Source organism: Actinomycetospora lutea (assembly GCF_028737205.1).
In the GTDB taxonomy this organism is placed as follows: Bacteria; Actinomycetota; Actinomycetes; order Mycobacteriales; family Pseudonocardiaceae; genus Actinomycetospora; species Actinomycetospora lutea.
This window is the reverse complement of the sequence record NZ_JAQZAL010000009.1, coordinates 1-111,041: the sequence shown is the minus strand read 5'-3', so window position 1 is coordinate 111,041 and position 111,041 is coordinate 1. Positions and strand designations below refer to the sequence as shown.

Here is a 111,041-nt window from a genome sequence, read left to right as displayed (position 1 = left end):
GTCGTCGCGCCCGTGGACGCGCCCGAACACGGTGTCGGTGTCGCGGGCGGTGCGCCCGACCCCGTGGACGGTCACGCCCGCGGCGGCGAGGAGCTCGCCGACCCGCCGGCCGATCCCGCCGACGCCGAACACCACCGCGGTCGTGCCGTCGAGGCGCTCGGAGTGCCGGTAGGTCCACCGCCCGGCGCGCTGCTCCTCCAGGGCCTCGGGCAGGCGCAGGACGAAGGCCAGCACCGTGCCGAGCACGTACTCGGCCATCGCGCGGTCGAAGACGCCGCGGGCGTTGGTGAGCACGACGTCGCTCGCCACCAGCTCCGGGAAGAGCGCCGGCCGCACCCCCGCCCCGCACCAGTGCACCCAGCGCAGGCGGTGCGCGAGCGGCCAGTGCCGCGCGAGCCCGGAGCCGCGGAAGGTCCAGCTGACGAACACCTCCGCGGTGGGGAGGTGCCGGGCGAGCGCCGCGTCGTCGGGCGCGAAGGCGATGTCGTGGCGCCCGGCCATGCCGGCGAGCTCGGGCACGTCGTCGAACCCGGCGGCGCCGCCGATCACGATCTGCACGGCCGCGAGGCTAGCCAGCGTGCGGTTGACAGTGTTGAGACGACCGGTCATCTTGGAGGCGTGCCGCAGAGGAGCCACCGCGCCGCGATCGTGGAGAACGCCGAGGCGTTGCTGCGTCGCAAGGGACTGGTGGCCGCCAGCGTCGGCGACATCACCCGGGCCGCCGGCGTGCCCAAGGGCTCGTTCTACAACCACTTCGAGAGCAAGGAAGCCCTGCTCGCCGAGATCGTGACGCGGTTCTGCCGGGCGACCGACCTGTCCGCCCTGGCCGGGCCGGACCCCGCCCCGGTGCGGCTGCGGGCGCACTTCGCGGCGTGCAGCGAGCGGCTCGAGACCGGCATGGAGTTCGGGTGCCTGCTCGGCACCGCGGCGGCCGAGGCGCCCACCTCACCGGGCGGGCGGGTGCAGCAGGCGGTGCGCGAGGGCCTGGAGGTCTGGACGAAGGCTGTGGCCGCGACGGTCGCCGAGGGCCAGGAGGCCGGGCAGGTCGTGGCCTCCCCGGCGGCCGAGGAGATCGCGCAGCTGCTCATCGAGACCTTCGAGGGAGCCGCCCTGCTCGCGAAGGCGACGGGGGACCACACTGCGCCGCTGCGCCACGTGGAGCTCGCCCTCGCCACCCTGACCCGTGAGAGGCGCTGACAGCCGTGGACTTCGGACCGCCCCCGACGCTGGACCGCGCCGACCTCACGGTGACGCTCAACAACGGCGTGCGGATGCCCCAGCTCGGCTTCGGGGTGTCCGAGGCCCGTGACGCCGAGGCCTCGGTGTCCGAGGCGCTCGCCCAGGGCTACCGCAGCATCGACACCGCCGCGGTCTACGGCAACGAGGAGGGCGTCGGCCGCGCCATCGCCGCCTCCGGCATCGCGCGCGAGGACCTGTTCGTCACCACCAAGGTGTGGAACGGCCACCAGGGCTGCGAGCACGCGCTGGACTGCGCGGCCGCGAGCCTCGAGCGCCTCGGGCTCGACCACGTCGACCTCTACCTCGTGCACTGGCCCACCGACGCGTTCGCCGAGTGCGTGCAGACGTGGTCGGGCATGGAGCAGCTGTACGACGAGGGGCGGGCCCGGGCGGTCGGGGTGTCGAACTTCCGGGCCGGGCACCTGGAGCGGATCCTCGTGCTGGGCGGCACGGTGCCGGCGGTCAACCAGATCGAGCTGCACCCGCACCTCCAGCAGCACGAGATGCGCGCGCTGCACGACGCGCACGGCATCCGCACCGAGGCCTGGAGCCCGCTGGGCCGGGGCTCGGTGCTGCAGGAGCCCGTGCTGGGGCGCATCGCCGAGCGCCTCGACGCGACCCCCGCGCAGGTGGTGCTGCGCTGGCACCTGGCCCGGGGCCACATCGTCATCCCGAAGTCGGACACCCCGCAGCGCATCGCCGAGAACCGTGCGGCCGCCGACCTCGACCTCACCGACGACGACCTCGCCGCGATCGCCGCGCTGCACGTCCCCGACGAGGCCGGGCGGATCGGGCCGGTCCCCGACGACCCCGGCGCGACGGGCTGATCCCGGTGCCCGCGCCGCGCATGGACCCCGCGTCGACGACGAAGTGGATCCCCGGACCCGAGCGCCTCGACGCGCGGGTCACCGGCGTCGACGACGTCTACGTGATCGGGCACTTCGGCATCGCCCACGTCGACCCCGCGACCTGGCGGCTGCGGGTCGGCGGCGACGTCGCGACCCCGCTCGAGCTCGACCTGCCCGCGCTGCGCGCGATGCCCGCGGTCGACGTGCCGGCCGTGCTCGAGTGCTTCGGCAACCCGCTCGAGCCGGGCGTGTTCGTGCGCCGGGCCGCGAACGTGGTGTGGCACGGCGTCCCCGTCGCGGCGCTGCTCGAGGCCGCGGGCGCGGCGCCGTCCTCGGCGCTGTGGGCGACCGGGTCCGACGCCGGGGTCTTCGCCGGCACCGCGTGCACGGAGTACCGCAAGGACGTCCCGCTCGCGGTCGCCCGCGAGCGCGCCGTCGTGGCGCTGGGCATGAACGGCGCGCCACTGACCGATGAGCACGGGGCGCCCGCGCGGTTCGTGGTGCCCGGGTACTTCGGCACCAACAACGTCAAGTGGCTCCGGGAGCTCACCGTCGCCGACCGGCGTCCCGAGCACCTGTTCACCACCCGCCTCTACCAGCGCACGCTGCCGGGCGACCCGGGGCCGCAGCCGGTGCGCGACCTCGACGTCACCAGCGTGGTCACCACCCCGCCCGACGGCGCCCGGACCGGCGCCGACGTCACGGTCACCGGGTGGGCGTGGGGCGCGCACCCGGTGACGTCGGTCGAGGTCGCGGTGGACGGGCGGTGGCGCACGGCGGTCCTCGAGCCGCGGGGCGAGCACCGCACGTGGCAGCGCTTCGCCCTCGACGTCACCCTCGCCCCGGGAGAGCACGTGCTCGCCGCGCGGGCCACCGACGCGGCGGGCCGTGTCCAACCGGCCGACGGCGCGCGCAACGCCGTGCACGCGGTGGCGGTCGTCGCGGATCGCTGACCGTCAGAGCCGCTGCTCGGCGAGCCGGGCGCCCGCCACGAGGGCCTCGAGCTTGGCCCACTGGATGCTGGGGTGCACGCGGCGCACGAGCGGGCCCTGCGCGAACCCGCAGTCGCTGCTGGCCACGACGCGCTCGGGGCCGACGAGCCGCGCCAGCCGGACGATGCGCTCGGCGACCAGCTCGGGGTGCTCGACGACGTTGGTCGCGTGGCTGATCAGGCCCGGCATCAGCACCTTGTCGTCGGGCAGCGCGACGTCCTCCCAGACGCGCCACTCGTGCTCGTGGCGCGGGCTGGCCTGCTCGAGCGAGTAGGTGCGCACGGGCACCCGCAGGATCAGGTCGACGATGTCGCGCAGGGGCACGTCGCCGACGTGCGGCGCGTTCCAGCTGCCCCAGCAGACGTGGTAGCGGGCGCGCTCGGCGGGGATGCCGTCGAGCGCGCGCACGAGCGCCTCGGTGCGCAGCTCGGCCCAGGGCCGGTAGGCGGCGAGGTCGCCGCGCATCGTGTCGTAGGCGATGGCGAAGTGCGCGTCGTCGATCTGCACGACGAGCCCGGCGTCGACCACCGCGCGGTACTCCTCGTTGAGCGCGTCCGCGACGGCGAACAGCAGCTCCTCGTCGGTGGCGTAGTGGTCGTGGGTGGGGCGGGGCACCGCGCTGGCCGGGGCCACGACGGGCAGGAAGCCCTCGGCCGGGGTGCCCTGCAGGGCGGCGGTGAGGTTCGCGATGTCGCGGCCGACCGCGTCGGCGCCGGTGTAGTGCACCGGGCCCGTCGCGCGCCACTCGCCGCCGCCCCCGACGAACCCCTGGCCCGCCTCGTACTCGGCGTAGAACTCGCCGAAGAGGTGCTTGTCGGTGCCGGGCGGCACGTTCGAGCGGCCGCCCGTGGGATCGGCCGCCGCCGTGGCGGTGAAGCCGCCCAGGCGCTCTCGGATGTAGCGCGACCAGCTGTCGGACTTGCCGTACTCGCCGTCGCTGACCACGTCGAGCCCGATCTCCACCTGGCGCCGGACGACCTCGGCGACCGCCGCGGTGAGGACCGCGGCGTGCCGGTCGGGGTCCACCGGCTCGCCGTACTCGCGGGCGCGCACGACCTCGACCAGCTCGGGGGTGCGGACGAGGCTGCCCACGTGGGTCGTGCGGATGCGGGTCACGGGCGCTCCGTTCTCGACGCGCGGCGGGGTCGCCGCGTGGCTGACATCGATACCGGTTCGGGCCCGCTCCGGCGACGGGCCGCCGACCGGTCCCGCCGGCTCGTGCCCGGTGTGCGCCGCGCGTCTCAGCCGGCCGGCGGCCCGTCGATGACCGTCGGGACGTACTCGAGCAGCTGGAGCCGGCCGTCGAACAGGCGGCTCTCGACCAGCTCGAGGGCGATGTCGGGGTAGTGGTCGAAGACCCGCTCGCGGCCGGTGACGCCGGTGATCACGGGGAAGACGACGACCCGGAACCGGTCCACCAGGCCGGCGCCGAGCAGGGCCCGGGTGAGCGCGAGGCTCCCGACGGTGTGCAGCGGCCGCGGGTGGTCCTGCTTCATGGCGCGCACGGCCTCGACGGGGTCGGTGGCGACCAGCTCGGTGTTCGCCCAGGTCAGCGGCGTGGACAGCGTCGAGGAGAACACGACCTTGGGCTGCGCGGTCATGCTCGCGAGCTCGTCGGGCATCTCGGCGGCGAACCCCGACATCAGGCGGTAGGTCCGCGCCCCGAGCAGGGCCGTGTGCTGCGGCTGGTCGTCGAGCCAGCCGAGGTACTCCGGCCCCTCCAGTCCCCAGAAGCCGGGCCAGCCCTCGCCGCTGCCGTAGCCGTCGAGCGAGATGATGAAGTCGACCATGAGGGTCTGCATGGGACGTCCTCCCGTCGCTGTTGGTCCTAGAACAGTACTCAACTGAGGAGTTGAACGGCAAGTCGCGGTAGCCGGTCCGTTCGGTTGTGCGCGATCATGCCGGCGTGAAGTACGGGGTCGTGCTGTTCGCCACCGACGAGACCATCGCTCCGGCCGTGCTGGGGCCCGCGCTCGAGGAGCGGGGGTTCGACGCGCTGTTCGTCCCCGAGCACTCGCACATCCCGGTGCGGCGCGAGAGTCCCGCCCCCGACGGCGGCGACCTGCCGCGGCACTTCCTGCGCACGATCGACGTCTTCGTGACGCTCGCGGTGGTCGCCGCGACGACCACCCGGCTCGGGCTCGGTACCGGGGTCGCGCTGCCCGCCGAGCGCGACGTCATCCACACCGCGAAGCAGGTCGCGAGCCTCGACCTGGTCTCCGGCGGGCGCGCGCTGTTCGGGGTCGGCGTCGGCTGGAACCGCGAGGAGGCCGCCGACCACGGCATCGACCCGCGCAGGCGCGGCAAGGTGCTCGACGAGAAGCTCGCCGCGATGGCCCGCATCTGGACCGAGGAGCAGGCCGAGTTCCACGGCGAGTACGTCGACTTCGACCCGATGTGGTGCTGGCCCAAGCCCGTGCAGAGCCCGCACCCGCCGATCTACGTCGGCGGGGAGAGCGACGCCGCGCTGCGGCGCCTGCGCGACCACGGGGACGCCTGGCTGCGCGACCGCTTCGACCTCGAGACGTTCCGCCGGGTCCGGTCGTGGCTCGCCGACGAGGGGCGCCCCGACGTCCCGTTCACGGCCTTCGGCGCCGACCCCGACACCTTCGACCCCACCGGTCTCGACGAGGTCGGCGTCGACCGCGTCGCCTTCTGGGTGGACCCGGTCGCCGAGCGCGACGTCCTGCACCGCCTGGACGCGATCGCGGAGCGCTGGGTGCGCTAGGTGCCCCGCCGGCGCCGCGGCGTCGCGGACCGGGGCGCGGAGGCGCGCATGTGGTCGCGCACCGGGGTCAGGAGGCGGGCGAGGGTGCGGGCGTCGTCGCGCGAGAGCGGGTCGAAGAGCATCCGGCCGACGACCGCCTCGTGGCCGGGGAGCACCTGGCCGATCAGTGCGCGTCCTGCCTCGGTGACGGAGACCGTGACGCCCCGCTCGTCGTCGGGGGAGGGTGCGCGGGTGATCAGGCCCGCCTTCTCGAGCAGGCCGGCCTGGTAGGTCAGCCCGCTGCGGCTGTGCACGATCGCGTCGGCCAGGTCGGTCATGCGGTGGCTGCCCGTGGGCGACTGGTCGAGGCGCATCAGGACCTGGAACTGCACGAACGTCAGGTCGCCGTCCTCGCGCAGCTGCTGGTCGATCGCGTGGCGCAGCAGGCCGGACACCTCGATGAGGGCGAAGTAGGCGCCGAGCTGCACGGGATCGACGGAGTGCGTCGGGTCGGGCATGGACCGAGTCTACTTGCTTCGAAATCGAAGCACGTCTAGCGTCGGGTCCAGTGCTTCGAGTTGGAAGCATCTGGTGATCGAGAGCGAGGCCCCCCGATGAAGGCGATCCGGTTCCACGAGTTCGGCGAGGCCGACGTCCTGCGCCACGAGGAGGTGGACCGTCCGGATCCCGGCGCCGGCGAGGTCCGGCTGCGGGTCGCCGCGACGACGGTCAACCTCGTCGACGACGGCATCCGCGGCGGCTGGCTCCAGGGCCCCTTCCCGGTGACGCTGCCGCACATCCCCGGCATCGAGGTCGCCGGCACGGTCGACGCGCTCGGCGCCGGGGTGGACGGCCTCGCGGTCGGCGACGCGGTCGTCGGCTTCCTGCCGATGGTGCCCGACGGCGCCGCCGCGGAGTACGCGATCGCGCCGGCCGAGGTCCTGGCCGCGGCGCCCACGAGCATCCCCCTGCCCGACGCGGCCGCGCTGCCGATGGTGGGGCTCACCGCGTGGCAGGCGTTGCTCGACGACGCGAAGCTGACCGCCGGGCAGCGCGTGCTGATCAACGGGGCGAGCGGCGGCGTGGGCGGCTACGCCGTGCAGCTCGCGAAGCACGCCGGGGCGTACGTCATCGCCACCGGCACCCCCCGCAGCCGGGAGCGGCTGACGTCGGCCGGTGCCGACGAGGTCGTCGACCACACGGCCACCGACGTGGTGGCCGCGGTGGGGGAGCCCGTCGACGTCCTGCTCAACCTCGCCACGATCACCCCGGAGCAGCTCGCCGCGCTCGTCGCCCTGGTCCGTGACGGCGGCGTCGTCGTCAACACGGTGCCGCGGACGCCGGCGCCCGCCGACGAGGCCCGCGGCGTGCGCGCCGTCGACGTCTTCGTCCGCAGCGACGCCGACGAGCTGGCGCGGCTCGTGGCGATGGTCGACCGCGGCGAGCTGCGGGTCCACGTCGACCGGCGGGTCCCGCTGGCGGAGCTGGCGGCGGTGCACGCGGAGGCGTCCGCGGGCACGCTGCGCGGCAGGGTCGTCGTCGTCCCGGAGGCGTCCTGACGCTCACCCCGTCTCGCTCAGGACCTCCGCGAGGGGGCGCCGCGGTGTCGGGACCAGGGGCGGGCTCAGCGGGTCCGGGCGGCCGAGGCGCAGCACGCAGACCGGCGGCCGGTGCGCCCCCACGACCCGGTGGCGCACGCGCTCCCGCGTCTCCGGAACCTCGAGGACCTGCGTGATCGGCGTGGTCCCGAGCCCCTGGGCCGTGGCCTCGAGCAGGATCGCGCTGAGGGCCTCGCCGGCCCGCAGCACCGACACAGGGCTCTCGTCGACCGCGGTGAGCACCGCCAGCACCGACGCGTCGTCGTGGTCCGCGCCGCCGCGCGGCTGGCGCAGCGTGCCGCGCGGGAACCAGCGCAGCACGAGGTCGCGGTAGTCCGGCGGGGGTCCGTCGAGACGGGCGCTCGCCGGGATGCCGTCGTGGCCGCCGGCGTAGCGGTGGGTCCACCGGTCCAGCTCGGCGACGTAGCCCTCGTGGGTGGGCTGCCGTTCCGCGGCCTCGCGCATGGCGTCCGCGACCACGGCGCGGTGGCCGCCGTAGGCGAGGTGGAGGACCCCGCCGAAGGGCCGCGCCGCGTCGTCGAGCTCCTGCAGGGCGGTGACGGGGACCGAGCCCCCGGAGAACCGGCGACGGTCGGTGTGGCGCCGGTCGATCGCGGCCGCGTGCCGGAGGGTCCACGGCCCTGGGCCGTCGGTCGCTGGCCGGATCCGCACGCGGGCGAGCGGGCGGCCCGAGGGGTCCTCGGGCTGGTGGCGGACGTCGGCGTGCCACCCCCGGGCGCCGAGCGCGACCCGCAGGTGGTGCAGGGCGGCACCGCAGCCGAGCAGCACGCCGTGGCCCCGCTCGTCGGTGAAGGGCAGCCGACGCGTCGGGTCGACGTGGAGATCGAGGTGGTCGGGCCCGAGGACCCACCGCCAGGGCTGCGCGTTGTGCTCCGAGGGTGCCCGCAGCGCGCGGGCCACCGCGTCGCGCAGCGCGGCGCGCTCCGTACCGACCGTAGGGGTGCCCACCGCGCGTCCTCCGTGACTGGTCCTCGTCCCCCCGGGAGGAGTCCAGTCCGTCCCGCGCGCCGGGACGAGGTCCGCAGGTCCCGTCCGGCGTCGCCGGAGGTCCCGGGGCGGGTCCGGGTCGTTCGGCCCTGGGGCTCGGTCCGCCTCCGGGACGACCATGGGGAGACCACGGAGGAGGTGGCCATGTCCCGGGTCCTGGAGGTCGTCGCGTGACCGGCGAGGGAGAGGAGCCCGTCGTCGTCGGCGTGCCCCTCCACGGTCTGGGCGAGGCGGCGGTGCGGTGGGCGGCGTCCGAGGCGCGCGACCGCGGCGTCGGTCTGCGGCTGGTGCACGCGCTGACGATCCCGGTCGGGAGCTACCCGGGCCGGGCCGTGGTCGGTGTCGACGTCCGTCAGGGCCTGGTCGGGCTGGCCCGCGGCGAGCTCGCCGCCATGGCCGCGGTCGCGCGAAAAACCGCTCCCGGGCTCGCGGTCGAGGAGGCCGTGGTGGAGGGCGACGTGATCGGGGTGCTGCGGGCCCAGGCCCCGGCGGCGTCGGTGCTCGTCGTCGGCACGGACGGGTTCGGGCTGATCGGCGAGCTCACCCTGGGCGGCGTCGCCCGCGGTCTCGTCGGCCACGTCGACGTGCCGGTGGCCGTCGTGCCCTCGACCTCCACTGCCACCTCGACCGCGACGCGCGGCGACGTCGTGGTGGTCGGCGACGACGGCACGGCGGGCTGCCGCGGTGCCCTGCGCTTCGCCGCGCAGCGGGCCGCGGCGCGCGGGGCCCCGCTGGTCGTGGTGCGCGCCGGTCCGGATGCCCGCCTGCTCTCGGACGTGCTCCCGGACGTCGGTCCCGCGCGTCCGGCGACGCTGCAGGTCGTGCTCGCCGAGGACCGGGCCGACCGGGTGCTCGCCGACCAGGCGCGCGACGCCGGGCTCGTCGTGCTCGGGGTGGGGGAGCACGGCTGGCGCCACCCCCGCCACAGCACCCGCCGCGGCCTCGCCGCGCACGCCCGGTGCCCCGTGATCGTCGTGCCGCCGGACCCGCGGGACGCGCGGGTGGCCGAGCAGGGCTGAGGGGCGCTACCCGGCGGGGATGACCGGCACCAGCAGGTGCGAGGCGTGCTCGCCGCCGACGTGGATCGTCGCGGCCGCGGGGCGGCGGAGCCCGGGATGGGTGTGCGCCATCATCCCCATGTCGGCGTCCTCGGTGAGCAGTTCCAGGCGCAGCCGCTCGCCCGGGGCGAGCGTGATGCTGGTCGGCCAGATCTCGATCTCGAGCAGGGTCGGCTCGCCGGGGACGAGCGGCGTCTCGCGGTCGTGGCGGTGCCACGGTCGGTGCGGCTCGGAGAGCTCCGCGTCGGTCTCGCGGTGCGAGGCCCGCAGCCACCCCATGGCCATCGGCAGCGGCCCGCCCTGCGGGCCGATCGCCGGGATCGGGTCCCCCGCGGCGTCGAGGTGCTGCAGGCGGACGAAGACGTCGAGGTCGTCCTGGTCGCTCGACACCCACAGCCGCAGGGCGGCCGGCCCGGTCAGCTCGAGCGGCTCGTCGACCGGGGCCGTCTCCAGGGTGGCGGGGTGGTCGATCTCGCCGGCGGCGCCGGGCGGCGTCCAGTCGAGCTGCTCCGTGTCGAGGTAGAGCTCGCGCCACCGCGTGCCCGGCAGCGGGAAGTCGGTGGCCTCGCGCCACACGACGTCGCGGCCGTGGCGGACGGCGAGCTGGACCGGGGGCACGCCGTCCATGCGCTCGGGCCGGTCCCGGAGGAAGCGGTCGAGGAACCGCAGCTGCAGCTCCTGGGCCCAGTCGGCGTAATAGGGGTCGATGTGGGTGCCGGTGTGCACCACGAGCCACTTGTCGGTCGAGGCGGCCCGGCGCCAGCCCTCGATGTTGCCGCGCAGGTGGAGGTGCAGGGGGCCCCAGTTGGCCGCGGAGAGCACCGGCACGGTGACGCGATCGAGGTCGGTGGTGCGGGCCCGGTGATAGTCGTCGAGCAGGGGGTGCTGCGGGAGGACCTCGCGCCAGTCGTCGCCCTCGCGGCCGGTGCGCTGCGGCTCGATCTGGCGGTCCCACCAGAAGTCGACGAACCCGTTGGCGTACAGGCCGCCCTGGTAGGCCATCTCGCGGTAGAAGTCGGTGGCGCCCTCCCAGGCGATCACCGCGGCCAGGTGCGGCGGGCGGAGCGCCGCGACGCGCCAGCCCATCATCGCCAGCCAGGAGATGCCGCTGGACGCCACCCGGCCGCTGCTCCAGGGCCGGCCGGCCGCCCACTCGACGACGTCGTAGAAGTCCTCGGCGTCCTGCGGCCCGTAGAGATCCAGCCGACCGGGGGACCCGCCGGTGCCGCGCGTGTCGGCCCGCAGCAGGGCGTAGCCGCGCGCGGTCCACCACACGGGGTCCGGGGTCTCCCAGACCATGTGCTCGTTCTGGGGGACGAGGTCGTAGAGCGGGTAGCGGTCGGGCCAGTGCACGTCCTTGCCGTAGGGGCTGATCGAGGCGATGACCGGGAACGGTCCGTCGCCCTCGGGGCGGAAGACGTCCACGACGATCGGGGACCCGTCGCGGGTCGGGACCGCGACGTCGCGATCGATCTGCATGGCTGCTCCTAAAGTCCAGTCGACCTGCGTCAGCAGTGTGCGGCCGGTGGGGCGCGAAAAGCAAGTCCGCTTGCGTTAGAGTGCCGGCATGGGCGGACCGGAGGTGAAGCGGCGACCCGGGGGCCGGTCGGCGCGGGTCCGGGCCGCCGTCCTCGATGCGACGTTCGCGCTCCTGCGGTCCCGCGGTCTCGAGGGCCTGAAGATCGCCGAGGTCGCCGAGCGCGCCGGGGTGCACGAGACGTCGATCTACCGCCGGTGGGGCAACCGGGAGAACCTGCTGCTCGACGCGCTCCTCGAGGTCACCGAAGGACTCCGCGTGCCCGACACCGGCGACCTGCGCGAGGACCTCACCGCCTACGCCCGCGACCTGGCCGCGTTCCTGGCCACCCCGCTGGGCCACGCGCTGGAGCACGCGCTCGCGGCCGCCGGCGACGACCCCGACGCGCAGCGCGCCCGCGACCGTTACTGGGACACGCGCTCCGCGCGCTCGCGGCAGATCGTCACCCGCGCGATCGAGCGCGGGGACCTGCCGGACACCGTCGACCCCCGCCTGGTCATCGAGATGCTCGTGAGTCCCGTGCACTTCCGGGTCGTGCTCACCCGCGAGCCGGTCGACCCCGACATGCCGGCGCGGATCGTCGACACGCTGCTCGGCGGGATCGCCCGGGGGTGAGCCGCGGTCGGCGCGCCTGCCCGGGTCCCCCACGTCACGGCCCACGCCCGCGAGCTCACCGGCCCCTGAGCCGGACCGTCCGGAGGCGGCTCCTCCGGTCGTGCACGTCCGCTGTCCCACGCCGCGTCGGTGCGTGGGTGCGTCGGTGCGTCGGAGCCGTCACGACGCCCGGGACGCCCCGCTCGCGTCGGCGACGGCGCGCGCGAGCTCGTCGCGGTTCATCCTCGAGCGGCCGGAGATGTCGAGCTCGCGCGCCCGGGCGGTGAGTTCGGCCTTGCTTAGGCCGGAGAGATCGTCGCCCTGCTCGCCCTGCTCGCCCTGCTCGCCCTGCTCGCCCTGCTCGCCCGCACCGGCCGCGTCCACGCTGCGGCGCAGGGCCTCCAGGAGGTCGCTGACCTCGGTGGCGTCCTCGGGCGCCTCGGCGGGCACGACCTCGCGCCCCTCGCGCTTGTCGGCGACGAGCTGCTCGACCCGCCGGGTGTAGGTGTCCTCGTACTGGTCGGGCTTCCAGGTGGTCGTCATCGCGGCGACGAGCTGGATCGCCGTGTCGAGCTCCTGGCGCTTCGGGTCCTCCTGCACCGGCAGCGACGAGAGCTGCTCGGCCGGGTCGCGGACCTCGTCGGCCCAGAACAGGGTCTGCAGCGCCAGCACGTCGCCGTCGGCGCGCAGCGCGGTGAGGTGCTCGCTCCCGTGCATGGTCATCGTGGCGATCCCGGCGCGCCCGCTCTGCGCGAGCGCGCGGCAGAGCAGGCCGTAGGAGTGCTCGTAGCGCTGGTCGCTCGGCGCCACCCAGTAGGTGCGGTCGAAGTACACGGGATCGATCTCGGCGAGGTCGACGAACTCGATGACGTCGATGGCCTGCGAGCGGCCGGGAGCGATCTCGCGGAGCTCGTCGGGCTCCACGACGACGATCTCGCCCTCCACCTCGCGGCCCTTGACCACGTCCTCGGTCGGCACCGCCTCGCCCGTGCGCTCGTTGATGCGCTGGTTGCGGACGCGGTCCGACGTGCCGCGGACGTACTGGTGGAAGTGGACCGTGTGGTCCTCGGTGGCGCTGTAGAGCCCGACCGGGATCGTCACGAGTCCGAAGGTGATCGCTCCGCTCCAGACCGAACGGGGTGCCATCACCGTCAACGCTCCCGTTCGAGGTGCGCCTGCACGGCGTCGCCGGCCTCGTTGAGCCACCCCCGCTCGCGGGCCTTGGCGAGCATGGCCTCGAAGTCGGCGTCCCATCCCTCGGGGACGCGGCCGGCGGCGAGGCGCCGCAGCGTGGCCACGGGGATCATGACGCTCTGGCGGTCCTCGGAGAGCTCGCCGGCGTCGTTGTCCGCGAGGACCTTCGCGATCGTGTCCGGTCCCAGGCGCTCCCAGTAGGACGCGTAGAGGTCGGTCGTGTGCTCGGGCAGCTTGAGCTCGACGCTGTGGCTCTCGATCGCGAGGTACATGGGGCTCTCCGGGAGGGTTCGGCGGCGCTGTCGGGCGTGGAGTACCCCACGGACGCCGCGATCCCCGCCACCCGACGCACCGCGGCGGGCGGCGGAGGTCCGACCACTGCGCCAGGACGACGGCGGCGAGGGTGACGAGCGGTGCGCGCACGCCCGGAGGTGTGGCGGGCCCCGCCACACCTCCGGGCATGCGCGCCAGCTTCGTGTCGCGGACCGGACGGTCAGGCCGCCAGCGCGCGGGCCAGGCGGTCGAGGCCGGCGTCGACGTCGACCCGCGGCCGGTAGTCGAGGTCGCGGCGGGCCGCCGAGATGTCGAACCAGTGGGTGGTCGCGAGCTGGCGCGCCAGGAACCGGGTCATCGGCGGTTCGCCGAGGTCGGTGATCCGCCCGAGGGTCCACCACGCCGCCTCGACCGCGGCACCGGCGGCCACGGCGACGGGGCGGGGCACGGTGCCGCGCACCGGGGGGAGACCGCCCGCCGCGAGGATCCCGTCCACGAGCTCGCGCACCGGGCGCGGGTCGCCGGAGGTCACGAAGTACGCGCGCCCCGCGCACGGCGCCCCGGGGCGGAGGTGGTCGACGGCGTCGAGGTGCGCGGTCGCGGCGTCGGAGATGTAGGTCGTGTCGATCAGCGCGGAGCCGTCGCCCACGAGGCGCAGGGTGCCGGCGCGGGCCCGGGCGAGGATGCGGGGGACGAGCTGGGTGTCGCCCGGCCCCCAGATGAGGTGCGGGCGCAGGGCCGTGGTCGCGAGGTCCGGGGAGTCGGCCGCGAGCACCAGGCGCTCCGCCTGCGCCTTGGTACGCGGGTAGGCGGAGTCGTAGCGCTCGGCGTAGGGCAGCGACTCGTCGCCGCCGACGATGTCGCCGCCGGCGTGCACGACGCTGGGCGTGCTGGTGAAGACGAAGCGCCCCACGCCCGCGGTGCGGCAGGCGTCGAGCAGCACGCGGGTGCCCTCCACGTTGCTGCGGTGGAAGTCCGCGTCCCGTCCCCACAGGCCCGCCTTCGCCGCGACGTGCACGACGACGTCCTGGCCGGCCACGGCGTCGCGGGCGGCGCACGGGTCGGCGAGGTCGCCGCGCAGCGTGCGCACGCCCTTCGCCGCGAGATCGGGGTACTCGCCGCGGGCGAGGCTCGTGACCTCGTCGCCCCGCGCGAGCAGGGCATCCACCACCGCGCCGCCGAGGAAGCCGCCGCCCCCGGTCACCAGCGCCTTCACGACGCCCGCTCCCCGCCCGCCCAGCGGGCCAGCGCCTCCCGGTCGATCTTCGAGTTGTGGCGGGGATCCACCGGCAGCGCGGGGTGGAACACGACGTCCTCGACGGCGCGCGTGCGGTCGTCCGCGCCGGCGACGCCGAGCAGCCGCGCCCGCAGGTCGTCGGTGGGGTCGGTGCCCGGGGCGGGCTCGACGACGAGGACGGGCCGGCGGACCGGTCCGGTGCCGAGACCCACGAGCGCGCAGCGCCGCACCGCCGGGTCCCGGTTGAGCACCTCCTCGCACGGCACGCTGTAGAGCGGTCCGCTCGTGGTGGGGACGACGTGCGACACCCGCCCGGCGAACCACAGCCGCCCGGCGGGGTCCCGGGAGGCGAGATCGCCCATGCGGTGCGCCGGCACCCCGTCCCAGTCGACCCGCGTCGCCGCGGTGGCCTCCGGCCGGTCGGCGTAGCGCCGGCTGACGACCGGGCCGCGGACCACCACCTCGCCGACCTCGCCCGCGGGCACGGCGAGCTCCGGGGTCAGGGCCTCGACGGGGCCGTCGACGACCCGCATCAGGGTCACGTCGACACCGGGCACCGGGCGGCCGACGCAGATGCCGTCGTCGGGCAGGTCGAGCAGCTCGTCGCTGCCGATCGTCGCGACGGGCAGCGCCTCGGTCGCGCCGTAGGGGGTGTGCACCTGGGCGCCGGCGCCGAGCAGCGTGAGCACCCGGCGCTGGACGTCGCGGGGGACCGGCGCGCCGGCGGAGATCACGGTCCGCAGCTCCGGGAGGACCGTGCCGGCAGGGGCGTCGCGGCCGAGCCGGTCGAGCACGGCGGGCGAACCGAACATGGTCGTCGCGCCCGTGCGCCGCGCCGCCCGCACGAGCCGTCCGGCGCGGACGCGCGCGGGGCGGGTCGGGTCCATGCGCGGCACGACCGTGGTCATCCCCAGCGCCGGCCCGAACAGGGCGAACGGCGGGAAGGTCGCGAGGCTCACGTCGCCGGGCCCGAGCCCGTACAGATCGCGGACCAGCGCGGCCTGGGCGACGAGGCCGTCATCGTGGTGCTCGACGCCCTTGGGCGGGCCGGTGCTACCGCTGGTGAAGACGATCGCGGCGGGGGAGCCCGCGGGGCGCTCCGCGGGCCGGTCGGCACCGTCACGCGCGCCGTGGCGCTCGAGGTGGCGCAGGGGCGTCGTGCCCGGGACCGGCAGCCCGCCGGCGGTGATCGCCAGCCGCGCGTCGGGGCACCAGCCCAGGGCGCGGCGCGCGAGGTGGGCCTTCGCGACGCCGGCGAACGCGTCGGGCGCGGCCTCGCCCAGGCAGCTGCGGACGCGGCGCAGCCCGATCCCCGGGTCGACCACGACCGGCACGGCGCGGGCCCGCATGAGCGCGTAGGCGAGGACGAAGAAGTCGGCGATCGGCGGGACCAGCAGCGCGACCCGCGCGCCCGGTCCCAGGCCGGCGGCGTGCAGCCCGGCGGCGACGTGGTCGACGCGCCGGTCGAGCGCGCCGAAGGTCACGGTGCGGGTGGCGTGCTCGCCGAGGACGGGCTCGAGCACGGCACGTCCGGGCGCCGGCAGGACCAGGGCCGCCCGGTCCGGGTCCGCCCGCGCCCGGTCGGCGAGCATCGCGTCGAGCGTGGCGACGGCGGTGCCGGTCATCGCCGGTCCAGGAACGCGTCGACCCGCGCGCCGATCGCCTCCGGCTCGTCCTCGAGCACGTAGTGGCCGGCGTCGGGGTAGCGGAACACCTCGGCGCGGGGGAGCCGGCGCTCGACGTGGGCGAGGATGTCGGCGTCGAACACGGGGTCCTTCATTCCCCAGTGGACCTGCACGGGGTGGGCGTCGAGCAGCGGGAGCCGCTCCTCGAGGCGCGCGAGCACCGGGTGGGCGGGGTCGGCGGGCCCGAGCGGGATGTCCTGCACGAAGGCGTGCACGGCGACCCGGTGCTCCGGGCGGTCGTAGGGCGCGAGCAGCCCGCGGCGGGCCTCGGCGGGCAGCCACGCCCGCCCGGTGCCCAGCACGAGCGCGCCGAGGGAGAACGCCCCGAGGCGGCGGACGAGCACGTCGCTGACGACCGGGAGGCGCGCGGCGCGCAGCATCCACGGCAGCCCGTGGTCGGGAGGCAGCGGGAACGCGCCGGTGTTCATGACGACGATCTCGGCGACGCGGTCGGGGTGCTCGGCGGCCCACGCCAGCCCGATCGGCCCGCCCCAGTCGTGGACGACGAGCGAGACGGGCTCGGTGAGGTCGAGGCCGTCGACGAACGCGGTGAGGTCGGCGACCCGCTGCGCGAGCGTGTGCGGGTGGTCGTGGCGCGACGGCTTGTCCGACAGGCCCATCCCGATGTGGTCGGGGGCGAGGACGCGCCGGCCGCGGGCGGGCAGCGAGCGCAGCAGCGTGCGGAAGTAGAACGACCAGGTCGGGTTGCCGTGCACGAGCAGCACCGGCGGCGCGTCGCGGTCGCCCTCGTCCACGTAGGACATCCGGTGGCCGCCGACGTCGGCGGTGCGCGGCGCGAAGGGGTAGCCCGCGAGCCCGGTCGCGGTCGTCGGGGCGCTCACCAGCGCACCTCGGCGGCCGCCGCGTTGATGCCGCTGCCGACGCCCATGAGCATCACCCGCGAGCCGTCGGTGACCGTGCCATCGGCCACCGCCTTGCTCAGCACGGTCGGCACGCCGGCCGGGCCGATGTTGCCGAACTCCGGGTACAGCGAGGGGAACCGGTCGGCGTCGAGCCCGAGCTGGTCGACCACGGCGCCGGTGTGGACCTTGCTCACCTGGTGCAGGCAGTAGGTGTCGTAGCCGGTGGCGTCCCAGTCGAACGACGCCACGGCCTCCTTCCACACCCGCCCGGCGAGCTCCATCCCCGCCTCGAGCAGGCCCTTGCTGTCGGTGCGCATCTCGTCGCCCTGGCCGACGCAGAGCCCGGCGTTGCCCCTGGTGCTCGCGCGCCCGAGACCGCCGACGAACCGGTGCCCGCCGGGGCCGTCGGCGCGGGAGAGCACCATCGCCACCGCGCCCGAGCCGACGGTCAGCGTCGCGAACTGCTCGTGGAACATCCGCCGCGTCGCGGCCTCGCCGGCGAGCCGGGCCACCGTGCCCTCCATGGCGAAACGGCTCGTCTCGCCGGCCACCACGAGGCCGTGGTCGATCTGCCCGGCCTCGATCATCGTCGCCACCAGGTTCATGCCGTCGAGGAATCCGAGACACGCATTGCCGACGTCGAAGTTGACGGCCTCGGGCGGCAGTTCCATCAGGCCGTGCACGATGCTCGCGGTGGAGGGCTCGAGGTGGTCCCTGCTCACCGAGGTGTTGATGAGCGCGCCGATCTCGTCCCGGCAGAGCCCGCTGTCGGCCAGCGCGCGCTCCCCGGCGCGGGCGGCGACCTCGCTGGGCATCGTGCCCTCGTCCCAGATCCGGCGTTCCCGGATGCCCGACAGGCGCTCGAGCAGGCCGGGGCCGATGCGCAGGCGCCCGAACGTGTCCGCGAGCTGGTCCTCGAGGAAGGAGGAGGTGACGACGTGGGGAGCATCGAGGTGCGCCAGACCGGCGATCACCACATCGTCGAAGCGCCGCGCGGATCTCATGCCCTGACGATGCGGTACGACGCGGCTCCGTGCAGGAATGCGGGGACGGCGTGAATTCGGCTACCGTGAGTCCTACGAATCCCGGTAACAGGCACATCCTGTCCGGAACTGCGCCACCCGGCAGAATGCCATTCCTGCCGATGCCTCAACGGCGCCGGTGCATTCGATGATCCACGATCATACTGGCTCCCGGACGGGAATCGGCTCGATCGTCGTGCGATCCATCCGACAATCGCCGGACGGCTCGGAGCGACCGCGGAACCCGTCCGGGCACGGAGCCTTCTCCGACGGTGGTGCGCACCGGCCGCCGTCCCCTAACGTCGGGTGCGGGGGTGCGTGTCATGCCGGTGGCGCTGCTGGAGCGGGACGACGAACTGGCCCTCCTCACCGCCGCCCTCGACCGGGCCGTCGCGGGCACGGGCGGTGCGGTCGTGCTGATCAGCGGCGAGGCCGGCGTCGGCAAGACCAGCCTCGTGCGCGCGTTCACCGCGCCGGCGCGCGGCGACGTCCGGGTGCTGCTCGGGGCGTGCGACGACCTGCTGACGCCGCGCGCGCTGGGCCCGCTGCGCGACATCGCCCGTGCGGGCGCCGACGCGCTCGAGGAGGCCCTGCGCGACGGGGACCGCGACGCGGTCCTCGCCGGGGCGCTCGCCGAGCTGGCCGACCCGTCGCGGCCGACGGTGCTCGTCGTCGAGGACGTGCACTGGGCCGACGACGCCACCCTCGACGTCCTGCGCTACCTGGGCCGGCGCGTCGCGGAGCTGCCCTCGGTGCTGGTGCTGACCTTCCGCGACGAGGAGGTCGGCGAGGCGCTGCGCCGGGTCCTCGGCGCGCTCGCCGGGCCGTGGGTGCAGCGGGTGGCGCTCGACCGGCTCTCGCGCGGGGCGGTCGCGCGGTGGGCCGGGGGCACCACGCTGACGTCGGCGACGCTCTACCGGCTCACCGGCGGCAACCCGTTCTACGTCTCCGAGGTGCTCGCGACGGCCGACGCCGGCGCCGACGTCGCCGTGCCGGCCACGGTGGTGGACGCGGTCCTCGCCCGGGCCCACCGGCTCGACGAGCGGACCCGCGGCGCGCTGGACCAGCTGGCCGTGGTGCCCGGCGCGGTGGAGCTGTCCCTGGCGCGCACCCTGCTGGGGGACCTCGACGTGCTGGAGCCGGCGGAGCGGGCCGGGATGGTCGAGGTGCGCGCCGACGCCGTCGCGTTCCGCCACGAGCTGGCCCGCCACGCGCTGGAGAACGCGCTCCCGGCGAGCCGGCGGATGACGCAGCACGCGCACGCCCTCGCCGCGCTCGCGGCCCGCCCGGACGCCGACCCCGCGCGGATGGTGCACCACGCGGCGGGAGCCGGCGACGACGCGGCGGTCGTCCGGCACGGGCCGGCCGCGGCACGGGAGGCGAGCCGGGTGGGCAGCTACGCCCAGGAGGTCGCGCTGCACGAGCACGTCCTCGCGCGCTCGCACCTGCTCTCGCCCGCGGAGCACGCCGCGGTGCTCCTCGCCTGCTCCACCGCCCACCAGAGCATGGACCAGCAGGCGCCCGCCCTGGCCGCCACCGAGGCCGCCGTGCGCCTGCGGGAGGAGCTCGGCGACCCCGTCGCGCTCGGCGAGGCGATGGTCCCGCTCGGTCCCGTCCTCTGGTCGCTGCTGCGCCCGCACGAGGCGCTCCGGGCCGTCCGGCGCGCGGTCGACCTGCTCCAGCCCGCGGGTGACGGCCCCGCGCTCGCCGTCGCCCTGAGCTGGAACGCGTGGATCGCCGCCGACACCGACCGGCGCGAGGAGGGTCTCGCGATGGCCGAGGCCGCCCTCGCCACGGCGCAGCGGGTCGGTGTCGCCGTGGTCGAGGCGCTGCCCCGCATGCTGCGCGGCGCCCTGCGCGTGCAGCTCGACGACCCCGACGGGATGGCCGACGTGGTGGCCGCCCGGCGCCTCGCCGAGACCGCCGGCCAGCACGTGTTCGTCATGTACACCCACGTCCTCGCCGCGCAGCACCTCGCGCTGCTCGGGCGCTGGACCGAGGTCGTCGGCGCGGTCGAGGAGGGCCTGGCGCACACCCGCGAGCGCGAGCTCGGCGTCTACGCCGACCACCTGCTCGCCCACCGCCACCGGTGGCTCGCGATACGCGGCGAGTGGGACGCCGCGGAGCGCGGGCTCCGGGAGGTCGTCGGGCGGCCCGACGGGGGCGAGACGATGGCGACCCGGTACAGCCTGCCGTGGCTCGCCCGCCTGCTCGTCCGGCGCGGGGCGGACGACGCGGAGGACGTGCTCGCGTGGGCCCTCGACCACGCCGCCCGCGCCGACAGCCGCCTCCTGCTGGTCCCGGCACTGCTCGCCGAGACCGAGCAGGCGTGGCTCACCGGGGACCCCGACCGCGCGCAGCGCGCCCTGACCCGGCTCGACGAGCGCACCGCCGCCCCGGGCCCGCGGCGCGACCGGGCCGAGGTCCTGCGCTGGCGGGCCCGCTGCGGCGCGGCGGCGACGCCGGACGCGGCGTGCCCGGAGCCGTTCGCGTCCGGGCTGCGCGGGGACTGGGCCGGTGCGGCCGCGGCCTGGGAGCGGCTGGGCGACCCCTACGAGCAGGCCCTCGAGCTCGCCGGCTCCGGCGACGTCGACGCCACCCGGCGCGCGCTGACCCTCCTCGACGACCTCGGCGCCGTCCCCGCCGCCGCGCGGGTCCGCCGCCGGCTGCGCGAGCTCGGGGTGAACGCCGTGCCTCGCGGCCCGGTCCCGGCGACCCGGGCCAACCCGTTCGGGCTCACCGAGCGGCAGCTCGACATCCTCGGCCGGCTCGCCCGCGGGCGCACCAACGCGCAGATCGCCGCGGAGCTGGTGCTGTCGGTGCGCACCGTCGACCACCACGTCTCCGCGGTGCTCGCCAAGCTCGGCGTCTCCACCCGCGGCGAGGCGGTCGCGGCGGCGTCGGCGCAGGGACTCGACACCGGCTGAGCGGGAGCGCCGACCCGGGTCAGCGCGGGGCGGTCCCGCGCACGCGCTCGCGGGCGGCGGCGCTGCCGCGCGTCGCGCCGACGCCGATCAGGTGCAGGCCGCCCGCGGCGACCGCACCGACGACGCGTCCGGTCAGGCGCACCGGGTTGAGGGCCCTCGCCAGCCCGTCGAGCGGGGCGGCCGCGGCCTCGGTGACGGCGTGGATGCGCTTCCCGACGCGGTCGGCGGCGTTCTCGGCCTCCTCGCCGACCTCCTCGCCGACCTCCTCGCCGACCCCGGCGCCGATCGTGGCGGCGCGGTCAGCCCCCGCGGCCAGCTGCTCGCCGGCCCCGCGGGCGGTCGCGTCCACGCGGGCGGCGGCCCGGCGCCCCGCGGCGCGGGCCTCGCCGGCGACCTGGCGGCCGGTGCGCCCGGCCTGGTCGGCGACCTGGCGGCCGGTGCGCCCGGCCTGGTCGGCGACCTGCTCGCCGGTGGTCCGCGCGATGCTCGCGGCGTCCTGCGCGGCCGCCGCGACGTCCTTGTCGCCCCGGCGCGCGGCCTCGACCTTATCGCCGAGGCCGGCGGCGGCCGCGGCGGCGGTGGCCCCGGCGCGCTCGGCGCCCGTGCGCGTCTGACCGGCCACCTTCTTCGCGGTCACCGCGGCGTCGTCGGCGACGTCGTCCGCGGCGTCGGACACCTCGGCCGCGGCGGCCTGCGCGGTGACGCGGGCCCCCGTGCCCGCCGCGCTCGCGGCCAGCGCGGCCGCGATGCGGTCGGTGTCGCCGGCGCCGGACCCGACGCGGCGGGTCTCGCGGACCACACCGTCGGTGCCGTGGACGACGACCTCGCCGCCGCCGTCGTTGGCGACGATCTCCACGGCGCGCTTGATCGCCTCCGCCTGGGTCGGGGTCTTGGCGCTGGGGCGCTGGGCGTCGGGCTTCTCGACGGCCCAGCCCTCGTCGGTGGGGGTGACGTGACGGTCGGACATCGTGGTGCTCCTTCGGCGGTGCGGGATCAGGCGACGCGGTCGCTGGTGCGGGTGCGGCCGGTGCGCAGGACGAGTCGGGTCGGGACGGCGGCGGCGCCGAGGGCGCGGCGCAGCCGGGGCAGGGCGTGCTGCTCGAGGTGCCCGACCGCGTCGCGCGCGTCGGCGTCCGCGGCGAGGTCGAGCTCGACGTACAGGGTCGGCCGGGGCGCCCCGTCGGTCAGGCGGACGCGGGCGTCGGCGATCGCGGCGTGACCGGTCAGGTCCTCGCGCACGGCTGCCGCGGTGACGCCGCCGGACACGCTCGTGCTGCCGGGGACGGGGCCGCCGGCGGGGACGGTCCAGGTGTCCCCGGGCGGCCGGCGGCGCGCCTGCGCGAGCAGCCAGCGCAGCCCGGCCAGGCCGACGACGACGCCCGCGGCGGCCGCGACCCACGGCCACCACGACGGCAGGGCGCCCCCGACCAGCGCGGCGTCGGTCGCGACGAGGGGCAGGCGCCCCGTGGCGATGCCGGCGACGAGGGCCGCGACGGCGAGCAGCACGAGCCCGGCGACGGCGAGCAGCGAACGGTTGAGGCGGGCGGGCGGGTTGGTGGCGCGGGCCACGGGGATCAGCGCTCCTTCCGGTCGGAGGTCACCGTCACGCGCAGGCGGGGACGGCGCGCCAGCCCGAGCGTGTCGAGGTCGGTGCCGACCGCGGTCGCCACCGCCTCGCGCAGCCCGGGGGTGCTGCTGCGGTGCGTCCGGGCCGCTACGCGCACGCTGCGGCGCCGGACCCGGGCGGTGGCGCGCTCGACGCCCTCGACGCCCAGCGCGCGGTGGCGCAGCCGCGCCGCGAGGTCGTGGCGGTGCCAACCGGCGGCGACGAGCTCGGGGACCGCGGGGTCGGCGAGCAGCGGCAGGACGTGGGTGCGGCCGGGCCACAGGCCGGCGACGATCAGCACCAGGCCGAGCGCCGCGGCGACGCCGGCGGCCACCAGGACGGCCGGGGCCTGCCAGGTGGTGCGTCCCAGCACGTCGGTGACGGTGTCGACGGGCAGCAGCGGGGTGCGTCCGAGCAGGACCTGGATCGCGCTCGTGGCCACCAGGGCGCCCGCCGCGAGGAGCACGAGAGCGGTGAGGGCCGCCGGGAGCGTCCGGCGGGAGCGGCGGATCACGCGACCACCCGCCCGGTGCGGCGGCCCGCGTCCCCGCCCGCGTCACCGTGCGGCAGGCCGGTCACGTCGACGTCGACGCGGCCCACGGTGAGCCCGGCGAGCTCGGCCACCCGCGCGCTGACGTGCCGGCGGGTGGCGTCGGCCGCGGCGGCGACCGGCGCGGGGTAGGCGATCGCGAGGGCGAGGCCGACGTCCAGCCGGTCCGGCGTGCGCCGGACCCGGGCGGTCGCGCGGCGGGTGCCGCCGACGCCGGCCAGGCCGCCGGCCCCGGGGACCGTGACGCCGTCGACCTCGCCGGCGGCCACGGCCACCAGCTTCTCGAGGACGCCGTCGGCGATGGTCAGCGTGCCGGGGTCGCCGGTCGCCGGGGTCGTCGCCGGGGTCATCGCCGGGCCCGTTCTCGGTCGGAGCCGGCGCCGCGCAGCTGCTCGGCGAGCTCGGTGAGGTCGAGCCGGCCGTCGGCCCAGCGGCCGACGAGCAGGCCGGCGAGGCCGAGCACGAGCACCAGCAGGAAGGCGCCGAACCCGCCGAACGCGCCGGCGAACCCGAGGGCCACGCCGAGGGCGAGGCCCAGCACGGTGTTGGTGGTGAACACGGGAACCTCCAGGGAGGGGGTCAGGAGACGTCGCCGACGACGACGTCGACGGGGTGGCCGGGGGCGCGGACGGCGACCGCGGAGCGCACCTGCTCGACGAGGCGTGGCAGGGGCGCGCCGTAGCGGGCGACGACGGTGACCGTGACCCGGGCGGGCTCGCCCGCCGTCGCGGTCACCCGGACCCCGGGGACGCGGCGGCCGGGCAGCAGGGTCGCGGCGGTGCCGTGGGCGCCGGCGTGCAGGCCGGCGACCAGCGGGCACGTGGTGACCGCCGCCGCGACCAGGTCGACGTCGACCCCGGCCACCACGGCCTGGTCGGCCGTGTCGCGTCGACCGGGTCCGGCGGGCCTGGTCACCGGACCCGGGCCGGCGCGGAGGTGGCGGCCTCGTCGCCGTCGCCGTCGCCGTCGTCGTCGCCGGGCAGGTGCAGGTCGACGACGTTGACGTTGACCTCGACGACCTCGAGCCCGGTCATCTGCTGCACCGCCGAGATCACGTTGCGGCGGATGGCGCGGGCGAGGTCGGCGATCGCGACGCCGTAGTCCACGACGATGGTCAGGTCGACCGCCGCCTGGCGCTCGCCGACCTCGACCGACACGCCCTGCGTCGTGGACGAGCGGCCGCCGGGGATGCGGTCGGTGATGGCCCCGAAGGCGCGTGCGGCGCTGCTGCCGAAGCCGTGCACGCCGTCGATCTCGCGGGCCGCGAGGCCGGCGATCTTCGCGACGACGCCGTCGGCGACCGTCGTGCGGCCCTGCGTGCTCTCGAGCGGCGACCCTCCGGTGGTGGCGGGGGTGACGCTGCTGCGCGGCGCGGGCGACGGGGTGGGGGTGCCGGTCGGGCTGGTCGGGGTGCTCATCGTCGGGTCCTTCCTGTCGACGGCTCGGCGGGCTGTTTCCGTCGAGCTCATTCGGTTGGACACGACCGACCGCCGATCCTCACGCCGCGAACCCCGTGATCACGGTCACCGTGCCGATCGGGCACGGCCGGTGTCCCACGGGGAGAGACGCCGTCGAGCCCGGAGGAGGGCGCGATGATCACCAGGAACGTCACCGCCGGATTCGCGGTCGGCACGGCCGCCCTCGGCGCGGCCGTCGTCGTCGGCGAGCAGGCCGCGTTCACGGCCCTGCTGGTGCTGACCTGCGCGGGGCTGGCCGCCGGACGCTGGTCGGACCGGGACCGCGCCTACGGCGTGCCGCCGTCGCGGTACGAGGGCTCCCAGCGGGTGCGCCGCACGGCGTCGCGCAGCTCCTCGTCCGACGCGGCGGGGGCGACGCCCTCGGCCACGGCCCGCCGGGCCACGGCGAGGGCGATGTCGTCGGCGACCTCGCGCACGTCCGACCAGCGCGGCAGCAGCGGTGCGCGCGGGTCGGTCAGCGCCGGCGACGCGTCGCCGAGCGCCCCGGCCGCGGCACGCATCATGCCGTCGGTGACCCGCGTGGCCCGCGCCGCGGTCACCGCGAGCCCCACCGCCGGGAAGATGTAGACGTTGTTGCACTGGGCGACGGGGATGTCGTCGCCCTCGTCACGGTGCAGCGGCGGGAACGGCGACCCCGTGGCGATGAGCGCCCGCCCGCCGGTCCACTCGCCGAGGTCCGCCGGACGGGCCTCGGCGTTCTCGGTGGGGTTGGACAGCGGGAACACGATCGGCCGGTCGACCCGGCCCGCCATCGTCCGCACGATGTCCTCGGTGAACGCGCCCTGGGCGGTGGACAGCCCGACGAGCACGCCCGCGGTCACGTGCGCCACCACATCGTCGAGCCCCGGCAGGCCCGCGACGCCCCACCCGGCGACGTCGGCCGGGTCGTGGGCGAAGGCCCGCTGGGCGTCGGAGAGGTCGTCCCGGTCGGTGGTGAGCAGGCCGCGGACGTCCACGACCCAGCAGCGCGCCCGGGCCTCCTCGGGGGACAGGCCCTCGTCGACCATCTCCTGGCGGACCATCTCCATGACGCCGATGCCCGCCGAGCCCGCCCCCAGCATCACGACCTGCTGGTCGCGCAGCGGCACGCCGGCCACCTCGGTCGCCCCCCGCAGCGCGCCGAGCGCCACCGCGGCGGTGCCCTGGATGTCGTCGTTGAACGTCAGCAGCCGGTCGCGGTAGCGCTCGAGGATCGGGTGCGCGTGGGGCGTCGCGAAGTCCTCCCACTGCAGCAGCACCTCGGGCAGCTCGGACTGCACCGCGGCGACGAAGGCGTCGACGAACTCCCGGTAGGCGTCGTCGTCGATGCGGTGGTGGCGCCAGCCCAGGTAGAAGGGGTCGTCGAGCAGCGTCGGGTTGTCGGTGCCGACGTCGAGCAGCACCGGCAGGGTGCGGGCCGGGTCGATGCCGCCGATGAGGGTGTACAGCGAGAGCTTCCCGACCGGGATCCCCATGCCGCCCACGCCCTGGTCGCCGATGCCGAGGATGCGCTGGCCGTCGGTCACCACGATGACGTCGACCTCGCGCTGCCGCCGGTTGCGCAGCGCCTCGACGAGGTGCTCCCGGTCGGGCCACGACAGGTACAGCCCCCGCGGGCGGCGCCAGATCTCGGAGAAGCGCCGGCAGCCCTCGGCGACGGTCGGGGTGTAGACCAGCGGCAGCGCGGTCGGCACGTCGGCCGCGAGCACCGCGTAGAACAGGCGCTCGTTCCGGTCCTGGAGCGCGCGCAGGTAGATGTAGCGGTCGAGGTCGGTGGCCTGGCGTCGCACCTCGCCCCAGGAGCGCCGGACCTGCTCGTCGAGCGTCGTCACCGCGTGGGGCAGCAGCCCCAGGATGCCGAGCTCGCGGCGCTCCTCGTGGGTGAACGACGTGCCCTTCGTGCGCAGCGGGTCGTCCAGGGCGTGCCCGGCGTCGTCGTCCATCCCCGCGCCTCCTCCCCAGGGCCCGTCGCACCGGGTGACGACGAGCGCGGCGCCTGCACCCTAGCCGGGCTGTGATCTGCGCGACCCGCCCTGGAGTGTGCCGTGACGGCACGGTCGACCGGCAGCGCGACGCCGGTGACGAAGCGCCTCGTCGGAGGCCAGCCACGCGACGGCGTTGCTGATGTCGACCGGGTCGGCCGTCGCGCTGGCCGACCTCGACGACGAGCGCCCCGTCGTCGACGACGAGACAGACGAGCAGTGGTGCGCTGGTGGGCGTGCGACCCCCGGCCCAGCGGGCGGCCCGTGCGCCACGGCCCCACGGTGCACACGCTCGACGAGCTGCTCGAGGTCGTCGCCGCCGGCGAGGCGATCGCGATCACCGGGGGCTCGGTGGCCGACAGCTACCGCCACCCGGAGGTCGCGTTCCTCCCCATCACCGACGCCGAGCCCTGCCCGATCTCGCTCGGCACCCGCGTCGACGACCGGACGCCGGCGATCGCGGCGCTCCGCCGGGCGATGCAGACCGTCCGGCGCGAGACCGGTGCCGACGGCGCGGAGGGCACGACCTGACCGCCCTCCCGGGGCCCGTCGTCACCGGACGGTCACCGGCGGCGGCGCCCAGGTGCCGTCGAGCACGGTCGGGCCCGGCGCGTAGAGGCGCAGCATGATGCGCAGGGGGCCGGCCGGGGCGGGCAGCCAGTTCGCGGTCCGCTCGCCGCCGGGGTCGGTGGGCCCGTAGTACAGGTCGATCGAGCCGTCGGGGTTGCGGTGCAGGGGGTCGCGGTCGCCGAGGGCGAAGCGGTCGAGCGCGTTCGGCGCCTGGAAGCCGTCGTCGTCGTACATCGTCACCGACCAGAACGCCTTGACCGGCGGGAGCTCCTCGGCGGCGAAGTGCTGCACGTAGTCCTTCTCGCCGACGATCGGCGCCCCGTCGGCGTCGGCCAGCGCCATCGGGTAGACGGCGTCCTCGGCCGCGTTGGCGCCCAGGCCGATCATCGTGATGATCGCGCGCTTGAGGTAGTCGTTGCCGTAGACGCCCATCGTCTCGGTGTTCATCGTCCAGCCGTTGACGATCCGCCCCAGCCGGGCCACGGCCGCGTGCTGGAGCTCGAGCGCCGCCTTCGCGCCCTCGTCGATCGCGGCGATCCGGTCGGGGTCGTGCGCGGCGGCGTCGAACTCCTCGCCGGGGACGATGCCGATCGCCGCCATCCGGGCGAGCACCGAGAAGTCCGTCGCGTGCGGCGGGTGGACGGCCAGGAGCCGCGCCGCGTAGGTGAAGAACTCGACGCCCTCGAGCCCGTTGACGACCGCCAGCGGCTCGTGGGCGAGGTCGAGGCCGGCCGGCGCGACCGACGGGCGGACCCGGGTCGTCGGCGGCGTGCCGTCGAGGGCCGTCAGGACGAGGCCGTCCTGGAAGGCGTTGACGGCCGCGTAGTCGGCGGGGCCGTTCGTCTGGGTCCGCCCGATCATCCAGGCCACCGACGTGGTCGCGCGGAGCACCTGCGCGCCATCGGGTGCCTGCCCGGTCCACCCCGGCGGAGCGATGACGAACCGGGACGCCTCGGTCCCGGTGGTGCGCCACCCCGGCGCGGCGAACACGTCGGTCCACATGTCCAGCATCGGGAGCAGGTAGTACCGCCCGCCGCTGTCGGGGACCTCGAGCAGCAGCGGCCCGTCCGCCAGGTCGATCCAGGCGCTGGAGTAGAGCGTGTCGAAGTTCGGCGCCACGACCGTGCGGAACTCCGCGGAGGGGAACTCCCGCAGGTGCGTGATCGTGTTCGGGGTGGTGTGCCCGGTGGCGGGGGTGGAGGTGTCGGTGAGCTGCATGCGGGTGACGTCCATGGTCACCAGCGGGTAGAGGTAGGCGTAGGCCTCCGCCGCCACGTTCCGTACCTCGTCCGGCGACAGCTCGATCATCGGCTCACTCCTCGACACGGCGGGTCCGAGGCGACGATCTCCGCCGACGGCCGTGGGGGCCTCACCCGAGGAGGATGACGCCCTCGCGGCGCACTCCCGGCGTCGCGCCCCGCCCCACGGGGCACCCTCCGGTGTGATGCGGAGCCGGGCGGCGGGCGGCGTGGTCGTCGATCCGCGCGGGTGCGTGGCCGTGGTCCGCCAGCGGGCCCGGACGTGGTCGCTGCCCAAGGGGCACGTCGAGGACGGCGAGGACGTGCTCGACGCGGCCCGGCGCGAGATCCACGAGGAGACCGGGCTCACCGACCTGGAGCTGGTGCGCGAGCTGGGGTCGTACACCCGGCCGGGTTTCCGCCACGGCCTCCCCGAGGCGAAGACGATCACGCTGTACCTCTTCCGTGCCCCCGCGACGACCCTGCAGCCCCTCGACCCGGCCAACCCGGAGGCGCGCTGGGTGTCCCCGGACGCGGTCGCGGGGACCTTGTCGAACCCCGCGGACGGCCGCTTCTTCCGGCGGCACGTGCGGCCCCTCCTGGACGGCGCCTGACTGTCCACACCCGGTTGCCGGGCCGTCGTTCGATCAGCTGGCGTAATAGCTTCGTGATCTGACGAAAATAGTCACGGAATTCGTCGCCCGGCCTTTCCCGGGGGAGCCGACGAGGGGAGGGTGGCCCCGCCGTGCGATCCGGGGGAGGTCCGGCGGGGATGCCTGTTCACCATGGCCGACACGAGATGCCGGGATGGCGCGGGTACCTCCCGGAGGGCATCGACCGCGCCGCGCGGTCGGGTCGCCGCGGCTCGGCCGTCCTGCGCCCGGGCCCGCGCCGGATGGTGGCGCTCGGTGCGCTCGCGGCCTGCGCCGTCGCGGCCGGCGCCGCGATCGGGACCCGGCCCGACGGGCCGCCCGGCACGTCGCCGGGCACGGCGGACGACGCCGCGTCCGCCCTCGCCCGGACCTCGGCGTGGACGCGCGAGGCGACGCCGGTGCTGGCGTCGATCGAGACCGAGCTCCGCCGGACCGACGAGGTCCGGCAGCGGTGGGACGGCTCGACCCTCGCGCGCCGCGACCCGTCGCCGCCGGGCGTGGTCGTCGCGCTGGTCGAGCGCCGCGCCGAGCTGGTGCACCACCGTGACGTCCTGCGCGGCGCGATGGCGGCGGTCCGCTCGGCGCCCGGCTCGGAGTCGGCGCTGGTGATCGCCTGGCCGCAGCTGCGCGCGGCGCAGGACCTGCTGCGGTCGCTGGCCTCCGGGCGCGGGGAGCTCGGCGACCCGGTCGAGGCGGCCGTGCTGCGCCTCGTCCGCGACGACGCGATCCCCGGATCGAGCGGCGGCGGGGCGCCGCGGTCGGGGTCGGCCGTCGACACCGTGACCCTCGCGCTGGCCGCCGTGACGTCGCCGGCCGTCGAGCGGGCGGGCGTGCCCGTCGCCCCGGCGGTGTCGGCGGTGTCGGGAGGGGTCGCGGACACCGTTGACACCGTGGACACCGTGGACACCGCCGACACCGTGGTCGCGGCGACCTCGTCGTCCACCGACGTCGCGGCGGCACCGGCGCCGTCCGCGGACGCCGGGACCGGTGCGCTGGAGGCGAGCGACGTCGTCGAGAGCCCCGTGGCGCGCATCGCGGCCGTCGCGTCCCCGAGTGAGCCCCCGAGTGAGCCCCCGAGTGAGCCCGAGCCCTCCGCGGACGAGGTCGGGTCGCCGGAGCCCTCGATGCTCAGCTTCGACCGCCCGCCGTCCGGGCCGACGGACCCGCCGACGGACCCGCCCGCGGAGCAGGCGGAACCGGAGGAACAGCAGGACGAGGCGCCCGCGGCGCCCGACCTGTCCGACGCGCTGATGGACGACGTGACGGACACCGGGACGGGCGACGCGACGATCTGAGGGATCCTGGCCCGGTCAGCGGCGCCGCCCGCGCTGCCGAGCGAGCCCCGAGGAGCACCGATGCCCGCCGAGAGCGACACCCCGTCGGGCGAGGGGCCACTGGCCGGCGTGCTCGTGGTCGAGCTGGGCCAGGCGATCGCCGCCCCGCTCGCGGCCCGTCACCTCGCGGACCTCGGCGCGCGCGTGGTGAAGGTCGAGAGCCCCGGGGTCGGCGACACCGCGCGGCACTACGACGGGGCGGTGCACGGCATGGCCGCGCACTTCGTGTGGCTCAACCACGGCAAGGAGTCGGCCGCGCTCGACCTCACCGACCCGGCCGACCGGGCGGTGTTCGACCGGCTCCTCGCGGGCGCCGACGTGCTGATCAGCAACCTCGCGCCCGGTGCGCTGGGCCGTCTCGGGCTGGCGCCGGACGCCCTCGCCGAGCGGCTGCCGCGCCTGGTCGTGGTGGACATCTCCGGCTACGGCGTCGGCGGGCCGATCGACCACAAGCGCGCCTACGACCTGCTCGTGCAGGCCGAGGGCGGGTCGTGCGCGCTCACGGGCACGCCCGGGACGCCGGCGAAGTCCGGGATCCCGGTCGCGGACGTGGCCACGGCGCTGTACGCGTACTCGGCGGTGCTCGTGGGCCTCTACGACCGCCACCGCACCGGGCGGGGGACGGTCGTGCCCATCGCGATGCTCGACGTCGTCGCCGAGACCATGGGGTTCGCGCTCAACCAGGTGCTCTACGGCGGACCGGAACCGCAGCCCGTCGGGATGGGCTCGCCGATGGTCGCGCCCTACGGGGCCTACGACACCGCCGACGGGCAGACGGTGGTGCTCGGGACGTCGAGCGACCGCGAGTGGCAGCGCTTCGCCCGCGACCTGCTCGAGCGCCCCGAGCTGGTCGCCGATCCCCGCTTCGCGCGCAACGCCGACCGGGTGGCGCGCCGCGACGAGCTCGACGGGATCGTCGCGGCCTGGTGCGCGGCCCGCGACCTCGACGCGGTCCAGCAGCGCGCCGACGCCGCGGGGATCGGCAACGCGCGCCTCAACGGCGTCCGGGACCTGGCCGGGCACCCGCAGCTGGCGCAGCGCGGCCGGTGGCGGGAGGTCGCGTCGCCCGTGGGGCCCGTCCACGCGCTGCTGCCCCCTGCGCTGGGGCGCGGGTGGGCCGTGCGGGGCGGACCCGTCCCCGCCCTCGGGGAGCACACCGACGCGGTCCGCGCCGAGTTCCGCCCCGACGACGACTGAGCGGCGTGTCGAACGGGAGCCGGCCCGTTCGTCGCGGAGACGAGGGGCCGGCAGCGGGTCGGTCCCCGGTCCGACGGAGGGCGAGCCATGACGGCCACCTACACCTTCGACGTCTTCTCCAGCCTCGACGGCTACGGCTCGTACGGCGGTGACGGCGACTGGGGCGGCTACTGGGGCAAGCAGGGCCCCGAGCTGCTCGAGCACCGGCTCGCGTCGTTCGCCACCGAGCACCGGATGGTCTTCGGCGCCACCACGTTCCGCCAGTTCGTGGCGATGCTGGCCGAGAGCACCGACGAGTCCGAGGTGCGCGACCCGTGGGTCGACCGCATGCGCAGCATGCCGATGACCGTGGTGTCGTCCACGCTGCAGGGCCCGCTGGACTGGCCGGACGCGACCGTCGTGGGCGGGGACGCCGTCGACGTCGTCACCCGGCTCAAGCAGGAGTCCGACGTCCCGTTGCGCTCGCACGGCAGCCTGTCGATGAACTGGGCGCTGATGGCCGCCGGGCTCGTCGACCGTCTCCAGATCACCATCTTCCCCGTGATCACGGGCCGGACCGGTACGGAGCCGGTGCTGCGGGGCGCGGACGACTTCGACCTCCAGCTGCTCGAGCACCGGACGCTCGACGGCGACATCCAGGAGCTCGTCTACCGGCCCACCCGGCACGTCAGCGGGGGCTGACGCGGGCCGGTCGTCCCGCGCGCAGCGCGGCGACGGCATCCCGGGCGAGGGCGGAGCGATCGATCGGGCCGTCGTGGAAGCGCGCGGCGGCGCGGTCGTCGCCCGCCCGGAAGAAGGCGCCGCCACCGCGCACGACCCGGCCGTCGACGACGAGGACGCCCTCGTCCCACAGGTCCTGGACGAACTGTGCCTGTGCCTCGGCGTTGAGGTCGCGCCACCGGGTGCGGCCGCGCCGGAGCTCGGCGCGCCAGTCGTAGGCGCCACCGACCCGCGCCGTCCCGGAGCGGGCCTGCGCCGCGAGCGCGTCCACGGTGTACCGCGCCCCGCGGGTCCGGTACTGCCACACGTGCACGGCCTCGTGCACGAGCAGGCCCGGCGACCACCGGCCCTTGAGGTAGATCGTGGTCCCGAGCGTGAAGGGGTGCGGCACGAGGTCGAACAGCCCCGCCCGACCGTCGACGATCCGGAGGTCGTCCAGCGCCACGGCATCGTCGAGGACGAGCTGCAGGATCGCGCGCTCCCCGGCCGTCAGGGGCCGGGCGGGGCCCTGCAGCGACGGCCACCGGCGCTGCACCGAGGCCACCAGTCGACCGGCGGTGAGCACCACGGCGCCGGCGACGACCGCGGCGCCCGAGATCGGCAGCCGGCGCACGATCGCGCGGGCGATCCTCGGGTACAGGGCCTCCGTGTCGAACACCGTCTCCGCCTCCACCCTGGTCCTCGCCGCGATCCGCGAGCGGGTGGCCGCCCTCCACACCGCGACCGAGCCCGAGAGTGCTCCCGCGGTCGACGACGTGCCCGCCGGGACCGGGAGCGAGGCCGGGTCGGACCTCGGGGCGGACGGCGGCTCGTCGGTGACGGTGCCGGCCGCGGAGGACGAGACCCCCGACGACGAGCCCGTCCGTGCCGCGGGCGGGCCGGACGGCCCGGGCGGGCCGGACGTCGAGCGCCTCGCCGAGGCGCTCGCCGACCTCGACGCGGTCCTGACCGGCTTCGCGTCGCTCATCGAGGGCGGCGAGCTCCCCGCGCTGCGGGCGGAGCTGTCGTGGGCGCGCTCGACGGTGGAGGAGGCCCGGGCCCTCGACGGCACGATCGAGCTCCTCGAGGACCTCGTCGAGGACCTCGACCCCTCGCTGCGCCAGGGTCCGGTGGAGGCCCGGATCGGGATCGTGGTCACCGCGCGCGCGGCCGAGCGCCGCGACGCCGTCACCGCGATGCTCGCCCGGCCCGAGTGGACGAGCCTGGTCGCGCACGCCGACCAGCTCGTGCTCACCGCGCCGATCAGCGGCCGCAAGCCGAAGAACGCCCCCCGCGTCCTGGCCCGCGCGCTCGCCGACGCCGACGCCGCGGCGCGGGAGGCGGCCGCGGCGGCCGTCCCGGACACGGAGGGAGCCGACCGCGCGGGCGCGACCCGCCTCGACCCGGTGGCGGCGGCCGCCCACACGGTCGCGGCGACCGCCCGGGTCGCCCGCGGGGTCCTGGGCAAGCAGGCCCGCCGGCTCGGCGACGCCGCCGCCGCGCTGGCCACCACCACCGAGGAGTGCCGCCGCAGCGGGTCGGTGACCCACTGGCTGGTCGACCTCGCCGACCTCGCCCACCGCGCGGGGGAGCCGAGCTTCAGCTACGGCGTGCTCCACGCGGAGGCCACCGCCCGCCGGGAGGCCGCCGACGAGGCCCTGGCCGGCGCCGTCACGGCCTACACCCGCCCCAAGCTGCGCAAGTGGCTGGCCGACGCCTCGTAGCGCCCCGCGCCGAGCGGCCGGCCCTCACCGGTCCCGGTCGTTGAGCACCGGACGCAGGTCCTCGAGCTTGTCGTAGGCCCACCAGAGGTAGTTCTCCGTCCCGCCCTCCCGGAGGGGATGGAGGTCGACGTGGTCCGGGTCGTCCTTGAACGCCTGGAACGCCTCGGGCGAGGGCCACTCGACCAGGACGAGCACCTGGCGGGGCGAGCCGCCCGTGCTGGGCGCGCTGCTGCTCAGGCCGCCGAGTGCGACGACGCGGCCGCCGTGCTTGCCGACGGCGGCGGCGGACCGCTTCGAGTAGGCCTTGTAGTCGTCGTTCGGGGCGAGGTCGAAGAGGTTCAGCGCATACACCGCACTCATGGCCGCAGTGTTCCACCGGCCCGGCGTCGGCGGCGCATATAGTGCTGTGTTGACGGTCGTGGATCAGCCGTCATACGCTCCGCGGCGGTGGACGACGGCCATCCGGGGAGGACCCTTCATGCTGGCCAGCCCGTTCCGCGCCTCGGCGCCCCTCACCACCGCGTGGGAGCACTTCGCGTTCTCGGTCGACGACGGGGTCGCCACCGTCCGGCTCGACCGCCCGGAGAAGTACAACCCGCTGACCTTCGACAGCTACGCCGACCTGCGGGACCTGCTCCACGAGCTGCCCCAGCGCGGGGACGTCCGGGTGCTGGTGATCCGCGGCGAGGGCAAGGCGTTCTGCGCGGGCGGCGACGTCAACGAGATCATCGGCGAGCTGATCACGATGGGCGCCCGCGACCTCATGGCCTTCACCAAGATGACCGGCGACGTCATCAAGGCGATGCGCGAGTGCCCGATCCCGATCATCTCGGGCATCCAGGGCGTCGCCGCGGGGGCCGGTGCCGTCGTGGCGCTCGCGTCGGACTTCCGGGTCGTGGCCCACTCCGGGAAGTTCGCCTTCCTGTTCACCAAGGTCGGTCTGTCGGGCGGCGACATGGGCGCGGCCTACCTCCTGCCGCGGGTGGTCGGCGCCGGGCGCGCCACCCAGATGCTGATGCTCGGTGACACCGTCGACGCGACCACCGCGCACTCGTACGGCCTGGTCAGCGAGCTCGTCGCCGACGACGAGCTCGACGCCGCGTGCTCCCGCCTGGCCCGCCGGCTCGCCGACGGCCCGACGCTGGCCTACGCGCAGACCAAGTCGCTCATCACCCGCGAGATGGACATGCCGATCGGCCCCGCCATGGAGCTGGACGCCATGACCCAGGCGCTGCTCATGACGACCCACGACCACGCCGAGTTCCACGCCGCCTTCACCGAGAAGCGCGAGCCGCGCTGGACGGGGCGATGACCCCGGAGCGGATGACGCCGGGGCGGGTCTGCCTGGTCACCGGCGCCGGCAGCGGCATCGGCGCCGCGGTGGCCGGGCGCCTCGCCGCCCGGGGCCACCGCGTCGCGACGGCGGCGCGCTCGCGGGACGCCCTCGACGCGGTCGCCGCGTCGATCCGCGCGACGACCCCGCAGGCGGAGGTCCTGCCCGTCACCGCCGACGTCACCGACGACGGGGACGTCGAGGCGATGTACCGCGCGGTCGAGGACCGGTGGGGGCCGGTCGAGGTGCTGGTGGCGGCGGCCGGGACGGGGTTCGGCAAGGCCCTCGTCGACACCACCGACGAGGAGTGGCGCGGGGCGCTGGAGCTCAACCTGACCGCACCGTTCCGCTGCCTGCGCCGGGCGCTGCCGGCGATGCTCGAGCGCCGGTGGGGGCGCGTGGTGGTCATCGCCTCGGTGGTCGCCAAGCGCGGCGAGGCGCAGGTCGCGGCCTACACCGCCAGCAAGCACGGCGTGCTCGGGCTGGTGCGCTCGGCCGCCGCGGAGCTCGCGGCCACCGGCGTCACCGTCAACGCGATCTGCCCCGGGTACGTCGACACGCCGATGACCGACCACACCGTCCGGGCGATCAGCGCCCGCTCCGGGCGCACCCTCGCCGAGGCGCGCGACACCCTGGCGCGCCGGCAGCCCATCGGGCGGCTCATCACGACCGACGAGGTCGCCGACGCCGTCGGGTTCTGCGTCGAGAACGGTGCGGTGACCGGGCAGGGCATCAACGTCGACGGAGGAGCCGTGCAGTCGTGACCGAACCGGCCGGGCGCATCGCCCACATCAACCCGCCCGAGCTCGGCAAGCCGTCGGGGTTCTCGCACGCCGTGCGGACGACCGGCGGCGAGAACGTCCACCTGGCGGGGCAGACGGCGTTGGACACCGACGGCGTGATCGTCGGGGAGACCGTCGTCGAGCAGTTCGCGCAGGCGCTGGGCAACCTCGTGACCGCGCTGCGCGCCGCCGGCGGCACGCCCGCCGACCTCGTCAGCCTCACCATCTACATCGTCGACGTGGACGACTACCGCGCGCACTCCCGCGAGCTCGGGCGGGTGTGGCGCGACCTCATCGGCGAGGCCTACCCGGCGGTCGCCGGGATCGGCGTGACCCGGCTCTGGGACGCCGAGGCCCTGGTGGAGGTGCAGGGCACCGCCTGCGTGCCCGCCCCGTCCGGCTAGGGGTGCTGCTCCCGGCGCCGCGCCGAGAGCCCGGCCTGGTACTGCTTGGGCACCGCCACGCCCTCGAAGCCCTGGTCGAGCGCGGCGTTCCACGTCCAGGACGGGTCGACGAGGTGCGGGCGCGCGATCGCGCACAGGTCCGCCCGGCCCGCCGCGACGATCGTGTTGGCGTCCTCCACCGAGGCGACGGCGCCGACGGTGATGGTGGGGACGCCGCACTCCTGACGGATGCGGTCGGCGAACGGGGTCTGGTAGAGCCGGCCGTACTTCGGCGCCGCGTCGGTGGAGGTCTGGCCGGTGGAGACGTCGACGACGTCCGCGCCGTGCGCGGCGAGCATCCTCGCCAGCGCGACGGCGTCGTCCCCGGTGAACCCCGGGCCGACTCCCTCCAGGCTCTCGACCCAGTCCGTGGCACTGATGCGCACGCTGATCGGACGGTCGTCGGGCCACACCCCGCGCACCGCGTCGAGGATCTCCAGGCCGAGCCGCGCGCGGTTCTCCAGCGACCCGCCGTAGGCGTCGGTGCGCCGGTTGGAGAGCGGGGACAGGAAGCTCGAGACCAGGTAGCCGTGGGCGTAGTGCAGCTCGAGCAGGTCGAAGCCGGCCTCCGCGGCGCGCCGCGCCGACGCGACGTGGGCGGCGACCACGGCGGCGATGTCGTCGTGGGTCATCTCCCGCGGCACCGGGCTGTCCGGGCGGTAGGGCAGCGGCGACGGGGCGAGGACCTCCCACCCGCCCGACTCGAGCGGGTCGTCGATCCCCTCCCACATCACCTTGGTCGAGCCCTTGCGGCCCGAGTGGCCGATCTGCATGCCGATCAGCGAGGCGCTGTTGCCGTGGACGAAGTCGACGATGCGGGTCCAGGCCTGCTGCTGGGCGTCGTTCCACAGGCCCGGGCAGCCGGGGGTGATGCGGCCCTGCGGCGTCACGCACGTCATCTCGGCCATCACGAGGCCGGCCCCGCCGGTGGCCCGGGCGCCCAGGTGCACGAGGTGCCAGTCGGTCGGCACCCCGTCGACCGCGGAGTACTGCGCCATCGGCGAGACCACGATGCGGTTGGGGAAGACGCGGTCCCGCAGCCGGAAGGGGTGGAACATCGGCGGGGTGCCGTCGGCGACCTCGAGGCCGGCCGCGCGGGTCCGGCCGACCAGCCAGGCGTCGAGCCGGGCCACGTAGTCGGGGTCGCGCAGCCGCAGGTTGTCGTAGGTGATGCGCTGGCTGCGCGTGAGCAGCTGGAACACGAACTGCTCGGGCGCGAGGTGGCGGTAGCGGGGCAGCCCCTCGAACCACTCGAGGCTCGTCTGCGCGGACCGCTGCAGCGACGCCACCACCGGCTTGCGTTCGTCGGCGTAGCTCTTGAGCGCGGCCTCGACGTCGTGCTCCCGGTCCAGCGCGCCGGCCAGCGCGATCGCGTCCTCGAGGGCGAGCTTGGTGCCCGAGCCGATCGAGAAGTGCGCGGTGTGCGCGGCGTCGCCGAGGAGCACGACGTTGCCGGTCGACCACTGCTCGTTGTGCATCACCGTGAAGGCGAGCCAGCCGGAGTTGTTGCCGATCAGCCGGTGGCCGTCGAGGTGCTCGGCGAAGACCTCCTCGCAGAACCGCATCGACGCCTCGTCGTTCTCGCCCGGCCGCCGCGGCACGGCCGCGTTCGCGTCGAGGCCCGCGCGCCGCCAGGTCGCCTCGTCGGTCTCGACGATGAACGTCGAGCGGGTGTCGTCGAAGGGGTAGATGTGCGCCCAGAACAGCCCGTGCGGGGTGTCGACGATGAGGAACGTGAAGCAGTCGAACGGGCGGTCGGTGGCGAACCAGGCGTAGCGCGCGGTCCGGCCCTCGGTGCGCGGCGAGAGCTCGTCGGCCAGGGCGCGGCGGGTGGGGCTGTTGACGCCGTCCGCGGCGAGCACGACGTCGTGGCGCCGCCGCAGCTCGGCCAGCGGCGGTGCCTCGGTCTCGTAGCGGACGTCGACGCCGAGCTCGCGGGCGCGCTCGCCGAGGATCTGCAGCAGGCGCTTGCGCTCGAGGGCGGCGAACGCGTGGCCGTCGGAGCGCTCGGTGGTGCCCAGGAAGTCGACGTCGATGGCGCTCCAGTGCCGGAACTCGGCCTGGATGCGGTCGATCGACTCGGGGTCGGCGTCGGCGATGTTCTGCAGGGTCTCCTCGGAGAAGACCACCCCGAACCCGAACGTGTCGTCGGCCGCGTTGCGTTCGTAGACGGTGATCCCGAGGTCGGGGTGGGTCTTCTTGAGCAGGATCGCGGTGAACAGACCCGCGGGGCCGCCGCCGATCGAGGCGACCGTCCGGAGCGACGAGCTCGTCATGGTCAGACCCCGTCGTCGAGCAGGTGGTCGTAGCGCAGGCCGAGATCCGTGACGACCACGCCGAGGTGGGCGAGCGCGGCCCGGACGCCGGACGCGGCGCACGGGGCGAGGTCCGAGGCCAGCAGCGCGTGGAGGTCGTCGTACGCGGTCAGCAGCGAGCGCTCGGCCTCGGTCAGGGGCGTGCCGAGCAGGTCGGTGTCGTCGGACATGGCTGTTCCTCTAGACGGAGAGCTCGGAGATGCCGGCCGGGGTGCCCGCCGCGGCGCGCTGCTCGGCGCGCAGGTCGGTGAGGCGCTTCGCCTTGAGCTCGAAGCGCGGCAGCGACCCCGTCTCGGCGCGCCGGACCAGGAAGCGCAGCCCTTCGTGGGCGTCGGCGAGGTCGGTGGTGAGGTCGCGGGCGAGGGCGGCCCAGCCGTCGTCGGCCAGGGTGGGGTGCGGCTCCACCAGGAGGATGACCTCGTCGCGACCCTCCAGGTGCTCGAGGCGCACCTGGAACTCCTCGATGCCCTCGTGCCCGCGCACGATCGCCTCGATCGCGCCGGGGTAGACGTTGGTGCCCCGGACCAGCTTCATGTCGTCGACGCGGCCGATGATGCCGCCCTCGTAGAGATCGAAGGTGCGCCCGTTGCCGGCGGTCTCGCCCGGCACCTTCACCACGAGGTCGGCGGTCCGGTAGCGGATCAGCGGGGTGGTGCTGCGGCCGAACGACGTGCACACCCGCTCGCCGCGCTCGCCGTAGTCGACCTCGCGGCCGGTGGAGGGGTCGACGACCTGCTCGATGAAGTGGTCCTCGATGACGTGGCACCCGCCGGGCTGGTTCGCGGGCTCGAACATCACGATCGTCGACACCTCGGTCATCCCCGCGGTGTCGAACGCCTTCGCGCCCCAGGCCCGCTCGATGAGGGCCTTGGTCTCCGGGATCGAGCCGGCCGGCTCGCCGGAGAGGATCAGCGTGTGCACCGCGCTGCGCGGGAGGTCGACGCCGAGGGACTCCGCCTCCTGGGCCAGCCGCAGCGCGTACGTCGGGGTGGACGCGACGACCGTGGCGCCGAAGTCGACGATCTGCTGCACGCGGCTCGCGGTGGTCTGCGCGCCCCCGGGCACGGTGAGCGCGCCGATCTTCTCGAGCCCGCCGTGCAGGCCCCAGAACCCGATGAAGGAGCCGTAGCCGAACGCGACGTAGCCGACGTCGTGCGGGCGCACGCCGGCGCCCCACAGCGCGTAGCACCACATGTCCGCGGCCCACGACCAGTCCTTGCGGCCGTCGAGGGCCCGCAGCGGCGTCCTCCCGGAGGTGCCGCTGGTGGTGTGCACCCGGATGGCGGCCTCCGGACCGACCACCGGCAGCTCACCGAACGGCGGGTGGGCCTCCTGGCCCGCCATCCACTCCTCCCGGGTGAGGAAGGGGAGACGGTCCAGGTCGGCCCAGGTGCGCAGCCGGTCGGGGTCGACGTCGCGCAGCGTGCGCCGGTAGTGCGGGCTGCGGGACCGGGCCCACGCCACCTGCCGGCGCAGCTTGGCCAGCTGCAGCTCGCGCAGCTGCTCGCGGGGGAGGGTCTCGGTCTTGGGGTTCCAGAAGTGCTCGTCGGCCATGGCGGGCCACACTCCGTCGGCCTGTATTGCGTCTATATTGCGGCGGTCACGACGACACACTACGACGTGTCCGGTGCCGGTCAACCCCTCACGGCGCGACGACGCGGTCGACGTGGCGCCGCGCGAGCGGCGCGAGGAGCTCGCGGAGCTCCATGACGAGGTCCTCCGCGCGCACGCCCGTCCAGTCGGGCGGCAGCGACTCCAGCGGCAGCCCGGGGTCGAGGTAGGGCAGGCGGCGCCATGCGGTGACGATGCCGACCCAGTCGACGAACGCCTGCGCGTCCCCGGTGTCCCCCTCGCCCGACCGCCAACGGGCGCGGACCGGGGCGAAGCGGTCGAGCCACTCGGCGTACAGCTTCTCCATCGCGCGGAGGTCCCACCAGGCGGCCACCGTCTCGGACGCCGACTCCGCGCCGCGGTGCGCGCCGACGAACAGGTCGGCGAACCCGCGCAGCCCGACCCGCTCCAGCGCCCCGACGACGGCGGGCTCCAGGTGCGCCGGCGCCACCCAGGTGCCCGGTCCGACCGTGCCGAGCCCGAGGCGGGTCAGCGTGGTGCGCAGCGTGTGCCGCTTGTCGCGCTCGGCCTCCGGGACGGAGAACACCACCAGCAGCCATCCGTCGCCGACCGCGGCGCGGGTGCGCTGGAAGATCCGCGTGTCGCCCTCGGCGAGGATCGCCTCGGCGTCCGGCGAGAGCCGGTAGCCCGCCGCGCGCCCGACCTTCTCGGCCTCGAGCAGCCCGCGCTTCTTGAGGCGGAAGATCGACGACCGGACGGCCTGCTGGTCGACCCCCAGGTCGCTCATGAGGGCGACGAGGTCCGCGATCGACATCCAGCCGCCGCGCTCCCGGCCGTAGAGGCCGTACAGCGTGACGATCAGCGCCCGCGGGGCCCTCGAGCCGACGACCCCCTCGTCGCTCTCGTCCATGGCCAGCGAGGCTAATCCTCCCGGCACCGGCGGGCTCGACCTCGCACGTCCCGTCGCCGAACCCGGCGAACCGGACCTTGCCCCCGCAACGGGCGCGGCGTTAGCGTTGCGCTCCCCTGACGGGCGTCATGATCGCAGCATTCGTCGGACTCCGAGGAGCACTCCATGGAGGACCCCGCCACAGCCCGCCCCGGCCCGGCCGTCGAGGACGGCGACGCACCGGCCAGGGTCCGGTCCCGCGCCACGGTGATCGGCCTGTGCTGGCTCGCGATCGTCGTGGACGGCTACGACCTGATCGTCTACGGCACGGTGCTGCCGACCCTCATCAGCAGCGAGTGGCAGCTCACCCCCGCCGCGGGCGGGCGCATCGGCGCGGCCGCCCTCGTCGGGATGCTGCTCGGCGCCCTGGTCGCCGGCTTCCTCACCGACCGCATCGGGCGGCGACGGCTGATGGTGCTGTGCATCGCGTGGTTCTCCGCGGCGATGGCCGTCTCGGCGCTCGCGCCCACCCCGGAGCTGTTCGGCGTGACGCGGTTCGTGGCCGGCATCGGCCTCGGCGGCGTGGTCCCCACCGCGATCGCGCTCACCGTCGAGTTCGCCCCTCCGGGGCGGCGGAACGCGTCGAACGCGCTCATGTTCTCGGGCTACTCGGTCGGCGGGGTGCTGGCCGCCCTCGGCGGCATCGTGATGATCGAGGCGTTCGGCTGGCGGTCCATGTTCTGGACCGGCGCGCTCGTCGGCGCCGTGCTGGTCGTCGTGGTGTGGGCCCTGATGCCCGAGTCGGTGGTCTACCTGGTCGGCCGCGGACGGCACCGGGAGGCGACCGCGGTCGCCCGCCGGTACGGCATGGACGTGCCCGAGCCCGCCGGGGACACCGGGGCACGCACCGGTGGGCTGCGCCAGCTGCTGCGCCCCGAGCACCGCGCCGGCACCCTGCTGTTCTGGGGCGGGACGGCCGCGGGGCTGCTGCTGGTCTACGGGCTCAACACCTGGCTGGCGCAGATCATGCGGCAGGCCGGCTACCCGCTGGGCGGGGCGCTGGGCTTCCTGCTCGCGCTCAACCTCGGGGCGATCCTGGGCGCACCGCTGTTCGGGACGCTGGCCGACCGGATCGGCCCCCGCCCCGTGGTGACCGGGATGTTCCTCGCCGCGGCCGGCTCGATCCTGCTGCTCATGGTCGAGCTGCCCACCGTGCTGCTGCTGTCGCTGGTCGCGATCGCCGGCGCGTGCACGATCGGCACGACGATCATCGTCAACTCCTTCACCGCGACCTACTACCCCGACCACCTGCGCGCCGTCGGTCTGAGCTGGGCGCTCGGCGTCGGGCGCATCGGCGCGATCACCGGCCCCCTCTACGGCGGTCTGATCATGTCGGTCGGGTGGGGCTTCCAGGCCAACTTCCTGGCCTTCGCGATCCCGGCCGTGATCGGGGCGGTGCTGATGGCGCTGGTGCCCGGACGGGCCGCGGCGCGGTCGTGACGCACCACCGGGTCATCCCCGGGCGTCGTCGTCGCCGGGGTCGGGCCGCCGGGCCCGGACCTGGTGCATGCGGGCCTGGACGAACACGGTGCCGGGACGCTCGGCGCCGGCCGCGACGGCCGTCCGGACGGCGCTGACCTCGTCGGGAGTCGCCGCGCCGGCCGAGGCGATCGCGTCGTGCATGTTGTCGAGCAGCTCCGCGAGGAACATCTTCTGGACCGCGGTGATCATCCGGTTCTCGACGGTCTGCTCGCGCACGTCGACCAGTCCGGCCGCGCCGAGGTGCGCCCCGAGCCGCGGTCCGATCGTCGGATCGCCGCCGTGGAAGCGCACGGTCCTGCTGTAGATCTCGACCAGGTCGTCGAGCGCGGGCTCATGCGGCTCGGCGTGCAGCGTCGGGGTGAAGAGATCCTCGACCGCGACCACCCCGCCCGGGCGCACCGCCGCGACCATCGCGCGCAGGGCCGCCATGGGCTCGACCAGGTGGCTCAGCAGCAGCCGCGCGTAGGCGAGGTCGACGTCGGCGACCGGGAGCTGCTCGCGGGAGGCGTCGGCGTGGAGGAACGTGGCCTCGACCCCGGCGTCCCGGGCGGCGCGGCGGGCGATCTCGAGCGCGTCCCCGTCGGCGTCGACCCCCACCACGCGGCCCGACGCCCCGACCTCGCGCGCCATGTCGAGGGCGACCTGGCCGTCGCGGCAGCCGACGTCCAGGCACGAGGCACCGGCGGCGAGGCCGGCGCCCCGCAGGAAGGCGAGGGTCGAGTCGGCCATCACCGTCGACATGCGGGCGAGCCGGTCGGCGTCGGTCGCCCCGCCCGCGATCGTGTAGCCCGCGCGATCGTCCATCCCCGGCCCCCTCCGTCGGTCCCCGCCGTCGGTCCCGGCGGTGAGCCTGCCAAGCGCCGCCGGGCGCGTCGACGATCCGACGTCCTCGACGATCCGACGTCCTCGACGACTCCGGGGGCCGGACGGTCCGAGCAGCGGCCGCGACGAGGGGGAGGGCGCCGCGGGTGGTAGACCGGGCGGTGTGATCGACGAGGTCGACCTCGACCTGCCGGTGCGCGCGGCGCTGCCCGAGCTCGCGGCCGCGCTGGACGACCGCGGGGCGGCCGTCCTCGTCGCCCCGCCCGGCACCGGCAAGACGACGCTGGTGCCGCTCGCGCTCGCCGGGACGGTCGGCGCACGGGTCCTCGTCGCCGAGCCCCGCCGCGTCGCCGTCCGCGCCGCGGCCCAGCGGATGGCGTGGCTGCTCGGCGAGCCGGTGGGCGAGCGGGTCGGGTACGCGATCCGCGGCGAGCGGCGCGCCGGCCCGCGGACACGCGTGGAGGTCGTGACGACGGGGCTGCTCGTGGCCCGGCTGCAGCGCGACCCGGAGCTCGCGGGCGTCGACGCCGTCGTCCTCGACGAGTGCCACGAGCGCCACCTCGACACCGACCTCGCGCTCGCCTTCGCCGTCGACGCCCGCGCCGGCCTCCGCCCGGACCTGCGCCTGCTCGCGACGTCCGCGACGGCCGCGGCCGACGACCTCGCCGCCGCCCTCGCCGGCCCCGTCGTCACCGCGCCCGACCCGATGCACCCCGTCGAGGTCGTCTGGAGCCCACCGCCGCGTCCCGTGCCGCCGCCGCGCGGGATGCGGGTGGAGCCGGCGCTGCTCGACCACGTCGCCGCGGTGGTGCGCGGCGCCCTGGACGGGAGCGCCGGGGACGCGCTCGTGTTCCTGCCCGGGCGCCGGGAGATCGACGACGTCGCCCGCCGCCTGGGTGCCGTCGACGCCGAGGTGCTCACGCTGCACGGCGGGCAGGACGCGGCGCACCAGGACGCGGTGCTGGCCGGCCCGACCGGCAGGCGTCGCGTGGTGCTGGCGACGTCGATCGCCGAGACCAGCCTGACGGTGCCCGGGGTGCGGGTCGTCGTCGACGCCGGGCTCTCCCGGCGCCCGTGGACCGACCACGCGCGGGGCCTCGACGCGCTGGTCACGGTGCTCGCGTCGCAGTCCTCGGCGACCCAGCGCGCCGGGCGCGCGGGCCGGGAGGCGCCGGGCACGGTGCACCGCTGCTGGTCGGAGGCCGAGCACGCCCACCGCGACCGCCACGACGCCCCCGAGGTGGCGCACGCCGACCTCGCCGGTTTCGCGCTGCAGCTCGCGCGGTGGGGCACGCCGGACGGCGCGGGGCTCGCGCTGCTCGACCCGCCGCCGGCGACCGCGTTCGGGGCCGCGCGGGCGGTGCTGCGCGGGCTCGGCGTCACCGACGACGACGGGCGCATCACCGGGCGCGGGAGCGCGGTGGCGACGGCCGGGGTGCACCCCCGCCTCGGGCGCGCCCTGCTCGACGGCGCGGAGGCCGTCGGGACGGACACCGCGACCGAGGTGGTGGCGCTGCTCGCCGCCGACGTGCCGGGCGAGGCCGACGACCTCGACGAGCGCCTGCGGGCGGCCCGGGCCACGCCGGACCCGCGGTGGCGCGCGGAGGTGCGCCGGCTGCGCGGGGTGGACGGGCTGCCCCGCCGGGGCTCCCGCGCGGGCGGCGCGGCGGTCGTCGTCGCCCTCGCCTACCCCGACCGGCTCGCCCGGGCCCGCGGCGAGGACGCGCGCGAGTACCTGACGACCGGTGGCACCGGGGTCGAGCTCGCGGCGGGGTCGCGGCTCCGGGGCAGCCCGTGGCTCGCCGTCGCCGACGCCGTGCGCGGCCCGGGCGACCGCGTGGCGCGGGTGCGGCTCGCCGTGCCGATCGACGAGGCGATCGCCCGCGAGGCCGCGGCGGGCTGGTGGCGCGACGACGCGGTGGTGGCCTGGGAGGACGGCGACGTCGTGGCGGAGCGCCGCGAGCGCCTCGGCGCGATCGTGCTGGCCCGCCGGCCGCTGGCCCACCCCGACCCGGCGGCGGTGGCGGCCGCCGTGCGCGAGGGCCTGGCCGCCGAGGGGCTCGGGCTGCTGCGCTGGGACGAGGCGGCGACGGCGCTGCGGGCCCGGCTCGCCTTCCTGCACGCCGCGCGGGGCGACCCGTGGCCGGCCGTCGACGACGCGGCGCTGCTGGCCCGTCTCGACGCGTGGCTCGACCTCACCCGGGTGCGCCGCCGGGCCGACCTCGCGCGGGTGCGGGTCGCGCCCGCGCTGCGCCACCTCGTGCCGTGGTCGGAGGCCGGCCGGCTCGACGAGCTCGCGCCGACCACCGTCACGACCCCGTCCGGGCGCACCGTCCGCGTCGACTACACCGACCCCGCGGCCCCGGTCGTCGCCCTCACGGTGCAGCAGGCGTTCGGGTGGGAGCGGGCGCCGGTGCTGGCCGGCGTCCCGGTCGTCGTGCACCTGCTCTCCCCGGCGGGACGCCCGGCGGCGGTGACCGCGGACCTGGCGTCGTTCTGGGACTCGGGCTACCCGCAGGTGCGCGCGGAACTGCGGGCCCGCTACCCGAAGCACGCGTGGCCGGACGACCCGCGGCGCTGACCAGCTCGTCCCCGGACCTCGAGGTGCCGCGCGGCGGAGGTGAGCCGACGGGTCATCCGTGCGGGATGAGCCCCGCCGGGGCTTCCCGTCCCAGGCTGGTCGCGCCGGGGGGAGTCACGACCGGGGGGAGGGGCCGAGGATGACCGCGAGCGGGTCGCGCACGATGCCGTTGCTGACCCTGGGGGCCGCGCAGTTCCTGGTCGTGCTCGACACGTCGGTCATGAACGTGTCGATCAGCCAGCTGGTGGCGGACTTCGACACCGACGTCACGACGATCCAGCGCGTCATCACCGTCTACACGATGGTCATGGCGGCGTTCCTGCTCACCGGCGGGACGCTCGGGGACGCCTGGGGCCGCCGGCGGACCTTCGCCGTCGGTCTCTGCGTCTACGCGGTCGGCTCGCTGCTCACCGCGCTGGCCCCGACCGTCGCCGTGCTGACCCTCGGCTGGTCGATCATCGAGGGACTCGGGGGCGCCCTCGTGCTGCCCGCCCTCGCCGCCCTCGTCGGCGGGAACTTCGCCGCGGGCCGCGAGCGCACGCTCGCCTACGGCGTGGTCGGGGCCCTGGCGGGGGCGGGCATCGCGGTCGGGCCCCTGCTCGGTGGCTGGGTGACCACCTACCTGACCTGGCGCCTGGTGTTCGCCGGTGAGGTCGTCGTGGTGCTGCTCATCCTGCTCGGGCTGCGCTGGGTGGCGGACGCTCCGCTCGACGGGCCCCGGCCCCGCCTCGACCTCGTCGGCGCGGCGCTCTCGGTGCTCGGGATCGCCCTCGTCGTCCTCGGGGTCCTCCAGAGCACGACATGGGGCTGGCTGCGTCCGCGGGACCCGGAGGTGACGGTGCTCGGGTTCGCCCCGACGCTGTTCGTGATCGCCGCCGGCCTGGCCGTGCTGGCCGGTCTCCGCGCCTGGGTCCGCCACCGGGAGGCGATCGGGCGGGACCCGCTCCTGCGCTGGTCGCTGACCGCGGTCCCCCCGTTGCGGGCGGCGCTGTGGTGCCTGCTCGCCCAGAACCTCGTGCTGCTCGGGCTGTTCTTCTCGATCCCGCTCTACCTGCAGGTCGTCCTCGGACTCGACGCGTTCCAGACCGGACTGCGGCTGCTGCCGATCTCGGCGACCATGCTGGTCACCGCGCTCGCCGCTCCCCGGCTCGCCGGGTTCCTGGCGCCGCGCCAGGCCGTGCGGCTGGGCTTCGGCATCCTCGTGGTCGCCATCCTCTGGTTGCTCGCGACCGTCGAGCCGGAGCTCGACGACGCCGCCTTCGCCGGGGCGACCGCCCTGCTCGGCGTGGGGATGGGCCTGCTCGCGGCCCAGCTCGGCAACGTCGCCCAGTCCAGCGTGGGGGAGGACGACCGCGGCGCCGCGGGCGGGCTGCAGTACACCGCGCAGAACCTCGGTTCCTCCCTCGGTACCGCCTTCGTGGGATCGGTGCTCATCGGCGCCCTCGGCGCGGCGGCGTCGCGCGGGATCGGCAGCGACGCCCGGATCTCCGCCGACCTCGCGGGCCAGGTCGGGGTCGCGATCTCGCGCGGGCTCGACTTCGTCTCCCTCGGCCAGGCGCAGGCGGCGCTCGCGCAGGCCGGTGTCCCGCCCGAGCAGGCCGCCCCGGTGCTCGAGGCCTACGCGGACGCCCAGTTGCAGGCCCTGCGCGCCGGGATGCTCGCGACGGCCGCGATCGCCGCGGCGAGCCTGCTGGCGACGAGCGCCCTGCCCGCCACGCCGGCCCGGCAGGCGAGCGCGGCCGACACCCGCTGACCCGACCGATTCCTTTCCGCGCCGGCACCGGTCCGACCACCGGGGCGGTCCCACGCCGGGGCACGCCCGCCGACGCCGAGGAAGGGCCGATGCACCGATGAGCACTCCGACCACCATGCGCGCGCTGCAGCAGACCTCGCTCGCGGGCACGCAGGACATGCGGCTGATCGACGACGCGCCGGTGCCGGGGCCCGGGCCGGGCGAGCTCCTGGTCCGGGTGCGGGCCGCGGGCGTGAACCTCGCCGACGTCTCCCGGGCGCGCGGCACGTTCCGCGACGGCCCGCGCCCTACCTCGCCGGCTTCGAGGCGGCCGGCGAGGTCGTCGCGCGCGGCGAGGGGGTCGCCGCACCGCGGCTCGGCGACCGCGTCGTCGGCGTCGGGGACGGCGCCTTCGCCGAGTACGTGGTGCTGCCCGCGGCCGCGGCGATGCCGGTGCCCGACGGGTGGACCGACGAGCAGGCGCTGGGCCTGGTGGTGAACCGGCCGACCGCGCTCGCCGCCCTGCGCCTCGGCGGCGTCGCCGCCGGGCGGACCGTGCTTGTCCACGCCGCGGCGGGCGCCACCGGCCAGGCCGCGGTCACGATCGCGCGGCACGTCGGCGCGACGGTGATCGCCACCGCGTCGCCGGGCAAGCACGCGACCGTGCTGGCGCGCGGCGCCCACCACGTCCTGGACTCCCGCGGCGACGACATCGCCCGCGAGGTGCGGGCGCTGACCGATGGCGCGGGCGTCGACCTCGTGCTCGAGTCGGCGGGCGGCGCCGGCTTCGCGGCGAGCCTCGCCGCGGCCAAGCGGGTCACGGGGCGGGTCGTCGTGTTCGGCCTGGCGGGCGGCGAGGCCTCGCTCAGCAACTGGGGGCTCGTGTACGAGCACCAGGTCCACGTCATCGGCCTCAACCTCGGCGTCCTGATCCGCGCCGCGCCGCAGGTCCTCGGCGAGGTCATGGCCGAGCTGTCCGCGCTCCTGGCCGGCGGGGTGCTGACCCCGGGTCGGCCCACCGTCTACGACCTCGCCGACGGCGCGCGGGCGCTCACTGACCTGGAGGCGCGCAGCACCGTCGGCAAGCTCGCGCTGCTGCCGTGAGCGGGCCCCGCCGTAGGCTGCCGTGGTGACCTCGGGCGCGGGGGCCGTGCTGGAGCCGGAGCGCTTCGCCGCCGAGACCGAACGCTTCCGGCGGGAGCTGCTGGCGCACTGCTACCGGATGGTCGGCTCCGCCCACGACGCCGAGGACCTGGTGCAGGAGACCTACCTGCGCGCCTGGCGGTCGTCCTCGTCGTTCGAGGGCCGCGCGTCGATCCGGACCTGGCTGTACACGATCGCCACGAACGTCTGCCTGACCGCGCTGCAGCCCCGCCGGATCCGGGTCCTGCCGACCGGGCTGGCCGGCCCGGACGACGGCCACGGCCCGCCGACGCCGCTGGCCCCCGACGCGGTGTCGTGGCTGGAACCGCTGCCCGAGGCGTGGGTCGCCGCGCCCGCGCAGGACCCGGCCGCGGTGGTGGTCGACCGCGAGTCGGTGCGGCTGGCGCTCATCGCCGGCCTGCAGCACCTGCCCGCCCGCCAGCGGGCGATCCTGGTCCTGCGCGACGTCCTCGCGTTCTCCGCGGCGGAGACCGCGGCCGTGCTCGGCACCACCGTCGCCGCGGTGAAGAGCGGCCTGCAGCGCGCCCGCGCCCGCCTGCACGAGGTCGAGCCGCAGCCGGCCGACCTGCTCGAACCGGCCGATCCCCGGGCGCGCGCTGCTCGACGGGTACGTCGCCGCCTTCGCGCGCTCCGACGCGGCGCTGCTGGAGGAGGTGCTGCGCGCCGACGCGGTGCTGGAGGCGACGCCGTTCCCGGGCTGGCAGTCCGGGCGCGCGATGTGCCTCCACGTGCTCGGCACGTACGTGCTGGGCACCCCGGGCGACTGGCACCTGGTCCCGACCGTCGCCAACGGGCAGTCCGCGGCCGTCGTCTACCACCGCGACGCCCTCGGCGTGCTCCGGGCCGACGGTGTCGTCGTCGTGGCGCCCACGGCCGCGGGGATCGCGCGCGTGACGAAGTTCCACGACCCGGCGCTGGTCACGGTGTTCGGCCTCCCGGACCCGTGGCCGCACGCGCCGCTTCGCGACTAGACATCTGATGTCTCGCCCTGTCACGGTGAGGATTCCGCCGGTCGCAGGCGGCGGTGCCGTGCCGCAGGGTCGAGAGATCAGAGGACACCATGCCCGGGGTCATCGTCGACGTGGAGACCGTGGACCTTCGCTTCCCGACGTCGCGTGCCCTCGACGGGTCGGACGCCATGAACGAGGCGCCGGACTACTCGGCGGCCTACGTCGTGCTGCACACCGACGTCGGGCTCGAGGGGCACGGGTTCACGTTCACGATCGGGCGCGGCAACGAGCTCGCGCTCGCGGCCGCGGAGGCGATCGGCCGCCGGGCGCGGGGCTGGCCGGTCGACGAGCTCGCCGCCGACCCGGGTGGCTTCTCGCGGCACCTCCAGGCGGACAGCCAGCTGCGCTGGCTCGGACCGGCCAAGGGCACCATCCAGCTCGGGCTCGCCGCGGTCGTCAACGCCGCCTGGGACCTGATCGGCAAGGTGGCGGGCCAGCCGGTGTGGAAGGTCCTCGCGGACATGTCGCCGCGGCAGCTGGTCGACCTCGTCGACTGGCGCTACCTGCGCGACGTGCTGACCCCCGAGGCCGCCGTCGAGATGCTCGAGAAGCAGGTCCCCGGACGCGGGGAGCGGGAGGTCGCGCTGCGTGCGGAGGGCTACCCGGCGTACACGACCAGCGCCGGGTGGCTGGGCTACGACGACGACAAGCTGGCGCGCCTGTGCCGGGAGGTCGTGGACGCCGGCTGGGACGCGGTCAAGCTGAAGGTCGGGAGGGATCTCGCCGAGGACGTGCGCCGGTGCGCGCTCGCGCGCGAGGTGATCGGGCCGGCCCGCCGCCTCATGGTCGACGCCAACCAGACCCTGGGGGCCGGCGACGCCGTGCGCTGGGCCGAGGCGCTCGCGCCCTTCGACATCTGGTGGTTCGAGGAGCCGACGAGCCCCGACGACGTCCTCGCGCACGCGACGATCGCGCGCGCCATCGCCCCCACCCGCGTCGCGACCGGCGAGCACGCGCACAACGCGGTGATGTTCAAGCAGTTCCTGGCCGCCGGCGCCATGGGTGTCTGCCAGCTCGACGCGGCGCGGCCTGGCGGCGTCGACGAGGCCGTCGCCGTCCTGCTCCTCGCCGCCGCGCACGACGTGCCCGTCTGCCCGCACGCCGGCGGGGTCGGTCTCTGCGAGCTCGTCCAGCACCTCTCGATGGTCGACTACGTCGCGATCAGCGGCTCCCGCGAGGACCGGATGATCGAGTACGTCGACCACCTCCACGAGCACTTCGTCGACCCCGTGCGGATGCGGGGCGCGTCCTACCTGCCGCCGAGCCGTCCCGGCTACAGCGCCGAGATCCTCCCGTCGTCCCGGGCCGCGTACGCCTTCCCCCACGGTTCGGCCTGGAGGGCCGGGTCGTGACGCGGACCGGGGGGAGCACCAGGACCGGGAGCGTCGTCGACCGGGTGATCGGGGCGCTCGTCGCCCGCGTGGAGAACGGCGAGTTCTCGGCGGGGGAGCGCCTGCCGCCGGAGGCGGACCTGGCGGCCGAGCTCGACGTCTCGCGCCTGTCGCTGCGCGAGGCGGTGCGCACGCTCGCGGGGGCGGGCGTGCTCGAGGTGCGTCGCGGCGACGGCACGTTCGTCAGCGATCTGCGTCCCGATCGACTGGTGCGCGCCGGCGGGACGTTCCTCGACCTCGTCGGCGAGCACGGCGTCGCCGAGCTGTTCGAGTGCCGCCGCGTGCTGGAGCCCGGTGTCACCGCCCTGGCCGCGACCCGCATCGACGAGACGGCCCTCCGGGACCTCGAGGACCGGCTGGAGCACATGCGGGCGCTGAGCGACCCCGAGCGCCTCGTCGCCCAGGATCTCGACTTCCACGCCGCCATCGCCGTCGCGGGCGGCAACCCGACGCTCGCGTCGCTGACCGCCGCCGTCGCCGGGCGCACGGCCCGGGTGCGGATCTGGCGCGCGATCGTCGAGTACGACGTCCTGTCCTGGACCCACGACCAGCACGTGGCGATCGTGCGGGCCCTGCGCGCGCGTGACTCGCTCGCCGCGTGGACCGCGGCGACCACCCACGTCGTGGAGGTCGAGGAGTGGGTCCGGGCCCACATGACGACCGCGGGAGGACGAGCATGAGCGGACGCAGCACGGCGTGGTTCGGGGCGCAGGGCCGATCCGGGATGATCCACCGCTCCTGGATGCGCAACCAGGGCGTCACCGACGAGGTCTTCGACGGCCGCCCGGTGATCGGCATCGCCACCACGTGGTCGGAGCTGGTGCCCTGCAACGCCCACCTGCACCGCGTCGCCGAGGCGGTCAAGCGGGGCGTGTGGCAGTCCGGCGGGTTCCCGCGGGAGTTCCCGTGCACCGGGCTCGGCGAGACCCTGCTGCGGCCCACCGCGATGCTCTACCGCAACCTCCTGGCGATGGAGGCCGAGGAGCTGATGCGGGCCAACCCCCTCGACGGGCTGGTCCTGCTCTCGGGGTGCGACAAGACGACGCCCGGCCTGCTGATGGCCGCGGCCAGCGTCGACCTCCCGGCCGTCATGGTCACCGGCGGCCCGATGCTCAGCGGCCGCTACCAGGGCCGTCAGCTGGGTTCGGGCACGCAGGTGTGGCGCTTCGAGGAGGAGCTCGCGGCCGGGACGATCACGCAGGCCGAGTGCGCCGTCGCGGAGGGTGCGATGGCGCGGTCGCCGGGGCACTGCATGACGATGGGGACCGCATCGACGATGGCGTGCCTGGCCGAGGCGCTCGGGATGCAGCTGCCGTACTCGGCGACGTGGCCCGCCGTCGACGCCCGCCGCGACGAGACCGCCCAGCGGGCGGGGCAGCGCATCGTCGAGCTCGTCCGGTCCGACGTGCGGCCTTCGGCGATCATGACACGGGAGGCGTTCGAGGACGCGGTGCGGGTCAACGCGGCGATCGGCGGCTCGACCAACGCCGTCATCCACCTCGCGGCGGTCGCGGGCCGCCTGGGGGTGCCGTTCACGCTGGACGACGTCGACGCGCTGGGGCGCGACGTGCCCACGCTGGTCGATCTCGAGCCCTCGGGCCGGTTCCTCATGGAGGACCTGTGCTACGCGGGCGGGCTGCCGGCGGTGATGGCCGAGATCGCCGAGCTGCTCCACCTCGGGCGGCCCACCGTGGCCGGCGGCACCGTCGGGGACGCCATCGCGGACGCCGCGTGCTGGAACCGCGAGGTCATCCGGCCGTTCGACGAGCCCCTCGCGCCCGCCGGGAGCGGCACGGCCGTGCTGCGCGGCAATCTCGCCCCGGACGGTGCGGTGATCAAGCAGTCGGCGGCGTCGCCGTCCCTGCAGCGGCACCGGGGTCGCGCGCTGGTCTTCGACTCGCCCGAGCGGTACCGGGCGGTCGCCGACGAGCTCGATGCCCCGGACTGCGACGAGTCGACGGTCCTGGTCCTGCGCCACTGCGGACCACGGGGCTACCCGGGCATGCCCGAGGTCGCCAACGTCAGGCTCCCGCGCAAGCTGCTCGCGCGCGGGGTGCGGGACATGGTGCGGATCTCCGACGGGCGGATGTCGGGCACGGCCTACGGCACGGTCGTGCTGCACGTCGCGCCGGAGGCCGCGGTCGGGGGACCGCTCGCGCTCGTGGAGACCGGGGACGAGATCGAGCTCGACGTGCCTGGCCGGCAGCTGGTCCTTCACGTCGACGACGACGAGCTGGCCCGGCGCCGGGAGCGCTGGCGGGCCCCCGTCGCCCCGGACACCCGCGGCTGGGCCCGCCTCTACACCGAGCACGTGCTGCAGGCCGACCGTGGCGCGGACCTCGACTTCCTGGTCGGCGCGAGCGGGGCCGAGGTCCCGCGCGAGTCCCACTGACCCACCACTGACCCACCACTGACCCACCACTGACCCCACCGGAGAGGAATCGACATGGATCCCGTCTTCACCGGCATCGGCGTCGCCCTGGTGACGCTCTTCGACGACCACCGCGCGGTCGCCGCCGACGCCACCGCCGGGCTGGCCGCGCGCCTGGTCGAGCTCGGCGCCGACGCGATCGTGGTGGCCGGCACGACGGGCGAGGCCGACGCGCTCGACGACGACGAACGCCTGCGGCTGTTCACCGCCGTGCGCGCCGCGGTCGGTGACGCCGTGGTCGTGGGCGGCACCGGAGCCGCGTCGACCCACCAGGCCGCCCGGCTGACCGCGCGGGCCGTCGACACCGGCGTCGACGCCGTCATCGCCCGGACGCCCCGGGGGCTCGCGGACCCGAGCGGCTACTACCGGGAGCTGGCCGAGGTCGCCGGCTCGACCCCCGTGCTCGCCTACCACTTCCCGGCGGTGTCACCGCCCGGCATCCCGGTGGAGACGCTGCCCGCGCTGCCCGTCGCGGGCTGCAAGGACTCCTCGGGCGACCCGACCCGGCTGCTGGCCACCGTCGACTCCTACGCCGGACCCGTCTGGACCGGGAACCCCGCGCTGATCCACATGGCCGGAGCCCTCGGCGCCGCGGGCGGCATCCTCGCCCTGGCCAACGTCGCCCCCGAGCTCTGCGCGGCCGCGTTCGCCGGCGATGGCGGCGCGATGCGCAAGTTCACCGCGACCCACCTCGCCTGCGAGCGCGACTTCCCCCGCGGGGTCAAGCAGCTCGTCGCGGAGCGGTTCGGCACGTCGGAGGTGCTGCGGATGGGATGAGACGCCGCTCAGCCGCGCGTGGGGCCGCCGGCCTCCTCGGACACCGGGCGCAGGCGCTCGTAGCAGGCGGCCTCGAGGTGCTCGCGCATCGCCGCCTCCGCCGCCCCGGGGTCGCCGTCGAGGACCGCGCGCGTGATGCGGCGGTGCTCGGCGATGGTCTGCTCGCCGAGACCGCGGTCGTAGTGGAGCCGGAAGATGTGCAGGTGGCAGTGGGTGCGCTCGAACGCCCGCCGGACCTGCGCGCTGCCGGCCAGCTCGGCCACGAGGACGTGGAATCGGGTGTCGTGCGCGGCGAGCGCCTTGTAGGAGTCGTAGGTGTCGTCCGCCGGCGTCGCGCAGGAGCGCATCTCGGCGTCCAGGCGCGCCCGCCCCTCCGCGTCGCTGTGCTCGGCGGCCCGCCTCGCCGCCCACGGCTCGATGAGCAGCCGGAACTGGTAGAGATCGTCGAGCTGCTCGCGGGTGAGCAACGGCGTGGTCCGGTAGCCCCGCAGCGGCTCCTTGACCACGAGCTCGGCCGACTCGAGACGCGCGAGCGCCTCCCGGACCGGGGTGGGCGAGACCCCGAGCTGGCGCGCGAGGCCGTCGATCGAGACCCGGGCGCCCGGCTCGATGGCGTTGTCCATGATCAGCGCCTTGATCGCCTCGTGGACGTCGTCGGCCAACATCTGACGCCGCGGTAGCGGGCCGATCGCCCTCGGCGCTGCGGTGCTCACGACCGTCCTCCCCGTGCACCCCTTGACGCGTGAGGGGCCTCACACGCACCCTACAGGAAATTTCCTACACGATCTGAGTGATCGACATGTCCACATCCGAGACAGGACGGGTCACGGGCCCCGAGCTCCGGTTGCCCGAGGCGCCTGCGGCCCTGCGACAGCGCCGGGTCGGCGTCACGACCGCCCTGCGGTACTTCGGGCCGGGCGCGATCATCGCGTCGCTCACGATCGGCAGCGGCGAGTCCATCCTCGCCTCCCGCGAGGGCGCCGTGTTCGGCTACGCCGTCCTCTGGGCCGTCGTGGTGGGCTGCTTCGCCAAGGGCGCGCTGGTCTACGCGTCGAACCGCTACATCACCCTCACCGGCGAGCACCCGATGCGCCGCTTCGCGCGCGTGATGCCGGGACCGCGCGGCTGGTTCCCGATCGTGCTGGTGGTGATCTGCTTCGCCTCCTTCCCGGGGTGGGCCAGTGGTGTGGCGACGGCCCTCGGGGACTACCTGGACGCCCTGGGGCTCGGCAACGCCACCCTGTGGGCGATCGGCGTGCTGGTCGTGGCCGCGGCGCTGTCCTACATCGGTGGCTACGCGGTGCTGGAGAAGGTCCAGGTGGCGATCGCCGGCGTCATGGTGCTGCTGGTGCTCATCGCCGTGTTCGTGTCGAACCCGGACTGGCTCGGCGCCCTCCGCGGGCTGCTGCCGATCATCCCCGACTACGCCCCCTTCGTGGCCGAGCGATACCCCGACGTCGCGGAGACGTCGGTGTGGGTCGAGCTCGCGGTGTTCATGGGTGGTCTCGGCGGCGGGATGTACGACTACATCGGCTACACCGGCATGCTGCGCGAGAAGAAGTGGGGGATGCTCGGCCACCGGGACGCCGCCCGGACCGAGGAGGATCTCGCGGCGAAGGACGACCGCGCACCGATCCCGCTCTCCACCGACTCCGAGGACGTGGCCAACGCCCGGGCCTGGAGCCGCGCGCCCCTCTTCGACATGCTCGCGGCGTTCCTGGCGCTCGGTGTCATCGCCGCCGCCTTCATGATGAACGGGGCGACGATCCTCGGAGCGCAGCAGCAGGTGCCCGAGGAGAACGACGTCCTGACCTACCAGTCGCAGTTCTTCGGCGTGGTGGCGCCGGTGTTCGAGTACTTCTACATCGTCGCGATCGTCATGGTCCTCTTCGGGACGATCTACGCGATCTGGGAGGCCTACTCGTGGACCGCCTACGAGAGCCTCGCGGCGGTCTCCGAGAGGGTGCGGGCGCGGGGGCAGCGCGGCATCCGGCCCCTCGTCTACGGCTGGACCGGCGTCATCGCCCTGATCGCGATCGTGTCCGACCTGAGCTTCACCGACCTGGTCACGCCCGCGTCGATCCTGGGCGGCGTCCTCGCCTGCGGCATCTACGGCGCCGGGCTGGTCTACATCGACAAGGTCAACCTGCCCGGGCCCTACCGGATGGGGCGGACGCTGCGCACGCTCGTCGTGCTCGGCTCGGTGTTCCTCACCGTCTGCGGCGTGATCGCGATCCTCGAGCTGGTGGGGGCGATCGCGTGACCACCTCGGTGTCGTGGCGTCACGCCGTGCTCGGGCTGGGCTTCCTGATCCTGGCCGGCGTGCGGGCGTCCCAGGGGGCGCCCGTGTGGGCGGTGGTCTTCGTGCTCGCGGGCGCGGCCAACGTGTGGCTCGCGCTGCGCGGCGAGGCGCGGGCCGGGGTCCCGACGGTGCCCGCCGACGTGGACCCGCGCGAGGTCGAGCGCGAGCGGGCGCGGTGCGTCGCCGCGCTGCGCAAGTGGCAGGTGCTCGCGCTCGGCGGGGCGCTGCTCGCCGCCGGGCTCCTGGCGGTCGAGCCGCCCCTCGCGGTGCTCGGCGCAGCGGCGGCGCTGTTCGCGGTGCTGCGGTGCCGGCGGGTGCGGCGCTACGCGGCGACGCTGGCGCCACGACCGAGCGTCGCGCCCGCCCCGTCCCCGCCCGGGGCGTCCCGCCACCCGGCCGCCGTTCGCTGAGCACGGAGCGCGGAGGACGTCGCCGGGCCCGGCACACCATCCTCCCTCTGCCGTGTCCCACCGAGCGACCGCGGGGTCGAACGGGTGTCCGGTCGGCCCGCTCCCGGTCGGGGAACGAGAAGGTTCGGTCGAGCCGCTGTCGCCACCCGGGGCCCGCGGGGTGGTGTCCGTCGGCGGTGAGGCGGCCGGGAGGCCACGGGCCACGGCCCGTACTCGCGACTCGCCGCGAGCAGGGACTCCAACCAACGCGAAGGGCAGGCCCATGATGATCGTGGCGTTCTGCAGCGCGGGCACACCACCCACGGCCAGCATCCCCACGGTGAGCAGGCCCGTGGCCACCGCGTCTCGTTGAGGCGATCCGTGGCGAGGACGGGGTGGGTCGCGGGGTCGCGGTCATCGAGTGCCTCGCCCCCCGCCTGAACCCCGTCCTGCTGCCGACGGGCACTTCGGCACTGTTCGCCGCCGCGTGGATCCTCGACCGTTGACCGCATGTCCGTTGACGTGCAGCCCGACGTCCAGCCCCTCTCCTTCGCCTCCGAGGGTGTCGCCTGCCGCGGGCGGCTCTACCGGCCGACCGGTACCGCCCTCGCGCCGTGCGTCGTCATGGCGCACGGCTTCTCCGGGACCATGGACTGGATCCTCCCGGCCTTCGCCGAGCGCTTCGTGGCCGGCGGACTCGCCGTGCTCACCTTCGACTACCGGCATTTCGGCGAGAGTGAGGGGGTCCCGCGCCAGCTGGTCGACAGCGCGCGTCAACGCGCCGATCTGCGCCGGGCGGTGGAGCTCGCTCGGAGCCTTCCCGAGGTGGACGCGGAGCGGATCGCGCTCTGGGGGTCCTCGCTGGGTGGCAGCCACGTCGTCGAGCTCGCGGCGACGGACGACCGACTGGCGGCCGTCGTCGCCAACGTGCCGGCCCTCGACGTCTGGCGTGGCGGAGGCGACCTCCGCGAGGAGATGGCGCAGCGTGGGCTCCGTTTCCGGGAGGTCGCGAGCGCCACGGTCCAGCTCGTCGGAGCAGCCGTGGTGGACGAGGTGCGCGGCTTCCTGGGTCGGTCCCCGCGGTACGTCGCGGTCTACGGCGCGATGAACAAGGCGATGTTCAGCGACCCGGCCCTGGCCGGGTTGTTCCGCGAGCTCGAGGCGAACAGCACCTCGTGGGAGAACAGGGTGGCTCCGCGCTTCCTCCTCCACGCCCCGCGCTACCGGTCGGGAACCATGGAGCGCATCCGCGCACCGCTGCTCGTCACGCTGGCCCGCGACGACACCGAGATCTCCTGGCGCTTCGTCGCCGACCGCGCGGTCCGCGCACCGCGGGCGGAGATCAAGATCTTTCCGGTGGGGCACTTCGACGTCTACCACGGCGGCACGTTCGACGAGGTCGCCGACGAGCACCTCGCGTTCCTGCAGCGGCACCTCGGTCCGACGCCGACGTGAGGCCGGGCCGAGGGCCTGCTCGGCGACGACCGCGGCGGTCCCTCGGGCGTCGTCGCCGGGTGGTAACTCAGGACCTCCGGCCGTTCGACGCCGGTGCACCGGCCAACGCCCCCATGTCCTCCAGCCAGGCGCGCAGGCGTGCGGGGTCGGTGCCGCGGTAGCCGAGGTAGCCGTCGGGGCGGACCGCGACCGCGGTCGTCCCCGGGCGGTCCCACAGCCGGTGCACTCGCACGCCCGGCCCGACCGTCGAGGGCGGGACCGCCGCGGCGTTGCGGGCCAGCAGGACGTGGAGCCCGGGTCGGGCGGTCAGGTCGTGCAGCCGGACCGGCCCGTCGTCCGCCACGACCGTGACGTCCGGGACCCGGTCGCCGGGACGGAGCCCTCGGTGTCGCGGGAGGTCGTCGCGCGACACGGCGCTGTGCCGGTGGTTCACCCACAGGCCCGCGAGCAGCCGCAGCGCCGGGGCGGTCAGTGCCGGGCGGCGCAGCAGCGCCGGGGCGAGCGGGGCGGCGAGCGGCGCGACCACGCCGCGCAGGAGGCCCGCGACGTCGGTGGGGGACGATTCGGCCCAGAACACGAGGTCGGTGAGGGCGATCGAGGCGCGCGCCACCGGGCGACGTTCCTCCTCGTAGGAGTCGACGAGGACCGCGGGGCGCCGGGCCGATCCCGCGAGGGCGAGCCGCCAGCCGAGCGCGGCCGCGTCCTGCAGCCCGAGGTTCATCCCCTGCGCCGCCGCGGGGGAGTGGCTGTGCGCCGCGTCGCCGGCGAGGAGGACCGGTCCGTGCCGGTAGTGGCCGGCCAGCCGGCGGGCCAGCCGGAGACGGTCGGACCAGGCGACCCGGTCGACCCGGACCCCGAGGCCGCTCGCATCCACGAGCCGCTGGAGCTCGTCGCGGTCGGGCGGCCCGTCGCGGCCGGCGGCGGTGGCACCGCGCGTCGCGAGGACCCGCCACGGCGCGCGTTCCCCGAGGGCGAAGACGAACAGCAGCCCGCGGGAGGCGGCGGCGACGTGGGCGACGCCGGCTTCGAGATCGGCGGAGAGGTCGACGTCGGCGAGGAGGACCTCCTGGCGGTAGGCCCGTGACACGACCGGGATGCCCGCCAGGCGGCGCACGGTGCTGTCGACGCCGTCGCACCCCACGACCCACGGGGTGGCGAGACGCTCCTCGCCCCGCGGGCCACGGAGCAGCGCGTGCGCCCCCTCCCGGCCGATCTCCAGGTCCTCGAGAGCCGTGCCCCGGTCGACGGGCACGCCGCGCCCGTGGAGGGCGTCGGCCAGCACGTCCTCGACGTCCTGCTGGCGGATCATCCACGGATGGCCGAGGGGTCCGTCGCCGACGCCCAGGTCGGCGAGCCGGACGCGCACCGACCGGGAGCCCAGGTGCACCAGCGCCTGCGGGTCGTCGAGGGCCCGTCGCCGCAGGACGTCGACCAGCCCCAGGGGCCGGAGCTGCTCGAGCGTGCGGGGGTGCAGGACCAGCGCCCGCGAGGGCCGCGGCTCGACCCGCCGGTCGACGATGCGCACCCCCGCGCCGTGCGCGTGGGCGTGCAGCGCCAGCGCCAGGCCCGTGGGACCGGCACCGACCACCAGCACGTCGGGAGACATCTCAGCCCGCGACCGGGCGCCACCACTCACCGGGCGCGGCCTCCACCGCGCCCGGTGCCGCGGCCGCGAGCAGGTCGTCGCGGTGCCGGCCGGGGAGCACCGTGTAGTCGATCGAGCCGGGCACGCTCACCAGCGCGAGCACCCGCCACAGGGCCCGGGCGTAGGCGTCGGCCCGGGCGGCGTCGTCCCACTCGTAGAGGCCGCGGTACACACCGTTGTCGTCGGCGGCGAGCCACCACTTCGCGACGAAGCCGGGGAACCCGGCGAAGAGCGGGGTGTTGAGCAGGCTCTCGGCACGGAACAGGGCGTGCCCCCGGCCCCGCACCCACCGCAGGCGGAAGCGCACGACCAGCGCGCAGGGCCGGGCGGCGACCGCGTCGGCGACCGTCGTCTCGCGGTAGATCGTGGCGGTGCTGCCGTCGCCGAACCGCACCCGCACGCCCACCCGGGTGCGCGGACACCGCAGTCGGCCCCGGACCAGGAGACACAGCGACACGACCACGCAGCGCGCGACGGCGAGCGCGGCCTGGTCGCGGGGGAGCGGTGCCCTGCTCCCGGCTCGTTCCTCGATCGGTGCCACGCGCGGCCTCCTGCCGGTCCCGGACCCGCGGGCGCACGGGCCGATCCCGGGACGATCGCGGGGGACCCGAGGACGCGCGAGGGTCGGCCGACCCGCGGTCCGGGGACTTCGGTCCGCGGGGGCGTCGCCCCCACGGCGGGTCGCCCAACGACGTGCCGCCCTCGACGCGCGGTCGTCAGGAGGCGCCGGCGTCCCACCGCCGGCGGGCACGGGCGATGTCGGCGGCATGGGTGTGGGCCCACGCGCGGACGTGCCGCTGGAGGTCGAGGAACCGCTCGCCCAGCGGGGTGAGCGAGTACTCGACCTGCACCGGGGCGGTGGGCACGACCTCGCGGCGCACGATCCCGTCCCGCTGCAGCTCACGCAGGGTCTGGGTGAGCATCTTCGGGCTCGCACCGGCGACGCGTCGGCGGAGCTCGCCGTAGCGGACCGGGCCGTCGGCGAGGGCCTCGACCAGCAGCGTCGTCCACTTCCCCGCGAGGATGCCGAGCACCTGGTGGCCGGGGCAGGTGGCCAGCTCGGCGAGGTAGGCGCTCGCGGCTTCCTGTCGCCGGTGCGCCGCCGTGCTCGTCGTCATGGTCGCTCCTCCGTGTCCCGGGGATACCAACGCACCTGGAAGTGCGTTCTACCCGACGGCCCCCGCACTTCCTAGCGTCGTGGACATGCGTTCCGTGGCGGTGACGGCTTTCGGTGGTGCGGAGAACCTCGCGGTGCGGGAGGTCCCGGATCCCGTGCCGGGGCCCCACCAGGTCCTGGTCGAGGTCACCGCCTCGACGGTGAACGCCATCGACGTGTCCGCCCGTGCGGGCCTGCTGGTGGAGGCCGGGCTGATGACGCCGGCGTTGCCGGTGGGCCCGGGGTGGGACGTCGCGGGCGTCGTCCGCGCGCTCGGCACCCGGGTCGGCGACCTCCAGGTCGGTGCGCGGGTGATCGGCCTGTGCGACCTCCTGGCCGGAGCGGGGGCGCACGCCGAGCTCGTCGTCCTCGACCGCTCCGCGGTCGCGTCGGCCCCCGCGACCTGGACCGCGGAGCAGGCGGCCACCCTGCCCCTCAACGGTCTGACCGCGGTGGGCGCCCTCGACGCCACCGGGCTGCACATCGGGGACACCCTGCTGGTGACCGGAGCCGCGGGCGGGGTCGGCGGATACGTGCTGGAACTGGCTCGTGACCGGGGGATCGCCACGGTGGCGGCCGTGCGGAGCCGCCACGCCGGGCGCGCGAGAGCACGGGGCGCCGGGATCGTGGTGGCCACGGACGAGCTGACCGAGCACACCCTCGCGCAGGAGGTCCGCGCCCGGGTGCCGGGCGGCGTCGACGCCGTGGTCGACGCCGCCCGCGCCGGGATCGCCGCGCACGACGCCCTGCGGTCCCGCGGCGTCTTCGTCGCCCTGGTGCGCCCGTTCGCGCCACCCCCCGTCCGCGGGACGACCGTGATCGTGCACGAGGTCGCCGCGGACGGCCGACGCCTGGCCGGGCTCGCGCGCCTCGCCGACACGGGCCGACTCACCACGGACGTGGCGGAGATCCTGCCGCTCGACGAGGTCCGGCGTGCCCACCGGCTGGTCGAGGCCGGCGGACTCGACGGGCGGGTGGTCATCCGCCCATGAGGCGCCGCAGCGACGTCGACGGAGGATCGACCGGGGCCGGAAGTGTGGCGTTCCCCGTCGGCCCCGCGAGTCGTTGCCGGTCCCTGCGACGGCGGAGACGTCTAGCGTCAGTGGCGGAGGTGGACCGTGGACGTCGTGGTCTCGGGGGCGAGCGTGGCCGGCCCGGTGGTGGCCCACTGGTTGCACCGCGCCGGCATCGAGGTCACCGTCGTCGAGCAGTCACCGCGGCTGCGCAGGACCGGGGGCCACGCCGTCGACCTCTTCACCCCCGCCATGGACGTCCTGGAACGGATGGGCGTGCAGGACGCGGTCCGGGATCGCGCCACCGGCACCGAGCGGATGATCATCCGGCGCGAGGGCTCGGACCGCGAGGTCACCATCGACATGGCCAGGCTCATGGGGGCGCTGTCCGATCGCCACGTCGAGATCATGCGGGACGATCTCAGCGAGATCCTCTACGACGCCACGCGTCATGACGTGGAGTACGTGTTCGACGACCGGATCACCGCGATCGACGACGACGGCGTCGTCACCTTCGAGCGGACGCCGTCGCGCCGGTTCGACGCGGTGATCGGTGCCGACGGCCTGCACTCCGGGGTCCGCCGGCTCGTGTTCGGCCCGGAGGCGGGGTACTCGCGCTGGCTCGGCGGCTACATCGCCGTCGCGACGATCCCGGGTGAGCGGCCACCGGGCCTGATGACCACCGTGCTCGGGGCGAACCGGATGGTGGGGATCTACGGCGCCCGCCACTCGCCCGACGCCCGCGCGTTCTTCCTGTTCCGCCCGCCCGCCGAGCTCGACGTCGGGCACCACGACCTCGCACGCCAGAAGCAGCTGCTGCACGAGACGTTCGGCGATCTCGGCGACCCGGTCCCCGGTCTGCTCGACGAGGTCGACCGCAGTTCGGCGTTCTACTTCGACGCCATCACGCAGCTGGTGCTCGACACCTGGTCCCGTGGCCGCGTCGCGCTGGTCGGTGACGCCGGGTACTGCCCCGGGCCCGCAGTCGGGGGCAGCACCAGCCTCGCGGTGGTCGGCGCCCACACGCTCGCCGGCGAGCTCGCCGAGGCCCGCGGCGACACCGCGACCGCCTACCCGGCGTACGAGGCCGCGATGGCCGACTACGTCCACCGCAGCCGGGACTTCGCGACGACGATGGCCCGCAAGCTGGTCCCGGGCACGAGGGCGGGGGTGTGGGCGCTCGCGACCGGGACCGCGCTCGTCACCCGTCTCCCGCGGGCCGTGGGTCGCCCGCTCATCGCCCTCGGCAGCGGCGACCTCGGACTGCACGAGTCGATCGAGATACGCCGCTACCCGGCGCTCGGGGACCCGCCACCGGAGTGAGGCGGTCGTCGGGTCTCGCCGCGGTGGGGGCCCTCGGACGTCACCAGCACGAACTCGGGACGCCGGCGAGCATCCGTTGCAGCGCCTCCCTCTCCTCACCGGCGGCGACGGGCTTCGGACCGCGCGGCTCGACGATCAGCCCGCCGCGGCCATCTCGTCGGTCAGGGAACGCTCGAGCATCGCGGCGAACTCCTCCAGGTCGGCGGCGTCGACGTCGACGGGCGGTGCCGCGAGCTCATCGCGGAGGTCCGACAGCAGCTCGCGGCGCGCGTCGGCGTCGAGGACCTCGACCGGCGACGCCACCGGTCCGCGGTGGCCGACCAGTCGCCGGGTGAACTCGCCGTGTCGTCCCTCGATCACCTCGAGGACATCGACGTCACGGGCGCGGACGAGTCGGGCGATGAGGGTCGCGGCCCAGGGCTTCGAGTTGGCGGTGCTCATCGGGGAGCCTCCTGTGTCGGTGGTGGTGACTCCGGACGGTAGGAACCGCGCAGCCGACGGCAGGGGGCCTTCGGTCCCGTGATCGCGAGGCGAGGGTCCCGCATCGGTCCGCTCCGCTCCCGGGGCGCTCGGGGCCCGGTCCCGGTCAGGACGGGTCCTCCTCGAGGTGGTAGCGCACGGGCCGCCCGTCGCCCCACCGCGCCCTCAGGGAGGGCGGCACGCCGACGACCTCCACGGACACTCCGTGGACGAGCAGGCGCGTCCGCAGTCGCTCCAGGGCGCGCGCGAGGACGGGGTCGCCGTCACCCAGCCGGTGCACGTCGAGGACGACGTGCTGCACGCTCCTCCCCAGGACGGGCCGCACATCGGCGAGGGCCCTGTCGAGCTCGCGAGGCGTGGTGGCCGGCCTCGCCTCGATCCGGAGTCGGGTCCCCGTGTGCTCGGTGAGCACGGCGGGGCCGTCGACGGGGCCGCCAGGCGTGGGGGTCTCGAAGGCGGCCCACCAGCCGCGGTCGAGGTCCCCGCGGACCTCGACGCCGGTCGTCTCCTCACCGGAGGCGACGCCCTCGCGCAGGACAGCGGTGGCCGGGCTCACGGACCGGAGGGTCGGCCGGGATCAGCCCGGGCGACCAGGGTCGTCCGACCTGCTCGCTCCGGGTCCTTCGACCGAGCCGGTGCCCGCAGGCGGCGGGCACCTCGTCACCCGGTGCCGACGGCAGATCGGAGCCGTCCCCGACTCAGCGGGGCCGCAGCAGGCCCTCCAGCGCCGCCCGGCGCTCGCCCTCGATCGGCACGGTCTCCTCGCTGGCGCGGTCGATGAACGCCTGCACGAAGTGACCGGTGAAGAACAGCTCGCCGTCGCCGCGGTACATGCCGACCTCGAAGCGCACGCTCGTGGTGCCGAGCTCCCCGACCCGCAGGCCCACCGAGACCACGTCGGGGAAGCCGGCCTGCGCCCGGTACTCGCAGTGCACCTCGATCACCAGGCCGACCGTGTCGCCCTCGTGCGGGTCGAGACACCCGTTCTCGATCATCCAGCGGTTCACGACCGTGTCCATGATCGAGTGGTGCACGACGTTGTTGAGGTGCCCGTACTGGTCGTTGTCGTTCCACCGGGTCGTGACGTCCTGCCGGTGGAGGTAGTCGTCGGTCACGACGCCGGTGATCGGCGCTGTGGCCCGCGCGCAAACCCCGGCCGGAATCAGCGGGCGTAGCGCTCGCGGGCCCGCTCCCGGGCCTTGGTCGCCTCGACCTCGCGGTCCTTCGGCGGGGCGGTGGTGACCAGCTCGTCGAGCAGCGTGCGGGTGCTCGCCGTGATCTCGGCGACGGCCCGGGCGAAGGCCTCCTCGTTGGCCTTCGAGGGGCGCGCCGCACCACTGATCTTGCGCACGTACTGCAGGGCGGCCTCGTGCACCTCGGTGTCGGTGGCCGGGGGCTCGAAGTTGTGGAGGACCCGGATGTTGCGGCACATGCTGCGATCGTGCCCCAGCGGGCGTCGAAACGGGGGGCCTCCGTTCGTCGCCCCGGTGACGACCCACCCGAGGGAGGGACCCATGACCCGCATCGCCCGCCGCATGTTCGAGCTCCTGGAGCCGATCTGCCTGGTCACCTTCTTCGCCCAGGAGAGCAACGAGGAGCTGGCCGCGCTCGGCCACCGCACCTACTGGGACGGGTACTTCGCGAGCCGGGCCGCGCCGCTCGGGCGGGTACCGGCGGAGGTGGTGCACGCGGCGTTCTACAGCTTCGCCGACGGGGAGGTCGCGCGGCACATCCCGAGCGCCTGGGAGACCGTCGCGCCGATGACCTCCTTCGCCGCGTGGGAGCGGGGGAGCGCGGCCTCGGTGCGGCGGATCCTCGGCGACGAGCTGGCCGGCTCCCCGGGGCTCGTGCGCGCCGCCGACCTGACGACGAAGGCCGCCCGGGGCGCGCCCACCGCGGGTCGCGTCATGTACGCCGGGTGGCGCACCCTGCCGGTGCCGGACGACCCGGTCACCCGGCTGTGGCACTCCGCGACCATGCTGCGCGAGCACCGCGGGGACGGGCATGTCGCCGCCCTCGTCGGCGCGGGCATCGGTGGCACGGAGGCCCACGTGCTGTCGGCGCTGGACATGGGCATCCACCCGCCCGAGTCGTTCGGGCGCATCCACCACCTGCCGAGGCCGCGGCTCGCGGCGGTCATGGACGGCCTGCGCGGGCGCGGGCTCGTCGACGCCGAGGGTCGCTTCACCGACGCCGGGCGTGCGACCAAGGACCGCATCGAGGCCCTGACCGACGAGCTCGCCGCCCCGCCCTACGACGCCCTCGCCCCCGCCGAGCGCGACGAGCTGATCGCGGTGCTCGAACCCCTCGCCGCGAGGCTCGTGGCCGCGGGGTCGTCGTAGCCGGCGCGGGCCGTCACCGGTCCGGCTCGTCGAGCCGGGCGAGCTGCGACTCGAGGTGGAACACCGGCTCGAGGACCCGGAACGCCGTGTCCGGGCGGCCGCCGTCGAAGAACTCGGCCATCGCGGCCTGCCAGCGCTCGTTAACCGCGGTGCGCTCCATCGCCGCCTGCGCGGCGTCGAGGTCGTCGGCCTCCACATGCCCGACGAGCAGCCCGTCCTCGCCGAGGTAGAGCCGGTAGTCGCGCCATCCCGCGTCGCGCAGTGCCCGCAGCATCGCGGGCCACACCTCGCGGTGGCGGTCGCGGTAGGCGTCGAGCCGGTCGCGGCGGACGTGGTGCACGAAGCAGTGGTGCGGCACGGCGGTCTCCCTTCGCGGGGTGTGGTCAGCGGGCGAGGACGGCCTCGAGGTCGTCCCAGCGCGTCGTCCCGACCGGCGCGAACGTCTCGGTCGTGACGTGCTGCGCGAGGAACGCCCGCAGGTCGGCCAGGTCGCCCTCGAGCGCGCCCAGGGCGCGGGCCTGGACCAGCACGTTCCCCGTCGCGGTGGCCTCCACGGGGCCGGCGACGACGGGCCGGTCGCAGGCGTCGGCGGTGAGCCGGCAGAGCAGCCGGTTGCGGGCCCCGCCGCCGACGACGTGGACGGCGTCGACGTCCCGTCCCGACAGCGCCGCGGCCTCGCGGACGGTGCGGCGGTGCGCGAGCGCGAGGCTGTCGAGCACGCAGCGCACGATCCCCGCCCAGGTGTCCGGCACGGGCTGCCCGAGCGCGGCCACCGCCGCCGCGATGCGCGCGGGCATGTCGCCCGGCGCGAGGAACGCCTCGTCGGCGGCGTCGACCACCACGGCCGGGCCGCCGTGGTCCTCGGCCTCCTGCAGCAGCGGTTCCAGGGGCGGCGAGCCCCACGCGCGCAGGCACTCCTGCAGCAGCCACAGACCCATGACGTTGCGCAGGTAGCGCACGGTGCCGTCGACGCCGCGCTCGTTGGAGAAGTTCGCGGCGCGGGAGGCCTCGCCCAGCACCGGGCCGGGCAGCTCGACCCCCACCAGCGACCACGTGCCGCACGAGACGTAGGCGAAGCGCTCGTCCGTCGCGGGCACGCCCACCACGGCGGAGGCCGTGTCGTGCGAGCCGACCGCGAGGACCGGGGTCGCCGGGTCGAGGCCGGTGTCCCCGGCGACCGATGCGAGCAGAGTTCCGATCGTGCTGCCCGGCGCCCGCAGCGGGGGCAGCAGGCCGGGATCGATGCCGACGCGCTCGGCCAGCTCGACGTCCCACGCCGAGCCGTCGGCCGCGAGCAGCCCGGTGGTGGAGGCGTTGGTGACCTCGGCGACCCGGACGCCGGTGAGCCAGGACGACAGCAGGTCGGGGATCAGCAGCAGCCCCCGGGCGGCCGCGAGCTGGGCGCTGCCGGACGCGGCGACGAGCTGGTAGATCGTCGTGAACGGCAGCTCCTGCAGCCCGGTGCGGGCGTAGAGCTCGGCGGCGGGCACCGTGCGGTGCACCCGCTCCGCCACGCCCGCGGTGCGCCCGTCGCGGTGGTGCACGGGGGTCCCCAGCAGCACGCCGTCGGCGTCGACCAGGCCGCAGTCGACGGCCCAGGTGTCGACGCCGACGCCGTCCACCGGCCCGGCCTCGCGCAGCCCGGTGAGGATCTCGCGCCAGAGCCCGACGACGTCCCAGTACAGGGTGTCGTGCACCCGCACCGGGCCGTTGGCGAAGCGGTGCACCTCGGACAGCCGGAGGCCGTCGCCGCCGCCCACCCGTGCCCGCACGACCCGCCCCGAGGAGGCCCCGAGGTCGACGGCGGCGACCGTGACGTCGCGGCTCATCGCAGGAACGCGGCCGCCACGCCGGCGTCGACGGGGACGTGCAGGCCGGTGGTGTGGGACAGGTCCGACGAGCAGAGCACGAACACCGCGTCCGCCACGTTCTCGGGCAGCACCTCGCGCCCCAGCAGGGTCCGCTGCGCGTAGAAGGCGCCGAGCTCGGACTCCTCGACGCCGTAGACCGCGGCGCGCTGCGCGCCCCAGCCACCGGCGAAGATGCCCGACCCGCGCACGACGCCGTCGGGGTTCACGCCGTTGACGCGGATCCCGTGCTCGCCCAGCTCCGCGGCGAGCAGCCGCACCTGGTGGGCCTGGTCGGCCTTCGCCGCGCCGTAGGCGACGTTGTTCGGGCCGGCGACCACCCCGTTCTTCGACGCGATGTACACGATGTCGCCGCCCCGACCCTGCGCGACCATCACGCGCGCGGCGGCGCGGGAGACGAGGAACGAGCCGCGCGCCATGACGTCGTGCTGGAGGTCCCAGTCGGCATCGGTGGTCTCCAGCAGCGGCTTCGAGATCGACAGCCCGGCGTTGTTGACGACGAGGTCGACCCCGCCGAAGGCCAGCGCGGCGGCGTCCAGCGCGCCGGCGACCGCGTCGGACGACGTGACGTCGACGGTCACCGGCACCGCGACGTCGGCGTCCCCGAGCTCGCCCGCCACCTGCGCGGCGGCCTCGCCGTCGCGGTCGGCCACGACGACGCACGCGCCCTCGGCGGCCAGCCGGTGCGCGGTCGCGCGCCCGATGCCGGAGCCGCCGCCGGTGACCAGCGCGACCCGTCCGGCCAGGGGCTTCGGGGCCGGCCGCCGCGCGAGCTTGGCCTCCTCGAGCGCCCAGTACTCGATGCGGAACTTCTCGGCCTCGTCGATCGGGGCGTAGGTCGAGAGCGTCTCGGCGCCGCGCATGACGTTGACGGCGTTGACGTAGAACTCGCCCGCGATCCGGGCGGTCGCGGCGTCGGCGCCGAAGGAGAACATCCCGACGCCGGGGACGAGCACGATCGCCGGGTCCGCCCCGCGCATCGCGGGCGAGTCGGCGTCCGCGTGCCGCTCGTAGTAGGCGCGGTAGTCCTCCCGGTAGTCCGCGTGCAGCGCGCGCAACCGGGCCACGACGTCGTCGAGCGGCGCGTCCCCGGGCAGGTCCACGACCAGGGGGCGGACCTTGGTGCGCAGGAAGTGGTCGGGGCACGAGGTGCCCAGGGCGGCGAGGCGCCCGAGCTCGGAGCGCGCCAGGAACTCCAGGACGGCGTCGGCGTCCGTGTAGTGCCCGACCACGCGGCGGTCGGTGGACGCGAGCCCGCGCAGCACCGGCGCGAGGGCGGCGGCGCGGGCGTGGCGCTCGGCCTCCGGCAGGGCCTCGTAGCCGGGGCGGACCGCGCCGAACGCCACGGAGGGATCGGTGCCGCCGCGGGCGTCGATGGCCCGCTGCGCGGTCCGGATGATCTCCATCGAGCGCTGCTCGCACTCGTCCGAGGTCGCGCCCCAGGCCGTGATGCCGTGGCCGCCGAGGACGACGCCGATCGCCCGCGGGTGCTCCCGGGCCACCGCGGCGATGTCGAGCCCGAGCTGGAAGCCCGGGCGCCGCCACGGCACCCACACGACGCGGTCACCGAAGATCTCCTTGGTGAGCGCCTCCCCGTCGGCGGCGGTCGCGATCGCGATCCCGGCGTCGGGGTGCAGATGGTCGACGTGGGCGGCCTCGACCAGGCCGTGCATCGCGGTGTCGATCGACGGGGCGGCCCCACCCCGCCCGTGCAGGCAGTAGTCGAACGCGGCGACCATCTCGTCCTCGCGCTCGACGCCGGGGTAGACGTCGACGAGCGAGCGCAGGCGGTCGAGGCGCAGGACCGCGAGGCCGGCCTCGGTGAGGGTGCCGAGGTCGCCGCCGGAGCCCTTGACCCACAGCAGGTCGACGTCGCCGCCGGTCGCCGGGTCGCGGGCCGTGCCCGTCGCGGAGGCGTTCCCGCCGGCGTAGTTGGTCGTGGTGGGGTCGGCGCCCAGGCGGTTGCTGCGGGCGAGCAGGTCGCGGACGGGCTCGGGGGTCACGGTGTCGTCCTCCTCGGTGCTCATGCGCCCCAGCCGGCCTGGGTGCCGCCGACGCGCTCGGTCTCGATGCGCTCCTGGTGACCCGAGCGGCGGTAGGCGCCCAGCGGGTCGGGGTCGAGGCCCTTCACCTCGCGCACCTCGCGCAGCAGCGGGCGGACGTCGGTGGCGTAGGCGTCCATGAGGACCTCGTTCGCGCCGAGCACGTCACCCGCGTCGCGCGCGGCGGCCAGCGCGTCGCGGTCGAGGACGAGGGCCTTGGCCGTGGCCTCCTGCACGTTCATCACCGAGCGGATGATCGCGGGGATCTTCGCCTCGATGTTGTGGCACTGGTCGAGCATGAACGCGATGCCCGAGGCCGGGGTGTGCACGCCGGCCTCGACGATCTCGTTCAGGATCCGGAACAGCTGGAACGGGTCGGCGGCGCCGACCATGAGGTCGTCGTCGGCGTAGAAGCGCGAGTTGAAGTCGAACGCGCCGAGGCGCCCGGCGCGCACGAGGAACGCGACGATGAACTCGATGTTGGTGCCGGGCGCGTGGTGGCCGGTGTCGATGCACACCGTCGCCTTCGGCCCGAGCTCGAGGCAGTGCGCGTACGACGTGCCCCAGTCCGGGACGTCGGTGTGGTAGAAGGCCGGCTCGAAGAGCTTGTACTCGAGCAGGATCCGCTGGTCGTCGCCGAGGCGGTCGTAGACCTCGTGCAGGGCCTCGGCGAGCCGGTCCTGGCGCGCACGCATCGAGTCCTGCCCGGGGTAGTTGGTGCCGTCGGCGAACCAGAGCTTGAGGTCGCGGCTGCCGGTGGCGTCCATGACGTCGACGCAGTGCCGCAGGGCGTCGGTGGCCTTGCGCCGCACCCGGGGGTCCGGGTGCGTCACCGAGCCGAGCCGGTAGTCGTCGTCCTGGAAGACGTTGGCGTTGATCGCGCCGATGCCCAGGCCCTGCTCCGCGGCGGCCTTGGCCAGCTCGCCGTAGTCCTCGACCCGGTCCCACGGGATGTGGAGCGAGACGGTCGGGGCCGCCCCCGTCAGGCGGTGCACCACGGCCGCGTCGGCGATCTTCTCCCAGGGGTCGCGCGGCACCCCGGCCCGGGCGAACACCTTGAAGCGGGTCCCGGAGTTCCCGTACGCCCACGACGGCGTGTCGATGCTCTGCTCGGCCAGGTCGCGACGGACGGCGGCGCTGTCGAGGGCGACGGTCATGGCGGCCTCCCGCACTGATTTGATCGTTTCACCGCGACGGTAGACAGACGCCGTCCGCGAGGTCAACGACGGCGATCCAGGTCGCACGGCCTGGAGCGGTTCAGCGAGATCGTCCGGACCGGAACCCTTGTGACCGTCGCGACGCGTCCTTACGTTGCCGCACTAATACGTTTCAATCAGTGACGGTCACTGACGGACACGCGTCGACGACGACGAGGAGGGTTCCCGATGTCCGAGACACCGGCGACGGAGACCGGTCCCCCGCAGGGCAGCGGCGGGGGCGACGCCACCATCAGCAGGCAGCAGTGGAAGTGGACGGGCCTGGCCGGGATGGCGTCCTACCTCGACGCGGGCTCGATCGTCGCGCTGGGCTCGGGGCTCGCGGTGTTCCAGGAGGAGTTCGGCCTGTCGGACACCGGCGTGGGCATCCTCGCCGCGATCGGCCCGAACGCGATCGGCTGCGCGATCGGCGCGATCTTCGGCGGCCGGCTGGGGGACAAGGTCGGCCGCAAGCGCATCTACAAGTGGGACCTGCTCGTGTACGCGCTGGGCATCGCGCTCATCGCGCTGGCCGTGAACCCCGCGATGCTCTTCGTGGGCACGGTGGTCGTCGGCGTCGCGGTCGGCGCCGACGTGCCGACCTCCCTGGCGCTGGTCGGCGAGTTCGCGCCCGACCGGGGCCGGGCACGGTTGCTCGGGTTCACCCAGGTGTCCTGGTACGTCGGCCCGGTCGTCGTCCTGCTGCTCGCGTTCGCCCTCGACCCGCTGGGCCTGCTCGGGACGCGGATCGTCTTCGGGAGCCTGTTCGTCGCCGCGATCGTGACCTGGGTGATGCGGCGGGGTATCGCCGAGTCGGCCCGCTGGCGCACGGCGAGCGAGCTGCCCGGCAACGCCGCCCAGCGGGTGCGCGCCCTCTTCCGCGGCAACCACCTCAAGGCGCTGCTCTACACGGGGACCTTCTACACGTTCTGGAACCTCGCGGCCGGTACCGCGGGCATCTTCACCCCGTACATGGTCGAGACCATCGGGGCGGGCTCGAACGCCGCCGGCGTGGCCCTGTCGTGCCTCGGCTTCGCCGCGGGCATCGTCGGCACGCTCGCGCTGTTCATGCCGTTCTACGACCGCAGCCACGGCGTCCGGAAGGGCCTGTTCGCCCTCGGCGCCGTCATGCAGATCTGCTCCTACGGGCTCTACCTGGTCGTCGACTTCACCGTGCCGAGCGTCATCGCGAGCGTCCTGCTGTTCTACGTCGGCAGCGCGGTCGCCGGCGAGGCCACCTACAAGCTGACCAGCCAGGAGCTGTTCCCGACGATGCTGCGCGGCACCGCGCAGGGCCTCACCTTCGGCGTCGCCCGGGTGGTCCTGGGGGCCTTCAGCCTGGTCGTGCCGTTGCTGTCCTCGATCGGCATCGTCCCCGTGGCGCTGCTGCTCACCCTGTTCCTGCTGGTCAGCGGCATCGTCGGCTACCTCGCCATGCCCGACACCACCGGCAAGTCCCTCGAGCAGATCGAGGCGGAGCGCGCCGACCACGCCCCGGCGAGCCCGGTCGCTCCCTGACCGCCTCCCGCGCTGCGCCGCGCCGGCCCGGTCCCGCACCCCGCGGGGCCGGGCCGGCGCCGTGCCTCACCCCGTCGCGGGACCGGGCACGGCGGTGGAGGAGCGCACGACGAGCTCCGGGGCGAACACGACCCGGCGGTGCTCGTGCTCCGGGCCGGCGCCGACCTCGGCGAGCAGGAGGTCCACCGCGGTCCGGCCGAGGAGCTCGCGGGGCTGGGCCACCGACGTCAGCGGCACCGCGGCGGCCTCGGCGAACTCGATGTCGTCGTAGCCGACGATCGCGAGGTCGTGGGGTACCCGCAGGCCCCGCCCGACGCTGCGCTGCAGGAGCCCGAGTGCGAGCAGGTCGTTCGCGCAGAACACGGCGGTCGGCCGACGCCGGGACGGCAGGCCCGCGAGCCGGTCGCCGGCGCGGCGGCCCTCCGCGACGGTCAGACCGGTCGTCTCGACGACCACGAGGTCCGCCGGATCGCGCCCGACGCGCTCGAGGGCCGACCGGGCGCCGGTGATGCGGTCGGCGACCTGGCCCAGCGACGTCGGGCCCCCGACGACCGCGATCCGCTCGTGCCCCAGCTCCAGCAGGTGGTCCACGGCCAGGGCGCCGCCGGTGACGTCGTCGACGGTCACCGAGCAGTGCGTCGGGCCGGCGCCGCGGTCGACCAGGACGACCGGCGTTCCCCGCCGTGGCAGCTGCTCGAGCCGCGGGTCGGTCGGGTCCACCGGGGTCACGAGCACGCCCTGGACCCGCTGCTCGGCCAGGAGGTCGAGGTAGCGGGCCTGCCGGTCAGGGTCGCCGCCGCAGTCGCACAGGTAGGTCGCGAGGTCGGCGGCGTCCGCGGAGCGCTGCACGCCCGCGGCCACGTCGGTGAAGAACGGGTTCGCGGCGTCGAGGACGACGAAGGCCAGGGTGCGGCTGCGCCCGGAGCGGAGGTGTCGCGCCGACTCGTTGCGCACGAAGCCCAGCGCCGTGATGGCCGCCTCGACCCGGCTTCGCGTCGCCGCCGCGACCCGCTCGGGCCGGTTGAGCACGTTGGAGACCGTGCCGAGCGAGACCCCGGCGTGCGCCGCGACCTCCTTCATGCTCGGTGCGCCCACGCCGTCATCATGCCGTGCCCGGTGTCGCCGGGGCGGGACGGACGAGCCGTCGCGGTCAGGACTCGAGGGTGAGCGGGGCGCGCCCCAGGACGCGGGCCGCGCCGTCGAGGTACGCCTGGCGGTACGCCGGCGGGATCCACTGGGCGGTCCGGAACACCCTCAGCACGGCGTCGTCGTACGTGTCGTCGAGGTGCACTTCGACTCGGTCGGCGCTCTCGTCGTGCCCGTCCCGAGCCCGCGCGTCGATCGGCGTGTCGGCCATGGCACAAGAGAGTGCACGCCGTCCGCCTCCGGAGCCACCTCACTCCGACCGTGTGTCGTGACGGGAGTGTGGCAGCAAGCGCTTACTGATGATCACGGCTGCGCCGCCGGCGGGCGCGGGTCGCGCCCACCGGCGCCCTCCGCGGCGTTCGCGGGCGTGGGCGGGGGCGCATCCGGGGCGCTGCGCGGCGGGGGGCCGGGGGACCGGCCGGGCCGGGCACCGCGCGGTGGCGTGCCGGCGGCGGGCCGATCCGGGTCGTCGCGTCCGGGGGCCGCCCCTCGGACGGGGTGATGCGCTCGAGGAACCGGAGCAGCTCGACGGGGAAGGGGAGGACGAGCGTCGAGTTCTTCTCGGCCGCCACCTCCACCACCGTCTCCAGGAGCCGGAGCTGCAGCGAGGCCGGGTGGTCGGCCATCGTCTCGGCGGCCTCGGAGAGCATCGCCGCCGCCTGGCGCTCGCCGTCGGCGGTGATGATGCGGGCGCGACGTTCGCGCTCGGCCTCGGCCTGCCGCGACATCGAGCGCTTCATCGACTCGGGCAGCGAGACGTCCTTGATCTCGACGCGGTCGATGTGCAGGCCCCAGTCCATCACCGGGGTGTCGATCATCAGCTCGAGGCCCTGGTTGAGCTTCTCCCGGTTGCTGAGCAGGTCGTCGAGGTCGCTCTTCCCGATGATCGACCGCAGGGACGTCTGGGCGAGCTGTCCGACGGCGGACATGTAGTCCTGCACGTCCACCGCCACGCGGACCGGATCGATCACCCGGAAGTAGATGACCGCGTCGACCCGCACGGTGACGTTGTCGCGGGTGATGCCGTCCTGCGCCGGGACCGGGAGGGTCACGATCTGCATGTTGACCTTCGTCAACCGGTCCGCGATCGGCCAGAGCAGGACGATCCCGGGCGCTCTCGTCGTGCCGGGCTCCACCCTGCCGAACCGGAAGACGACACCGCGCTCGTACTGGCGCACGACCCGCGTGCTCGTCCCGACGATCATCGCGACCACCACGAGAACGGTGGCACAGACTGCAAGGAGAACGGTCATCTCGCCACATCCCTCACCGCGGCTCCCGACCGGGCGGGGGGCCGCCGCAGTGAACGTAGCGCAGGTGACGGGAGGAGTCGCCGTGCTCGTGGGCGGGGTGAGCAGGGCCGGTGGACCCCCGGGGCGCGGACCGAGGGTCCCTGGTGAGGGTCGATCACGGGGGCTGGGATCGACCCCGGTGGAATCGTCGGCCTGGTCGTCGCCCGCTTCGTGCTCTTCGTCGCCGCCCGGGCCGCGACGCTGCGGGAGAACGAGGCGCGGGTCCTCCCGGAGCCGTCGCCGGTGGTGGTCCGGCCGCCGTCAGCGTCGTCCGCGGTCCCTCGCCCCGGGCCGCCGCCGGGCTGTTCGGTCCCGGTGCGGTGGTGGGTGCGGTCGGTGGTGCGCTCGCCCGACGACACTGAGCGGGCCCGGCGTCACCTGCTAGCGTGTCCCGACCACTTGCAAGTCGCAACCGCTCAGGAGGGCCGATGACGGACACCACGTGCCACATGTCGATCTCGCTGGACGGTTTCGTCGCCGGGGCGGACCAGAGCCGCGACGACCCGCTGGGCAAGCGCGGCGTCGAGGTGCACGGCTGGCACATCGGCGATCCCCGGGCGAACGAGGCCGACCGGGTGGCGAACGGGTGGCTCATGCGCCCCCGCGGGGCCTACGTCATGGGCCGGAACATGTTCGGGCCGGTCCGCGGCGCGTGGGACGAGGACTGGCGCGGCTGGTGGGGGCCGGAGCCGCCGTACCACGCCCCGGTCTTCGTGCTCACCCATCACGCCCACGAGCCCATCGAGATGGAGGGCGGGACGACGTTCCACTTCGTCACCGACGGCTTCGACGCCGCCTACGCCCGCGCGGCCGAGACCGCCGGCGACCGGGGCGTGGACATCGCCGGGGGCGCGTCCACCGTGCGGCAGGCGCTGAACGCCGGCGTCGTCGACGAGCTCACCCTGGACATCGCCCCCACCCTGCTCGGCGCCGGCGAGCGCATGTTCGACGGTGTCGGCTCCTTCGACTTCGAGCCCGTCGAGGTGCTGCACTCTCCGCTGGCGACGCACATCCGGTACCGCAGGGTCGGCGCCGGCTGAGGGGCGTCCACGTCGATCGGGCAGGGGGACCATGAGCGCGATCAGGGTGGTGGTGGCGGGCGCGAGCATCGCGGGGCCCGCGGTGGCCCACTGGCTGTCCCGGCGGGGTGCCGAGGTGACCGTGGTGGAGCGCGCCCCCGACCTGCGACCCGGCGGGCAGGCGGTGGACGCCCGCGGGGTGGCCAAGGAGGTCATCCGGCGGATGGGGCTGGACGCGGCCGTGCGTGCGGCCTGCACCGAGACCGTCGGCGCGTGCACCGTGGACGTGGACGGGACCGTGCTGGAGACCCACCGCGCGGACGACGACGGCGGCGACGGCTTCATCGCCGAGATCGAGATCCTGCGCGGGGACCTGTCCCGGGTGCTCCACGACGACACCCGGGACCGTGTCGAGTACGTCTTCGGCGACCGGATCGTCGAGCTCACCCAGGACCCGGGCGGGGTCGACGTCTCCTTCGCGGGCGGTGACCGGCGGCGCGTCGACCTGGTGATCGGGGCGGACGGGCTGCACTCGGGCCTGCGGGCGATGGTCTTCGGGGCGCGGGAGCGGTACGTCCGCCACCTCGGGCACGTGCTGGCCTTCTACAGCGTGCCGAACGTGTTCGGCCTGGACGGCTGGCTGATCGAGTACCAGGAGTCCGGACGCTCCGCGGGCCTGCGGCCCATCCGGGACGCCACGCAGGCGATGGCGATGTTCTCGTTCCCCTCGCCCGAGCTCGACGTCGACCACCGCGACGTCGCGGCCCAGAAGGCGCTGCTGCGCGAGCGGATGGCCGACCACGGCTGGTGGACCCCGCGCATCCTCGCCCACCTCGACGACGCCCCGGACTTCTACCTCGACCAGGTCGCCCAGGTGGTGATGGCCCGCTGGTCGAGCGGACGGGTGGGCCTGCTCGGCGACGCGGCGTTCAGCTCGTCGCCGATGTCCGGGCAGGGGACCGGGCTGGCCCTGGTCGGCGCCTACGTGCTGGCCGGGGAGCTGGCCGCGGCCGACTGGGACCCGGAGGCCGGCTTCGCCGCCTACGAGGCGCGGATGCGCCCGTTCGTCGAGGCCAACCAGCTGATCGGCCGGTGGAACGCGGGGAGCCGCGCCGTCCCGCCGACCACGGACCCCGCCGAGTGGGACATGGCGGTGATCGAGCGCGCGATCAACGGGATCGAGCTCCCCGACTACGCCGGGGTGCCGGACTCCGGCGCGGCCGTCAGGCGCTGACCGGGCCGCGACGGGTGTGGTCGGACACCAGCGCCGCGATCAGCCGGGTCACCCGCTGCGTCATCTCCTCGGCGCCCTGGTCGGGGTGGGCGACCCACCAGTCCATGAACGAGTCGACGATGCCGAGCCACGTCCGGACCATCGCGGAGACGTCGAGGTCGTCGGTGATCCCGGCGGCGCCCAGCAGCTCGAGGACCCCCTCCCGGGCGAGGGCCTCGATGCGCGCGGAGTACTGCGCGACGACCTCGGCCGCGGGCCCGTCCGCCGGCGCCGTCCGGTCGCGCAGGAGGCGCCAGACGTGGCGGCGGTCGTCGAGCACCGCGAACATCGCCGCCAGGGTGCGCACCCCCCGCTCGACGCCGGCGCTCCCGTCGCGGGCCACCCGCTCGATCTCCGTGGCCAGCAGGCCGCCCGCCTCCGCGAGGCACGCGGCGTGCAGGCCCTCCTTCGAGCCGAAGTAGCTGTAGACCAGCGCCTTGGAGATCCCCGCGGCCTGCGCCACGTCGGCGACACCGGTGGCGGCGAAGCCGTCGGTGCCGAAGGCGACCGAGGCGACCCGCACGATCTCCTGCTCCCGGTCGGCGCGCGGCACCCCCTTCGTCCCGGCGTTCGGTCGCGCAGCCACGGTCCGACCCTACCGCGCGATATGACCCTGAGGTAACTTACCCGGAGGTCATATCGCTGGAGGGCCCATGGACGCACTGCTCGACCCCCTGCAGAACCCGGTCACCTACGCGGCCCCGTTCTTCGTGCTGGCGATCCTCGTCGAGCTCGCAGCGCTGCGGTGGCTCGACCACGACGACTCGGTCTCCGGCTACGCCCTCCGCGACGCGCGGACCTCCATCTCCATGGGCGTCGTGTCGCTGGTGTTCCTGACGCTGTTCAAGGTGGTGACGTTCTTCGCGTTCAGCGCGGTGTACGTCCACCTCGCCCCGTTCCACCTGCCCACGGACAACCTGGTGGTACTGGGTGCTGGTCGTGCTCGGGGTCGACCTCGGCTACTACGGGCACCACCGGTTCAGCCACCGCGTCCGGATCGCCTGGGCCGGCCACCAGGCGCACCACTCCAGCGAGTTCATGAACTTCGGCACCGCGCTGCGCCAGAAATGGAACCCCTGGTTCGAGTTCTTCTTCTGGCTGCCCCTGCCGCTGCTCGGCTTCGCGCCCTGGACGCTCTACGCGGCGTTCGGCGTCAACCTCGTCTTCCAGTTCTTCGTCCACACCGAGCTGGTCGACAAGCTCCCGCAGCCCGTCGAGCTCGTCTTCAACACGCCGTCGCACCACCGCGTGCACCACGGCCGCGACCCCGAGTACCTCGACCGCAACTACGGCGGCATCCTCATCGTCTGGGACCGGCTGTTCGGCACGTTCGCGGCCGAGCAGCGGCGACCGTCGTACGGGCTCACCACGCCGGTCGGGACGTACAACGTGCTGACCCTGCAGTACGGGCACTACGTCGACATCGCCCGCGACGTCCGGTCGGCGCGTCGCTGGCGCGACCGGCTCGGGTACGTCCTCGGCCCGCCCGGCTGGCAGCCGTCCGGTGGCCCGGCGCCGGAGCCGGTCCTGCCGCGGCGCTGACCCCGCGACGTCGGTGATGCCGGCGTCGGGCCGACCCGCCGGCGACCGCCGGAGGTCGCTCGGTCGCCGGCCGTGACCGCACTCGCCCACCTGCCTGCGCCGCCTCGTCCTGCTCGTCGGTGACGGGGTCGAGCCGGTACCGCGCCACGACCGACCCGCAACCGTCGAAGGTCACCGTGGGGTCCCCGAACACGGCTCCGGGGAGGGGACCGACCCATGACCGCACTGCTGTCCGACATCGACCAGTTGCGCGCCGGCTTCTCCGGCGACGTGCTCTCGCCCGCCGACGAGCCCTACGAGTCCGCCCGCATGGTGCACAACGGGGCGATCGACCGCCGCCCGGGTCTCATCACGCGGTGCCGCTCCACGGCGGACGTGGTCGACGCGGTCACCTTCGCCCGCGAGCACGGCATGGAGGTGTCCGTCCGCGGCGGCGGCCACAACGTGGCGGGTCGTGCCGTCACCGACGGCGGACTGATGATCGACCTGTCCCCGATGCGGGGCATCCACGTCGACGCCAGGACCCGCACCGTGGGCGCGCAGGGCGGCGTGACGTGGCGGGAGTACAACCGGGCCGCCCACGTGCACGGCCTCGCGACCACGGGCGGCACGGTGTCCACCACCGGCATCGCCGGCCTGACGTTGGGTGGCGGCGTCGGCTGGCTGATGGGCACCCAGGGGCTGGCGATCGACAACCTCCTGTCGGTCGAGGTGGTCACCGCGGACGGGACGGTGCGCACGGTCGGCGAGCACGACGAGCCGGACCTGTTCTGGGCGATGCGGGGCGCCGGCGCCAACTTCGGTGTCGCGACCTGGTTCGAGTACCGGGCGCACCCGCAGGCCACCGTCGTGGGCGGGCTCACCGCGTACCCCCTCGAGGACGCCGAGGACGTCCTCGCGGTCTACCGCGACGCCATGGTGAACGCGTCCGACGAGCTGTCGGCCTTCTACGTCCTCACCCACGCGCCGGACGGTTCCGGGACGAAGCTCGTCGTGGTCGTCACGTGCCACCTGGGCGACCAGGCCACGGCCGACCGCGAGCTGGCGCCCCTGCGCTCGGCCGGCACCGTCCTCATGGACACCGTCGGGCCGATGCCCTACCCGGCGGTCAACATGCTGCTCGACGACGGCTTCCCCCGCGGCGCGCGCAACTACTGGAAGTCCGGGTTCGTCGAGGCGGTGGACGGCGACCTGGCCCCCAGGATGGTGGACGCGTTCCGGCGCTCACCGTCGATCATGAGCGGTGTGCTGCTCGAGCACTACCACGGCGCGGCCACGCGTGTCCCCACCACGGCGACGGCCTACCCGCACCGCGAGCCCGGGTTCAACATGGTCATCGCGGGCGAGTGGCTGGCGCCGGAGGACGACGACGCCAACCGCCGGTGGGTGCGCTCCCTGTTCGGGGCCCTGGCGTCGCACCTGGGCGACGCGTCCTACGTCAACTACCTGGACGCCGACGACCTGCAGCGCACCCGTGCGGCGTACGGGCCCAACTGGGACCGGCTGGTCGAGCTGAAACAACGCTGGGATCCGGACAACGCCTTCCACCACAACCACAACATCGCACCCGGTCGATGAGGTGGGGTGCCCGAGGCGCTCGTCGAAGAACGAGCCTGTCCAGAGCCCGTATTCGTCTTGTGCGGACGGTGTCGGCCTGCTCACGGGTATGGCTCTACCGATCAGCATCGGTGTGCACCGACCATTGTCCGTGGCGGAGGAGGAAAGACGGCGCACCCGGTCGAGGGCGCCTGGAGACCGCCGCGACGGAAATGGTCGTGCGTGGGTCGCGCCCCGCCTGTCGAATTCGACGCACCGGTGGCCACGGGGAGCGGGTGGCAGATCGCTGCGGTCCGGGTCGGTCGAGCCAACCCGGGCTCGTGTGCCACCGCGAGCGGCGCCGGTGAGGAAGGGAGTCATCGTGTTGGGCGATCGATTGGGTGAGGCCACGGGCAAGTTCACCGGTGTTCGGGTGCTGCCCACCGAGGGCGGCCAGGTGAAGATCGAGGTGTCGTTCCAGGGGAGTGGCACCCTCCTGGGCCAGGAGATCACCGACACCGGCACCTACACGCAGACGGTTCGGCCCGGCGGTGTGCTCTACGGCGAGGGTCACGTGCTGTTCATGACCTCGTCCGGGGATGTCGTCGACTGGACCGGAGGCGGGGTGGGCCGGCCCACCGGCCCGGGCTACAAGGCCAGCTACGGAGTGTGGGGCTCGGCGGAGACGAGCTCGGAGAAGCTCGCCCGGCTCGGCCAGGTCGGCGACGTCATCGAGTACGAGGTCGAGGAGGACGGGAGCTACCGCTGGACGATGTGGGAGTGGACCGGGGCGGGCTGAGCGCCCGTGGACGGTCGACCGGTCGTCGACGTCGCGGCACCGCGCCCGCGACCACCAGCGGGTGCGGTGCCGCAGGGCTCATGCTCCGGCCGGCGGGGCGAAGAACTCCAGCGCGATGCCGTCGGGGTCGCGGAACGCGAGACCCGAGCCGTACGGCGCGTCCTTGATCGCCGCGTGCTCGATGCCCAGCTCGTCGAGCGTGCGTGACCACTTCTCGAGCTCGTCGCGGTCGGGGCAGCCGAAGGCCACGTGGTCGAGTCCGATGCGGAATTCGCTGAAGGACCCGGGAGGGACGCCGCGGCGGTGCTGGTGGAGGCCGAGCAGCGTGCCGCTGCCGAGCAGGTAGACGGTGTGGTGCATGTCGGGGTCGGTGTCCTCGTCGATCACCGGCCGGGCAGCGAGGAGGGCTTCGTACCAGGGGACGCTCACGGCGAGGTCGCGCACCGTCAGCGCCACGTGTGTCAGCGGCGGGAATTCGGACATCGTTTCCACTCCTTCGTCGGTGTCCAGCGTGGACACTCCCGATGGTGTGCGGGCGGAGAGGGAAACCCCATGACCGCGAAACCGCGGGTCATAGCCGAGACCCCGGGAAACGTCCCGACGGGTGACGCCCTGTCCTCGGCGCTCGATCACCTGCGCCTCGACGGGGCGCTGTTCTTCCGTTCCGAGCTCACCGATCCGTTCGAATTCGAATCCAGCCCGCTCGCCCTCGCCGACGCGCTGGTGCCCGGGGCCACGCGATTGATCCTTTTCCACATCGTCGCGTCCGGGTCGTGCTGGGTCGCGGTCGACGACGGCGTGCGTCACCGGGCCGACGAGGGTGACGTGATCGTGCTGCCGTACGGCGACCACTACGTGTTGGGGAGCGAGGGCACCAGCGAGTGCGTCCCGATCCTCTCGTTGCTGGATCCCTTGCCGTGGGCGGTGATGCCGGTGCTCCGCCACGGAGGTGGTGGACGACGCACCGAGATCGTGTGCGGTTACCTCCACAGCACCGACCCGCTGTTCGATCCGACGCTGCGGGCACTGCCCCCGCTGTTCGTCGTGCGCCTGACCGGTGGTCCCGCGACCCGCTGGGTCACCGCGAGCATCGAGTACGCGATGACCAACGCCGCCTCGCCGTCGAACCTGTCGCCCGACGTGATCGTGAAGCGCCTCCCCGAGCTCGTCCTGCGCGAGGTGCTGCGCGCACACCTCGCGAGCGCGCCCGCGGTCGACCACGGTTGGCTCGCCGCCCTGCACGACCCGGTGCTCGCACCCGCTCTGGCCCTGCTGCACCGGCACCCCGAGCGGCGGTGGACCGTGGCGCAGCTCGCGCGCTCGGTGTCCACGTCCCGCTCAGCGCTCGACGCGCACTTCCGCGCCGTGCTCGGCCGCTCGCCGATCCGCTATCTGACCGCGTGGCGCATGCACCTCGCCGTGGAGCTGCTGGCGACGACCACGCTCGCCGTGGCGGCGATCGCCCGACGTCTCGGCTACGACTCCGAAGAGGCGTTCAGCCGCGCGTTCAAGCGCGAACAGGGCAGGTCGCCCAGCCACTGGCGGACGAGCACAGGGCGGACATGAGGCGCCGGCGCTCACGGGCGGCCGGTGACCGCGTCGTGGCGGGCCCGGGCGTCACGGAAGGCAGCGAACGCGTGAGGGGCGTAGGAGGTCGCCGGGCCGCCACCCATCATCACCACGACGCCGAGGGCCTCGGCCACCTCTTCCTCCGAGGCGCCCCGGCGTGCGGCGCCGTCCGCGTGGGCCTCGATGCACCCGTCGCACTGCTCGGCGACGGACAGCGCCAGCGCGAGCAGCTCCTTGGTCCGCGCGTCGAGGGCACCGTCGGCGAGTGCGGCGCTGCGCAGTCCGGCGAAACCGCGGTACACGTCGGGGATCGCGCGGCGCAGCGCGCGGCCCTGGGCCTGGAGGTCCTCGTCGCCGTGACGGCGCTGCGGCTCCGTCTCGGGCGGGATGGGCCGATCCGTCGCGACGTCCCTGTCGGTGCGCATGACCGCAGGCTGGCGCCGACGTCCACCGCGGGGCAGGGGCGCTGGTCGTCGACCGAGCGTCGAAGGGCCCGGCCCGCGACGTTCGGACGGCCCTGCCACCACCCCGGCGCACGACCGAGCGTGACGAGCGTGGCCGCCATCGTCTCCTGCCCGCTCCTCGGGTCGATGGATGCCGGGCTCGACGGAGGTCTCGGCCGGGACACCGCCGACCACCACGGAGGCACGACGCACGGCGAACGAGAGGGACGACGATGGAGATGCGGCTCGACCTGCCCTACGCCGAGGCCGTCGCGCGGGTGCGCGAGGCGCTCGCCGCGGAGGGGTTCGGCGTCCTCACCGAGATCGACGTGAAGGCCACGATGGCCGCGAAGCTCGGTGTCGAGTTCGAGGACTACGTGATCCTCGGCGCCTGCAACCCGGCGCTCGCGCACCGGGCGCTCGAGGTCGACCGGTCGGTGGGCATGCTGCTGCCCTGCACCGTCACGGTGCGGGCCGAGCTGGGCGACGGCGGCGGGAGCCTCGTCGACGTGCTCGACCCGCACGTGATGGTCGAGACGACGGGGATCGCCGACCTGGGGCCCGTCGCCGACGAGGCCGGCGTCCGCCTCGCCCGGGTGCGCGAAGCGCTGGCGGGCGCCCCGGCGGGGAGGTCGTGATGGACGCCGCGGCGTGGGATGCCCGCTACGCGGATCCCGACCGGTTGTGGCCCGACACGCCCAGCCGCTGGGTGCACGAGGTGCTCGCCCACCGCCCGCCGGGCCGCGCGCTCGATCTCGCCTGCGGGGAGGGCCGCAACGCCGTGTGGCTCGCCGAGCAGGGCTGGGAGGTCATGGCGGTCGACTACTCCGCGGCCGCCCTCGAGCGTGCCGCCGCCGCCGAGATCCGGCGCGCGGTCCACGTCCAGTGGGTGCACGCCGACGTCACCACGTGGACCCCGCCGCGGCCGGTGGACCTCGTGCTCATCGCCTACCTGCACATCCCTGCCGACGAGCGCCGCCGCGTGCTGCACACCGCCGCATCCGCCCTGGCTCCCGGCGGCACGCTGCTCGTCATCGGGCACGATGCCGCCAACCTCACCCGCGGAGTCGGCGGGCCCCGCGACGCGTCCGTGCTCTACACCGCCCAGGACGTGGTGGACGACCTCGCGGACGCCGGGCTGGAGCTGGTCCGGGGCGTGGAGGTGCTGCGTCCGGTGAACGGCACCGACGCTGTCGACGTCGTCGTCGAGCTGCGCCGCGGAGGCGAGGAGGTGCCGACGTGACGGTGCGGGGTGGGTGGCCCTCGTCGGCGGGGCCGCCGAACGGGTCTCGATCCGGCGACCAGCCCGCCGTGGTGGACCTCACGACCTGACGCCGCCTCGCCGGCCGGAGCTCGGCGCCCGCGGCCGGTCACCTCACGAGCTGGCCGGAGGGAGGACCACCCGCTATCTTTGCAACAAGTCGTTGCAAAGTGGAGGATGGACATGCGCAGGACACCGACGCCGGCCTGGAGCAGTGTCCCGGCGAGCGAGCTGGCGTCGGTGGACATCACGAGCAGGCAGTTCGCGGTCGACCCGTTCGGCTTCTGGGAGCGGCTGCGGGCCGACGCACCGGTGCAGCCGGTGCGGTGGGTTCGAGGAAGCACGGCCTGGGCGGTCACGCGGTACGGCGACGTCGAGGCGGCACTCCGCGATCCGCGGATGCGCAAGAACCGCCACGACGCCCTGACCACGCAGCAGCCGCCGGCCACCCCGAGGGTGCCGAAGGCGCTGGCGTCGCTCGAGCGAGGGCTGCTCAGCGTCGACGGACCGGACCACGATCGCCTGCGTCGCCTCGTGCACCAGGCGTTCACCCCGCGCCGGATCGAGCAGATGCGCGACCAGGCCGCGTGCCTCTCGGACTCGCTGCTCGACATCGCAGCGCGACACGGCTCGATGGACCTGATCAACGACTACGCCGTACCGCTCCCGCTGATCATGATCGCGCGGATCATCGGCGTGCCCGAGAAGGACGTCTCGCGCTTCCGCGGCTGGACCCGGGCTCTGCTCTCCATCGGCGAGCGTCCGCTGCGCAGCATCGGGTCGGTCCTGGTGTTCATGCGCTACCTGCGCCGGCTGATCACGGTGCGCAGCCGGGACCCGCGGGACGACCTGGTCTCCGCGCTGGTCTCGGCCCGTGATGGAGGTGACCGGCTCACGACCGACGAGATCGTGGCGATGCTGGTCCTGTTGCTCACCGCGGGCCACGAGACCACGGTCAACCTCATCGGCGTGGGTACCTTGGCCCTGCTGGAGAACCCCGAGCACGCCGACCTGCTTCGCGCCCGGAGTGATGATCCCGAGGCGATGAGGACCGCGGTCGAGGAGCTGCTGCGTTTCACCAGCCCGGTGGAGACCGCGACCGAGCGCTGGGTCGACCGCGATGTCGTCATCGCCGATCACACCGTTCCCCGGGGGTCCCTGGTGCTGGCCGTGATCGCGTCGGCGAATCGCGACCCCTCGATCTTCCCCGACCCCGACCGCCTGGACCTGACCCGCTGGCCGAATCCGCACCTGGCCTTCGGCAAGGGCCCGCACTACTGCCTGGGCGCATCGCTGGCGCGGCTCGAGGCCCAGATCGCGATCCCGGCCCTGCTGCGCAGGGCGCCGACGCTGCGACGTCCCGACCCCACGGCTCCTGCCGCGTGGCGGGGTGGACCGATCGTGCGCGGGCTCGAGTCGTTGCCGGTGATCCTGTGAGCGGGACCGCCTGTCCCGGGACCGGATTGAAACAGCCTGTCGGGACGACGAGCATGACCGCGTGACGTCGACCTCCACGCCACCCGGCTCACCTCGGCGGCGCGACGCCGGGCGCCCGCGCGGCGCCGCGGTCACCGCCGCTGTGCTCGCGTCGGTACGCGCAGAGCTCGCCGAGACCGGGTTCGAGGGGCTCAGCGTCGAGCGCGTCGCCCGCCGCGCCGAGGTCAACAAGACCAGCGTCTACCGACGATGGCCCACCCGGGAAGCACTGGTCGCGGCAGCCATGGACGGGCTGCGTGACGAGTTCGTCGAGAGCCCCGACACCGGCAGCCTGCACGGCGACCTGTATGCGCTCGCCCTGCCCATCGCCGAGCTCGCGGCCCGGCCCGACGGCATCGCGCTCCTCAGGGCCGCCCTGTCGACCACCGCCGGGAACGACGTGAGCACCGATGCCTCACGGCGGGTCAGTGGTCGCGCCGACACGGTGTTCTCCATCGCCGACCGCGCCCGCGCCCGCGGGGAGTGGCGCGAGGGAGTCGAACCACGACAGGCAATCTTCACCCTGGTCGGCGCCATCATCCACCGAACACTGCTCGAGCGTGCCGAACCCACGGGCGACTGGCTCGACGGACTCGTCGACATCGTCTGCCACGGGATCCGCCGGGCGCCACCATGACGCGTGCGCGTCGTCGACCACACCACGGAGCGTCCGTCCGCCACGCCGAGATCAGGCCGCGTGCTCGCGGACGACCATCAGCCGGTTCTCGCGGCACGCCGCACGCCAGCTCGAACCGTGTGTAGGACTCGGTCTGGATGGCGCCGGCGCCCTCGGTGAACCGGCGGAACGCGTGGAACGCCGCGGGGCGCATCGTGGCCACGAGGCGGAACAGTAGGCTCGCCCGCTCGAACACGCTCGACCGCCTCCGGGGATACCGGGACCCGTTCCGACGTCGGGTCGTGGAGGGTCGAGGGTGCGCGGGACGGGGCACCGCGACGATCGGGTGCGCCCCCGGCCGTGGGGAGACCCCCTCGGCGGAGGTGGGTCTCCACCCGGCGATACCGGGGAAACCGGTGGGCGCCGCGGGCGGCCGTCCCTACGGTCGGGGCGACACGCCCGCACGCACCCGAGGCCGGCCATGACCACCGCGCACCCCCGCACATCCCTGTTCTGCGACACCGCGCTCGCGGCCCGGATCGAGCGGGCGGAGGTCGACCTGATCGGCACCGTCGCACGCGCCTCGGCGGCCCGCTCCGGGGTCCCGGGATTCGTGACGCCGCTGGCCGGCGGGGCCGCGGTGTTCGCCGGCGCCGGGTCGCCCTACACCAAGGTCGTCGGGCTCGGGTTCGGCGGCGTGCCGTCACCGGGCGAGCTGGCCGCGGTCGAGAGGGCCTACACCGCGCACGGCGCGCCCACCTCGATCGAGCTCGCCCACCTCGGCGACCCGGACCTCGCCGCGATGCTCGGCGACCGGGGCTATCGGCTGGAGGGGTTCGAGAACGTCCTCGGACGCGACCTCGCGGCCACCGACGACCCGGTGGCGCCCGAGGGCGTCGAGGTCCGCCGCAGCGGCGACGACGAGTTCGAGGCGTGGCTGCCGGTCGTCGTCGAGGCGTCCACGCACCCCGACGTCGACGGCGTGCCGTCGCACGACGAGTTCCCGGCCGAGGCCATCGAGGCCGCCCAGCGCGACTCCGCCGCGGCCGGCCTCGTCCGCTACGCCGCCCTGCTCGACGGCGTCCTCGCCGGCGGCGCCGAGCTCCGCGCCACCGAGGGCATCGCCCAGTTCGCCGGCGCCGGGACCGCCCCGGCCCACCGGCGTCGCGGCGTGCAGTCCGCCCTTCTCGCCGCTCGGCTGGCCGACGCCCGCGCCGCCGGCTGCGACGTGGCGGTGATCGTCACCCAGCCCGGCTCGCGGTCCCACCGCAACGCCCAGCGTCGCGGCTTCGACCTGCTCTACACCCGCGCGACCCTGGTGCGGCGGCCGTGAGCGGCTCGGCCGACCGTGACGCGTGGGTCGCGACGGTGACCACGACGTCGTCCCCGTGCCAAGGTGGGTCCGTGCTCGACGCAGAGCAGGTCGCGCAGGCCTACGCCGGGTGGATCGCGCACGGCGAGCCCGAGTTCCAGGCGATGATGCGGCGCGATCTGCACGACCACGTCAGCGGGCAACGCGGGCCGGGGACCTGGGACGAGGTCTGGGGCTGGATCGCCTCCAGCTTCGAGGAGCGCCGGGCGGAGCTGCACGGCTGGGGCAGGCTCGACGACGGGCGGATCGCGGTGTGGGTGACCCTGCACGGCCGGCACGTCGGCCGCGGGATGCCCTGGCTGGGGGACCGGGCGCCGAGCGGCGCCCGGATCGCCTGGAAGCAGCTCCACGTCTTCGCGACCGACGGCGAGCACCTCACCGAGCACTGGGCGGTCCGCGACGACCTCCGTGTGATCGAGGCCGTCGACGCGGCGAACGGCTGACGGGATCGGCTCACCCGCCCTCGAAGTCGGCGGCGGTCATGCCGGCGGGGTGTCCGGCCGGCCACTGCACGAGCTCGATCCGGTACCCGTCCGGATCGGTCAGCCAGGCCGTCCGCAGCCCCGGCCCGGGTTCGGTCGGCGGTTCGGCAGGGACGCCCCGGGCGGCGAGCTCGGTGACCGTGGCGTCGAGGTCGTCGGTCTGCACGACGAGGTGATTGACGGCTTCGGTGCTGGTCACGGGTCGGGCGGGGTCGTGGACGAGCTCGAGGCCGACGAACGGGTCGTCGGGCAGCGCGAGCATGGTGAGGCTGCCGAACGGGGTGTCGGGGACGCGGCCGAGCTCGGCGTCACCGAGAGCGGTGTAGAAGGCCAGCGAGCGCTCCAGGTCGGTGACGCGGAGTCCGAGATGGAGCGTGCGCATGCGCGGCAGCCTAGGAACGGACCGATGATCCCGGTTGACGGGCGACGGTGACCCCGTCCAGTGGGGCTGAGCGTGCGCGGTCAGGGACCCGAACCCGCAACCCGGGATCTCGTCCCCGGTGGTCACCGACGGCGGGCCGCCCGGCGCGCGGTGGATCCCTTCTTCGAGGGGGTGGGGGTGCCTGGTGGCGGGCCGTCCCGACGGCGGGGGGTGCGGGAACTGTTGGCCGTGCGTCCGCGGACGATTCCGATGAACTCCTCCATCAGCTCGGTGTTGTCCGGGTCCGGCCAGGTGAGGACGACGCCGGACCGGGGCGCGTCGGTCACCGGTCGGTGAGCGAGGTCCCGTCTGTGGTGCAGGCGCGCCAGCGACTGGGGGAGGACCAGCAGCCCGACTCCTGCGGCGACGAGCTCGATCGCCTCGGCCGTCGTCGTGGGGTCGAATGCCGCCGCTCGGCCCGGCCTGTCGCCGGGCCAGGGGAGGGTGTCGTCCCGCGGACGGAGGACGATGTCGTCCGCCAGATCGTCGAGCTCTACCTCCGCGACGGTGGTGAGTTCGTGCTCCTTCGGCACGACGGCCACCGTGGTCTCGGTGTAGAGCGGGATCGCGTGCAGCCCGGCACGGTCGATCGGCAGCCGGACCACACCGGCGTCCACCGCACCGGCCCGGATGTGGTCCACCACCTCGCCCGTGGTCGCGCTGAGGAGATCGAGGGGAACGTCGGGACGACGCTCGGCCCAGATCCGCGCCCACTTGCCCGGTGTGACACCCGGGACGTAGCCGAGCCGGAAGGGCGCGGGCTCGCCGGGATCGGTCACGGGCTCAGGCTATCGGCCGATCGGGCCAGATAATCTGGGCCGATGACTCGGCAGAGGGCGACGCAGACGATGAAGCCCGCGACGGCGGCGAAGAAACTGGGCGTGCACCTCCACGCGACCCCCGCCGAGTTCCGCGACGGTGTCGTGTCTCGCGACCAGCTCGACGCCCTGCAGGCCGATCCGCCGGCCTGGCTGCGCGAGCTGCGGCGCGACGGCCCGCACCCGCGCCCGGTCGTCGCGGACCGGCTCGGTGTGTCGATCTCCGGTCTGGCCCGGGCCGAGATCACCGAGCCGCTGACCACCGTACAGATCACGGCGCTGAAGGAAGAACAGCCGGAGTGGCTGCGTCGCGAGCGCAGCCTTCGCGCCGAGGTGCAGCGCGAGGAGGCCCGACTGCGCACCGAGAGGTCGGGCGATGGGAGCACCCGTTAGGCACGGGGACGAGGCGCTCGCGCTCGAGTACCTGGACGACCACCTGCCCGCGGCGAGCCCTACCTGGCGACCCGCACGGGATCGGGACGAGAGCCACCGTCGATGCGCGATGCGCGCCCGGGGTCGGTGACCTCGGCCTGCCCGCGTGCTGGGTGCCGGCTCAGGCCGCGTGGTCGCGGACGACCATCAGCCGGTTCTCGCGGCACGCGGCCAGATAGGGAACGCCGGCGGTGTAGCCCGAGCCCGTGGCGTCGCCGAGCATGCGGGCCGCGAGGCCGTGGTGGGTGGTCTTCCACCGCTGGTGGGCCTGCTCGAGGTCCGCGGCGGCGGCGTCGAGGACCTGCGAGCGCGGCCCGTCGGCCAGGGCACGGGCGAGGTTGTCGTGGTGGCCGGCCTCCGCGCGGACGGCGGGGACCCCGGCGAACGCCTCGGAGTCGAGGCGCGCCGGGCCCGGCTCGCCGCACGCCAGCTCGAACCGTTTGTAGGACTCGGACTGGATGGCGCTGGCGCCCTCGGTGAACCGGCGGAACGCGTGGAACGCCGCGGGGCGCATCGTGGCCACGAGGCGGAACAGCAGGCTCGCCCGCTCGAACACGCTCGACGCGCGACGCAGCAGCGCGGTCGCCTCGTCGTGCCGCCCGGCCCGGACCGCGTCGGTGGCGGAGCGGACCAGCCCGGTCAGGGTGGTGAACACGAGCTCGTGGGCCTGCAGGGCGCGGATGAAGAAGTACTCGTCGTGCTCGGTCGACACCGGCAGGACGGTGAGCTCCAACCAGTCGCCGGCGAGGGTCCGCGGCGGAGGTGCGTCGTCGGCCGGGGAGCGCTCGACCGTCCCGACGAACCGCATCGCCTGGCGGATGCGCTTGCGGCGCAGCGCGGGATCGACCGCCCCCGGGTGGCGGTTCTCGTGTCGGACGACGTCGGCGAGCAGCAGCGCGGAGAGGCGCTCGGCGGTGAGCGCCGTGTCCCGGAGGATCTCCTCGAGCAGGGGGAGCGCGAGATACCCGGCGTTCCGGAACCGGTCGCGGTGCCGGGCGAGGACGGCGTCGAGGAACGCGTCGAGGAACGGGTCCCGGCCCCGGTGCTGATCGGCGATCTCGGCGAGAGCGTCCAGCACCGTGTCCGGGAGCGCGTGGCGGCCGATCCGACGGATCTCGCCGGTGACCAGCCGGGCGAGGGCCAGGCCCTCCGCGGGGGTGGCGAGGTCGCGGGGCTCGATCATCTCGACCGCCTCCGGGGATACCGGGACCCGTTCCGACGTCGGGTCGTGAGGGGTCGAGGGTGCGCCGGACGGGGCACCGCGACGATCGGGTGCGCCCCCCGCCGTGGGGAGACAACCCCCGGCGGGGGAGTCGTGGGTGGCTGTCCGGACGCCATCCGTGAGACCTGACCAGCCGCAGCAGGTCCGAGGCGGCCCCGACTGTGCACGGGTGGAGCAGGATCCCGACGTCCCGCGCGGATCGTGGCCGACGGCGTGACTCCTTCCGGGGTGTCGCACTCGTCGACGGGATTCGCCGCACTAGCCTCCGAAACGTGGGGATGGGCACAGTGGGGATCTGCGGTTGCGGTCGACGGAGGACAGCGGCCATCGAGGCAGCCCGCCACGGCGGACGCGGCCGATCATGACGCTCGCAGCGCCCGCACATCGGGGTCACCGGGAGGTGCGAGCGGCTTCGCTGCTCGTCGTCCTGCCTGCTCTCAACGAGGCCGAGTCGATCGCTCGAGTGGTGGCGGAGGTCCGGGCGTCCCAGCCGTTGGCGGATCTTCTCGTCGTCGACGACGGCTCCACCGACCGAACCGCTGAGGTCGCCCGCGCGGCCGGTGCCAGGGTCATGTCCCTCCCGTTCAACCTCGGGGTCGGTGGTGCGATGCGAGCCGCGTACCGATTCGCCTACGAGGAGGGATACGACTGCGTCGTCCAGGTCGACGCGGACGGTCAGCACGACCCGGCGGACATCGCACGCCTGCGCTCCGCCCTCGATGAGGCCGACGTCGTCGTCGGTGCCCGGTTCGCCGGGATGGGCGAGTACGTGGTCCGCGGTCCCCGCCGCTGGGCGATGTGCTTGCTGGCCTCCACCCTCTCCCGGCTGGTCGGAACTCCGCTCACCGATCCGACCTCCGGGTTCCGGATGGTGAATGGTCGTGCGCTGTCGTTGTTCGCGTTCGACTTTCCCGAGGAGTACCTCGGAGACACCGTCGAAGCACTCGTCCTGGCGAGCCGCGCGGACTTGCGGATCGCGCAGATCCCGGTGGCGATGCGCGAGCGGACCGCCGGGACGCCGAGTCAGAACGCCTTCCGGTCGTCGGCCTACCTCCTGCGGGTCGTGACGGCGATCCTGCTCGCGGTTGCCCGGCGGGCACCGACCCTGCGTCCGGGATCGACCGTCGAGGTGGTCTGAGTTGGCCCGCCTCACGATCGTCACGATCGTCGTGGCGATCACCGCCGTCGTGCTGGTCGTCGAGCTCCTGCGCGGGCGCAGACTGCGTCAGAAGTACGCGTTCCTGTGGGTGGTCGTCGCCGGTGCGACCGTGGTGATCTCGGTCTCCCCGACGCTGCTCCAGCGCGCTTCGGCCCTCCTGGGCATCGCGGTCCCGAGCAATCTGCTCTTCCTGGTCTCCCTGTTGATCCTCTTCGGGGTCTCCCTGCAGCTCTCGATCGAGGTCGGAGTGCTGGAGGAGCAGGCCCGGCGGCTGGCCGAGGAGGTCGGTGCCCTCCGGCTGCGTCTCGAGGAGGTCGAGTGGCGCGCCGGGACGGACGTCGGCTCGTCGCGCGGATCGGAGACGGACGTCGACGAGCCCCACGTGCGCCCGGACGGGATCCGTCCCCACTGACTCGTCGTCATCCGACGGCTAGCGAGCGTGTCCGTGACTCGCCGTCGTGCCGTGCCGCTGCGCGACGCCCACCAGGACGTTCTCCATCAGGGCTCCGGCCCGGTCCCAGCTGAGCGAGTCGACCGAGGCGCGCGCGGCACGGGCCGATGCGGGTTCCCAGGTCGCGGAGAGGAGCGCACGGAGCTCGGCCGCGAAGCCTGCTCCGTCGGCCGCGTACCGGATGTTGTCGAGGACGGCCGGAGGCAGTCCTCGTGTTCCCACCACGGTGGTCACCAGCGGACGTCCGGCGGCGAGCGGCTCGAGGACCTTGTTGTTGACCCCGGCGCCTCTGGTGACCGGTGCCACGACCGCCCGGGCTCCCCGGTAGACGTCGGCGAGCCGGTCCACGAAGCCGGCGAACGCCATGCGTGATCGCGAGCGTTCGAGCGCGCCGCCCTCGGCGCTGATGGTCCACGGGTCGCCGGCGCCGAAGAGGGTGATCCGTTCGAGAACGGTGTCGGGGAGGCGCGGTGCCACCTCCTCGACGAACCAGCGGAGCGAGTCCCGGTTGGGCGCGTACGTCCAGTCGGCCAACCAGGCGACATATCCATCGTCCGGTGGGGCACACAGGTCCAGTTCGAAGAGGGGTGCGGCGATCCCGTTGGGCACGACGTGGGTGCGGGGACCACGGCGCACCCGTGCCGTGTCCCAGGACGCATCGTCGTCGGAGATGTAGGTGACGGCGGAGACGAGTGGGTAGAGCAGTTGCATCACGGGCACCAGTTGTGCGGCGCCGGCGAGTGTGGAGCACTTCTGTGCCACGGTGCGACGCGGGCCGGAGCTGACGAGCCGATAGGGGCTGTCGACGAGATCGAGGACGATCGGGATCCCTGAACGTCGAATCAGGGGAATGCTCGGCAAGCAGAACACATCACCGAGAAGGACGATGTCGGAACGCGCGAGAGCGTCACGGAACGCGCGCTGAGCGACCACCCGGACGGCGCCGACCGCCGATCGGGGGCCGGGCCTGCTCGGCACGTCGAAGCGGGCGACGTGGTGCCCGCGCTTCGCGAGGGCACGCAGCAGGTTGTCGCGCCGGAGCCGTCCGCCGGTCAGGGCGGTGTGCTCGCCATAGCTGGTCAACGCGCAGATCCGGAGCTCGGTCACACACCCTCCCCGATGGCGGTCGCCGGACAACGTAGCAACGCCGGAGTCACCATCGACTTCGGCGTGTCGAAGGGCGTGAGGAAGTGCCCGGTGTCGTGCGCCGTAGCCTCCCTTTCGTGGCATCTCTCCGTCTCGGGCAGGTGGGCGATGCCGGACTTCGGGCCGCGGTGTGTGTGCCGATCAGCCAAGTGCTCCTGGCGGGAGCGGGATACGTGCTGCTCGCGCTCGCGGCACGCACGATGCCGGCCGCCGGATTCGCTGTGATCAGTGCCTTCTACCTGTTGCTGAACACCATCGGCCGCGGAGTCTTCGCATCCGTCGAGCTCGAGACCAGTCGAGTTCTCGCCGCCGCCGACGCGGCCGGCGTGAACGGGCGTCCGGTTCTCGCGAGCGCGGTGCGTCGCGCGGCTGTGCTCCTCGCCGTCGCCATCGCCCTGTCGTTCGCGGCGACACCCTTGCTTCCCGGCGTGGACGTCGCGCTCGCGCTCGCGCTCGGCTCGTGCACGATGGCGGCTTCCTACTGCGTCCGGGGTCCGCTCGCGGCGCGGCGCCGGTTCCGTCCGTACAGCCTCACGTTCCTCGTCGAGGCAGCGTCCACCCTGCTCGGCGCTGCGGTGTTGGCTCTTGCGGGCGTGGACTCGGTGGTCGGGTGGGCTGCCGTGCTGGTCCTGTCCCCCGGAGTCGCCGCGGTCCTCGTCGCACTCCGGACGTCAGGTGTCGGGCTGTTCGTACGGATGCGCACCGTGTGGTCGGCGGGAGTGCGGGAGCCCGCGCGCGGGAGCGAGCACCGGGTCGTCATGACCGCTCTGATCTGGACGTCGCTCTTCTACCTCTCCTCACAGGGCGTGTGGAACCTGGCCCCCGTCTCGGTGACCTCGGCGTTGGCGGCGGCCCCCTCCGAGGCCGCCGGCTTCGTCGCGGTCGCGGTGATTCTCCGGGCGCCGGTGTTCGTCTTCCCCGCCATCCAGGCGGTCCTCCTGCCGTCGGTCGCGGCTGCGGCTGAGCACGACGACCGGGACGGCACGAGACGCGCACTGCGGCCCCCACTGCTCCTGCTGGGCGCCGCGTCGATCCCGTGGCTGCTCGCGGCCACGCTCATCGTGCCCGGTCTGGCGCGCACGGTGTTCGCGGTGCAGGAGGTTCCCCCGTGGTCGGCGACGACCACACTCGCGGCCTCGACCCTGATCGGGGCCGCCGCCTTCGTGCTGCAGACGCGGGCGCTGGCCTTCCGCCGTCACCGCGACGTCGGTCTTGCCTGGCTCTCCGGCCTGTGCGTGCTCGGGCTCGTGTCCGCCGTGCCGGGCGATCCCCGGTTGTGGGGTGCCCTCGCGCAGCTCGCCGCGGCCGTGGTCGTCCTGGTGGGGGTGCTCGTCGCCGACAGCCGCATCGGCCGCACCCACGACGAGGGGCGGCTGTCCGCGCCGTCGGTGCACGAGGCGTCGGACGCCGACGGATCCCGTGCGGAACCCACCGCCGTCGATCCTCGACACGCCTGACGGGCGGCGAGCCACGTTCCGGGACCCGGCCGGCACTACGGTGGGCGACCGGAGACCCGGACGGGGCCTGTCGATGTCGCAACTCCGTTCCTCCGGGCTCTTCCCGACTTGAGGTCACCACGTCCACCGACGCGGGCACGACGGCCCCCGCGGCGCCCGGGGGGAAGGAGAGCGCGGTGCTCCTCGACGTCGCCGGTTTCGTCGTCGGGGTCTGTCTGGCCCTGGTCCCGGGCACGTGCGCGATGCTGTTGATCGGCGTCCGAGGGCCGTGGTGGTACCTGGCTCTCTCGGCACCGTGCTCGGTCGCCGTCGCGTCCCTGACCGGACTGATCACGACGGCCGTGGGTGCGTCGTTCGGGTTCGTCGCCCTCGCGGTCGTGAGCGTCGTTCTCGCGGGAGCCGCAGTGGTGCGCCGGGCACTCCTGCGCCGAGGTCGAGCGGCACCCGGCAAGGTATCCCGCGCCACGTCCGTGCGGACCGTGCCGATGCTCGCGGGCACGGCCGCGATCGGCGCCGGGCTCGGCGTCAGTGTCCTCACCTGGCTCGGCGGCATGGGGTGGTCGTTGCGGACCTACCCGCAAGAACACGACATGATCTACCACCTCGCGGTGTCGTCCTACGTCGCGCGGACAGGCGTGGGCGCGCCGTGGGCGCTGGCGCCGACCGACGTGCTCTCAGGTTCCGACACGATCTTCTACCCAGCTGGTTTCCACCTCCTTGCGGGAGCGGTCGCGCAGGTCACCGGGGACGTCGTGGTCTCGGTCAATGCGCTCGCGCTCGTCCTGGTGGGCCTCGGTATGCCGCTCGCCGCCGCGTGTCTGGCGTGGGCGCTCGCTCGGGCGAACGGTTGTGCGCCGGACACCGCAGTGGGAGCGGCCGGCGTCGCCTGCGTCCTCATGGCCACGCTCTACCGACCCGGAGTGCAGCTCGCGCACGACGGCGGCGTGCTGCCGAACTCGGTCGCCCTCGCGTTGTGCGCCGGTGTCCTCGCCGCGCTGGTCTCCTGGCGCCGGGCGCCTCGCGCAGTCCTGGTGTCCGCCGGGCTCGCCACGGCCGGAGCGGTGATCGCCCACCCCAGCGCCGTGGTGACGCTCGGGCTCACGATGGGCATCTATCTCATCGTCGACGTGGCGCGGCGTGGTCGGCGGGATCTCCGTCGCGTCGTCCGTGCCTTGGCGGCCCCGGCGGCTCTCGCTCTCCTCGTCGCTCTTCCCACCCTGATCATCGGGGCCCGCGCGGTCGCCGCGACGACGTCGTTCGACTCGGAGACCCCGGACCGGCCCGTCGCTCAGGCGGTCGGTAAGGCCCTGACGTTCGCCTACGGTGGCTACCTCGACCCGGACAGCACGCGCGCACAGGTCGGCGCTGCCGTCCTGATCGTCGGTGGGCTCCTCGTGCTCGTGGCGACCCGGCGCTGTCTCCCTCTCCTGGCAGCCGTCGCCGGATGGTTCGCCATCGTCGTCTCCTACTTCGTCGCGCCGGGACGAGGAGCTCCGGGGGTGATCACGTCCTTCTTCTACAACTCCGAGCCGCGGGTGTGGTCGCAGCTGTCCCTCGTGGCCGTTCCGGCGGGAGCGCTGGGCGTCGCCATCGCGGCTCGGTGGGCGGCACGGCGGCTTCCCCACGTGGGTCGCCCGGTCGTGCCGTGGGTGACGGCGGGACTGCTGCTGCTCGTCGTCGCCGCGTATCTCGTCGGACCCGGCTACGGCTACGCGCGCGTCAACGAGAACGCCGTCGCCTCACGCTTCGCGACGCCGGACTTCACTCGGGTGAACGGGGACGACGAGGCGGCGGCGGCGTGGCTCGCCGGTCACGTGCAGAGCGGCCAGCGCGTGCTGAACTCGGCCAACGACGGTTCGACGATCCTCTACACCGAGCACGGTCTGCCGGTCGTGAACCTGGCGAGCCTCGGGAGCGCCGCGGCGCCGTACACCTACCGGTTGCTGGCCGGTTTCCGCACTTATCCGACGGATCCCGTGATCCGTCGGGACCTTCTGGATCTGCGCGTCGCCTGGCTGTACGTCGACTCCGAGGCCCCTCCCATCGGGGTCGGCGGAGCCCCGTCGGGATGGCCCGGGGTCGACCGGTTGACCGTGCCCCGCGGCTTCGAGGACCTCACGGGCCTTCCCGGTCTCACCCCGGCCTTCCGCGCCGGGACGGTCACTGTCTACCGCCTCGACCCGGTCGTGGTCGCCGGCCTCTGAGTGCGATCCGAACTCCCGGCCCCGCCGCTCGGTCTCGATCAGCTCAGAGCGTCGTGGTGACGAGTAGCGCGTTCGCGGCCTCGTAGGGAGTGCCGTAACGGGCCTCGAGGGCTCCGTCGCGATCGGTCCTCGACCAGTCGTATCGGGAGTCGCGCCGATAGAAGACGTCGCGTCCGAGCGTGAACCGGCCCGCCGCGATGTCCTCGTCGAGGCCCGGATGCCAATCGATGGGAACGGTCACCAGCATCCGACCGCCGGGCGCCAACAACCGTCGGAGATTGGTCAGGGCCTTCATCGACCCTCGTGGGTCCTTCTCGTCCTCGTCGCATCGCACATGTTCCAGGGTGGAGATGGAGACGATGGTGTCGTAGCGTGAGTCCGGGTCGAAGGTCAGGACATCCTCGTTCAGGACTCCGGGAAGTCCCCGCTCATACCGGTCGAGGACGTCGTGGCCGCGCATCCCGTAATGGCTGAGCACATTTCCGACCTCGAGCATCCGACCCGGCGCATCGGCGAGGAAATATCGGGCGATGGCGATCTCGATCGTGCGTTCGTTACGCCAGGTCTGACCGTAGAGCGAATACTCGTACTCCAGCTCGGTGCCGTCGAAGGGGAACCTGTCGCCGGCTCGGCGGCGCCGAAGAATCGGCAGGGTGGCGTGCTCCCAGGCCTGCAGCGCGAAGAAGCGGCCGGTCGCCCGAACGCCATCCTCGCGAAGCATCTTCTTGGTCCGCGCAGCGACGCGCGCCGCCTCGATCTGGACCGTGCCCACGCTCACCATCAGCCCAGTCTGGCACGCCTCGGGCCCGTTCCCGCGAAGCCTCCTGCGGCGGGGCGATGCCGCCGAGCGAGACGGCCGCGGCGTCGTGCTGACCGGCAGCGCCGAAATCATTCCTTCGTTGTGTCAGGTCCCCGAATGCTTCCCCGACGCGGCCTGGAATGACCTTCCGGTGAGGCAGGAGGTGGTCCAGCTCAGCCGACGAGGCCCAGCTGGCGCAGCATGCCGAGGTCGTCGCGGCTGGCCCAGTGCTCGACGATCAGGTCGTCGAGGTAGCGGTACCAGTGGGTCTGGGTGACGGCGACCTCGTTGCCCGTCGCGGGCACGTCCATCACCAGGTCGCCGTCCGGCGAGTACTTCGTCATCGGGCCGGTGTGTCGGCCGCGCATGGTCGTGTAGGCGACGAGGAGGTCGTCCTGGGCGATCGCCTCGTGGACGTCCCAGCGCAGGTCGGAGAACATGCCGCGCAGCCAGAGCGCGGCCGCGTGGAAGCCCTCGGGTCCGGGTGTGGCGCAGGCGGGCGGAGCACCCACGATGCGGTCGCTCGCCGTCGGGTGGAACGTCCGCGTGAAGGCGTCCAGGTCGCCGGTCGACATGTCGGTGAACCGGGCCTCTGCCATTGTGCGGGCGTCGGTGGCGGTGATCGTCATGGTGCGCTCCTCGGGTTGCTCGGCGGGCTCCCGCCTCGTGCGACGAGCATCGCCCGGCCGACCGACGCGCGGATCCGTGCCGGCCACGGAGTCAGCCGGGCACCGTTACGGACCTGGCGCGGGGAGCCATCCCGCGAGCTGGCCGCGGGTCGTCGCGCCGGTCTTGGCGAGCAGATTGCTCACGTGCGTCTCGACGGTGCGCGGGGACAGGTGAAGACGGGTCGCGACCTCGGCGTTGGTCGCGCCGTCGGCCACCAGGCGCAGGACCTCCAGCTCGCGGCCGGTGATGCCGATCGCGCGCAACGCCGGCGGGACCGCGGTGTGGTCGCGGCCCGGCCGGGGCACCGGAAGCCCGAGCATGCGCAGACGCTCGCGGCACCAGCGCACGAGACGGACCTCCCCGGCCGGCTCCCAGCGGGTCAGCGCCTCCCGGAGGAGCACCTCGGCGTCGAACGCGGCGGCGGCGCCGTCGGAGGTGATCATCAGGCTTCGCTGGAACAACCGCTCGTGGTTGCGTCCGGAGAGGATCGCGTCCCCGGCCTCGACGAGCTCGCGCGACCGGTCGGGAGCGCCGGCCCGGGCGGCGAGCACGGCGTCCCCGTAGTGCAACGCGGCATGGTTGGCGGCCTGGACCAGCACGTCGGAGTCCCGCAGCTCCTCCAGTGGTGCCGGGTCGTCCGGGTGCACGACCGTCGAGAGCAGCGCCCAGTGCCCCCAGAACGGAGCCGGGCTGGACACCGTGCTGGCGCGCAGGGCCTCCACCGCCATCGACAGGCGTTCCGCTGCCCGGATGCCGTCGTGGGACAGCCACGCGTCGTAGGCCTGGGTCGGCGCCCGCGCGAAGGTGGAAGGCACCGGGTCGGGACTGGTGCGCAGGTACTCCTCGAGGGCGGCCAGGGCGCCCTCGGTGTCGCCGCTCCAGAATCTCCCGCGACCGACGAACAGCATGGCGTGCGCGGCCGGGCCCGGCAGCCGGAGCCGGGCGGCGGTCTCGGCGCACCGGCGCGCGAACGGGAGGGTCGCGACGTACCCGTCGATGCCGGCGGTCGCGGCCAGGAGCTGCAGGTCCAGCATCATGGCCGTGCCGAGCAGCCCGGACTCTTCCGCGAGCAGGCGTGCTTGCCGGAGCCGCCGGAGGTCCGCCGACGCCAGCATGTCGTGCGTGCCCATTTCGGCCAGCGCGCGAATTCGCCACACCACGAGGCCGTGCTCGGCGGCCAGCCGCTCGCCCTCGGCGAACGCCGCCCGGGAGGCCGGCGGATCGGACCGGCGCAGAGCCCGCCCGGTGATCTCGAGGGCCTCGCAGACCGCTTCGGGCACACCGTCCCGGCGACCGACCGCGACGGCGTCGGCAGCGACGCGGAGTGCACCGTCGACGTCGCGCCGCCCGAGCGCGACGTGCGCGGCGATGGCGAGCCGTTCGGCGCTCCCACGGGACGTGGCGTCCAGGTGGTCGGCGGCCTGGTCCCACCGCTCGGCGACGACGCAGGCGCGCGCGAGCTGGAGTCGGACCCCGGCTGCGCCGTCGACCGGCAGGCCGGGCAGGACCTGCTCCCCGAGCGCGAGCGCGTCGTCGGTCCGGGCGGCGAGCGCGAGCACGCGCAGACGCTCGCCCGCGATCTGCGCGGCCGGCCCCGCGCCGTCATCGACGAGCGCGGCCGCGGAGGCCAGCGCGTCTCCGGCCGCAGTGAGCGCGGCCGCCGCGAGATGCTCGCGACCGAGGTCGAGCAGCAGCTGCGCCGCGCGGGACCGGTCGCCCGCCCTTGCGCACAGGTCCGCCGCGGCCGCGAGCTGTGCCCCGGCCAGCTCGACCCCCCGCAGCCGCGCCGCGGCCCGGCGCGACAGCTCGACGCGCTCCGGTGGGTTCAGCCCGTCCAGCACGGCGTCGCGGGTGAGCGCGTGTCGCCAGTGCAGGGCGTCGGGCTCGCTCGTGTGGAACAACCCCGCGTCGATGGCCGCACGCACTCCGGGCGAGGGGTCGTCCCCGGTGGCCGCCGCGACGAATTGCCAGTCCAGCTCGTCGCCCAGCAACGCGGCCGTGCGGACCAGAGTCCGCTCGCTCGCGCCGAGCGCGGCGACCCGTGTCTCGACGAGCCGCGTGTACGCGTCCGGCACCCGCGTTCGCAGCGGCCCGTCGGCACGCCACCGGCCGTGGTCGCGCTGCAGCTGACCCGAGTCGATCAGATCACCGGTCAGTTCGGTGACCAGGAAGGGCAGCCCGCCGGAGGCTGCGGTCAGGAACGTCACGACGTCGCCGTCGACCGCAGCGCCGGCGCGCTGCGCAGCCAGGACCCCGACGTGCGTCGCGTCGAGCCGGTCCAGCGACATCCGGGTGGAGCGCCTGCCGACGACGTCCAGTCCGGGCGGTCCGCGTTCGTCGTCGCGGGCGGCCAGCACGAGCGGCATCGGCGGGTCGGCGGACAGGTACTCCAGCACGCCGAGCGTGTCCCGGTCGGCCCAGTGCAGGTCGTCGAGCACCAGCACCGCCCGCCGGCCCCCGGCGAGCACGTGCAGCAGTGCGCGGACGGCCTCGCCGAGCACGACGACGGGGTCGACGAGGTGTCCCGCCTCGGGCGTCGCCGACGGCCACCCGGGGAGCAGGCGGGCGAGCACGGCCGCGTAGGGGCGCAGCTCCGGCGCCTCGGCGAGCTCCGGCGGCGACACCCGGACGAGCGCGTGCGCGAGCGGCCGGAACGGTCCGCCGCCGCGGACGCCGTGGCCACGCAGCACCAACGCCCCGCCCGAGCGCATCCGGCCGGCGAGCTCGTCGAGCAGACGCGTCTTCCCGACGCCGGCCTCCCCGGTGACGAGGACCGCCCCCGCCGGCTCCGATACGCACCGGGCGAGCAGCGCGGACAGCTCCCCGGCGCGACCGACGAGGCGGGCGACGGCCACCTGCCGATTATGCGACGGGTCACCGCGGAAGGGGAACGCTCCGGTACCGCGGCGCCGGCTGTCGCCTCGGGCGGTCGGCCGGGTCACGACCCGGGTGGCGCGGTCGCGGCCTCCTGGCGCGATGCGACGGCGGCCCCGCGGACCGGCTGCTCAGCGCGACGGGCGACCCGCGGTGGATCATCGTGAGGCGGGCACGCGGTCGCTCGGCTCACCCGGTGTCGTCGTGCCGAGCCCGTCCGTGATGCTCGTTCCGTTCCGAAGATCACCCGAGGATGCTGAGTTCCACAAGGCATTCCTGGGAGGTGCAGGATGTTCGTTCAGGTGATCGAGGGCCGCGTGGGTGATCGTGAGGGCCTGCGCCGCCAGATGGATCGGTGGATGGCCGAGCTTCGGCCGAGTGCTCCGGGCTATCTCGGAACGACCGCCGGGATCGCGGACGACGGCCGAGGCTTCGCCCTGGCGCGTTTCGAATCCGCCGCCGCGGCGAAGGCGAACAGTGAGCGAGCGGAGCAGGGCCGTTGGTGGGCGGAGGCCGAGAAGTGCTTCGACGGGGAGGTCACGTTCGTCGACTCCGAGGAGGTCGATACGTTCCTGGCCGGCGGCTCCGACGACGCGGGTTTCGTCCAGCTTCTGAAGGGGAGCGCCTCGGACCGCGAGCGGCTTCGCCACCTGGACTCCCGGCTCGCCGAACATGCGGCCGCCTACCGGCCGGACCTCATCGGCGGCATCCGGGTCTGGACGGGCGGGAGCACCTACACCGAGGTCGCCTACTTCACCAGCGAGGCCGAAGCACGGGCCAACGAGGCGAAGGAGCCGCCGGCCGAGCTCGCGGCGGAGATGAGTGAGTTCGCGGAGATGATGGCGAACATCGAGTTCATCGACCTGCGGGAGCCGTGGCTGTACTGAGATCCGTCGAAGACGCCACCATGGCCGACAGTCGTCCTGATCGCCGGATACGGCAATCGCGGTAGCGCGTGGAGCGCGCTGTCCCCACGTGCCGCCGATGGCGGTCCTCGCGGGCGTATCCGGGTTCGCCCGGGTCTGCGCGTACGACCGGCCCGGCACCGTCGGCGAGTCGGTCGATGATCCTGCGGAACGCAGCCGTAGCGACCCCGTCCCTCAGCCGCGCCCCGTCGAGGACACGGTCGCCGACCTCCACGCGCTGCTCCGGGCGGCCCGGATCCCCGGACCCTACGTGCTCGCCGCTCACTCCCTCGGCGGTCAGTACGCCCGCCTCTACGCCGCCTCCCATCCCGACGACGTCGCCGGGTTGGTCCTCGTCGACGCCGCGCACGAGCGGTACGACGCCGAGCTGCGGCGCCTGCTGACTCCCGCACTGCTCGCCAACGTGCAGAACGGTGCTTCCTCGCTGCGGGAGAGTTATCCCGACTTCGAACAGGTCGACGCCGACCGCACCGACGCCTCGGTGGCCCGAGCCCGCGCGGACCTGCCACTGCGGCCGATGCCCTTGGCGGTGCTCACCCGGGGGAAGCCGGTGGATGTGCCCATCCCGGGGTTCCCGGTCGCGGAACTGGAAGAGAGCTGGCACGCCTTGCAGGACGACCTCGTCACGCTCACCCCGGGCGCCCGCCACACCGTCGCAGCCAGCAGCGGACACGACATCTATCAGGATGAGCCGGCACTCGTGGTGGAATCGATCCGCCAGGTCGTGACCGGGGTCTGCGACCCCGAGACGTGGTACAGCCTGGTCTCGTGCTGTGCGGGATAGTCGGCCGGCCGCGACGCCGGCCGAGCCGCGTCAGGCGCGGGCCTTGGCCTTCCGGCGCCACTGCGTCAGGGGGCGCTCGGTGTAGCCGTTGGGCTCGGTCCCGCCGGTGAAAACGAGCTCGAGGGCAGCCTGGAACGACTCGCTGTTCTCCAGGTCCGGCGCCATCGGCGGGTAGCCCGCCTGCCCCTCGTTCTGCTCGTCGACCAGCGCGGCCATGCGCGCGAACGTCTCCCGGACGGTGTCGGCGTCGACGACGCCGTGCTCCAGCCAGTTGGCGATGAGCTGGCTGGAGATCCGGAGGGTGGCGCGGTCCTCCATCAGCCCGACGCCGTCGAGGTCGGGCACCGTCGAGCAGCCGATGCCCATCCCCACCCAGCGCACGACGTAGCCGAGGATCGACTGGGCGTTGGTCTCCAGTTCCCGGCGCACGTCGTCGTCCGACAGCGTGCTCGCGTCGGAGAGCGGGAGCTCCAGCAGGTGGCGGCGGTCGGCCGTCTCGCGCTGCGCGAGCTCGGACTGGACGGCGTGCACGTCGACACGCAGGTAGTGCAGCGCGTGCAACGTCGCCGCGGTCGGCGAGGGCACCCAGGCCGTGTTCGCACCGGCCTTCGGGTGCCCGATCTTCTGCTCGAGCATCTCGGCCATCGCGGCGGGCTTGGCCCACATCCCCTTGCCGATCTGCGCGCGGTGGGAGAACCCGGCCGCCAGGGCGACGTCGACGTTGCGGTCCTCGTAGGTCTGCAGCCAGACCGTCGACTTCATGTCGCCCTTGCGCAGCACCGGACCGGCCGCGAAGCAGGTGTGGATCTCGTCGCCGGTCCGGTCGAGGAACCCGGTGTTGACGAAGATGACGCGGTGCGCGGCCTCACCGATGCAGGCCGACAGGTTGACCGTCGTCCGCTTCTCCTCGTCCATGATGCCGATCTTCAGCGTGTTGGTGGCGAGGCCGAGCGCCTCCTCGACGGCCGCGAACAGCTCGACGGAGAGCGCGACCTCCGCCGGCCCGTGCTGCTTGGGCTTGACGATGTAGACGCTGCCCGCGCGGGAGTTCGTGTGCGGGCCGACGCCGTTGAGGTCGTAGAGGCCCGCGACGGCGGAGACCAGCACGTCGAGCACGCCCTCGGCGACCTCCTCGCCGTCGGCGGTGAGCACCGCGTTCGTGGTCATGTGGTGGCCGCAGTTGCGGACCAGCATCAGCGAGCGCCCCGGCAGCGTCAGCGAGCTGCCGTCGGCGGCGGTGTACTCGCGGTCCGGGTTGACCCGCCGGGTGACGGTCTCGCCGCCCTTGCTGAACTCCGCGACCAGGTCGCCGGTCATCAGCCCGAGCCACGTGCGGTAGGCGAGGGCCTTGTCCTCGCCGTCGACCGTGGCGACCGAGTCCTCGAGGTCGACGATCGTGGTCACCGCCGACTCGAGCACGACGTCGCTGACGTCCGCGTGGTGCTGGCGGCCCACCTGCGTGGACGGGTCGATCACCAGGTCGACGTGCAGGCCGTGGCGGACGAGCAGCACGTTGCCCCGGCCGTCGGCGTCCGGGGCGTTGAACCCGGCGAACGCCGACGGGTCGGCGAGACCCACCGTGCCGTCCGCGGTGTCGGCCGCGAGCCCGTCGGTCGACGGGCGGTAGGCGGTGACGTCGGCGTGGCTGCCGCGCTCGAGCGGGAACAGCTCGTCGAGCAGCTGGTCGGCGGCCTCGATCACCTGGGCGCCGCGCTGCTCGTCGTAGCCGCGGGCGAGCTCGTGGTCCTGGGGCAGCGCGTCGGTGCCGTAGAACGCGTCGAACAGCGAGCCCCAGCGGGCGTTCGCGGCGTTAAGCGAGAAGCGCGCGTTCGTGGACGGCACCACCAGCTGCGGGCCGGGCACCTCGGCGATCTCCGGGTCGACCCGGTCGACGTCGATCGTCTGGACGCTCGACGGCTCCGGTGCCAGGTACCCGAGGTCGGTCAGCAGCTTCTCGTAGTCGTCCCGGGAGCCCGCGCCGTGCTCGGCGTGCCAGGCGTCGATCTTGCCCTGGAGGTCGTCGCGCTCGGCCAGGGCCGTCGCGATCCGGGGTGCGAACCGCTCCTGGAGGCGCGCCAGGGTGGACCAGAACTCCTCGGCTGTGAGCTCGACCTGCGCGAGCAGCTCGTCCTCGACGAACGCTCGCAGGTGCTCGTCGACCTGCAGCCCGGACCGCTCGGACATCTCGGACACTGACGGACCGCCCCTCGCCTACTGGACCCTCGGACTCGCGACGACGAGGACGTCGCCGTCGGCTGCCCTGCTCACGCCAGGATCTGACCGCGACCGTGTGACGGCAAACGTGCTCCCCCGCGGGTCGGTGTCCGCACGGCCGACCGTGACGATCCGGCCGGCCTCCTCGACGCCGTGGACGTCGGCCCGGGCGCCGGGGCGGCCCGGCAGCATGGGGAGGTGGCTGACGAGATGCGGGTGGGGTGCTTCGCGTCGTTCGGCGACGCATCGGTGATGCGGATCGAGCGGCGTGCGGCCCCGGCCGCGCCGTGCGGTGCGGAGCTGCTCGTCGGCGTGGACGCGAGCAGCATCAACGGCACCGACCTCGGGCTCCGTCGCGGCGATCTCCCGCCGTTGACGTGGGGGCGGATGCCGTTCGTGCCGGGGTTCGACGTCGCCGGGCGGGTGCTCGCGACCGGGCCGGCGGTCACGGCGTTCTCCGTCGGCGACCGGGTCGCGGCGCTGCTGCCACACCGCGGCGGCGGCCTCGCCGAGCAGGTCCTCCTCGCGCAGGACCGGGCGGCCCGGATCCCCGACGCCGTCGCGGCGACCGACGCCGCGGCGGTCACGCTGGCGGGCCTCACGGCGCTGCAGGCGCTGCACCGGCACGGGCGGCTCCGGGCCCGGCAGCGCCCCGGCGGGCGGCCCCCGCGGGTGCTCGTCTCGGGCGCGGCCGGGGGTATCGGGTCGTTCGGGGTGCAGCTGGCCGCCCTCGCGGGCGGGGAGGTGACCGGGACGACCAGCGCGGCGAAGACCGGGTGGGTGCGGGACCTGGGGGCGCACCGGGTGCTCGACCGCCGTGCGGACGACCTGGCCGCGCAGCTGCGCGTCGCCGGTCCGTTCGAGCTCGTGCTGGACGCGGCCGGGCGCTCCCGGCACCGCGAGCTCGCGCCGTACCTGGCGCCGGGCGGGATCGTGGTGTCGGTCCGGCCGCTGCACCCGGACGTGCTGCGCGCCCTGCGACCGGGTCGTGCCGACTTCGCGGCCGTCCGGACCGCGGCCCGCAGCGCGGACCTGGCGGCGCTGCTGCACCTCGTCGCCACCGGACGGTTGCGGGTGCCCGTCGAGCACGTCGTCGGCCTCGGCGACGTGGCGCGCGCACACGAGCTCGCCGAGTCCGAGGGCCGCGGCAAGGTCGTCGTGGACCTCACGGCGTAGTCGGGGAAATCTTCCGCCGGGTTGTCCGTCCCGGCCCGTTCTGTTCGTCCATCGGGTGTGGCCGCAGGATGAAGGCGGCCCCGAGCCCGAGGAGCGATCATGACGATGTACGCAGCGCTGATCTACACCGCCGACGTGGACTGGACCGCCCCCGAGCACGCCCAGGAGATGGCGGCGTACGGGGAGTTCGGCCGCGGCGCCGAGGCGGTCATCCGCGGCGGGGCCGCCCTGTACCCGACGTCGACGGCCACCACCGTGCGCGTCGCGGGCGGCAAGGGCGGTGACGTCGTCACCGGGGACGGCCCGTACGCGGAGACCAAGGAGGTCCTCACCGGCTTCTACCTGCTCGAGTGCGGCGACCTCGACGAGGCCGTGGCCACCGCGGCCCGGATCCCCGCCGCCCGGCACGGGGCGGTCGAGGTCCGGCCCGTCATCCCGATGTGACCGAGCCCGACGACGGCCACGCCGCCCTCGTCCGCGTCGTGCGCGACGAGGGCCGGCGTGTGCTGGCCACCCTCATCCGGACCGTCGGCGACTGGCAGGTGGCCGAGGACGCCGTCGCCGACGCGGTGGAGCGGGCCCTGGCGACGTGGCCCCGCACCGGCGTGCCCGAGCAACCGCGGGCCTGGCTGATCGTGACCGCGAGGCGGTGCGCCGTCGACCTGCTCCGCCGGGAGAGCCGGCGGGCCGAGAAGGAGGCGTCCGCGGTGGAGATGCACCTCCCGGGGGACGACCGGGATGTCGACACGATCGACGACGACCTCCTCCGGCTCGTGTTCACCTGCTGCCACCCCGCGCTCGAGCCCCCGGCGCAGGTGGCGCTGGCGCTGCGCACGCTGTGCGGGCTGAACACCGAGGAGGTCGCCCGCGCGCTGCTGGTCAGCGAGGCCACGATGAGCAAGAGGATCACCCGGACCAAGCAGAAGATCGCCCGCGCCGCGATCCCGTACCGGGTGCCGGCGGCCCACGAGCTGCCCGACCGCCTCCTCACCGTGGCGGCGACGGTGTACTTCCTGTTCAACGAGGGCTACTCGGCCACGTCCGGTGACGCGCCGCTGCGCGGCGAGCTCGCCGCGGAGGCGGTGCGGCTGGCCCGGCTCGTCCACGCTCTCCTGCCCGACGAGCCGACCGCCATCGGCCTGCTCGCCCTGCTGCTGCTCCAGCACTCCCGGCGCGACGCCCGGGTCGACGCCGAGGGACGGCCGGTGCTGCTCGCCGACCAGGACCGGGACCGCTGGCACGACGACGAGATCGTCGAGGCCGTCGCCCTCATCGGGCGGGGGTTGCGCCGCTGCCCGGAGCGGCCCGACCCCTATCTCGTCCAGGCCGCCATCGCGGCCTGCCACGCGCTCGCCCCGAGCCCGGACACGACCGACTGGGTCGCGGTCGTGTCCTGGTACGACGTCCTGCTGACGGTGCGCGACGGGCCGGTCGAGCGACTCAACCGGGCGGTCGCGATCGGGGAGCGCGACGGGCCCGCGGCCGGTCTCGCGGCCGTCGACGCCGTCGAGAACCTCGAGGACCACGCCCCCTGGCTCGCCTCGCGCGCCGTCCTGCTCGCCCGACTCGGACGGACCGGCGAGGCCGACGACGCCTTCGGCCTCGCGATCACCGCCGAGACGAACGCGGCCCGCCGGGACGACCTGCGCCGCCGCCGGCGGCGTCTCGGGGAGCCGACGCCGACGTGACCGCCCCGGGGCGTCGGGGCGAGCGCGAACGACGGCCGGGACGGACGATGGGGCGGTCACGCGCTCGTGGCGATCCCGGGACCCGGAGGGACAGATGGAGCTGCGCAAGCTCGGGGTGCAAGTGGTCGAGTCCGTGCTCTCGGTCGGGGGCATCCGGGTCGGCACGGAGGAGCCGCACTTCCTGCGCCGACCACTCACGGAGGGCGTCGAGCTGCGGCGGTACGGACCGCGGATCGCCGCGGAGACCGTGGTCTCGGCCGACGAGGAGCAGGCGCGCAACCTGGGGTTCCGTCGCCTGGCGCGCTACATCTTCGGCGCCAACCACCGGGGTGACGAGATCGCCATGACGGCACCGGTGGCCCAGCAGCCGACCGGCGGCGACGAGATCGCCATGACCGCCCCGGTCGCCCAGTCCCGCGAGGGTGACGGCGGGTGGCGGATCCGGTTCTTCATGCCCTCGCGGTGGACGATGGACACCCTGCCCGCTCCCGACGACGCCGACGTCAGGCTGGTGACGGTGCCCGGGGAGACCGTCGCCGTGCTGCGCTTCCGCGGCGACCGCGGCCCGCGTGCGGTCGCCGCCCGCACCGACGAGCTGCTGACGACGCTGCGCGACCACGGCATCGCCACGGTCGGGGAGGCGATGGCGTGGTTCTACGACCCGCCCTGGACCCTGCCGTTCCGGCGTCGCAACGAGATCGCCGTGCCGGTGCAGGACGTCTCCGGAGGCGACGAGGAGTGGTCCTCGACGTGACGCCGGCGGTCGAGGACGGTCTGCCGGCCGGTGCCACCGGCGACCGCGGGACGTTCCCACCGCGGGCCCGGTCACCCGGATGCCGGACGCTGTCGCCTCCGGCCGTTCATGCCGGACCGTCGATTGCGGTCTCGGCCGCACCACGATCCGACACCCAGATCCCGCCACGTGACCGCCGGGAGGGGTACGGGGACGGCGCAGCGGATGCAGTGCCATCGCCCGCCGCAGGGAACGCGCGGTAGTCGCGGTCTCTCTCGAACCGGGCAACGACGACGCCGGTCTCGGGCGGATCGCCACGCAGCGGAGTCGTGGTGACCACGAAGTCGCACCGTTCGGGGGTCTTCCTGCCCGAGGCCGCCACGCACCATGAACGCGCTCGCGCTCCGGGGCGCGCGGGACCGGTGTAGTCCTTCGAGACAGTTGGGGTGGCATGAGCGCAGACGCCGCGGACACCGAGCAGGCCGGGCGGCACGGTCCGCCGCCCCCACCGGGTCCCACCCCCGGCGTCCTCCCGACACCACGATCGGGGCAGCCCACGGCCGACGTCATCCCGCTCCAGCGCGTCGGTGGTGACGTCGGCCCGTCCCGAGCGGCTCGCCGGCCGGTCCGACGCCCGGGGGTCGATCTCGCGGAGCTCACGTGGGTCGACCCGCGGGCGGCGGAGGAGTTCGTCCGGCTCTTCCACGCCGAGGACCCGGAGGCGGGTCCGGTGGAGC

At 74.7% G+C, this 111,041-nt stretch carries 111 protein-coding genes and 2 pseudogenes (1 of these 113 running past the window's edge); 59 read left to right on the top strand and 54 right to left on the bottom strand.

Annotation, left to right across the window (positions count from 1 at the left end; translation table 11 throughout):
• Positions 1-558 carry the 5' portion of a D-2-hydroxyacid dehydrogenase gene (locus PHK61_RS12055; protein ID WP_274281218.1) on the bottom strand. 408 nt of this gene lie to the left of the window's left edge, so the window shows 558 of its 966 coding nt (coding positions 1-558); it begins with the start codon at positions 556-558; the stop codon falls past the left edge of the window.
• Positions 559-618: 60 nt separating this feature from the next.
• Between PHK61_RS12055 and PHK61_RS12050 the strand changes: the two genes are divergently transcribed.
• The 3 genes from PHK61_RS12050 (at position 619) to PHK61_RS12040 (ending at position 3,040) form a co-directional block, all read left to right on the top strand.
• A complete protein-coding gene (locus PHK61_RS12050; protein ID WP_274281217.1) occupies positions 619-1,197 on the top strand; it encodes a TetR/AcrR family transcriptional regulator in 579 nt (192 codons plus the stop codon).
• Positions 1,198-1,271: 74 nt separating this feature from the next.
• Positions 1,272-2,066 (top strand): aldo/keto reductase, encoded by a 795-nt coding sequence (locus PHK61_RS12045; protein ID WP_274281311.1) that lies wholly within the window; start codon positions 1,272-1,274, stop codon positions 2,064-2,066.
• A 5-nt stretch (positions 2,067-2,071) separates the two neighbouring features.
• Positions 2,072-3,040 (top strand): molybdopterin-dependent oxidoreductase, encoded by a 969-nt coding sequence (locus tag PHK61_RS12040; RefSeq protein WP_274281216.1) that lies wholly within the window; start codon positions 2,072-2,074, stop codon positions 3,038-3,040.
• A 3-nt stretch (positions 3,041-3,043) separates the two neighbouring features.
• On the opposite strand, the gene PHK61_RS12035 is transcribed toward PHK61_RS12040, so the two are convergent.
• Entirely contained in the window at positions 3,044-4,195 is a 1,152-nt protein-coding gene (locus tag PHK61_RS12035) for a cobalamin-independent methionine synthase II family protein (protein ID WP_274281215.1), read from the bottom strand.
• A 125-nt stretch (positions 4,196-4,320) separates the two neighbouring features.
• Positions 4,321-4,881, bottom strand: a complete 561-nt coding sequence (locus PHK61_RS12030; protein ID WP_274281214.1) for a dihydrofolate reductase family protein — start codon at positions 4,879-4,881, stop codon at positions 4,321-4,323.
• Between the two features lie 104 nt (positions 4,882-4,985).
• On the opposite strand from PHK61_RS12030, the gene PHK61_RS12025 reads away from it, so the two are divergent.
• Positions 4,986-5,807, top strand: a complete 822-nt coding sequence (locus PHK61_RS12025; RefSeq protein WP_274281213.1) for an LLM class F420-dependent oxidoreductase — start codon at positions 4,986-4,988, stop codon at positions 5,805-5,807.
• Here PHK61_RS12025 and PHK61_RS12020 read toward each other — a convergent pair.
• Positions 5,804-6,304: a MarR family winged helix-turn-helix transcriptional regulator gene (locus PHK61_RS12020; protein WP_274281212.1), complete on the bottom strand. Its 501-nt coding sequence runs from the start codon at positions 6,302-6,304 to the stop codon at positions 5,804-5,806. The genes PHK61_RS12025 and PHK61_RS12020 overlap by 4 nt on opposite strands.
• Positions 6,305-6,400: 96 nt before the next feature.
• Between PHK61_RS12020 and PHK61_RS12015 the strand changes: the two genes are divergently transcribed.
• Positions 6,401-7,345 (top strand): NADP-dependent oxidoreductase, encoded by a 945-nt coding sequence (locus PHK61_RS12015; protein ID WP_274281211.1) that lies wholly within the window; start codon positions 6,401-6,403, stop codon positions 7,343-7,345.
• A gap of 3 nt (positions 7,346-7,348) precedes the next feature.
• Here the strand turns inward: PHK61_RS12015 and PHK61_RS12010 are convergent, their stop codons facing one another.
• The gene (locus PHK61_RS12010) at positions 7,349-8,353 is read right to left on the bottom strand and encodes an Acg family FMN-binding oxidoreductase (protein WP_274281210.1); all 1,005 of its coding nucleotides are present in this window, start codon (positions 8,351-8,353) and stop codon (positions 7,349-7,351) included.
• Positions 8,354-8,562: 209 nt separating this feature from the next.
• On the opposite strand from PHK61_RS12010, the gene PHK61_RS12005 reads away from it, so the two are divergent.
• Entirely contained in the window at positions 8,563-9,411 is an 849-nt protein-coding gene (locus PHK61_RS12005; protein ID WP_274281209.1) for a universal stress protein, read from the top strand.
• Positions 9,412-9,417: 6 nt separating this feature from the next.
• Here PHK61_RS12005 and PHK61_RS12000 read toward each other — a convergent pair whose 3' ends face one another.
• Positions 9,418-10,929, bottom strand: coding sequence for a CocE/NonD family hydrolase (locus PHK61_RS12000; protein WP_274281208.1), 1,512 nt, complete (start codon positions 10,927-10,929; stop codon positions 9,418-9,420).
• 88 nt (positions 10,930-11,017) lie between these two features.
• Here PHK61_RS12000 and PHK61_RS11995 point away from each other — a divergent pair, with 88 nt between their 5' ends.
• Positions 11,018-11,602, top strand: coding sequence for a TetR/AcrR family transcriptional regulator (locus PHK61_RS11995; protein WP_274281207.1), 585 nt, complete (start codon positions 11,018-11,020; stop codon positions 11,600-11,602).
• A 159-nt stretch (positions 11,603-11,761) separates the two neighbouring features.
• On the opposite strand, the gene ku is transcribed toward PHK61_RS11995, so the two are convergent.
• From ku to PHK61_RS11965, 6 genes are all read right to left on the bottom strand, one after another.
• Positions 11,762-12,727 carry a non-homologous end joining protein Ku gene (gene ku / locus PHK61_RS11990; RefSeq protein WP_274281206.1) on the bottom strand — a complete coding sequence of 322 codons (966 nt, stop codon included), beginning with the start codon at positions 12,725-12,727 and terminating at the stop codon, positions 11,762-11,764.
• A gap of 5 nt (positions 12,728-12,732) precedes the next feature.
• Positions 12,733-13,047 carry a hypothetical protein gene (locus PHK61_RS11985; RefSeq protein ID WP_274281205.1) on the bottom strand — a complete coding sequence of 105 codons (315 nt, stop codon included), beginning with the start codon at positions 13,045-13,047 and terminating at the stop codon, positions 12,733-12,735.
• Positions 13,048-13,268: 221 nt separating this feature from the next.
• The gene (locus tag PHK61_RS11980) at positions 13,269-14,264 is read right to left on the bottom strand and encodes an NAD-dependent epimerase/dehydratase family protein (protein ID WP_274281204.1); all 996 of its coding nucleotides are present in this window, start codon (positions 14,262-14,264) and stop codon (positions 13,269-13,271) included.
• Positions 14,261-15,910, bottom strand: a complete 1,650-nt coding sequence (locus tag PHK61_RS11975) for a fatty acid CoA ligase family protein (RefSeq protein WP_274281203.1) — start codon at positions 15,908-15,910, stop codon at positions 14,261-14,263. The genes PHK61_RS11980 and PHK61_RS11975 overlap by 4 nt, the downstream gene beginning before the upstream one ends.
• Entirely contained in the window at positions 15,907-16,812 is a 906-nt protein-coding gene (locus PHK61_RS11970) for an alpha/beta fold hydrolase (protein ID WP_274281202.1), read from the bottom strand. Before PHK61_RS11970 ends, PHK61_RS11975 begins: the two co-directional genes overlap by 4 nt.
• A complete protein-coding gene (locus tag PHK61_RS11965) occupies positions 16,809-17,837 on the bottom strand; it encodes a 3-oxoacyl-ACP synthase III (protein WP_274281201.1) in 1,029 nt (342 codons plus the stop codon). Before PHK61_RS11965 ends, PHK61_RS11970 begins: the two co-directional genes overlap by 4 nt.
• A 341-nt stretch (positions 17,838-18,178) precedes the next feature.
• Between PHK61_RS11965 and PHK61_RS11960 the strand changes: the two genes are divergently transcribed.
• Positions 18,179-20,782 (top strand): ATP-binding protein, encoded by a 2,604-nt coding sequence (locus PHK61_RS11960; RefSeq protein WP_274281200.1) that lies wholly within the window; start codon positions 18,179-18,181, stop codon positions 20,780-20,782.
• Positions 20,783-20,801: 19 nt separating this feature from the next.
• Here PHK61_RS11960 and PHK61_RS11955 read toward each other — a convergent pair whose 3' ends face one another.
• The 8 genes from PHK61_RS11955 to PHK61_RS11920 form a co-directional block, all read right to left on the bottom strand.
• Positions 20,802-21,749, bottom strand: coding sequence for a DUF2188 domain-containing protein (locus PHK61_RS11955; protein ID WP_274281199.1), 948 nt, complete (start codon positions 21,747-21,749; stop codon positions 20,802-20,804).
• A 26-nt stretch (positions 21,750-21,775) separates the two neighbouring features.
• Entirely contained in the window at positions 21,776-22,351 is a 576-nt protein-coding gene (locus PHK61_RS11950) for a hypothetical protein (RefSeq protein ID WP_274281198.1), read from the bottom strand.
• 5 nt (positions 22,352-22,356) lie between these two features.
• Entirely contained in the window at positions 22,357-22,902 is a 546-nt protein-coding gene (locus PHK61_RS11945; protein ID WP_274281197.1) for a DUF6286 domain-containing protein, read from the bottom strand.
• Complete coding sequence (locus tag PHK61_RS11940; protein WP_274281196.1) at positions 22,899-23,288, bottom strand: Asp23/Gls24 family envelope stress response protein; 390 nt, start codon at positions 23,286-23,288, stop codon at positions 22,899-22,901. Before PHK61_RS11940 ends, PHK61_RS11945 begins: the two co-directional genes overlap by 4 nt.
• A complete protein-coding gene (locus PHK61_RS11935) occupies positions 23,285-23,497 on the bottom strand; it encodes a DUF2273 domain-containing protein (protein ID WP_274281195.1) in 213 nt (70 codons plus the stop codon). The genes PHK61_RS11940 and PHK61_RS11935 overlap by 4 nt, the downstream gene beginning before the upstream one ends.
• Positions 23,498-23,517: 20 nt before the next feature.
• On the bottom strand, positions 23,518-23,853 hold the full coding sequence (locus PHK61_RS11930) for a hypothetical protein (RefSeq protein ID WP_274281194.1): 336 nt from the start codon (positions 23,851-23,853) through the stop codon (positions 23,518-23,520).
• On the bottom strand, positions 23,850-24,356 hold the full coding sequence (locus tag PHK61_RS11925) for an Asp23/Gls24 family envelope stress response protein (RefSeq protein WP_274281193.1): 507 nt from the start codon (positions 24,354-24,356) through the stop codon (positions 23,850-23,852). Before PHK61_RS11925 ends, PHK61_RS11930 begins: the two co-directional genes overlap by 4 nt.
• A gap of 326 nt (positions 24,357-24,682) precedes the next feature.
• On the bottom strand, positions 24,683-26,338 hold the full coding sequence (locus PHK61_RS11920; RefSeq protein ID WP_274281192.1) for an NAD-dependent malic enzyme: 1,656 nt from the start codon (positions 26,336-26,338) through the stop codon (positions 24,683-24,685).
• Positions 26,339-26,599: 261 nt separating this feature from the next.
• Here PHK61_RS11920 and PHK61_RS11915 point away from each other — a divergent pair, with 261 nt between their 5' ends.
• Positions 26,600-26,908 carry a type 2 periplasmic-binding domain-containing protein gene (locus PHK61_RS11915; RefSeq protein ID WP_274281191.1) on the top strand — a complete coding sequence of 103 codons (309 nt, stop codon included), beginning with the start codon at positions 26,600-26,602 and terminating at the stop codon, positions 26,906-26,908.
• Positions 26,909-26,929: 21 nt separating this feature from the next.
• Here the strand turns inward: PHK61_RS11915 and PHK61_RS11910 are convergent, their stop codons facing one another.
• On the bottom strand, positions 26,930-28,255 hold the full coding sequence (locus PHK61_RS11910) for a DUF1254 domain-containing protein (protein WP_274281190.1): 1,326 nt from the start codon (positions 28,253-28,255) through the stop codon (positions 26,930-26,932).
• A 136-nt stretch (positions 28,256-28,391) separates the two neighbouring features.
• Between PHK61_RS11910 and PHK61_RS11905 the strand changes: the two genes are divergently transcribed.
• The 4 genes from PHK61_RS11905 (at position 28,392) to PHK61_RS11890 (ending at position 32,050) form a co-directional block, all read left to right on the top strand.
• Positions 28,392-28,799, top strand: coding sequence for an NUDIX domain-containing protein (locus PHK61_RS11905; RefSeq protein WP_274281189.1), 408 nt, complete (start codon positions 28,392-28,394; stop codon positions 28,797-28,799).
• A gap of 185 nt (positions 28,800-28,984) precedes the next feature.
• Positions 28,985-30,133, top strand: coding sequence for a hypothetical protein (locus tag PHK61_RS11900; RefSeq protein WP_274281188.1), 1,149 nt, complete (start codon positions 28,985-28,987; stop codon positions 30,131-30,133).
• A 60-nt stretch (positions 30,134-30,193) separates the two neighbouring features.
• A complete protein-coding gene (locus PHK61_RS11895) occupies positions 30,194-31,369 on the top strand; it encodes a CaiB/BaiF CoA transferase family protein (RefSeq protein ID WP_274281187.1) in 1,176 nt (391 codons plus the stop codon).
• An 87-nt stretch (positions 31,370-31,456) separates the two neighbouring features.
• Positions 31,457-32,050, top strand: a complete 594-nt coding sequence (locus tag PHK61_RS11890) for a dihydrofolate reductase family protein (RefSeq protein WP_274281186.1) — start codon at positions 31,457-31,459, stop codon at positions 32,048-32,050.
• On the opposite strand, the gene PHK61_RS11885 is transcribed toward PHK61_RS11890, so the two are convergent.
• The gene (locus tag PHK61_RS11885) at positions 32,037-32,747 is read right to left on the bottom strand and encodes a hypothetical protein (protein WP_274281185.1); all 711 of its coding nucleotides are present in this window, start codon (positions 32,745-32,747) and stop codon (positions 32,037-32,039) included. The two genes, PHK61_RS11890 and PHK61_RS11885, sit on opposite strands and share 14 nt — an antisense overlap.
• Between PHK61_RS11885 and PHK61_RS11880 the strand changes: the two genes are divergently transcribed.
• A complete protein-coding gene (locus tag PHK61_RS11880; RefSeq protein ID WP_274281184.1) occupies positions 32,737-33,792 on the top strand; it encodes a CHAD domain-containing protein in 1,056 nt (351 codons plus the stop codon). The genes PHK61_RS11885 and PHK61_RS11880 overlap by 11 nt on opposite strands.
• 24 nt (positions 33,793-33,816) lie before the next feature.
• Here PHK61_RS11880 and PHK61_RS11875 read toward each other — a convergent pair whose 3' ends face one another.
• Positions 33,817-34,152, bottom strand: a complete 336-nt coding sequence (locus PHK61_RS11875) for a DUF1330 domain-containing protein (RefSeq protein ID WP_274281183.1) — start codon at positions 34,150-34,152, stop codon at positions 33,817-33,819.
• A 118-nt stretch (positions 34,153-34,270) separates the two neighbouring features.
• Here PHK61_RS11875 and PHK61_RS11870 point away from each other — a divergent pair, with 118 nt between their 5' ends.
• Genes PHK61_RS11870 through PHK61_RS11860 form a run of 3 tightly spaced genes read left to right on the top strand, consistent with a single transcriptional unit; the run spans position 34,271 to position 36,311 of the window.
• Positions 34,271-35,104 (top strand): enoyl-CoA hydratase family protein, encoded by an 834-nt coding sequence (locus PHK61_RS11870; RefSeq protein WP_274281182.1) that lies wholly within the window; start codon positions 34,271-34,273, stop codon positions 35,102-35,104.
• Entirely contained in the window at positions 35,101-35,889 is a 789-nt protein-coding gene (locus PHK61_RS11865) for an SDR family NAD(P)-dependent oxidoreductase (protein WP_274281181.1), read from the top strand. Before PHK61_RS11870 ends, PHK61_RS11865 begins: the two co-directional genes overlap by 4 nt.
• Positions 35,886-36,311: a RidA family protein gene (locus PHK61_RS11860; protein WP_420791385.1), complete on the top strand. Its 426-nt coding sequence runs from the start codon at positions 35,886-35,888 to the stop codon at positions 36,309-36,311. The genes PHK61_RS11865 and PHK61_RS11860 overlap by 4 nt, the downstream gene beginning before the upstream one ends.
• On the opposite strand, the gene PHK61_RS11855 is transcribed toward PHK61_RS11860, so the two are convergent.
• The 4 genes from PHK61_RS11855 to PHK61_RS11840 all read right to left on the bottom strand — a co-directional run bounded on the left by PHK61_RS11855 (position 36,308) and on the right by PHK61_RS11840 (position 41,147).
• Positions 36,308-38,626, bottom strand: coding sequence for a bifunctional salicylyl-CoA 5-hydroxylase/oxidoreductase (locus tag PHK61_RS11855; protein ID WP_274281180.1), 2,319 nt, complete (start codon positions 38,624-38,626; stop codon positions 36,308-36,310). The two genes, PHK61_RS11860 and PHK61_RS11855, sit on opposite strands and share 4 nt — an antisense overlap.
• 2 nt (positions 38,627-38,628) lie before the next feature.
• Positions 38,629-38,835 carry a hypothetical protein gene (locus PHK61_RS11850; protein WP_274281179.1) on the bottom strand — a complete coding sequence of 69 codons (207 nt, stop codon included), beginning with the start codon at positions 38,833-38,835 and terminating at the stop codon, positions 38,629-38,631.
• 10 nt (positions 38,836-38,845) lie between these two features.
• Positions 38,846-40,219, bottom strand: coding sequence for a phenylacetate--CoA ligase family protein (locus PHK61_RS11845; protein WP_274281178.1), 1,374 nt, complete (start codon positions 40,217-40,219; stop codon positions 38,846-38,848).
• A gap of 88 nt (positions 40,220-40,307) precedes the next feature.
• Positions 40,308-41,147 carry a PaaX family transcriptional regulator gene (locus PHK61_RS11840; RefSeq protein ID WP_274281177.1) on the bottom strand — a complete coding sequence of 280 codons (840 nt, stop codon included), beginning with the start codon at positions 41,145-41,147 and terminating at the stop codon, positions 40,308-40,310.
• Between the two features lie 165 nt (positions 41,148-41,312).
• On the opposite strand from PHK61_RS11840, the gene PHK61_RS11835 reads away from it, so the two are divergent.
• A complete protein-coding gene (locus PHK61_RS11835) occupies positions 41,313-42,626 on the top strand; it encodes an MFS transporter (protein ID WP_274281176.1) in 1,314 nt (437 codons plus the stop codon).
• A 12-nt stretch (positions 42,627-42,638) separates the two neighbouring features.
• Here PHK61_RS11835 and PHK61_RS11830 read toward each other — a convergent pair whose 3' ends face one another.
• Positions 42,639-43,472 (bottom strand): methyltransferase domain-containing protein, encoded by an 834-nt coding sequence (locus PHK61_RS11830; protein WP_274281175.1) that lies wholly within the window; start codon positions 43,470-43,472, stop codon positions 42,639-42,641.
• A gap of 181 nt (positions 43,473-43,653) precedes the next feature.
• On the opposite strand from PHK61_RS11830, the gene hrpB reads away from it, so the two are divergent.
• The 10 genes and pseudogenes from hrpB to PHK61_RS11790 all read left to right on the top strand — a co-directional run bounded on the left by hrpB (position 43,654) and on the right by PHK61_RS11790 (position 54,576).
• Positions 43,654-46,071 (top strand): ATP-dependent helicase HrpB, encoded by a 2,418-nt coding sequence (gene hrpB, locus PHK61_RS11825; RefSeq protein WP_274281174.1) that lies wholly within the window; start codon positions 43,654-43,656, stop codon positions 46,069-46,071.
• A gap of 139 nt (positions 46,072-46,210) precedes the next feature.
• Positions 46,211-47,824, top strand: a complete 1,614-nt coding sequence (locus PHK61_RS11820) for an MFS transporter (RefSeq protein WP_274281173.1) — start codon at positions 46,211-46,213, stop codon at positions 47,822-47,824.
• A gap of 330 nt (positions 47,825-48,154) precedes the next feature.
• Positions 48,155-48,205, top strand: a pseudogene (locus PHK61_RS32025) (hypothetical protein); the annotation flags it as partial.
• A 21-nt stretch (positions 48,206-48,226) separates the two neighbouring features.
• Positions 48,227-48,907 carry a zinc-binding dehydrogenase gene (locus PHK61_RS11815; RefSeq protein ID WP_274281172.1) on the top strand — a complete coding sequence of 227 codons (681 nt, stop codon included), beginning with the start codon at positions 48,227-48,229 and terminating at the stop codon, positions 48,905-48,907.
• A 22-nt stretch (positions 48,908-48,929) separates the two neighbouring features.
• Positions 48,930-49,505: pseudogene (locus tag PHK61_RS31905) on the top strand (RNA polymerase subunit sigma-70); the annotation flags it as partial.
• Between the two features lie 115 nt (positions 49,506-49,620).
• The gene (locus tag PHK61_RS31900) at positions 49,621-49,938 is read left to right on the top strand and encodes a sigma-70 family RNA polymerase sigma factor family protein (RefSeq protein ID WP_337993957.1); all 318 of its coding nucleotides are present in this window, start codon (positions 49,621-49,623) and stop codon (positions 49,936-49,938) included.
• An 89-nt stretch (positions 49,939-50,027) separates the two neighbouring features.
• The gene (locus tag PHK61_RS11805; protein ID WP_274281171.1) at positions 50,028-51,329 is read left to right on the top strand and encodes an enolase C-terminal domain-like protein; all 1,302 of its coding nucleotides are present in this window, start codon (positions 50,028-50,030) and stop codon (positions 51,327-51,329) included.
• Complete coding sequence (locus PHK61_RS11800) at positions 51,326-52,048, top strand: FadR/GntR family transcriptional regulator (protein WP_274281170.1); 723 nt, start codon at positions 51,326-51,328, stop codon at positions 52,046-52,048. The genes PHK61_RS11805 and PHK61_RS11800 overlap by 4 nt, the downstream gene beginning before the upstream one ends.
• A complete protein-coding gene (locus tag PHK61_RS11795) occupies positions 52,045-53,760 on the top strand; it encodes an IlvD/Edd family dehydratase (RefSeq protein WP_274281169.1) in 1,716 nt (571 codons plus the stop codon). The genes PHK61_RS11800 and PHK61_RS11795 overlap by 4 nt, the downstream gene beginning before the upstream one ends.
• Positions 53,761-53,814: 54 nt before the next feature.
• Complete coding sequence (locus PHK61_RS11790) at positions 53,815-54,576, top strand: dihydrodipicolinate synthase family protein (RefSeq protein WP_274281168.1); 762 nt, start codon at positions 53,815-53,817, stop codon at positions 54,574-54,576.
• An 8-nt stretch (positions 54,577-54,584) separates the two neighbouring features.
• Here the strand turns inward: PHK61_RS11790 and PHK61_RS11785 are convergent, their stop codons facing one another.
• Positions 54,585-55,289 carry a GntR family transcriptional regulator gene (locus PHK61_RS11785; RefSeq protein ID WP_274281167.1) on the bottom strand — a complete coding sequence of 235 codons (705 nt, stop codon included), beginning with the start codon at positions 55,287-55,289 and terminating at the stop codon, positions 54,585-54,587.
• Between the two features lie 86 nt (positions 55,290-55,375).
• Between PHK61_RS11785 and PHK61_RS11780 the strand changes: the two genes are divergently transcribed.
• From PHK61_RS11780 to PHK61_RS11770, 3 genes are all read left to right on the top strand, one after another.
• Positions 55,376-56,839 carry an Nramp family divalent metal transporter gene (locus PHK61_RS11780; protein WP_274281166.1) on the top strand — a complete coding sequence of 488 codons (1,464 nt, stop codon included), beginning with the start codon at positions 55,376-55,378 and terminating at the stop codon, positions 56,837-56,839.
• A complete protein-coding gene (locus tag PHK61_RS11775; RefSeq protein ID WP_274281165.1) occupies positions 56,836-57,288 on the top strand; it encodes a hypothetical protein in 453 nt (150 codons plus the stop codon). Before PHK61_RS11780 ends, PHK61_RS11775 begins: the two co-directional genes overlap by 4 nt.
• 489 nt (positions 57,289-57,777) lie before the next feature.
• Positions 57,778-58,722, top strand: a complete 945-nt coding sequence (locus PHK61_RS11770; RefSeq protein WP_274281164.1) for an alpha/beta hydrolase — start codon at positions 57,778-57,780, stop codon at positions 58,720-58,722.
• Between the two features lie 67 nt (positions 58,723-58,789).
• On the opposite strand, the gene PHK61_RS11765 is transcribed toward PHK61_RS11770, so the two are convergent.
• The 3 genes from PHK61_RS11765 to PHK61_RS11755 all read right to left on the bottom strand — a co-directional run bounded on the left by PHK61_RS11765 (position 58,790) and on the right by PHK61_RS11755 (position 61,485).
• A complete protein-coding gene (locus tag PHK61_RS11765) occupies positions 58,790-60,328 on the bottom strand; it encodes an FAD-dependent monooxygenase (protein WP_274281163.1) in 1,539 nt (512 codons plus the stop codon).
• 1 nt (position 60,329) lies between these two features.
• Complete coding sequence (locus PHK61_RS11760) at positions 60,330-60,908, bottom strand: hypothetical protein (protein WP_274281162.1); 579 nt, start codon at positions 60,906-60,908, stop codon at positions 60,330-60,332.
• Between the two features lie 175 nt (positions 60,909-61,083).
• Positions 61,084-61,485, bottom strand: a complete 402-nt coding sequence (locus PHK61_RS11755) for a winged helix-turn-helix transcriptional regulator (RefSeq protein WP_274281161.1) — start codon at positions 61,483-61,485, stop codon at positions 61,084-61,086.
• 85 nt (positions 61,486-61,570) lie between these two features.
• On the opposite strand from PHK61_RS11755, the gene PHK61_RS11750 reads away from it, so the two are divergent.
• Together PHK61_RS11750 and PHK61_RS11745 are read left to right on the top strand one after the other, a co-directional pair.
• Positions 61,571-62,515 carry an NADP-dependent oxidoreductase gene (locus PHK61_RS11750; protein WP_274281160.1) on the top strand — a complete coding sequence of 315 codons (945 nt, stop codon included), beginning with the start codon at positions 61,571-61,573 and terminating at the stop codon, positions 62,513-62,515.
• Positions 62,516-62,641: 126 nt separating this feature from the next.
• Complete coding sequence (locus tag PHK61_RS11745; protein ID WP_274281159.1) at positions 62,642-63,859, top strand: FAD-dependent monooxygenase; 1,218 nt, start codon at positions 62,642-62,644, stop codon at positions 63,857-63,859.
• Positions 63,860-63,994: 135 nt separating this feature from the next.
• Here the strand turns inward: PHK61_RS11745 and PHK61_RS11740 are convergent, their stop codons facing one another.
• From PHK61_RS11740 to PHK61_RS11725, 4 genes are all read right to left on the bottom strand, one after another.
• Complete coding sequence (locus tag PHK61_RS11740; RefSeq protein ID WP_274281158.1) at positions 63,995-64,300, bottom strand: hypothetical protein; 306 nt, start codon at positions 64,298-64,300, stop codon at positions 63,995-63,997.
• Between the two features lie 145 nt (positions 64,301-64,445).
• On the bottom strand, positions 64,446-64,895 hold the full coding sequence (locus PHK61_RS11735) for an STAS domain-containing protein (protein WP_274281157.1): 450 nt from the start codon (positions 64,893-64,895) through the stop codon (positions 64,446-64,448).
• Positions 64,896-65,037: 142 nt separating this feature from the next.
• Positions 65,038-65,454 (bottom strand): acyl-CoA thioesterase, encoded by a 417-nt coding sequence (locus PHK61_RS11730; protein ID WP_274281156.1) that lies wholly within the window; start codon positions 65,452-65,454, stop codon positions 65,038-65,040.
• Positions 65,455-65,501: 47 nt separating this feature from the next.
• Positions 65,502-65,771 (bottom strand): DUF2277 domain-containing protein, encoded by a 270-nt coding sequence (locus tag PHK61_RS11725; protein WP_274281155.1) that lies wholly within the window; start codon positions 65,769-65,771, stop codon positions 65,502-65,504.
• A gap of 82 nt (positions 65,772-65,853) precedes the next feature.
• On the opposite strand from PHK61_RS11725, the gene PHK61_RS11720 reads away from it, so the two are divergent.
• The gene (locus PHK61_RS11720) at positions 65,854-66,681 is read left to right on the top strand and encodes an SCO6745 family protein (RefSeq protein ID WP_274281154.1); all 828 of its coding nucleotides are present in this window, start codon (positions 65,854-65,856) and stop codon (positions 66,679-66,681) included.
• Between the two features lie 13 nt (positions 66,682-66,694).
• Here the strand turns inward: PHK61_RS11720 and PHK61_RS11715 are convergent, their stop codons facing one another.
• The 4 genes from PHK61_RS11715 to rhaI are packed head-to-tail and all read right to left on the bottom strand — an operon-like array spanning position 66,695 to position 71,748.
• Positions 66,695-67,039, bottom strand: coding sequence for an L-rhamnose mutarotase (locus tag PHK61_RS11715; RefSeq protein WP_274281153.1), 345 nt, complete (start codon positions 67,037-67,039; stop codon positions 66,695-66,697).
• Positions 67,040-67,064: 25 nt separating this feature from the next.
• On the bottom strand, positions 67,065-68,510 hold the full coding sequence (locus PHK61_RS11710; protein ID WP_274281152.1) for a rhamnulokinase: 1,446 nt from the start codon (positions 68,508-68,510) through the stop codon (positions 67,065-67,067).
• A complete protein-coding gene (locus PHK61_RS11705; protein ID WP_274281151.1) occupies positions 68,507-70,576 on the bottom strand; it encodes a bifunctional aldolase/short-chain dehydrogenase in 2,070 nt (689 codons plus the stop codon). The genes PHK61_RS11710 and PHK61_RS11705 overlap by 4 nt, the downstream gene beginning before the upstream one ends.
• Complete coding sequence (gene rhaI, locus PHK61_RS11700; protein WP_274281150.1) at positions 70,573-71,748, bottom strand: L-rhamnose isomerase; 1,176 nt, start codon at positions 71,746-71,748, stop codon at positions 70,573-70,575. Before rhaI ends, PHK61_RS11705 begins: the two co-directional genes overlap by 4 nt.
• Positions 71,749-71,976: 228 nt before the next feature.
• Here rhaI and PHK61_RS11695 point away from each other — a divergent pair, with 228 nt between their 5' ends.
• The gene (locus PHK61_RS11695; protein ID WP_274281149.1) at positions 71,977-73,305 is read left to right on the top strand and encodes an MFS transporter; all 1,329 of its coding nucleotides are present in this window, start codon (positions 71,977-71,979) and stop codon (positions 73,303-73,305) included.
• A 66-nt stretch (positions 73,306-73,371) separates the two neighbouring features.
• Here the strand turns inward: PHK61_RS11695 and PHK61_RS11690 are convergent, their stop codons facing one another.
• The 3 genes from PHK61_RS11690 to PHK61_RS11680 all read right to left on the bottom strand — a co-directional run bounded on the left by PHK61_RS11690 (position 73,372) and on the right by PHK61_RS11680 (position 75,656).
• Entirely contained in the window at positions 73,372-74,385 is a 1,014-nt protein-coding gene (locus PHK61_RS11690) for a LacI family DNA-binding transcriptional regulator (protein WP_274281309.1), read from the bottom strand.
• A 70-nt stretch (positions 74,386-74,455) separates the two neighbouring features.
• Positions 74,456-74,662 carry a hypothetical protein gene (locus tag PHK61_RS11685; protein ID WP_274281148.1) on the bottom strand — a complete coding sequence of 69 codons (207 nt, stop codon included), beginning with the start codon at positions 74,660-74,662 and terminating at the stop codon, positions 74,456-74,458.
• Between the two features lie 82 nt (positions 74,663-74,744).
• Positions 74,745-75,656: a slipin family protein gene (locus PHK61_RS11680; RefSeq protein WP_274281147.1), complete on the bottom strand. Its 912-nt coding sequence runs from the start codon at positions 75,654-75,656 to the stop codon at positions 74,745-74,747.
• Between the two features lie 515 nt (positions 75,657-76,171).
• Here PHK61_RS11680 and PHK61_RS11675 point away from each other — a divergent pair.
• Together PHK61_RS11675 and PHK61_RS11670 are read left to right on the top strand one after the other, a co-directional pair.
• The gene (locus PHK61_RS11675; RefSeq protein ID WP_274281146.1) at positions 76,172-76,783 is read left to right on the top strand and encodes a dihydrofolate reductase family protein; all 612 of its coding nucleotides are present in this window, start codon (positions 76,172-76,174) and stop codon (positions 76,781-76,783) included.
• A 31-nt stretch (positions 76,784-76,814) separates the two neighbouring features.
• On the top strand, positions 76,815-77,996 hold the full coding sequence (locus tag PHK61_RS11670; RefSeq protein WP_274281145.1) for an FAD-dependent monooxygenase: 1,182 nt from the start codon (positions 76,815-76,817) through the stop codon (positions 77,994-77,996).
• Here the strand turns inward: PHK61_RS11670 and PHK61_RS11665 are convergent.
• Positions 77,986-78,621: a TetR/AcrR family transcriptional regulator gene (locus PHK61_RS11665; protein WP_274281144.1), complete on the bottom strand. Its 636-nt coding sequence runs from the start codon at positions 78,619-78,621 to the stop codon at positions 77,986-77,988. The genes PHK61_RS11670 and PHK61_RS11665 overlap by 11 nt on opposite strands.
• A 344-nt stretch (positions 78,622-78,965) precedes the next feature.
• On the opposite strand from PHK61_RS11665, the gene PHK61_RS11660 reads away from it, so the two are divergent.
• The 3 genes from PHK61_RS11660 (at position 78,966) to PHK61_RS11650 (ending at position 81,912) form a co-directional block, all read left to right on the top strand.
• A complete protein-coding gene (locus PHK61_RS11660; RefSeq protein ID WP_337993954.1) occupies positions 78,966-79,577 on the top strand; it encodes a sterol desaturase family protein in 612 nt (203 codons plus the stop codon).
• A 216-nt stretch (positions 79,578-79,793) separates the two neighbouring features.
• Positions 79,794-81,155, top strand: a complete 1,362-nt coding sequence (locus PHK61_RS11655) for an FAD-binding oxidoreductase (RefSeq protein ID WP_274281143.1) — start codon at positions 79,794-79,796, stop codon at positions 81,153-81,155.
• Positions 81,156-81,495: 340 nt separating this feature from the next.
• Positions 81,496-81,912, top strand: a complete 417-nt coding sequence (locus PHK61_RS11650) for a hypothetical protein (RefSeq protein ID WP_274281142.1) — start codon at positions 81,496-81,498, stop codon at positions 81,910-81,912.
• Positions 81,913-81,990: 78 nt separating this feature from the next.
• Here PHK61_RS11650 and PHK61_RS11645 read toward each other — a convergent pair whose 3' ends face one another.
• A complete protein-coding gene (locus PHK61_RS11645; protein ID WP_274281141.1) occupies positions 81,991-82,395 on the bottom strand; it encodes a VOC family protein in 405 nt (134 codons plus the stop codon).
• A gap of 69 nt (positions 82,396-82,464) precedes the next feature.
• Here PHK61_RS11645 and PHK61_RS11640 point away from each other — a divergent pair, with 69 nt between their 5' ends.
• The gene (locus PHK61_RS11640; RefSeq protein ID WP_274281140.1) at positions 82,465-83,478 is read left to right on the top strand and encodes an AraC family transcriptional regulator; all 1,014 of its coding nucleotides are present in this window, start codon (positions 82,465-82,467) and stop codon (positions 83,476-83,478) included.
• A gap of 11 nt (positions 83,479-83,489) precedes the next feature.
• On the opposite strand, the gene PHK61_RS11635 is transcribed toward PHK61_RS11640, so the two are convergent.
• Entirely contained in the window at positions 83,490-83,906 is a 417-nt protein-coding gene (locus PHK61_RS11635; RefSeq protein WP_274281139.1) for a carboxymuconolactone decarboxylase family protein, read from the bottom strand.
• Positions 83,907-84,157: 251 nt separating this feature from the next.
• Between PHK61_RS11635 and PHK61_RS11630 the strand changes: the two genes are divergently transcribed.
• The 6 genes from PHK61_RS11630 (at position 84,158) to PHK61_RS11605 (ending at position 89,092) form a co-directional block, all read left to right on the top strand.
• Positions 84,158-84,562: a DUF302 domain-containing protein gene (locus PHK61_RS11630; protein WP_274281138.1), complete on the top strand. Its 405-nt coding sequence runs from the start codon at positions 84,158-84,160 to the stop codon at positions 84,560-84,562.
• On the top strand, positions 84,562-85,167 hold the full coding sequence (locus tag PHK61_RS11625) for a class I SAM-dependent methyltransferase (RefSeq protein WP_274281137.1): 606 nt from the start codon (positions 84,562-84,564) through the stop codon (positions 85,165-85,167). The genes PHK61_RS11630 and PHK61_RS11625 overlap by 1 nt, the downstream gene beginning before the upstream one ends.
• Positions 85,168-85,368: 201 nt before the next feature.
• Positions 85,369-86,622 carry a cytochrome P450 family protein gene (locus tag PHK61_RS11620; RefSeq protein ID WP_274281136.1) on the top strand — a complete coding sequence of 418 codons (1,254 nt, stop codon included), beginning with the start codon at positions 85,369-85,371 and terminating at the stop codon, positions 86,620-86,622.
• 61 nt (positions 86,623-86,683) lie between these two features.
• A complete protein-coding gene (locus PHK61_RS11615; protein WP_274281135.1) occupies positions 86,684-87,298 on the top strand; it encodes a TetR/AcrR family transcriptional regulator in 615 nt (204 codons plus the stop codon).
• Positions 87,299-87,758: 460 nt separating this feature from the next.
• Positions 87,759-88,610 carry a GNAT family N-acetyltransferase gene (locus tag PHK61_RS11610; protein WP_274281134.1) on the top strand — a complete coding sequence of 284 codons (852 nt, stop codon included), beginning with the start codon at positions 87,759-87,761 and terminating at the stop codon, positions 88,608-88,610.
• A gap of 71 nt (positions 88,611-88,681) precedes the next feature.
• Positions 88,682-89,092, top strand: a complete 411-nt coding sequence (locus tag PHK61_RS11605) for a M49 family metallopeptidase (protein ID WP_274281133.1) — start codon at positions 88,682-88,684, stop codon at positions 89,090-89,092.
• Between the two features lie 10 nt (positions 89,093-89,102).
• Here the strand turns inward: PHK61_RS11605 and PHK61_RS11600 are convergent, their stop codons facing one another.
• Together PHK61_RS11600 and PHK61_RS11595 are read right to left on the bottom strand one after the other, a co-directional pair.
• Positions 89,103-89,513 (bottom strand): VOC family protein, encoded by a 411-nt coding sequence (locus PHK61_RS11600; RefSeq protein WP_274281132.1) that lies wholly within the window; start codon positions 89,511-89,513, stop codon positions 89,103-89,105.
• A 122-nt stretch (positions 89,514-89,635) separates the two neighbouring features.
• Positions 89,636-90,331 (bottom strand): LysR family substrate-binding domain-containing protein, encoded by a 696-nt coding sequence (locus PHK61_RS11595; protein ID WP_274281131.1) that lies wholly within the window; start codon positions 90,329-90,331, stop codon positions 89,636-89,638.
• 42 nt (positions 90,332-90,373) lie between these two features.
• Here PHK61_RS11595 and PHK61_RS11590 point away from each other — a divergent pair, with 42 nt between their 5' ends.
• Positions 90,374-90,763, top strand: a complete 390-nt coding sequence (locus PHK61_RS11590; protein WP_274281130.1) for a DUF5997 family protein — start codon at positions 90,374-90,376, stop codon at positions 90,761-90,763.
• 160 nt (positions 90,764-90,923) lie between these two features.
• Here the strand turns inward: PHK61_RS11590 and PHK61_RS11585 are convergent, their stop codons facing one another.
• Positions 90,924-91,985, bottom strand: coding sequence for a tryptophan 2,3-dioxygenase family protein (locus PHK61_RS11585; RefSeq protein WP_274281129.1), 1,062 nt, complete (start codon positions 91,983-91,985; stop codon positions 90,924-90,926).
• Positions 91,986-92,385: 400 nt separating this feature from the next.
• Here PHK61_RS11585 and PHK61_RS11580 point away from each other — a divergent pair, with 400 nt between their 5' ends.
• Together PHK61_RS11580 and PHK61_RS11575 are read left to right on the top strand one after the other, a co-directional pair.
• On the top strand, positions 92,386-93,162 hold the full coding sequence (locus tag PHK61_RS11580; protein ID WP_274281128.1) for a glycosyltransferase family 2 protein: 777 nt from the start codon (positions 92,386-92,388) through the stop codon (positions 93,160-93,162).
• Position 93,163: 1 nt separating this feature from the next.
• Complete coding sequence (locus PHK61_RS11575; protein ID WP_274281127.1) at positions 93,164-93,595, top strand: DUF2304 domain-containing protein; 432 nt, start codon at positions 93,164-93,166, stop codon at positions 93,593-93,595.
• A gap of 18 nt (positions 93,596-93,613) precedes the next feature.
• On the opposite strand, the gene PHK61_RS11570 is transcribed toward PHK61_RS11575, so the two are convergent.
• Complete coding sequence (locus PHK61_RS11570) at positions 93,614-94,741, bottom strand: glycosyltransferase (RefSeq protein WP_274281126.1); 1,128 nt, start codon at positions 94,739-94,741, stop codon at positions 93,614-93,616.
• 116 nt (positions 94,742-94,857) lie between these two features.
• Here PHK61_RS11570 and PHK61_RS11565 point away from each other — a divergent pair, with 116 nt between their 5' ends.
• Positions 94,858-96,237 (top strand): hypothetical protein, encoded by a 1,380-nt coding sequence (locus PHK61_RS11565; protein WP_274281125.1) that lies wholly within the window; start codon positions 94,858-94,860, stop codon positions 96,235-96,237.
• Between the two features lie 176 nt (positions 96,238-96,413).
• Positions 96,414-98,441, top strand: a complete 2,028-nt coding sequence (locus PHK61_RS11560) for a DUF6541 family protein (protein WP_274281124.1) — start codon at positions 96,414-96,416, stop codon at positions 98,439-98,441.
• 43 nt (positions 98,442-98,484) lie between these two features.
• Here the strand turns inward: PHK61_RS11560 and PHK61_RS11555 are convergent, their stop codons facing one another.
• The 3 genes from PHK61_RS11555 to PHK61_RS11545 form a co-directional block, all read right to left on the bottom strand.
• Positions 98,485-99,222, bottom strand: a complete 738-nt coding sequence (locus PHK61_RS11555; RefSeq protein WP_274281123.1) for an SAM-dependent methyltransferase — start codon at positions 99,220-99,222, stop codon at positions 98,485-98,487.
• Between the two features lie 191 nt (positions 99,223-99,413).
• The gene (locus tag PHK61_RS11550) at positions 99,414-99,869 is read right to left on the bottom strand and encodes an ester cyclase (RefSeq protein WP_274281122.1); all 456 of its coding nucleotides are present in this window, start codon (positions 99,867-99,869) and stop codon (positions 99,414-99,416) included.
• Positions 99,870-99,974: 105 nt separating this feature from the next.
• Positions 99,975-102,764, bottom strand: coding sequence for an ATP-binding protein (locus PHK61_RS11545; RefSeq protein ID WP_274281121.1), 2,790 nt, complete (start codon positions 102,762-102,764; stop codon positions 99,975-99,977).
• Positions 102,765-103,073: 309 nt separating this feature from the next.
• Here PHK61_RS11545 and PHK61_RS11540 point away from each other — a divergent pair, with 309 nt between their 5' ends.
• Together PHK61_RS11540 and PHK61_RS11535 are read left to right on the top strand one after the other, a co-directional pair.
• On the top strand, positions 103,074-103,670 hold the full coding sequence (locus PHK61_RS11540; RefSeq protein ID WP_274281120.1) for a hypothetical protein: 597 nt from the start codon (positions 103,074-103,076) through the stop codon (positions 103,668-103,670).
• A gap of 97 nt (positions 103,671-103,767) precedes the next feature.
• Positions 103,768-104,493 carry an alpha/beta fold hydrolase gene (locus tag PHK61_RS11535; protein ID WP_274281119.1) on the top strand — a complete coding sequence of 242 codons (726 nt, stop codon included), beginning with the start codon at positions 103,768-103,770 and terminating at the stop codon, positions 104,491-104,493.
• A gap of 30 nt (positions 104,494-104,523) precedes the next feature.
• Here PHK61_RS11535 and PHK61_RS11530 read toward each other — a convergent pair whose 3' ends face one another.
• Positions 104,524-106,677, bottom strand: a complete 2,154-nt coding sequence (locus PHK61_RS11530) for a malate synthase G (RefSeq protein WP_274281118.1) — start codon at positions 106,675-106,677, stop codon at positions 104,524-104,526.
• A 228-nt stretch (positions 106,678-106,905) separates the two neighbouring features.
• Between PHK61_RS11530 and PHK61_RS11525 the strand changes: the two genes are divergently transcribed.
• The 5 genes from PHK61_RS11525 to PHK61_RS11505 form a co-directional block, all read left to right on the top strand.
• Positions 106,906-107,883, top strand: a complete 978-nt coding sequence (locus PHK61_RS11525; protein WP_274281117.1) for an NADP-dependent oxidoreductase — start codon at positions 106,906-106,908, stop codon at positions 107,881-107,883.
• A gap of 99 nt (positions 107,884-107,982) precedes the next feature.
• The gene (locus PHK61_RS11520) at positions 107,983-108,327 is read left to right on the top strand and encodes a YciI family protein (protein WP_274281116.1); all 345 of its coding nucleotides are present in this window, start codon (positions 107,983-107,985) and stop codon (positions 108,325-108,327) included.
• On the top strand, positions 108,324-109,571 hold the full coding sequence (locus tag PHK61_RS11515) for an RNA polymerase sigma factor (protein WP_274281115.1): 1,248 nt from the start codon (positions 108,324-108,326) through the stop codon (positions 109,569-109,571). Before PHK61_RS11520 ends, PHK61_RS11515 begins: the two co-directional genes overlap by 4 nt.
• A gap of 94 nt (positions 109,572-109,665) precedes the next feature.
• Positions 109,666-110,325, top strand: coding sequence for an SOUL family heme-binding protein (locus PHK61_RS11510; RefSeq protein ID WP_274281114.1), 660 nt, complete (start codon positions 109,666-109,668; stop codon positions 110,323-110,325).
• Positions 110,326-110,755: 430 nt separating this feature from the next.
• Positions 110,756-111,041 (top strand): hypothetical protein (locus PHK61_RS11505; RefSeq protein ID WP_274281113.1); only part of this gene is annotated, 286 nt, incomplete at its 3' end.

Excerpts from the sequence above, each read along its gene's own strand:
- PHK61_RS11675 (WP_274281146.1), top strand. The coding sequence starts at position 76,172 with ATGACGGACACCACGTGCCACATGTCGATCTCGCTGGACGGTTTCGTC.
- PHK61_RS11630 (WP_274281138.1), top strand. The coding sequence starts at position 84,158 with ATGGAGATGCGGCTCGACCTGCCCTACGCCGAGGCCGTCGCGCGGGTG.
- PHK61_RS11830 (WP_274281175.1), bottom strand. The coding sequence starts at position 43,472 with ATGGACGATCGCGCGGGCTACACGATCGCGGGCGGGGCGACCGACGCC.
- PHK61_RS11695 (WP_274281149.1), top strand. The coding sequence starts at position 71,977 with ATGTCCGAGACACCGGCGACGGAGACCGGTCCCCCGCAGGGCAGCGGC.
- PHK61_RS11795 (WP_274281169.1), top strand. The coding sequence starts at position 52,045 with ATGAGCGGACGCAGCACGGCGTGGTTCGGGGCGCAGGGCCGATCCGGG.
- PHK61_RS11925 (WP_274281193.1), bottom strand. The coding sequence starts at position 24,356 with ATGAGCACCCCGACCAGCCCGACCGGCACCCCCACCCCGTCGCCCGCG.
- PHK61_RS11530 (WP_274281118.1), bottom strand. The coding sequence starts at position 106,677 with ATGTCCGAGCGGTCCGGGCTGCAGGTCGACGAGCACCTGCGAGCGTTC.
- PHK61_RS11540 (WP_274281120.1), top strand. The coding sequence starts at position 103,074 with ATGTTCGTTCAGGTGATCGAGGGCCGCGTGGGTGATCGTGAGGGCCTG.
- PHK61_RS11940 (WP_274281196.1), bottom strand. The coding sequence starts at position 23,288 with ATGACCCCGGCGACGACCCCGGCGACCGGCGACCCCGGCACGCTGACC.
- PHK61_RS11640 (WP_274281140.1), top strand. The coding sequence starts at position 82,465 with ATGACCGCGAAACCGCGGGTCATAGCCGAGACCCCGGGAAACGTCCCG.
- PHK61_RS11685 (WP_274281148.1), bottom strand. The coding sequence starts at position 74,662 with ATGGCCGACACGCCGATCGACGCGCGGGCTCGGGACGGGCACGACGAG.
- PHK61_RS11620 (WP_274281136.1), top strand. The coding sequence starts at position 85,369 with ATGCGCAGGACACCGACGCCGGCCTGGAGCAGTGTCCCGGCGAGCGAG.
- PHK61_RS11820 (WP_274281173.1), top strand. The coding sequence starts at position 46,211 with ATGACCGCGAGCGGGTCGCGCACGATGCCGTTGCTGACCCTGGGGGCC.
- PHK61_RS11520 (WP_274281116.1), top strand. The coding sequence starts at position 107,983 with ATGACGATGTACGCAGCGCTGATCTACACCGCCGACGTGGACTGGACC.
- PHK61_RS11890 (WP_274281186.1), top strand. The coding sequence starts at position 31,457 with ATGACGGCCACCTACACCTTCGACGTCTTCTCCAGCCTCGACGGCTAC.
- PHK61_RS11845 (WP_274281178.1), bottom strand. The coding sequence starts at position 40,219 with ATGGCCGACGAGCACTTCTGGAACCCCAAGACCGAGACCCTCCCCCGC.
- PHK61_RS11670 (WP_274281145.1), top strand. The coding sequence starts at position 76,815 with ATGAGCGCGATCAGGGTGGTGGTGGCGGGCGCGAGCATCGCGGGGCCC.
- PHK61_RS11535 (WP_274281119.1), top strand. The coding sequence starts at position 103,768 with ATGGCGGTCCTCGCGGGCGTATCCGGGTTCGCCCGGGTCTGCGCGTAC.
- PHK61_RS11875 (WP_274281183.1), bottom strand. The coding sequence starts at position 34,152 with ATGAGTGCGGTGTATGCGCTGAACCTCTTCGACCTCGCCCCGAACGAC.
- PHK61_RS11790 (WP_274281168.1), top strand. The coding sequence starts at position 53,815 with ATGGATCCCGTCTTCACCGGCATCGGCGTCGCCCTGGTGACGCTCTTC.
- PHK61_RS11920 (WP_274281192.1), bottom strand. The coding sequence starts at position 26,338 with ATGGACGACGACGCCGGGCACGCCCTGGACGACCCGCTGCGCACGAAG.
- PHK61_RS11850 (WP_274281179.1), bottom strand. The coding sequence starts at position 38,835 with ATGTCCGACGACACCGACCTGCTCGGCACGCCCCTGACCGAGGCCGAG.
- PHK61_RS11780 (WP_274281166.1), top strand. The coding sequence starts at position 55,376 with ATGTCCACATCCGAGACAGGACGGGTCACGGGCCCCGAGCTCCGGTTG.
- PHK61_RS11625 (WP_274281137.1), top strand. The coding sequence starts at position 84,562 with ATGGACGCCGCGGCGTGGGATGCCCGCTACGCGGATCCCGACCGGTTG.
- PHK61_RS11955 (WP_274281199.1), bottom strand. The coding sequence starts at position 21,749 with ATGTCCGACCGTCACGTCACCCCCACCGACGAGGGCTGGGCCGTCGAG.
- rhaI (WP_274281150.1), bottom strand. The coding sequence starts at position 71,748 with ATGACCGTCGCCCTCGACAGCGCCGCCGTCCGTCGCGACCTGGCCGAG.
- PHK61_RS11960 (WP_274281200.1), top strand. The coding sequence starts at position 18,179 with ATGCCGGTGGCGCTGCTGGAGCGGGACGACGAACTGGCCCTCCTCACC.
- PHK61_RS11750 (WP_274281160.1), top strand. The coding sequence starts at position 61,571 with ATGCGTTCCGTGGCGGTGACGGCTTTCGGTGGTGCGGAGAACCTCGCG.
- PHK61_RS11555 (WP_274281123.1), bottom strand. The coding sequence starts at position 99,222 with ATGGTGAGCGTGGGCACGGTCCAGATCGAGGCGGCGCGCGTCGCTGCG.
- PHK61_RS12015 (WP_274281211.1), top strand. The coding sequence starts at position 6,401 with ATGAAGGCGATCCGGTTCCACGAGTTCGGCGAGGCCGACGTCCTGCGC.
- PHK61_RS11610 (WP_274281134.1), top strand. The coding sequence starts at position 87,759 with ATGACCACCGCGCACCCCCGCACATCCCTGTTCTGCGACACCGCGCTC.
- PHK61_RS11580 (WP_274281128.1), top strand. The coding sequence starts at position 92,386 with ATGACGCTCGCAGCGCCCGCACATCGGGGTCACCGGGAGGTGCGAGCG.
- PHK61_RS12045 (WP_274281311.1), top strand. The coding sequence starts at position 1,272 with ATGCCCCAGCTCGGCTTCGGGGTGTCCGAGGCCCGTGACGCCGAGGCC.
- PHK61_RS11765 (WP_274281163.1), bottom strand. The coding sequence starts at position 60,328 with ATGTCTCCCGACGTGCTGGTGGTCGGTGCCGGTCCCACGGGCCTGGCG.
- PHK61_RS11720 (WP_274281154.1), top strand. The coding sequence starts at position 65,854 with ATGACCCGCATCGCCCGCCGCATGTTCGAGCTCCTGGAGCCGATCTGC.
- PHK61_RS11895 (WP_274281187.1), top strand. The coding sequence starts at position 30,194 with ATGCCCGCCGAGAGCGACACCCCGTCGGGCGAGGGGCCACTGGCCGGC.
- PHK61_RS11865 (WP_274281181.1), top strand. The coding sequence starts at position 35,101 with ATGACCCCGGAGCGGATGACGCCGGGGCGGGTCTGCCTGGTCACCGGC.
- PHK61_RS11585 (WP_274281129.1), bottom strand. The coding sequence starts at position 91,985 with ATGATCGAGCCCCGCGACCTCGCCACCCCCGCGGAGGGCCTGGCCCTC.
- ku (WP_274281206.1), bottom strand. The coding sequence starts at position 12,727 with ATGGCACCCCGTTCGGTCTGGAGCGGAGCGATCACCTTCGGACTCGTG.
- PHK61_RS11770 (WP_274281164.1), top strand. The coding sequence starts at position 57,778 with ATGTCCGTTGACGTGCAGCCCGACGTCCAGCCCCTCTCCTTCGCCTCC.
- PHK61_RS11840 (WP_274281177.1), bottom strand. The coding sequence starts at position 41,147 with ATGGACGAGAGCGACGAGGGGGTCGTCGGCTCGAGGGCCCCGCGGGCG.
- PHK61_RS11995 (WP_274281207.1), top strand. The coding sequence starts at position 11,018 with ATGGGCGGACCGGAGGTGAAGCGGCGACCCGGGGGCCGGTCGGCGCGG.
- PHK61_RS12030 (WP_274281214.1), bottom strand. The coding sequence starts at position 4,881 with ATGCAGACCCTCATGGTCGACTTCATCATCTCGCTCGACGGCTACGGC.
- PHK61_RS11870 (WP_274281182.1), top strand. The coding sequence starts at position 34,271 with ATGCTGGCCAGCCCGTTCCGCGCCTCGGCGCCCCTCACCACCGCGTGG.
- PHK61_RS11705 (WP_274281151.1), bottom strand. The coding sequence starts at position 70,576 with ATGAGCACCGAGGAGGACGACACCGTGACCCCCGAGCCCGTCCGCGAC.
- PHK61_RS11725 (WP_274281155.1), bottom strand. The coding sequence starts at position 65,771 with ATGTGCCGCAACATCCGGGTCCTCCACAACTTCGAGCCCCCGGCCACC.
- PHK61_RS11835 (WP_274281176.1), top strand. The coding sequence starts at position 41,313 with ATGGAGGACCCCGCCACAGCCCGCCCCGGCCCGGCCGTCGAGGACGGC.
- PHK61_RS11590 (WP_274281130.1), top strand. The coding sequence starts at position 90,374 with ATGACTCGGCAGAGGGCGACGCAGACGATGAAGCCCGCGACGGCGGCG.
- PHK61_RS11805 (WP_274281171.1), top strand. The coding sequence starts at position 50,028 with ATGCCCGGGGTCATCGTCGACGTGGAGACCGTGGACCTTCGCTTCCCG.
- PHK61_RS11910 (WP_274281190.1), bottom strand. The coding sequence starts at position 28,255 with ATGATCGAGCTGTCGCCGGACGAGGTACGGAACGTGGCGGCGGAGGCC.
- PHK61_RS11905 (WP_274281189.1), top strand. The coding sequence starts at position 28,392 with ATGCGGAGCCGGGCGGCGGGCGGCGTGGTCGTCGATCCGCGCGGGTGC.
- PHK61_RS11680 (WP_274281147.1), bottom strand. The coding sequence starts at position 75,656 with ATGATCGTCGGGACGAGCACGCGGGTCGTGCGCCAGTACGAGCGCGGT.
- PHK61_RS11975 (WP_274281203.1), bottom strand. The coding sequence starts at position 15,910 with ATGACCGGCACCGCCGTCGCCACGCTCGACGCGATGCTCGCCGACCGG.
- PHK61_RS11645 (WP_274281141.1), bottom strand. The coding sequence starts at position 82,395 with ATGTCCGAATTCCCGCCGCTGACACACGTGGCGCTGACGGTGCGCGAC.
- PHK61_RS11855 (WP_274281180.1), bottom strand. The coding sequence starts at position 38,626 with ATGACGAGCTCGTCGCTCCGGACGGTCGCCTCGATCGGCGGCGGCCCC.
- PHK61_RS12020 (WP_274281212.1), bottom strand. The coding sequence starts at position 6,304 with ATGCCCGACCCGACGCACTCCGTCGATCCCGTGCAGCTCGGCGCCTAC.
- PHK61_RS12000 (WP_274281208.1), bottom strand. The coding sequence starts at position 10,929 with ATGCAGATCGATCGCGACGTCGCGGTCCCGACCCGCGACGGGTCCCCG.
- PHK61_RS11965 (WP_274281201.1), bottom strand. The coding sequence starts at position 17,837 with ATGAGATCCGCGCGGCGCTTCGACGATGTGGTGATCGCCGGTCTGGCG.
- PHK61_RS11635 (WP_274281139.1), bottom strand. The coding sequence starts at position 83,906 with ATGCGCACCGACAGGGACGTCGCGACGGATCGGCCCATCCCGCCCGAG.
- PHK61_RS11655 (WP_274281143.1), top strand. The coding sequence starts at position 79,794 with ATGACCGCACTGCTGTCCGACATCGACCAGTTGCGCGCCGGCTTCTCC.
- PHK61_RS11600 (WP_274281132.1), bottom strand. The coding sequence starts at position 89,513 with ATGCGCACGCTCCATCTCGGACTCCGCGTCACCGACCTGGAGCGCTCG.
- PHK61_RS11690 (WP_274281309.1), bottom strand. The coding sequence starts at position 74,385 with ATGAAGGAGGTCGCGGCGCACGCCGGGGTCTCGCTCGGCACGGTCTCC.
- PHK61_RS11710 (WP_274281152.1), bottom strand. The coding sequence starts at position 68,510 with ATGAGCCGCGACGTCACGGTCGCCGCCGTCGACCTCGGGGCCTCCTCG.
- PHK61_RS11550 (WP_274281122.1), bottom strand. The coding sequence starts at position 99,869 with ATGACGATCACCGCCACCGACGCCCGCACAATGGCAGAGGCCCGGTTC.
- PHK61_RS11510 (WP_274281114.1), top strand. The coding sequence starts at position 109,666 with ATGGAGCTGCGCAAGCTCGGGGTGCAAGTGGTCGAGTCCGTGCTCTCG.
- PHK61_RS11740 (WP_274281158.1), bottom strand. The coding sequence starts at position 64,300 with ATGAGCACCGCCAACTCGAAGCCCTGGGCCGCGACCCTCATCGCCCGA.
- PHK61_RS11755 (WP_274281161.1), bottom strand. The coding sequence starts at position 61,485 with ATGACGACGAGCACGGCGGCGCACCGGCGACAGGAAGCCGCGAGCGCC.
- PHK61_RS11985 (WP_274281205.1), bottom strand. The coding sequence starts at position 13,047 with ATGTACCTCGCGATCGAGAGCCACAGCGTCGAGCTCAAGCTGCCCGAG.
- PHK61_RS11900 (WP_274281188.1), top strand. The coding sequence starts at position 28,985 with ATGCCGGGATGGCGCGGGTACCTCCCGGAGGGCATCGACCGCGCCGCG.